The sequence below is a fragment of the Pseudomonas sp. CC11G genome, from assembly GCF_056174845.1.
Genome location: NZ_JBWBZC010000001.1, coordinates 204,170 through 315,469 on the forward strand (window position 1 = coordinate 204,170; position 111,300 = coordinate 315,469).

114 protein-coding genes, 2 tRNA genes and 7 pseudogenes (2 of these 123 only partly in view) are annotated in these 111,300 nt (G+C 59.9%); 44 read left to right on the top strand and 79 right to left on the bottom strand.

The window, feature by feature from the left end; genetic code table 11:
* From AC0V2S_RS00975 to AC0V2S_RS00995, 5 genes and pseudogenes are all read left to right on the top strand, one after another.
* Positions 1-513: the end of a histidine kinase N-terminal 7TM domain-containing diguanylate cyclase gene (locus AC0V2S_RS00975; protein WP_475508103.1), read on the top strand. The gene continues 1,155 nt to the left of window position 1, outside the view; 513 of the gene's 1,668 nt are visible here — the last part of the coding sequence; its start codon lies beyond the left edge, outside the window; it ends in the stop codon at positions 511-513.
* 101 nt (positions 514-614) lie between these two features.
* Positions 615-1,624 (top strand): annotated as a pseudogene (locus AC0V2S_RS00980) (class 1 fructose-bisphosphatase).
* Between the two features lie 3 nt (positions 1,625-1,627).
* Positions 1,628-2,230 carry a DUF924 family protein gene (locus AC0V2S_RS00985; protein ID WP_475508104.1) on the top strand — a complete coding sequence of 201 codons (603 nt, stop codon included), beginning with the start codon at positions 1,628-1,630 and terminating at the stop codon, positions 2,228-2,230.
* A 59-nt stretch (positions 2,231-2,289) separates the two neighbouring features.
* On the top strand, positions 2,290-2,544 hold the full coding sequence (bamE, locus tag AC0V2S_RS00990; protein ID WP_475508105.1) for an outer membrane protein assembly factor BamE domain-containing protein: 255 nt from the start codon (positions 2,290-2,292) through the stop codon (positions 2,542-2,544).
* A gap of 12 nt (positions 2,545-2,556) precedes the next feature.
* Positions 2,557-3,114 carry a lipocalin family protein gene (locus AC0V2S_RS00995; protein ID WP_475508106.1) on the top strand — a complete coding sequence of 186 codons (558 nt, stop codon included), beginning with the start codon at positions 2,557-2,559 and terminating at the stop codon, positions 3,112-3,114.
* 107 nt (positions 3,115-3,221) lie between these two features.
* On the opposite strand, the gene AC0V2S_RS01000 is transcribed toward AC0V2S_RS00995, so the two are convergent.
* Positions 3,222-3,617 (bottom strand): DUF2141 domain-containing protein, encoded by a 396-nt coding sequence (locus AC0V2S_RS01000; RefSeq protein ID WP_475508107.1) that lies wholly within the window; start codon positions 3,615-3,617, stop codon positions 3,222-3,224.
* Positions 3,618-3,706: 89 nt separating this feature from the next.
* Between AC0V2S_RS01000 and AC0V2S_RS01005 the strand changes: the two genes are divergently transcribed.
* The 4 genes from AC0V2S_RS01005 to darH are packed head-to-tail and all read left to right on the top strand — an operon-like array spanning position 3,707 to position 7,234.
* Positions 3,707-4,624: a dialkylrecorsinol condensing enzyme gene (locus tag AC0V2S_RS01005; RefSeq protein ID WP_475508108.1), complete on the top strand. Its 918-nt coding sequence runs from the start codon at positions 3,707-3,709 to the stop codon at positions 4,622-4,624.
* A 54-nt stretch (positions 4,625-4,678) separates the two neighbouring features.
* On the top strand, positions 4,679-5,836 hold the full coding sequence (locus AC0V2S_RS01010) for a beta-ketoacyl-ACP synthase III (protein WP_475508109.1): 1,158 nt from the start codon (positions 4,679-4,681) through the stop codon (positions 5,834-5,836).
* Positions 5,826-6,236 (top strand): DarG family dialkylresorcinol biosynthesis protein, encoded by a 411-nt coding sequence (locus tag AC0V2S_RS01015; protein ID WP_475508110.1) that lies wholly within the window; start codon positions 5,826-5,828, stop codon positions 6,234-6,236. The genes AC0V2S_RS01010 and AC0V2S_RS01015 overlap by 11 nt, the downstream gene beginning before the upstream one ends.
* The gene (darH, locus tag AC0V2S_RS01020; protein WP_475508111.1) at positions 6,233-7,234 is read left to right on the top strand and encodes a BtrH-related acyltransferase DarH; all 1,002 of its coding nucleotides are present in this window, start codon (positions 6,233-6,235) and stop codon (positions 7,232-7,234) included. Before AC0V2S_RS01015 ends, darH begins: the two co-directional genes overlap by 4 nt.
* A 157-nt stretch (positions 7,235-7,391) precedes the next feature.
* Here darH and AC0V2S_RS01025 read toward each other — a convergent pair whose 3' ends face one another.
* The 6 genes from AC0V2S_RS01025 to AC0V2S_RS01050 are packed head-to-tail and all read right to left on the bottom strand — an operon-like array spanning position 7,392 to position 11,765.
* Positions 7,392-7,949, bottom strand: a complete 558-nt coding sequence (locus tag AC0V2S_RS01025; RefSeq protein WP_475508112.1) for a hypothetical protein — start codon at positions 7,947-7,949, stop codon at positions 7,392-7,394.
* Positions 7,946-9,058, bottom strand: a complete 1,113-nt coding sequence (locus AC0V2S_RS01030; RefSeq protein ID WP_475508113.1) for a beta-ketoacyl synthase N-terminal-like domain-containing protein — start codon at positions 9,056-9,058, stop codon at positions 7,946-7,948. Before AC0V2S_RS01030 ends, AC0V2S_RS01025 begins: the two co-directional genes overlap by 4 nt.
* Positions 9,055-9,321, bottom strand: coding sequence for an acyl carrier protein (locus tag AC0V2S_RS01035; protein WP_475508114.1), 267 nt, complete (start codon positions 9,319-9,321; stop codon positions 9,055-9,057). The genes AC0V2S_RS01030 and AC0V2S_RS01035 overlap by 4 nt, the downstream gene beginning before the upstream one ends.
* Entirely contained in the window at positions 9,303-10,484 is a 1,182-nt protein-coding gene (locus AC0V2S_RS01040) for an ABC transporter permease (RefSeq protein WP_475508115.1), read from the bottom strand. The genes AC0V2S_RS01035 and AC0V2S_RS01040 overlap by 19 nt, the downstream gene beginning before the upstream one ends.
* The gene (locus AC0V2S_RS01045; protein ID WP_475508116.1) at positions 10,481-11,365 is read right to left on the bottom strand and encodes an ABC transporter ATP-binding protein; all 885 of its coding nucleotides are present in this window, start codon (positions 11,363-11,365) and stop codon (positions 10,481-10,483) included. The genes AC0V2S_RS01040 and AC0V2S_RS01045 overlap by 4 nt, the downstream gene beginning before the upstream one ends.
* Positions 11,358-11,765, bottom strand: a complete 408-nt coding sequence (locus tag AC0V2S_RS01050) for a beta-hydroxyacyl-ACP dehydratase (protein ID WP_475508117.1) — start codon at positions 11,763-11,765, stop codon at positions 11,358-11,360. The genes AC0V2S_RS01045 and AC0V2S_RS01050 overlap by 8 nt, the downstream gene beginning before the upstream one ends.
* A gap of 109 nt (positions 11,766-11,874) precedes the next feature.
* Between AC0V2S_RS01050 and AC0V2S_RS01055 the strand changes: the two genes are divergently transcribed.
* Both AC0V2S_RS01055 and AC0V2S_RS01060 read left to right on the top strand, forming a co-directional pair.
* On the top strand, positions 11,875-12,288 hold the full coding sequence (locus AC0V2S_RS01055; protein WP_475508118.1) for a hypothetical protein: 414 nt from the start codon (positions 11,875-11,877) through the stop codon (positions 12,286-12,288).
* Positions 12,282-12,428 (top strand): hypothetical protein, encoded by a 147-nt coding sequence (locus tag AC0V2S_RS01060; RefSeq protein ID WP_475508119.1) that lies wholly within the window; start codon positions 12,282-12,284, stop codon positions 12,426-12,428. Before AC0V2S_RS01055 ends, AC0V2S_RS01060 begins: the two co-directional genes overlap by 7 nt.
* Before the next feature lie 81 nt (positions 12,429-12,509).
* Here the strand turns inward: AC0V2S_RS01060 and rimK are convergent, their stop codons facing one another.
* Together rimK and rimB are read right to left on the bottom strand one after the other, a co-directional pair.
* Positions 12,510-13,415 carry a 30S ribosomal protein S6--L-glutamate ligase gene (gene rimK, locus AC0V2S_RS01065; RefSeq protein WP_108096487.1) on the bottom strand — a complete coding sequence of 302 codons (906 nt, stop codon included), beginning with the start codon at positions 13,413-13,415 and terminating at the stop codon, positions 12,510-12,512.
* On the bottom strand, positions 13,390-13,890 hold the full coding sequence (gene rimB, locus AC0V2S_RS01070; protein WP_475508120.1) for a retropepsin-like aspartic endopeptidase RimB: 501 nt from the start codon (positions 13,888-13,890) through the stop codon (positions 13,390-13,392). The genes rimK and rimB overlap by 26 nt, the downstream gene beginning before the upstream one ends.
* A gap of 106 nt (positions 13,891-13,996) precedes the next feature.
* On the opposite strand from rimB, the gene AC0V2S_RS01075 reads away from it, so the two are divergent.
* From AC0V2S_RS01075 to AC0V2S_RS01090, 4 genes are all read left to right on the top strand, one after another.
* Entirely contained in the window at positions 13,997-14,398 is a 402-nt protein-coding gene (locus tag AC0V2S_RS01075) for an RNA-binding S4 domain-containing protein (RefSeq protein ID WP_475508121.1), read from the top strand.
* 107 nt (positions 14,399-14,505) lie between these two features.
* Entirely contained in the window at positions 14,506-15,393 is an 888-nt protein-coding gene (gene hslO, locus AC0V2S_RS01080) for an Hsp33 family molecular chaperone HslO (protein ID WP_475508122.1), read from the top strand.
* Positions 15,394-15,548: 155 nt separating this feature from the next.
* A complete protein-coding gene (locus AC0V2S_RS01085; RefSeq protein WP_475508123.1) occupies positions 15,549-17,093 on the top strand; it encodes a phosphoenolpyruvate carboxykinase in 1,545 nt (514 codons plus the stop codon).
* Between the two features lie 246 nt (positions 17,094-17,339).
* Positions 17,340-17,762: an HPF/RaiA family ribosome-associated protein gene (locus AC0V2S_RS01090; RefSeq protein ID WP_475508124.1), complete on the top strand. Its 423-nt coding sequence runs from the start codon at positions 17,340-17,342 to the stop codon at positions 17,760-17,762.
* Between the two features lie 65 nt (positions 17,763-17,827).
* Here the strand turns inward: AC0V2S_RS01090 and AC0V2S_RS01095 are convergent, their stop codons facing one another.
* The 3 genes from AC0V2S_RS01095 to AC0V2S_RS01105 form a co-directional block, all read right to left on the bottom strand.
* Positions 17,828-18,037, bottom strand: a complete 210-nt coding sequence (locus tag AC0V2S_RS01095) for a YgdI/YgdR family lipoprotein (protein WP_475508125.1) — start codon at positions 18,035-18,037, stop codon at positions 17,828-17,830.
* 156 nt (positions 18,038-18,193) lie between these two features.
* Entirely contained in the window at positions 18,194-18,682 is a 489-nt protein-coding gene (locus tag AC0V2S_RS01100; RefSeq protein WP_475508126.1) for a hypothetical protein, read from the bottom strand.
* A 279-nt stretch (positions 18,683-18,961) separates the two neighbouring features.
* Entirely contained in the window at positions 18,962-19,876 is a 915-nt protein-coding gene (locus AC0V2S_RS01105) for a LysR family transcriptional regulator (RefSeq protein ID WP_475508127.1), read from the bottom strand.
* 117 nt (positions 19,877-19,993) lie between these two features.
* Between AC0V2S_RS01105 and AC0V2S_RS01110 the strand changes: the two genes are divergently transcribed.
* From AC0V2S_RS01110 to AC0V2S_RS01130, 5 genes are all read left to right on the top strand, one after another.
* Positions 19,994-21,235, top strand: coding sequence for a 3-hydroxyacyl-CoA dehydrogenase (locus tag AC0V2S_RS01110; protein WP_475508128.1), 1,242 nt, complete (start codon positions 19,994-19,996; stop codon positions 21,233-21,235).
* Positions 21,232-23,022 carry an acyl-CoA dehydrogenase C-terminal domain-containing protein gene (locus AC0V2S_RS01115; RefSeq protein ID WP_475508129.1) on the top strand — a complete coding sequence of 597 codons (1,791 nt, stop codon included), beginning with the start codon at positions 21,232-21,234 and terminating at the stop codon, positions 23,020-23,022. The genes AC0V2S_RS01110 and AC0V2S_RS01115 overlap by 4 nt, the downstream gene beginning before the upstream one ends.
* A gap of 135 nt (positions 23,023-23,157) precedes the next feature.
* Entirely contained in the window at positions 23,158-24,126 is a 969-nt protein-coding gene (locus tag AC0V2S_RS01120) for a CE1 family esterase (protein ID WP_475508130.1), read from the top strand.
* A gap of 10 nt (positions 24,127-24,136) precedes the next feature.
* Entirely contained in the window at positions 24,137-25,300 is a 1,164-nt protein-coding gene (locus AC0V2S_RS01125; RefSeq protein WP_475508131.1) for an iron-containing alcohol dehydrogenase, read from the top strand.
* 11 nt (positions 25,301-25,311) lie between these two features.
* The gene (locus tag AC0V2S_RS01130; protein WP_475508132.1) at positions 25,312-25,746 is read left to right on the top strand and encodes an acyl-CoA thioesterase; all 435 of its coding nucleotides are present in this window, start codon (positions 25,312-25,314) and stop codon (positions 25,744-25,746) included.
* 51 nt (positions 25,747-25,797) lie between these two features.
* Here AC0V2S_RS01130 and AC0V2S_RS01135 read toward each other — a convergent pair whose 3' ends face one another.
* On the bottom strand, positions 25,798-26,265 hold the full coding sequence (locus AC0V2S_RS01135; RefSeq protein ID WP_475508133.1) for a hypothetical protein: 468 nt from the start codon (positions 26,263-26,265) through the stop codon (positions 25,798-25,800).
* A gap of 308 nt (positions 26,266-26,573) precedes the next feature.
* On the opposite strand from AC0V2S_RS01135, the gene AC0V2S_RS01140 reads away from it, so the two are divergent.
* Together AC0V2S_RS01140 and AC0V2S_RS01145 are read left to right on the top strand one after the other, a co-directional pair.
* Positions 26,574-27,632 carry a DUF2157 domain-containing protein gene (locus tag AC0V2S_RS01140; RefSeq protein ID WP_475508134.1) on the top strand — a complete coding sequence of 353 codons (1,059 nt, stop codon included), beginning with the start codon at positions 26,574-26,576 and terminating at the stop codon, positions 27,630-27,632.
* The gene (locus AC0V2S_RS01145; protein WP_475508135.1) at positions 27,629-28,411 is read left to right on the top strand and encodes a DUF4824 family protein; all 783 of its coding nucleotides are present in this window, start codon (positions 27,629-27,631) and stop codon (positions 28,409-28,411) included. The genes AC0V2S_RS01140 and AC0V2S_RS01145 overlap by 4 nt, the downstream gene beginning before the upstream one ends.
* Before the next feature lie 12 nt (positions 28,412-28,423).
* Here AC0V2S_RS01145 and AC0V2S_RS01150 read toward each other — a convergent pair whose 3' ends face one another.
* The 4 genes from AC0V2S_RS01150 to yrfG all read right to left on the bottom strand — a co-directional run bounded on the left by AC0V2S_RS01150 (position 28,424) and on the right by yrfG (position 33,287).
* Entirely contained in the window at positions 28,424-30,754 is a 2,331-nt protein-coding gene (locus AC0V2S_RS01150; protein ID WP_475508136.1) for an FdhF/YdeP family oxidoreductase, read from the bottom strand.
* A complete protein-coding gene (gene fdhD / locus AC0V2S_RS01155) occupies positions 30,751-31,593 on the bottom strand; it encodes a formate dehydrogenase accessory sulfurtransferase FdhD (RefSeq protein WP_475508137.1) in 843 nt (280 codons plus the stop codon). Before fdhD ends, AC0V2S_RS01150 begins: the two co-directional genes overlap by 4 nt.
* 119 nt (positions 31,594-31,712) lie before the next feature.
* Entirely contained in the window at positions 31,713-32,600 is an 888-nt protein-coding gene (locus tag AC0V2S_RS01160; protein WP_475508138.1) for a LysR family transcriptional regulator, read from the bottom strand.
* Positions 32,601-32,621: 21 nt separating this feature from the next.
* Complete coding sequence (gene yrfG, locus AC0V2S_RS01165; protein WP_475508139.1) at positions 32,622-33,287, bottom strand: GMP/IMP nucleotidase; 666 nt, start codon at positions 33,285-33,287, stop codon at positions 32,622-32,624.
* A gap of 149 nt (positions 33,288-33,436) precedes the next feature.
* On the opposite strand from yrfG, the gene nudE reads away from it, so the two are divergent.
* On the top strand, positions 33,437-34,015 hold the full coding sequence (gene nudE / locus AC0V2S_RS01170) for an ADP compounds hydrolase NudE (RefSeq protein ID WP_475508140.1): 579 nt from the start codon (positions 33,437-33,439) through the stop codon (positions 34,013-34,015).
* On the top strand, positions 34,012-34,836 hold the full coding sequence (gene cysQ / locus AC0V2S_RS01175; RefSeq protein WP_475508141.1) for a 3'(2'),5'-bisphosphate nucleotidase CysQ: 825 nt from the start codon (positions 34,012-34,014) through the stop codon (positions 34,834-34,836). The genes nudE and cysQ overlap by 4 nt, the downstream gene beginning before the upstream one ends.
* Before the next feature lie 117 nt (positions 34,837-34,953).
* Here the strand turns inward: cysQ and AC0V2S_RS01180 are convergent, their stop codons facing one another.
* The 14 genes and pseudogenes from AC0V2S_RS01180 to AC0V2S_RS01245 all read right to left on the bottom strand — a co-directional run bounded on the left by AC0V2S_RS01180 (position 34,954) and on the right by AC0V2S_RS01245 (position 52,112).
* Positions 34,954-36,858 carry a beta-ketoacyl synthase gene (locus AC0V2S_RS01180; RefSeq protein ID WP_475508142.1) on the bottom strand — a complete coding sequence of 635 codons (1,905 nt, stop codon included), beginning with the start codon at positions 36,856-36,858 and terminating at the stop codon, positions 34,954-34,956.
* Between the two features lie 251 nt (positions 36,859-37,109).
* Complete coding sequence (gene arcC, locus AC0V2S_RS01185) at positions 37,110-38,039, bottom strand: carbamate kinase (protein WP_475508143.1); 930 nt, start codon at positions 38,037-38,039, stop codon at positions 37,110-37,112.
* 66 nt (positions 38,040-38,105) lie between these two features.
* Positions 38,106-39,116, bottom strand: coding sequence for an ornithine carbamoyltransferase (locus AC0V2S_RS01190; protein ID WP_475508144.1), 1,011 nt, complete (start codon positions 39,114-39,116; stop codon positions 38,106-38,108).
* Between the two features lie 72 nt (positions 39,117-39,188).
* The gene (arcA, locus tag AC0V2S_RS01195; RefSeq protein ID WP_475508145.1) at positions 39,189-40,439 is read right to left on the bottom strand and encodes an arginine deiminase; all 1,251 of its coding nucleotides are present in this window, start codon (positions 40,437-40,439) and stop codon (positions 39,189-39,191) included.
* Between the two features lie 26 nt (positions 40,440-40,465).
* Complete coding sequence (arcD, locus tag AC0V2S_RS01200) at positions 40,466-41,893, bottom strand: arginine-ornithine antiporter (RefSeq protein WP_475508146.1); 1,428 nt, start codon at positions 41,891-41,893, stop codon at positions 40,466-40,468.
* Positions 41,894-42,292: 399 nt separating this feature from the next.
* Positions 42,293-43,663, bottom strand: a complete 1,371-nt coding sequence (locus AC0V2S_RS01205; RefSeq protein ID WP_475508147.1) for a sigma-54-dependent transcriptional regulator — start codon at positions 43,661-43,663, stop codon at positions 42,293-42,295.
* A pseudogene (locus AC0V2S_RS01210) lies at positions 43,660-45,470 on the bottom strand (sensor histidine kinase). The gene AC0V2S_RS01205 and the pseudogene AC0V2S_RS01210 overlap by 4 nt, the downstream one beginning before the upstream one ends.
* The gene (gene rfbD / locus AC0V2S_RS01215) at positions 45,460-46,341 is read right to left on the bottom strand and encodes a dTDP-4-dehydrorhamnose reductase (RefSeq protein ID WP_475508148.1); all 882 of its coding nucleotides are present in this window, start codon (positions 46,339-46,341) and stop codon (positions 45,460-45,462) included. The pseudogene AC0V2S_RS01210 and the gene rfbD overlap by 11 nt, the downstream one beginning before the upstream one ends.
* A complete protein-coding gene (rfbC, locus tag AC0V2S_RS01220) occupies positions 46,338-46,883 on the bottom strand; it encodes a dTDP-4-dehydrorhamnose 3,5-epimerase (protein WP_475508149.1) in 546 nt (181 codons plus the stop codon). Before rfbC ends, rfbD begins: the two co-directional genes overlap by 4 nt.
* Positions 46,880-47,751: pseudogene (gene rfbA, locus AC0V2S_RS01225) on the bottom strand (glucose-1-phosphate thymidylyltransferase RfbA). Before rfbA ends, rfbC begins: the two are co-directional and overlap by 4 nt.
* Before the next feature lie 13 nt (positions 47,752-47,764).
* Positions 47,765-48,838 (bottom strand): dTDP-glucose 4,6-dehydratase, encoded by a 1,074-nt coding sequence (rfbB, locus tag AC0V2S_RS01230; protein ID WP_475508150.1) that lies wholly within the window; start codon positions 48,836-48,838, stop codon positions 47,765-47,767.
* Between the two features lie 130 nt (positions 48,839-48,968).
* Positions 48,969-50,276 (bottom strand): hypothetical protein, encoded by a 1,308-nt coding sequence (locus tag AC0V2S_RS01235; protein WP_475508151.1) that lies wholly within the window; start codon positions 50,274-50,276, stop codon positions 48,969-48,971.
* Between the two features lie 254 nt (positions 50,277-50,530).
* Entirely contained in the window at positions 50,531-51,862 is a 1,332-nt protein-coding gene (gene trhP, locus AC0V2S_RS01240) for a prephenate-dependent tRNA uridine(34) hydroxylase TrhP (protein ID WP_475508152.1), read from the bottom strand.
* Between the two features lie 70 nt (positions 51,863-51,932).
* The gene (locus AC0V2S_RS01245; RefSeq protein ID WP_475508153.1) at positions 51,933-52,112 is read right to left on the bottom strand and encodes a hypothetical protein; all 180 of its coding nucleotides are present in this window, start codon (positions 52,110-52,112) and stop codon (positions 51,933-51,935) included.
* Between the two features lie 104 nt (positions 52,113-52,216).
* Here AC0V2S_RS01245 and AC0V2S_RS01250 point away from each other — a divergent pair, with 104 nt between their 5' ends.
* Positions 52,217-52,453, top strand: a complete 237-nt coding sequence (locus tag AC0V2S_RS01250; RefSeq protein ID WP_475508154.1) for a hypothetical protein — start codon at positions 52,217-52,219, stop codon at positions 52,451-52,453.
* On the top strand, positions 52,450-52,599 hold the full coding sequence (locus AC0V2S_RS01255) for a hypothetical protein (protein ID WP_475508155.1): 150 nt from the start codon (positions 52,450-52,452) through the stop codon (positions 52,597-52,599). Before AC0V2S_RS01250 ends, AC0V2S_RS01255 begins: the two co-directional genes overlap by 4 nt.
* A gap of 32 nt (positions 52,600-52,631) precedes the next feature.
* Here AC0V2S_RS01255 and AC0V2S_RS01260 read toward each other — a convergent pair whose 3' ends face one another.
* From AC0V2S_RS01260 to AC0V2S_RS01270, 3 genes are all read right to left on the bottom strand, one after another.
* Positions 52,632-53,183, bottom strand: coding sequence for a Fic family protein (locus AC0V2S_RS01260; RefSeq protein ID WP_475508156.1), 552 nt, complete (start codon positions 53,181-53,183; stop codon positions 52,632-52,634).
* Between the two features lie 87 nt (positions 53,184-53,270).
* Complete coding sequence (locus AC0V2S_RS01265) at positions 53,271-54,500, bottom strand: HD-GYP domain-containing protein (RefSeq protein ID WP_475508157.1); 1,230 nt, start codon at positions 54,498-54,500, stop codon at positions 53,271-53,273.
* Between the two features lie 210 nt (positions 54,501-54,710).
* Positions 54,711-55,835 (bottom strand): Fic family protein, encoded by a 1,125-nt coding sequence (locus tag AC0V2S_RS01270; RefSeq protein WP_475508682.1) that lies wholly within the window; start codon positions 55,833-55,835, stop codon positions 54,711-54,713.
* 229 nt (positions 55,836-56,064) lie between these two features.
* On the opposite strand from AC0V2S_RS01270, the gene metE reads away from it, so the two are divergent.
* Entirely contained in the window at positions 56,065-58,359 is a 2,295-nt protein-coding gene (gene metE / locus AC0V2S_RS01275) for a 5-methyltetrahydropteroyltriglutamate--homocysteine S-methyltransferase (RefSeq protein WP_475508158.1), read from the top strand.
* A gap of 9 nt (positions 58,360-58,368) precedes the next feature.
* Here metE and AC0V2S_RS01280 read toward each other — a convergent pair whose 3' ends face one another.
* Together AC0V2S_RS01280 and AC0V2S_RS01285 are read right to left on the bottom strand one after the other, a co-directional pair.
* Entirely contained in the window at positions 58,369-58,917 is a 549-nt protein-coding gene (locus tag AC0V2S_RS01280) for a histidine phosphatase family protein (protein ID WP_475508159.1), read from the bottom strand.
* Between the two features lie 8 nt (positions 58,918-58,925).
* A pseudogene (locus AC0V2S_RS01285) lies at positions 58,926-61,129 on the bottom strand (OsmC domain/YcaO domain-containing protein).
* Positions 61,130-61,367: 238 nt separating this feature from the next.
* Here AC0V2S_RS01285 and AC0V2S_RS01290 point away from each other — a divergent pair.
* Complete coding sequence (locus AC0V2S_RS01290) at positions 61,368-62,126, top strand: EAL domain-containing protein (RefSeq protein WP_475508160.1); 759 nt, start codon at positions 61,368-61,370, stop codon at positions 62,124-62,126.
* A gap of 54 nt (positions 62,127-62,180) precedes the next feature.
* Here AC0V2S_RS01290 and AC0V2S_RS01295 read toward each other — a convergent pair whose 3' ends face one another.
* The 4 genes from AC0V2S_RS01295 to AC0V2S_RS01310 all read right to left on the bottom strand — a co-directional run bounded on the left by AC0V2S_RS01295 (position 62,181) and on the right by AC0V2S_RS01310 (position 66,047).
* On the bottom strand, positions 62,181-62,480 hold the full coding sequence (locus tag AC0V2S_RS01295; protein ID WP_475508161.1) for a hypothetical protein: 300 nt from the start codon (positions 62,478-62,480) through the stop codon (positions 62,181-62,183).
* Positions 62,481-62,533: 53 nt separating this feature from the next.
* A complete protein-coding gene (locus AC0V2S_RS01300; RefSeq protein ID WP_475508162.1) occupies positions 62,534-63,535 on the bottom strand; it encodes a TerC family protein in 1,002 nt (333 codons plus the stop codon).
* A 178-nt stretch (positions 63,536-63,713) separates the two neighbouring features.
* On the bottom strand, positions 63,714-64,736 hold the full coding sequence (locus AC0V2S_RS01305; protein ID WP_475508163.1) for a branched-chain amino acid aminotransferase: 1,023 nt from the start codon (positions 64,734-64,736) through the stop codon (positions 63,714-63,716).
* 243 nt (positions 64,737-64,979) lie between these two features.
* Complete coding sequence (locus tag AC0V2S_RS01310; protein WP_475508164.1) at positions 64,980-66,047, bottom strand: acyltransferase family protein; 1,068 nt, start codon at positions 66,045-66,047, stop codon at positions 64,980-64,982.
* Between the two features lie 483 nt (positions 66,048-66,530).
* Between AC0V2S_RS01310 and AC0V2S_RS01315 the strand changes: the two genes are divergently transcribed.
* Complete coding sequence (locus AC0V2S_RS01315; RefSeq protein ID WP_475508165.1) at positions 66,531-66,764, top strand: hypothetical protein; 234 nt, start codon at positions 66,531-66,533, stop codon at positions 66,762-66,764.
* Between the two features lie 6 nt (positions 66,765-66,770).
* Here the strand turns inward: AC0V2S_RS01315 and AC0V2S_RS01320 are convergent, their stop codons facing one another.
* From AC0V2S_RS01320 to AC0V2S_RS01365, 10 genes and pseudogenes are all read right to left on the bottom strand, one after another.
* Positions 66,771-67,784, bottom strand: coding sequence for an acyltransferase family protein (locus tag AC0V2S_RS01320; protein ID WP_475508166.1), 1,014 nt, complete (start codon positions 67,782-67,784; stop codon positions 66,771-66,773).
* Between the two features lie 147 nt (positions 67,785-67,931).
* Positions 67,932-68,804: pseudogene (locus AC0V2S_RS01325) on the bottom strand (site-specific integrase); the annotation flags it as partial.
* A 438-nt stretch (positions 68,805-69,242) separates the two neighbouring features.
* Positions 69,243-69,318, bottom strand: a tRNA-Thr gene (locus AC0V2S_RS01330).
* Positions 69,319-69,611: 293 nt separating this feature from the next.
* Complete coding sequence (locus AC0V2S_RS01335) at positions 69,612-70,829, bottom strand: methyltransferase (RefSeq protein ID WP_475508167.1); 1,218 nt, start codon at positions 70,827-70,829, stop codon at positions 69,612-69,614.
* A 56-nt stretch (positions 70,830-70,885) separates the two neighbouring features.
* Complete coding sequence (locus AC0V2S_RS01340) at positions 70,886-71,575, bottom strand: ABC transporter permease (protein WP_475508168.1); 690 nt, start codon at positions 71,573-71,575, stop codon at positions 70,886-70,888.
* Positions 71,575-72,267, bottom strand: a complete 693-nt coding sequence (locus tag AC0V2S_RS01345) for an ABC transporter permease (protein WP_475508169.1) — start codon at positions 72,265-72,267, stop codon at positions 71,575-71,577. The genes AC0V2S_RS01340 and AC0V2S_RS01345 overlap by 1 nt, the downstream gene beginning before the upstream one ends.
* Before the next feature lie 176 nt (positions 72,268-72,443).
* Positions 72,444-73,196 (bottom strand): ABC transporter substrate-binding protein, encoded by a 753-nt coding sequence (locus AC0V2S_RS01350; protein WP_475508170.1) that lies wholly within the window; start codon positions 73,194-73,196, stop codon positions 72,444-72,446.
* Positions 73,197-73,212: 16 nt separating this feature from the next.
* Positions 73,213-73,986, bottom strand: a complete 774-nt coding sequence (locus AC0V2S_RS01355; RefSeq protein ID WP_475508171.1) for an ABC transporter ATP-binding protein — start codon at positions 73,984-73,986, stop codon at positions 73,213-73,215.
* Between the two features lie 204 nt (positions 73,987-74,190).
* Positions 74,191-74,571, bottom strand: coding sequence for an NYN domain-containing protein (locus tag AC0V2S_RS01360; RefSeq protein WP_475508172.1), 381 nt, complete (start codon positions 74,569-74,571; stop codon positions 74,191-74,193).
* Positions 74,535-74,912 (bottom strand): PIN domain-containing protein, encoded by a 378-nt coding sequence (locus tag AC0V2S_RS01365; RefSeq protein WP_475508173.1) that lies wholly within the window; start codon positions 74,910-74,912, stop codon positions 74,535-74,537. The genes AC0V2S_RS01360 and AC0V2S_RS01365 overlap by 37 nt, the downstream gene beginning before the upstream one ends.
* Before the next feature lie 284 nt (positions 74,913-75,196).
* Here AC0V2S_RS01365 and AC0V2S_RS01370 point away from each other — a divergent pair.
* Positions 75,197-76,065 (top strand): annotated as a pseudogene (locus AC0V2S_RS01370) (helix-turn-helix transcriptional regulator).
* A 289-nt stretch (positions 76,066-76,354) separates the two neighbouring features.
* Here the strand turns inward: AC0V2S_RS01370 and AC0V2S_RS01375 are convergent.
* The 8 genes and pseudogenes from AC0V2S_RS01375 to AC0V2S_RS01410 all read right to left on the bottom strand — a co-directional run bounded on the left by AC0V2S_RS01375 (position 76,355) and on the right by AC0V2S_RS01410 (position 84,243).
* Positions 76,355-78,083, bottom strand: a pseudogene (locus tag AC0V2S_RS01375) (ABC transporter ATP-binding protein).
* Positions 78,080-79,027 (bottom strand): acetamidase/formamidase family protein, encoded by a 948-nt coding sequence (locus AC0V2S_RS01380; RefSeq protein WP_475508174.1) that lies wholly within the window; start codon positions 79,025-79,027, stop codon positions 78,080-78,082. The pseudogene AC0V2S_RS01375 and the gene AC0V2S_RS01380 overlap by 4 nt, the downstream one beginning before the upstream one ends.
* A gap of 58 nt (positions 79,028-79,085) precedes the next feature.
* Positions 79,086-79,580, bottom strand: coding sequence for an ABC transporter substrate-binding protein (locus AC0V2S_RS01385; RefSeq protein ID WP_475508175.1), 495 nt, complete (start codon positions 79,578-79,580; stop codon positions 79,086-79,088).
* Positions 79,580-80,707, bottom strand: a complete 1,128-nt coding sequence (locus tag AC0V2S_RS01390) for an ABC transporter substrate-binding protein (protein ID WP_475508176.1) — start codon at positions 80,705-80,707, stop codon at positions 79,580-79,582. Before AC0V2S_RS01390 ends, AC0V2S_RS01385 begins: the two co-directional genes overlap by 1 nt.
* Positions 80,708-80,747: 40 nt before the next feature.
* Positions 80,748-81,674, bottom strand: coding sequence for an ABC transporter permease (locus AC0V2S_RS01395; RefSeq protein ID WP_108096441.1), 927 nt, complete (start codon positions 81,672-81,674; stop codon positions 80,748-80,750).
* Positions 81,675-82,523, bottom strand: a complete 849-nt coding sequence (locus AC0V2S_RS01400) for an ABC transporter permease (protein ID WP_475508177.1) — start codon at positions 82,521-82,523, stop codon at positions 81,675-81,677.
* Positions 82,520-83,113, bottom strand: coding sequence for an ANTAR domain-containing response regulator (locus AC0V2S_RS01405; RefSeq protein WP_475508178.1), 594 nt, complete (start codon positions 83,111-83,113; stop codon positions 82,520-82,522). Before AC0V2S_RS01405 ends, AC0V2S_RS01400 begins: the two co-directional genes overlap by 4 nt.
* Entirely contained in the window at positions 83,110-84,243 is a 1,134-nt protein-coding gene (locus tag AC0V2S_RS01410) for a transporter substrate-binding protein (RefSeq protein ID WP_475508179.1), read from the bottom strand. Before AC0V2S_RS01410 ends, AC0V2S_RS01405 begins: the two co-directional genes overlap by 4 nt.
* Before the next feature lie 604 nt (positions 84,244-84,847).
* Between AC0V2S_RS01410 and AC0V2S_RS01415 the strand changes: the two genes are divergently transcribed.
* Together AC0V2S_RS01415 and AC0V2S_RS01420 are read left to right on the top strand one after the other, a co-directional pair.
* Entirely contained in the window at positions 84,848-85,870 is a 1,023-nt protein-coding gene (locus AC0V2S_RS01415) for a PDDEXK nuclease domain-containing protein (RefSeq protein ID WP_475508180.1), read from the top strand.
* A gap of 364 nt (positions 85,871-86,234) precedes the next feature.
* Positions 86,235-86,762: a hypothetical protein gene (locus tag AC0V2S_RS01420; RefSeq protein WP_475508181.1), complete on the top strand. Its 528-nt coding sequence runs from the start codon at positions 86,235-86,237 to the stop codon at positions 86,760-86,762.
* A gap of 10 nt (positions 86,763-86,772) precedes the next feature.
* Here AC0V2S_RS01420 and AC0V2S_RS01425 read toward each other — a convergent pair whose 3' ends face one another.
* Complete coding sequence (locus tag AC0V2S_RS01425) at positions 86,773-87,447, bottom strand: recombinase family protein (RefSeq protein ID WP_475508182.1); 675 nt, start codon at positions 87,445-87,447, stop codon at positions 86,773-86,775.
* A 267-nt stretch (positions 87,448-87,714) separates the two neighbouring features.
* On the opposite strand from AC0V2S_RS01425, the gene AC0V2S_RS01430 reads away from it, so the two are divergent.
* The 6 genes from AC0V2S_RS01430 to AC0V2S_RS01455 all read left to right on the top strand — a co-directional run bounded on the left by AC0V2S_RS01430 (position 87,715) and on the right by AC0V2S_RS01455 (position 91,020).
* Positions 87,715-87,918 (top strand): hypothetical protein, encoded by a 204-nt coding sequence (locus AC0V2S_RS01430; protein ID WP_475508183.1) that lies wholly within the window; start codon positions 87,715-87,717, stop codon positions 87,916-87,918.
* Between the two features lie 35 nt (positions 87,919-87,953).
* A complete protein-coding gene (locus AC0V2S_RS01435) occupies positions 87,954-88,283 on the top strand; it encodes a hypothetical protein (protein WP_475508184.1) in 330 nt (109 codons plus the stop codon).
* Positions 88,284-88,515: 232 nt separating this feature from the next.
* Positions 88,516-88,713 carry a hypothetical protein gene (locus AC0V2S_RS01440; RefSeq protein WP_475508185.1) on the top strand — a complete coding sequence of 66 codons (198 nt, stop codon included), beginning with the start codon at positions 88,516-88,518 and terminating at the stop codon, positions 88,711-88,713.
* Positions 88,714-88,772: 59 nt separating this feature from the next.
* Entirely contained in the window at positions 88,773-89,408 is a 636-nt protein-coding gene (locus AC0V2S_RS01445; protein ID WP_475508186.1) for a hypothetical protein, read from the top strand.
* Between the two features lie 61 nt (positions 89,409-89,469).
* Entirely contained in the window at positions 89,470-90,483 is a 1,014-nt protein-coding gene (locus AC0V2S_RS01450; protein WP_475508187.1) for a hypothetical protein, read from the top strand.
* Between the two features lie 222 nt (positions 90,484-90,705).
* Positions 90,706-91,020: a hypothetical protein gene (locus AC0V2S_RS01455; protein WP_475508188.1), complete on the top strand. Its 315-nt coding sequence runs from the start codon at positions 90,706-90,708 to the stop codon at positions 91,018-91,020.
* Positions 91,021-91,023: 3 nt separating this feature from the next.
* Here AC0V2S_RS01455 and AC0V2S_RS01460 read toward each other — a convergent pair whose 3' ends face one another.
* From AC0V2S_RS01460 to AC0V2S_RS01555, 20 genes are all read right to left on the bottom strand, one after another.
* Positions 91,024-93,900 (bottom strand): phage tail length tape measure family protein, encoded by a 2,877-nt coding sequence (locus AC0V2S_RS01460; protein ID WP_475508189.1) that lies wholly within the window; start codon positions 93,898-93,900, stop codon positions 91,024-91,026.
* Positions 93,901-93,905: 5 nt separating this feature from the next.
* A complete protein-coding gene (locus AC0V2S_RS01465; protein WP_475508190.1) occupies positions 93,906-94,169 on the bottom strand; it encodes a DUF1799 domain-containing protein in 264 nt (87 codons plus the stop codon).
* Positions 94,170-94,216: 47 nt separating this feature from the next.
* The gene (locus tag AC0V2S_RS01470; RefSeq protein WP_475508191.1) at positions 94,217-94,534 is read right to left on the bottom strand and encodes a phage tail assembly chaperone; all 318 of its coding nucleotides are present in this window, start codon (positions 94,532-94,534) and stop codon (positions 94,217-94,219) included.
* A gap of 467 nt (positions 94,535-95,001) precedes the next feature.
* Complete coding sequence (locus tag AC0V2S_RS01475) at positions 95,002-95,298, bottom strand: helix-turn-helix domain-containing protein (RefSeq protein ID WP_475508192.1); 297 nt, start codon at positions 95,296-95,298, stop codon at positions 95,002-95,004.
* An 878-nt stretch (positions 95,299-96,176) separates the two neighbouring features.
* Positions 96,177-96,392 carry a DUF4224 domain-containing protein gene (locus AC0V2S_RS01480; RefSeq protein WP_475508193.1) on the bottom strand — a complete coding sequence of 72 codons (216 nt, stop codon included), beginning with the start codon at positions 96,390-96,392 and terminating at the stop codon, positions 96,177-96,179.
* Positions 96,393-96,508: 116 nt separating this feature from the next.
* Positions 96,509-96,772, bottom strand: a complete 264-nt coding sequence (locus tag AC0V2S_RS01485; protein ID WP_475508194.1) for an HGGxSTG domain-containing protein — start codon at positions 96,770-96,772, stop codon at positions 96,509-96,511.
* A gap of 281 nt (positions 96,773-97,053) precedes the next feature.
* Positions 97,054-97,452: a hypothetical protein gene (locus tag AC0V2S_RS01490; protein ID WP_475508195.1), complete on the bottom strand. Its 399-nt coding sequence runs from the start codon at positions 97,450-97,452 to the stop codon at positions 97,054-97,056.
* Positions 97,453-97,524: 72 nt separating this feature from the next.
* The gene (locus AC0V2S_RS01495) at positions 97,525-97,851 is read right to left on the bottom strand and encodes a hypothetical protein (protein WP_475508196.1); all 327 of its coding nucleotides are present in this window, start codon (positions 97,849-97,851) and stop codon (positions 97,525-97,527) included.
* Positions 97,848-98,120 carry a DUF3077 domain-containing protein gene (locus tag AC0V2S_RS01500; RefSeq protein ID WP_475508197.1) on the bottom strand — a complete coding sequence of 91 codons (273 nt, stop codon included), beginning with the start codon at positions 98,118-98,120 and terminating at the stop codon, positions 97,848-97,850. The genes AC0V2S_RS01495 and AC0V2S_RS01500 overlap by 4 nt, the downstream gene beginning before the upstream one ends.
* A 571-nt stretch (positions 98,121-98,691) precedes the next feature.
* Positions 98,692-99,375 (bottom strand): KilA-N domain-containing protein, encoded by a 684-nt coding sequence (locus AC0V2S_RS01505; RefSeq protein WP_475508198.1) that lies wholly within the window; start codon positions 99,373-99,375, stop codon positions 98,692-98,694.
* Positions 99,372-99,674, bottom strand: coding sequence for a helix-turn-helix domain-containing protein (locus AC0V2S_RS01510; RefSeq protein ID WP_475508199.1), 303 nt, complete (start codon positions 99,672-99,674; stop codon positions 99,372-99,374). The genes AC0V2S_RS01505 and AC0V2S_RS01510 overlap by 4 nt, the downstream gene beginning before the upstream one ends.
* A complete protein-coding gene (locus AC0V2S_RS01515; protein WP_475508200.1) occupies positions 99,675-99,905 on the bottom strand; it encodes a helix-turn-helix transcriptional regulator in 231 nt (76 codons plus the stop codon).
* A 156-nt stretch (positions 99,906-100,061) separates the two neighbouring features.
* Positions 100,062-100,316, bottom strand: a complete 255-nt coding sequence (locus tag AC0V2S_RS01520; RefSeq protein WP_475508201.1) for a hypothetical protein — start codon at positions 100,314-100,316, stop codon at positions 100,062-100,064.
* 26 nt (positions 100,317-100,342) lie between these two features.
* The gene (locus AC0V2S_RS01525; RefSeq protein ID WP_475508202.1) at positions 100,343-100,927 is read right to left on the bottom strand and encodes a hypothetical protein; all 585 of its coding nucleotides are present in this window, start codon (positions 100,925-100,927) and stop codon (positions 100,343-100,345) included.
* A gap of 268 nt (positions 100,928-101,195) precedes the next feature.
* The gene (locus tag AC0V2S_RS01530) at positions 101,196-102,425 is read right to left on the bottom strand and encodes a tyrosine-type recombinase/integrase (protein ID WP_475508203.1); all 1,230 of its coding nucleotides are present in this window, start codon (positions 102,423-102,425) and stop codon (positions 101,196-101,198) included.
* Positions 102,426-102,599: 174 nt separating this feature from the next.
* Positions 102,600-102,675: transfer RNA gene (locus AC0V2S_RS01535), tRNA-Phe, on the bottom strand.
* 77 nt (positions 102,676-102,752) lie between these two features.
* Positions 102,753-103,040 (bottom strand): oxidative damage protection protein, encoded by a 288-nt coding sequence (locus tag AC0V2S_RS01540; protein ID WP_475508204.1) that lies wholly within the window; start codon positions 103,038-103,040, stop codon positions 102,753-102,755.
* Positions 103,037-104,104 (bottom strand): A/G-specific adenine glycosylase, encoded by a 1,068-nt coding sequence (mutY, locus tag AC0V2S_RS01545; RefSeq protein ID WP_475508205.1) that lies wholly within the window; start codon positions 104,102-104,104, stop codon positions 103,037-103,039. Before mutY ends, AC0V2S_RS01540 begins: the two co-directional genes overlap by 4 nt.
* Positions 104,101-106,329, bottom strand: coding sequence for an AsmA family protein (locus AC0V2S_RS01550; protein WP_475508206.1), 2,229 nt, complete (start codon positions 106,327-106,329; stop codon positions 104,101-104,103). The genes mutY and AC0V2S_RS01550 overlap by 4 nt, the downstream gene beginning before the upstream one ends.
* 154 nt (positions 106,330-106,483) lie before the next feature.
* The gene (locus AC0V2S_RS01555) at positions 106,484-106,882 is read right to left on the bottom strand and encodes an acetyl-CoA sensor PanZ family protein (RefSeq protein ID WP_475508207.1); all 399 of its coding nucleotides are present in this window, start codon (positions 106,880-106,882) and stop codon (positions 106,484-106,486) included.
* Between the two features lie 166 nt (positions 106,883-107,048).
* On the opposite strand from AC0V2S_RS01555, the gene AC0V2S_RS01560 reads away from it, so the two are divergent.
* The 6 genes from AC0V2S_RS01560 to hisF all read left to right on the top strand — a co-directional run.
* Positions 107,049-108,707, top strand: a complete 1,659-nt coding sequence (locus tag AC0V2S_RS01560) for an OFA family MFS transporter (RefSeq protein ID WP_475508208.1) — start codon at positions 107,049-107,051, stop codon at positions 108,705-108,707.
* A gap of 188 nt (positions 108,708-108,895) precedes the next feature.
* Entirely contained in the window at positions 108,896-109,489 is a 594-nt protein-coding gene (gene hisB / locus AC0V2S_RS01565; RefSeq protein ID WP_108096430.1) for an imidazoleglycerol-phosphate dehydratase HisB, read from the top strand.
* Positions 109,489-110,127, top strand: a complete 639-nt coding sequence (gene hisH / locus AC0V2S_RS01570; RefSeq protein ID WP_475508209.1) for an imidazole glycerol phosphate synthase subunit HisH — start codon at positions 109,489-109,491, stop codon at positions 110,125-110,127. Before hisB ends, hisH begins: the two co-directional genes overlap by 1 nt.
* On the top strand, positions 110,127-110,384 hold the full coding sequence (locus AC0V2S_RS01575) for a DUF2164 domain-containing protein (RefSeq protein ID WP_475508210.1): 258 nt from the start codon (positions 110,127-110,129) through the stop codon (positions 110,382-110,384). Before hisH ends, AC0V2S_RS01575 begins: the two co-directional genes overlap by 1 nt.
* 40 nt (positions 110,385-110,424) lie before the next feature.
* A complete protein-coding gene (hisA, locus tag AC0V2S_RS01580) occupies positions 110,425-111,162 on the top strand; it encodes a 1-(5-phosphoribosyl)-5-[(5-phosphoribosylamino)methylideneamino]imidazole-4-carboxamide isomerase (RefSeq protein WP_475508211.1) in 738 nt (245 codons plus the stop codon).
* Between the two features lie 110 nt (positions 111,163-111,272).
* Positions 111,273-111,300 carry the 5' portion of an imidazole glycerol phosphate synthase subunit HisF gene (hisF, locus tag AC0V2S_RS01585; RefSeq protein WP_475508212.1) on the top strand. It continues 743 nt past the right edge of the window, so only the first 28 of its 771 coding nucleotides appear in the window; its start codon is at positions 111,273-111,275; its stop codon lies off the right edge, out of view.

The following is a 111,300-nucleotide window of genomic DNA, read 5'->3' on the forward strand; positions in this document are numbered from 1 at the left end:
CTGCGCGACCCGCTGACCGGCCTCTACAACCGCCGCTACCTCGACGAATTTTTCGACCGCGAATTGGCCCGTTCCCAGCGCGAGAAAAAACCGCTGGCCCTGGCGCTGATCGACCTCGACCACTTCAAGGCGCTGAACGACGCCCATGGCCACCTGGTCGGCGACGACGTGCTGGTGCTGGTCGCGCAATTGCTCAGCGACGCCTTGCGCAGCACCGATGCGGTGTTTCGTATTGGCGGCGAAGAATTCCTGCTGATTCTGCCCGGCGTCGGCCCAGAAGAAGCGCGCCAGCGCCTGGAGCGCATCTGCCTGCAATTGGCGATCACCCCGATCGTTACTCGCAATGGCCCGCAAAAGGTCACCTTGTCGGCCGGTATGGCCTGTTGGCCGGCCCAGGGCGAGTTCCTCGAAGACCTGTTGCAGATCGCCGATGCGGCGCTCTACGAAGCGAAACGTAGCGGCCGTAACAAGGTTTGTGGCATGGATACTGCGTCGTCCAAGGACTTGTCCTAGGTGTGTACTGAACTCTCCTGACAGCCCCTGGGTCTGACAGGAGGAATTGCAGGCAGACTCGCGCTAAACTGCGCGGGATTTCAAACCCTCTGGAGCACTCCATGTCCCGCGTTACCCTCAGCCGCTACTTGATCGAGCAGACCCGAAGCAACAACACTCCCGCCGATCTGCGCTTCCTGATTGAAGTGGTCGCGCGTGCCTGCAAGGAGATCAGCCACGCGGTATCCAAAGGCGCCCTGGGTGGCGTACTGGGCAGCATGGGCACCGAAACGTGCAGGGCGAAGTGCAGAAGAAGCTCGACGTGATCTCCAACGAGATTCTGCTCGAAGCCAACGAATGGGGCGGCCACCTGGCCGGTATGGCGTCCGAAGAAATGGACAACGCCTACCAGATCCCCGGCAAATACCCGAAAGGCGCCTACCTGCTGGTATTCGACCCACTGGATGGTTCGTCGAACATCGACGTCAACGTCTCGGTCGGTACCATCTTCTCGGTACTGCGTTGCCCGGACGAATACCTGAGCCAGAACGACAGCCTCGACGAGCAGGCATTCCTGCAACCAGGCACCAAACAAGTGTGTGCCGGTTACGCCATCTACGGCCCGCAAACCATGCTGGTGCTGACCTTGGGCAACGGCGTGAAAGGCTTCACCCTGGACCGCGAGCTGGGCAGCTTCGTACTGACCCACGACGACATCCGCATTCCGGAAACCACCGCTGAATTCGCCATCAACATGTCCAACTCGCGTCACTGGGAAGCGCCAGTCAGCCGCTACGTGGATGAGCTGTTGGCCGGTAAGGAAGGCCCGCTGGGCAAGGACTACAACATGCGTTGGGTCGCGGCCATGGTTGCCGACGTACACCGCATTCTTACCCGTGGCGGTCTGTTCATGTACCCGCGTGATTCGCGTGAGCCGAGCAAGCCGGGCAAGCTGCGCCTGATGTACGAAGCCAACCCGATGTCCTTTATCGTCGAGCAGGCCGGTGGCGTGTCTACCAACGGCGTGCAGCGCATTCTCGATATCCAGCCGACCTCGTTGCACCAGCGTGTGGCGGTGTACCTGGGTTCGAAGGAAGAAGTCGACCGCGTTTCTGCCTACCACCAGGGTTAAGGCATGAGCGCCCCTTGGCAGCCGTTGCTGGACTGGTGGTTTGGTTCCGGCGAAACGGCGGCCGAGGTGGCGAGCGCGCAGAACGGCCTGTGGTTCGGCAAGCAAGATAGCCAGGACGACTACGCCCGCGAGCACTTCGCACCCCTGGTGCGCCAGGCGCTGGCGGGTGAACTGGAAGACTGGACCGAGACCGCCGAGGGTTGGCTGGCGCTGATTCTCTTGCTCGACCAACTGCCCCGCATGATTTACAGGGACACTCCCTTCGCCTATTCCGGCGACCTCCGTGCCCAGCAACTCGTAGCCCGTGGCCTCGCCGCCGGCTGGGAACAAGCGCTGGCGCCACTGGAGCAAACCTTCGTGTACCTGGTGCTGGAACACAGCGAAAACCTCGCCAGCCAGAACCTGGCCGTCGAGCTGTTTGCCGGCTTGCTCGAACAGGTGAGCGAAGAAGACCGCGACTACTTCACCAATACCCTCGACTACGCTGAACGTCACCAGCGTGTGATCGTCCGTTTTGGTCGTTTTCCCCACCGTAATCAGGCACTTGGCCGTGAGAGTACGGCTGAGGAAATTTCCTATCTCAAGGAACCCGGTTCCGGCTTTTAACGTCCAAGCAGGCAGTTGCCAGTCGCCTGTCTATCCTTTCCCTGCCTTGGAGTTCTTCCATGACCCTGCGTCGCATCCTGCTCTTGTCGTTCTGCGTGCTGATCACCGCGTGCAGCAAGATCAATCAGGACAACTACTCGAAAATCAGCGTCGGCATGAGCAAAGCCGAAGTCGAACAACTGCTCGGCACGCCCACCGATTGCTCAGGCGCCATTGGCCTGTCCAGCTGCACCTGGGGCGATAAAGAAACCTACATCAGCATTCAATACGCCGGCGAGAAAGTGGTGGTATTCGCCGGTCATGGCCTGAAATAAGGGAGCTCGCTTATGCGTTTTTACCTGACGTTATGTGCCGCACTAATGATGAGCGGCTGCGCCAATTCCGGCACCGGGCCGGTGCCACCGAAAACCGTGGATAAAGTCGACCTCGAACGCTATCAGGGCACCTGGTACGAGGCGGCGCGGTTGCCGATGTTCTTCCAGCGCGACTGCGCGCAATCCGAAGCCCATTACACCTTGCAGGCCGATGGCAAAGTGGGCGTGCTGAACCGCTGCCGTACCCTGGAAGGCAAGTGGCAGGAAGCCAAAGGCGAGGCGGTGCCGCAGGTGGAAGGCAAGACCGACAAACTGTGGGTCACCTTCGATAACTGGGTGAGCGATTTGCTGCCGGGTGTCGTCAAGGGCGAGTACTGGGTGCTGTACCTGGACGACGACTACCAAACCGCGTTGGTCGGCAGCCCTAACCACGAGTACCTGTGGTTGTTGTCGCGCACGCCTGAGCTGAAGCCTGGCATGAAGGAAAAATTGCTAGAGGTTGCCAAGGGTCAGAACTACGACACCGGCGAGTTGATCTGGCGTACGCCGGATGGGTCGATCAAGAAATAAGCGGCAAGGACCGTAGGATGGGTGGGGCCGCCTGGGCGAGCGTAGCGAAACCCATGCTGAATCGGCGAAACGATGGGTTTCGCCTCTGGCTCTACCCATCCTACGTGTCAGCGCTTCGCTTTGGGTGACTGCAGCTTGATTTGCACTTCGGTATCGCCCGTCCCATGCTCGAACCCGCACTTCAACGGCGTCGGCTTTCCCGTGAGCAGGGCGGGGTTGTTGGAAAACCCCACCGGCTCCAACGGCACGCCGCGCGGGCTTAAGTCCAGCTCACCGTTGCCATTGCTGTCCTGATACAACTGCAATGCATACCGCCCCGGCGGCAGGTTGCGCAGGCGTATGGTGTGCTCGCTGCCGTGCACTTCGCGCAGCGGCGTTTGCGGCCAGGTTTGCTGGTCGGCGAACACCAACGCCAGCCCCAATTCCCCCTCGGCCTGAACGCCGTCGATCTTGACCACAATGTCGCCCGCCACGGCCTGTGCCCCGACGAGTAACAGGAACAAGCCGGCAGTTCTGGCCAGCTGGGTTACAGAGTGATGATTTCTGTGTGGCATAATTCCGGCACTTTTGTGTTGCAAGGATTGCGCGCGCTATGCGTCAGGTGTTGGTGGTTCACTATTCACAAACAGGGCAGTTGAGCCGGCTGGTTCATGCCGTGTGCGGCCCGCTGCAGCAGCGCGATGATATTCAGGTGGACTTTTTGGCCATCGAACCTGCGCAACCTTACCCCTTTCCCTGGCCGTTTCTCAGCTTTTTCCGGATCTTTCCCGAGACCGTGCTGATGCGCCCGCAGCCGCTGAAACCCTTGGCGGTCGATCCGCAAAAACGCTACGACTTGATCATCCTGGCTTACCAGGTGTGGTTCCTTACGCCGTCCTTGCCCATCACCAGTTTTCTCGCCTCGCCTGAAGCTGCACAGCTGTTGCGCGATACGCCGGTGGTGACAGTGATCGGCTGCCGCAATATGTGGCTGATGGCTCAGGAAAAACTCAAAACCCGCCTGAACGAACTCGGCGCACGGCTGCTCGACAACGTCGCGCTGACCGATGCCTGCGGCACCGCCGCGAGTTTTCTGTCCACCCCGCTGTGGATGTTTACCGGCCGGCAAAAACCCTACAGCTGGGTGCCGCGTGCCGGCATCGAAGAGACGGAAATCACCGCCTCTAGCCGTTTTGGCGACGCCATTGCGCAGCGCTTGAGCGCCGATGATTTGCCGCTTACCGAGCCCATGCTGCAAGGCCTGGGCGCGGTGCGCGTGGATGAAAAACTGATCGGCAGCGAAACCGTCGGCAACCGCAGCTTCCAGTTGTGGAGCCGGCTGCTGGCGTTTATCGGCCCGCAGCAAAGCCTGCGTCGCGGTCTGGGGCTGGTGGTGTATGTGGCGTTTCTGCTGTGTCTGATCATTACCGTGGTGCCGCTTGGCGCCGTTCTGAAGAAGCTGCTGGCGCCGGTGTTCAAAGCCCGTACCCAGCGGCAGAAAGCTTACTTTGCCGGTCCGTCCGGTGAGTGATGAGCGCGCAGGCTGTGCGCTGCGCGTTCTGAAGTGACTCGAAAAGGAAGTACCGTGGTTCAACCCGTATTTATCAACCGCATCAGCGCCTTTCTGCCCCATGACCCAGTCGACAACGACAGCATGGAAGGCCGTCTGGGGCTGGTCGGTGCGCGCCCCTCGCGGGCCCGTAAGCTGGTGCTGCGCAGCAACGGCATTCAGAACCGCCACTACGTGATTGACCCCGCCACCGGCGAGCCGAGCATGACCAACGCCCAGGTCAGCGCCGAAGCCATTCGTGGTCTGGCCGGCAATGGTTTTGAGCTGGACCAGCTCGACTGCCTGGTGGCCAGCAGCTCCTCGCCCGACCAGGTGATGCCCAACCACGCAGTGATGGTGCACGGCGAACTCGGCAACCCGCCGTGCGAAGTGGTGTCCACCGTCGGCATCTGTTTGTGCGGCATGACGGCGCTGAAATACGCCTGGCTCAGCGTGGCCAGTGGCGAAAGCCAGAACGCCGTGGCGTGCGGTTCGGAAGTGGCTTCGGTGCTGATGCAGGCGAAGAACTTCAACGCCGAATACGAAAGCCGCGTCGACGAGCTGGAAACCCACCCGGAAATTGCCTTCGAAAAAGACTTTCTGCGCTGGATGCTTTCCGACGGCGCCGGTGCCGTCTTGCTGCAAAAACAACCGAATGCCAAAGGCCTGAGCCTGCGTATCGACTGGCTGGATATCTATTCGTTCGCCGACCAGATGCCGGCCTGCATGTACGCCGGCGCCGACATGGAAGGCGGCCAGCTCAAAGGCTGGAGCCGCTATACCGCCGACGAGCGCGGCCGTAATTCGGTGATGGCGATCAAGCAAAACGTCAAACTGCTCAACGACAACATCGTCAAATTCACCGTGGAGCAGGCGCTGCAACGGATCATGTCCAAGCGCACCTTGCACGCCGACGCGATCGATCTGTTTCTGCCGCACTATTCCTCGGAATTCTTCCGCGAGCGTCTGGCCGTTGGCCTGCGCAACGCCGACCTGCCGATTCCCCAGGAGCGTTGGTTTACCAACCTCACCAGCAAGGGCAATACCGGCGCCGCGTCGATCTTCATCATGCTCGAAGAACTGTTCAACGGAGGCCGCCTGCACAGCGGTCAACGCCTGCTCTGCTACGTGCCCGAGAGCGGGCGTTTTTCCAGTGCCTTTATGCATCTGACGGTGGTTGGCGATGAAGCTTGATGACGTGCCGCAAGACCACAGCTCCACCTACGGCGGGCACAGTAAGCTGGTGTATGCGGTGGATGCCGACGGCCACTACCAAGGCTCGCAAAGCGACGGCTGGGAACCCGAGGCCTACTCCACACAACTGGCGGTGCAAGAGCTTGAAGACCTGGCTGCCGAAGCCAATGCCGCCTGGCAGCGCGGTGAACTGTCGCCGCTGAAATTTCTGATGTACCGCTACCGCCTGGACGAGCCCGCGCTCGCGCAAATCACCGGGCTGTGGCAATGGCGTATTCGCCGGCACTTTCGCCCGGCCATTTATCAGCGTTTGTCGGCCGCCATTCTTGGCCGATACGCCGAAGCGTTCGGGTTGCCGCTGGCCGACCTGACCCAATACCAGAACAAGGACAAGGCATGAGCAGTTTCCAACACCGCCAGAGCGCCCACTGCGAAAGCGGCGTGATGGCCAGCCTGCTGACCCATGCCGGGTTGCCGATGAGCGAGCCGATGGCTTTTGGCTTGGCTTCCGGTCTGGCGTTTGCCTACCTGCCCATCGTCAAACTCAGCGGCATGCCCCTGATCGCCTACCGCATGCCGCCCAAGCACCTGATCAAAACCCTGAGCAAACGCCTGGGCGCCAAGCTGCACACGCAAACCTTCGGCAAACCCGAACAAGGCCGCCTGGCCCTCGACGCGGCGCTGGATAGCGGTCGTCTGGCCGGCCTGCAGAGTTCGGTGTTCTGGCTGCCGTATTTTCCGCCCGAAATGCGCTTTCACTTCAACGCCCACAACCTGTTGGCCTATGGCCGTGAAGGCAACGACTACCTGATCAGCGACCCAGTGTTCGAAGAGCCCGTGCGCTGCGCCAGCGAAGACCTGCAAAAAGCCCGCTTCGCCAAAGGCGCGTTGGCCGCCAAGGGCCTGATGTACTGGCTCGACGATGTGCCGCTTGCGCAGGACTGGAACAAGCTGATCCGCCAGAGCGTGCTGTCGACCACGCGCATTCTCGACGGCATGCCGCTGCCGTGGATCGGCATTCGCGGCATTCAGCACCTGGCCAGCAAAGTGGAACAGCTCGACCCGGCGCAGGTGAAATACAACCGCCTGTACCTCACCCATATCGTGCGCATGCAGGAAGAAATTGGCACCGGCGGTGCAGGCTTCCGGTTTATGTACGCCAGCTTTTTGCAGGAAGCGGGGGAGAAGCTGGGCGACGCCAACTTGAAAGAGGCGTCCGTGCAACTGACGGCGATTGGGGATAACTGGCGGCAGTTTGCGTCGGCTTGTGTGCGAGCCAGCCGGAGTAAAACCGAAGCGCCAAATTTTGCGCCGATTGCGGATGCGTTGCGGGGGATCGCGTTGCAGGAGCGGGGGTTGATGAAAGAGTTAGGCGCCTGGGCCAAGCGTAAAAGTTAAAAAGCAATTGATGCTGGCTGAACCTTGCGCGCTTCAATTCGAGATTCTGGATTCCGAATCGTCGGACCGCCGCCTACGCGGGAATGACGGTGGTCTTGCAGAAAAATCTCCGTCATTCCCGCGCAGGCGGGAATCCAGAATTCAGCAGGAGAGCGCGTTATTTCAGAGCGAGCTGTTGCACCTGAACGCACGCGCTCAGTTCGCCAAAGCTGTTGGCAGACAAACCACCATCCCCCTCCACCAACACCCCCTGCACACAAAACTCCCCACTCTCATCCACCACCAGCAACAACGCCTGGCTGATCACCCCCGCCTGCAGATCCACCCGCGCCAACCCAAGCAATTGCGACCACACCCGCGGCCCGGCACCGATAAACAGATTCGGCCCCTCCAGCCCCAACTGCTGCGCCACATGAAACCCTGCGGCATTGCTCACGCTGTTCACAAACTCGAAGGGCTTGGGCTGTTTGTGCTGCACGCACACGGCGTCCAGCAAGGCGATCATGGTCGGCCGCGCCGGGTGGCGGGAGGCGAGGTACAGGCCGCAGTCGCTGCGTACGTGTTCCTTCAAAGCAGCAGCACCAAGCAGGGCCTGAAAAATCAGCCGGTCGATACGCCGTGGCGGGTTGCTGAGCCATTGGCTGAGCGCCGCTTTCAGGTCTTTATCGCTGGTGCTGGCCGAGCCACGGATTTCACTGGCGGCAATAACCTTCATCGCGCACCTCCTACGCACTGCCATACCAGGCTGGCGTTGTTGCCGCCAAAGCCGAAGAAGTTGGCCAGCAGCACGGCGCCGTCGGGCAGTTCAACAGGCTCGCTGCTTAATGGCAGACTAGCCTCGGCGGCGTAATCCAGCCCGGGCAACTGCTGCTGTTGCAGGGCCTGCATCAGCAACAGGGTTTCGCTCAAACCGCAGGCGCCGAGGGTGTGGCCGAGCCAGGGTTTGAGTACGCACAGCGCCGGCATGTTCTCGCCGTACAGGCTGAGCATGCCGTTGCGTTCGGCAACATCGTTGGCTTGGGTGGCGGTGCCGTGCAGCTTCACCAGCGCCACGTCGGCGGCGCTGCGTTCAGCGCTTTTCAGGGCTTGCTGCATCACCCAGTCGATATGCCTGCCGTCTTCGCGGGTGGTGGTCAGGCTGCTGGTGTCGCAGGCGCTAAAACCGCCGAGCAAGCGGGCCAGCGGCGCGGCGCCGGGTTCGAGCGAGAGCAGGGCGGCGGCGTAGGTTTCGCCCAGCACCAGACCGTCGCGCTCGGGGTGAAAGGGGCGGTAGTGGCCGCTGGGGCTGAGCAGGTCCAGCGCGCCAAAACCCTGCATGGCCACGGCGCTGGGCGTTTCGTAGGCCAGCAACACCACGCGGGTAATCGGGCCATTGCCGAGCAAGCGCGCGCCATACAGCAGGCCGTTGGCCGCGCTGGTGCAGGCGGTGTTCAGGGTGAAGGCATCGGCAAAACCCCAGCGCTCGCGCAGTTGCTCAGCGATGCGGTCGAGCGATGTGGAGTCATCCGGCAAGAACTGCCCCTGCGCGGCGGCGCGGGCTTCCAGTTCGAGGATATCCAGGCTGGTGCTGGCGACGATCAACGCGCAGTCAGCCAGCGGCCCGTGCTCGGCGCCTAGGGTTTCGCGCAGCAGTTGATCCAGTCGGGCGTCGAGGGTTTGCGTGGGGCCGACTACGTCCAGGTAGGTTCGCGGTTGCTGCAATTCGTGCAGGAGAAACGTGCGCCCCTGGGCCTTGCGACTGTCGCCCAAGGCACGGCTCGCGCTCGCCAGGTCAGCGCCCAACGCGCAGTGCAGGGCCCCGCGTTGCAGGTACACCGGAGTCACTGCGACTGCCTGATAAACGCGGCGATGGTGGCGATGGTATTGAGGATGCGCCGGCCGTCTTTGGCCCCTTCAATGCGCACGCCGTAATGCTGTTGCAGCGCGAGGGAGACCTGCAGGGCGTCGAGGCTGTCCATCTGAATGCGGCTCTTGGGGCCGAACAGCGGTTCGTCGTCGGCGATGCTCTGCCAGTCGATATCGTCTTCCTTGTCGCATTCGCGGATCAGCAGCTGCTTGAGCTGTTGTTCTAATAATGTGTGGTCCATTGCGTGTGCTGCACTCGCTGCTTGAACAGAAACAACCCCAGGCTCCCCAGCACGGCTGCAAGCAGCAACAGGCGTAGGCAGTAGGGCGCGATATCGGCCAGTGAGCCGTGGCCCACCAGCAGGGTGAGAAAGGCGTCCAGCGCCCAGCTCATGGGAGACACTTCAGCCAGTTGGGCCATGGCCGCCGGCATTACGCTTTTGGGCACCATGATCCCGCCGATGGCCGCCAGCAGGATATTGATGCCGCCACCGAGTAATAGTGCCTGCTCTGCACTGCGCGCCACGGCGGCGAGCAGCAAGCCGAGGCAACTGGTGGTGAGCGCGATGCTGATCGCCAGTACGCCGTAGGCAAACGGATTGCCCGGCAAGCTCAGCGGCTCCAGGCCCAGCGCGGGCAAGCCGTAGACACCAAGCGCCAGCAGCAAGGCGAACTGCAGCAGATTGAGCGCCATATACGGCAGCACTTTGCTCAGCACCAGGGTGCGCAAACTCAGGCCCAGGCAACGCAGGCGCAGCAAGGTGCCGCTTTGCTGTTCTCGCTGAAATCCGCCAGCCATGGGCAGCACCACGAAAAACATGCCGAAGATCAGCCAGGCCGGCACGCTCATTTGCGTGGCGTTGGCCTGGCCACTAAGGTCGCCGTTGGCCAGTTGCTGCTGCTCGTCGATCTGGCTTTGCGTACGTTGCTGAATCAGTTCCAGACGCTCGGCGGCGCTCAGTTGCGGGTCCAGCGCGCCGCTGTCTTGCAGGTAGGCAAGCAGCCGCGTCTGGGCCAGGGCGATGCTGACCGCACTGTGCAGCCGCTGACGGGACAGGCGATCGAACTGCGCCGGAAAACTCAGCGTCGGGCCCTGGTGCGGCGTGGCCAGCAGGGTGTCGGAGAAGTCGGCGGGTAGACGCACGGTGGCCCGGTTGGCGCCGTTGTCTATCTGGCTATCGGGCAATTGCGCCTGCAACGCGGCGCGGAAAAAGTCGCTGGCTTCGCTGTGCTGCGGCACGTCGAGGCTCAGCTGCAGCGGCGGCAAACGGTCCTGCATATAGCTCGACATCGCGCCGGCCATCAGCAGCAGAAACAGCGCCGGCATGATAAACAGCACGGCCAGCGCATGGGGGTCGCGAACCAGCAGCAGGCCTTCTTTGCGCATCAGGGCGAGCAGTCTCATAACTGGCCTCCGTTGAGGCGCAGGTAGAGTTGTTCCAGCGAGGGCCGGCCGAAACGCATCAGCGTGGGCAGCGGATTTTGCGTGCCGACAAACGCACTGATGGCCGCCAGTTGCTCGCCATTCAAGGCGGCGATGCGCATGCCCTTGGGCAATATTTCGGCGCTCAATTGGAGGTTGGCCAAGAGGGCGTCGAAGCCGGCGGGAATCTGCTCGGGCCATTCCAGCAGCAGGCCGTGGTCGGCGCCGAGCAGTTGCGTGGTGTCGAGGTCCAGGCGCACCTGACCTTCATGCAGCAGCAGAATGCGCTGGGCCACGCGCTCGACTTCTTCCAGGTAATGGCTGGTGTAGATCACCGCTTTACCGCTGGCGGTCAGTTGTTCGACGGCGGCCAGCAGCAGTTGCCGGCTTTGCGCGTCGACGCCGACCGTGGCTTCGTCGAATAGATAGAGCTGCGCCGGTTGCAGCAAACCGATGGCGAAGTTCAGGCGCCGTTGTTCGCCGCCAGACAGGCTCTCGGCGCGCCGTTGCAGTTTGTCCGCCAGGCCCGTGCAGTCGATGCACAGCGCCAGGCGCTCACGGCGCTCGGCACCGCGCAGGCGATACAGGTCGGCAAACAGGTTGAGGTTTTCGCCCACCTTCAGCCCGGCATAAAAGGCCAGTTGCTGCGGGACCAGGGCGAGGCTGCGCGGGCCCTCCCACAGCAGTTCGCCGCTCTGCGGGGCGAGCACATTACTGAGCAGCGAGAGCAGGGTGGTTTTGCCGGCGCCGTTACTGCCCAGCAGGCCCAGGCATTGGCCGGCGCGCAGGTGCAAGTTGATGCCCTGCAAGGCCGCGCGGTCGCTGCCCGGGTAGCGGTAACCGAGGTTGCGCAGCTCAAGCACGGACGAGCACCAGCAGCAGTTTGCCGTCCAGCAATAATTGGTTTTGCGCGTGAATGGTAAAGGCGTACAGAGCGCCGGCCGGGCTTAGCGCTTCCTGCGTGGCGGCGACCAACAACGCGCCATTGCGCTCGGCCGGTTCATGGTGCAACTGCAGCTGGGAGAGCTTGCCGACCAGGGCCATTTCAATGGCACTGTCGTCGCCGTATAAGGCACCATGCGCGGCACAGAGCTGAGCGGCGGCTTCGAAAAGCAGGCAAGGCGAGGCGTTATTGCCGAACGCGGCGAGATGCTGCCAGCCACTCAGGCCCTGAATGCGCTGGGCGTCGTGCTCAAGCAGGCAGTCCAGCCAGAGGGCGTTGCCCTGATGGGGCAGCAGCGTATGCAATTCGGTGCGATCCATTGCGTGCCGGGTAGGAATTTTCGAAGGCCGGCAGTGTAACAGAGGGCCCGTAAGGGGCGCAGCGCGTGCGGCGGGCCTGTTTCGCGGGTCGCGATAAAAGGAGAAGGGTATGTGGCAACAGTGGCTGGCGTTCGCTCTGGGATCAGGCGTGCTGGTGGGAATTTCCTGGCGGGCCATGAGCCATCCGCAGTCCCATGGGTTTTACCGGTTCTGGGCCTGGGAGCTGATGCTCGCGCTGCTGGTGCTGAATGCGCCGGTGTGGTTTTTCGAGCGCTATTCGTGGCATCAGGAGGTGTCGTGGACGCTGCTGTTTCTGTCGCTGGTGGTGCTGGGGCTCGGCGTGTATCAGCTGCGCCGCGATGGTCGGCCGAATGCGCAGCAGCGTACCGATGAAGAGTTGTATGCGTTTGAACGTACGTCGCAGCTGGTGACCGAAGGCATCTATTCCCTGATTCGCCACCCGCTGTTCTGCTCGTTGCAGTTGCTGAACTGGGGCATCTTTTCAAACAGCCGGGCGTGCTGACCGTGGTGCTGGCGCTGGGGGCGAGTGTGTTTTTGTACCTGGCGGCCAAGCGGGATGAGGCTGAGTGCACGGCGTTTTTTGGCGAGGCGTATCGCGACTATATGCAGCGTACGAAGATGTTTGTGCCGTACGTTTTTTGACGCCCACCGTCATCCCCGCCTGCGCGGGGATGACGGACGTAGGGGCGGAGGAAGTGGTAAGCCAAACGTTGCGCAGATTAATCAGCCCTTGCCTTTGGTGCGCACCATATTCGGCCCACCGTTCTTTTCTAGGTGCTGAATGATGATGCTGCCCACATCCTTGCCGGTGGTCACTTCAATGCCTTCCAGGCCTGGCGAGGAGTTCACTTCCATCACCAGCGGGCCGTGGTTGGAGCGCAGGATATCCACGCCGGCCACCGACAACCCCATCACCTTGGCCGCGCGAATGGCGGTCATACGTTCTTCCGGGGTGATCTTGATCAGGCTCGCCGTGCCGCCACGGTGCAGGTTGGAGCGGAATTCTCCGGGTTTGGCCTGACGCTTCATTGAGGCAATTACCTTGTCGCCCACCACGAAGCAGCGAATGTCGGCGCCGCCGGCTTCCTTTATATATTCCTGCACCATGATGTTTTGCTTGAGGCCCATAAACGCCTCGATCACTGACTCGGCCGCCTTCTCTGTTTCGCACAGCACCACGCCGATGCCTTGGGTGCCTTCGAGCACCTTGATCACCAGCGGGGCGCCGTTGACCATCTGGATCAGGTCGGGAATGTCGTCCGGCGAGTGGGCAAAGCCGGTCACCGGCAGGCCGATGCCGCGACGCGAGAGCAGTTGCAGCGAGCGCAGTTTGTCCCGCGAGCGGGCAATGGCCACCGATTCGTTCAGCGGGAACACACCCATCATTTCGAACTGGCGCAGCACCGCGCAGCCGTAGAAGGTGACCGAGGCGCCGATGCGTGGAATCACCGCATCGAAGCCTTCCAGCGGTTTGCCGCGGTAGTGGATCTGCGGCTTGTGGCTGGCGATGTTCATATAGGCGCGCAGGGTGTCGATCACTACCATTTCATGCCCACGCGCTTCGCCGGCTTCGACCAGACGGCGGGTGGAATACAGACGCGGGTTACGCGACAGCACAGCAATCTTCATGCAGCACCTGTGGAAGTGGATGAGGTGGGAAACACGGTTTGTCCTGGACATAACGAAGCCCCGGGTTGACCACCAGGTGGCCATCGACCAGGGCTTTGGAACCGAGCAACAAGCGATAACGCATGGACTTGCGACAGGCCAGGGTGAATTCCACCTGCCAAACCCGGTCACCGAGGGCCAGGCTGGTACGGATCACGTAACGGCTTTGGGTGTGACCGTTGGAGCTCTTAATGGTTTTAACTGCTACGAGCGGCGCTTCGCAGTGCCGATGGCGCAGTTGCACCAGCGTGCCCAGGTGCGCGGTGAAGCGAACCCACGGTTGACCGTCGCGCTGGAACTCGACGATGTCGGTGGCATGCAGGCTGGACGTGCTGGCGCCCGTGTCGATCTTGGCGCGCAGGCCCGCCACACCGAGGTCCGGCAGGGCGATCCATTCTTTCAGGCCGACGACGGTAAGGTGATCGAACGTCTTCAAAAGGTACTGTCCGCAAAAGGTCACCGGATTCTAGCTGCGCAGTATGACAACCGCATCCGCCGATGTTTGGTTAGAGTTAAAGCGTCACGAAACGAAAAGGCCGTTCATGAAAGAGCACGAAGACGACAACAAAGTACGCCTGGATAAATGGCTGTGGGCAGCGCGCTTCTTCAAGACGCGTGCCCAGGCCAAAGAGGCCATAGAAGGTGGCAAGGTGCATTGCCGGGGCGAGCGCTGCAAGCCGGGCAAGGAGCCGAAAGTAGGCGATGAGTTGCAGATTCGCATCGGCTTCGACGAACGCACGGTGCTGGTGCAGGCATTGTCGGCCGTGCGCCGTGGTGCGCCAGAAGCACAGCTGTTGTACAGCGAGACCGCCGACAGCATCACCCGCCGTGAAGCGGCTGCCGCCCAGCGCAAAGCCGGCAGCCTTGGCGTGGAAACCGATGGCCGGCCGAGCAAGAAGCAGCGCCGTCAGCTATTCCAGTTCCGTGGCGACCGCGGCTTATAGCCCGGCGCTTATAGAAGGTACCCGCGTCGGCGATAGAGAAGACTCGCTTGGTCGCCGCTGCCTTTGCGCATAAAATCGCCGGCCCTGGCAAAGGTTGCGAATCCGCTATGTCTGATTTTTCCCAACGCTTTATGTTCGACGACAGCGATGTGCGCGGCGAGCTGGTGTCCCTCGGTGAGAGCTACGCCCATGTGCTGGCCAAACACCCCTACCCGGAACCCGTGGCGCAATTGCTCGGCGAACTGCTGGCAGCCGCCGCGCTGCTGGTAGGCACCATGAAGTTCGATGGCCTGCTGATTCTGCAGGCGCGCAGCTCCGGCGCCGTGCCGCTGCTGATGGTGGAATGCTCGAGTAACCGCGAAATCCGCGGCATCGCTCGCTACCACGAAGAACAAGTGACCGCCGACGCCGGCCTGCGTGAGCTGATGCCCGAAGGTGTGCTGACATTGATCGTCGACCCCACTAAAGGGCAGCGTTATCAAGGGATTGTTGGCCTCGACGGAATCAATTTGTCGGAATGCCTGTCTGACTACTTCGCTACATCTGAGCAACTGCCGACGCGCTTCTGGCTCAACGCCGATGGACGCCGTGCCCGTGGCCTGCTTTTGCAGCAACTGCCGGCCGAGCGCATCACCGACGCGGAAGAACGCGCGGCCAGTTGGCAGCACGTCACCGTGCTTGCCGACACCTTGAGTGCCGAAGAACAGTTGGGGCTGGACAACCAGACCTTGCTGCACCGCCTCTACCACGAGGAAACCCTGCGCCTGTTCGAGCCGCAACCGTTGCAATTCAAATGCAGCTGTTCGCGGGACCGCTCGGCCAACGCGCTGGTCAGCCTGGGTGAGCCGGATGCCGAAGCACTGCTGGTGGAAAGCGGTGGCAGCATCGTTATCGACTGCCAGTTCTGCAACGAGCGGTATGCGTTCGATGCGGCGGATGTGGCGCAGTTGTTCGCCGGTGGCGGGGTGAAATCCCCCTCCGATACTCGGCACTGATAATGCAGGGCGTTCAGCGCCCAGTGAAAATGATCAGAGGCTGCACCTGAATTGTGCTTTCTGGCATAATCCGGCCACTTTTTTATATGTAGTAGTTTTTTGATCGTTACTACAAAACGTTTGGAGGCTCGGCTCGAGGCCGACGGGGACCCCATATGACGCAAGCCAATAACGCCGTTTACACCGACATTAGCGCCGCACAACTGGTCGAAGAGTCCATTCGTCGCGGCGAAGGCGAACTTGCCGCCAACGGCTCGCTGGTTGTCCGCACTGGCCACCGCACCGGTCGTTCGCCGATCGACCGTTTTATCGTTGACGAGCCAGGCACTTCCGCTGCCATCGCCTGGGGCCCGATCAACCGCAAGTTCCCCGCTGACAAGTTCGACGCCCTGTGGGAGCGCGTTTCCGCGTTCGCCGAGGCCAGCGACCGCTTCGTTTCGCACGTGCATGTAGGCGCAGATCCTGCCCACTACCTGCCGGTGAAAATGACCACCACCTACGCCTGGCACAACCTGTTCGGCCGCTGCCTGTTCATTGAACCGGCCGCGTACAACCCGAGCACTAAAACCGAGTGGCAAGTGCTGAACGTTCCACAGTTCGAATGCGAGCCTGAGCGTGACGGCACCAACTCCGACGGTTGCGTGATCCTCAACTTCGCCGCCAAGAAAGTGCTGATCGCAGGCATGCGCTACGCCGGCGAAATGAAGAAAGCCATGTTCTCGGTACAGAACTTCCTGCTGCCGGCCGTCGACGTGCTGCCAATGCACTGCGCCGCCAACATTGGTGAAGAAGGCGACGTGACCCTGTTCTTCGGTCTGTCGGGCACCGGTAAAACCACTCTGTCGGCCGATGAAAGCCGTTACCTGATCGGTGACGACGAGCACGGCTGGGGCGTGGGCAGCGTGTTCAACATCGAAGGCGGCTGCTACGCCAAGTGCATCGACCTGTCGCAGAAGAACGAGCCGGTTATCTGGAAAGCCATTCAGTTCGGCGCCGTTCTGGAAAACGTTGTTCTCGACCCGGTTACCCGTCTGCCGAACTACGCCGACGACAGCCTGACCCAGAACAGCCGTGCCGCTTACCCGATCGAACTGGTCGAGAAGCGCTCCGAGAAAAACCTCGGTGGCGAGCCGAACGCTGTGATCTTCCTGACCTGCGACCTGACTGGCGTGCTGCCACCGGTGTCGATCCTCAACGAAGAGCAAGCGGCTTACCACTTCCTGTCCGGTTACACCGCACTGGTCGGTTCCACTGAAATGGGTTCGGGCGGCGGCATCAAGTCGACCTTCTCCACCTGCTTCGGCGCACCGTTCTTCCCGCGTCCGGCTGGCGAATACGCTGAGCTTTTGATCAAGCGCATCCGCGGCTTCGGCTCGAAGGTCTACCTGGTTAACACCGGCTGGACTGGCGGCGGCTACGGCGTCGGCAACCGCTTCAACATCCCCACCACCCGTGGCGTGATTGCAGCGATCCAGAGCGGCGCGTTGATCGGTACCGAAACCGAGCACCTACCAATCATCAACCTCAGCGTGCCGAAGTCGGTACCTGGCGTTGAGACCAAGCTGCTCAACCCACGCAACACCTGGACCGACGGCAACGCTTACGACGAAGCAGCCAAAGGTCTGGCGCAGCAGTTCGTCGAGAACTTCAAGAAGTTCGACGTTTCTGATGCCATCAAAAACGCCGGCCCGCAGCTGTAAGGGTTCGATGTTTTCAAGAAGCCGCCTTCGGGCGGTTTTTTTGTGGGCGATCTGAAAATTCTGGATCCCTGCCTGCGCAGGGATGACGGTGTTCTGACCAAAAACCTCGTCATCCCGCGAAGGCGGGGATCCAGACTCGTGCAGGTTCCTTCAGAAACATCCCGCTCGATTTAGATCAATGCTTTACCTGAACCTTGCCTGTATATCTGGTTTCCAACACCTACAACCGTCGTAAACGAGGTAGCTATGCAAGTTCAAGTCAACAGCAACGATATGCAAGGCAGTGCCCGTCTCCAGGAGTGGGTCGGTTCAGCAGTCAGTGATCGGTTGGAGCGGTTCGACGATTTTCTCACCCGGTTGGAAATTCACTTAAGCGATGAGAACGGCAGCAAAGCCGGTGCCGAAGACAAACGCTGCCAGATCGAAGCACGCCCCAAAGGCCATCAGCCGATTTCCGTTACCCATAAAGCCGAATCCGTAGACCTCGCCGTCGAAGGCGCTGCGGAAAAAATGCGCCATGCGCTGGAGCACCTGCTGGGTCGCCTGGACGCCAAAATCGTCTCCACCGGCCATATCCCGACCGAATTCGATGAAGCCACCGGTGAGGACACCGATGCGCTGCTGCAGGAAGACTTCCTCGCCAACCAGGACGCGCTCGGCAAAAGTTGATTGCCGTCTGCCAGTCATAAAAAAACCGCCCTTCGAGGGCGGTTTTTTGTGGGCGTTGATTGCGCTTAGCGCTCGATCAAGCCTTTTACCTGGGCCTGCGGAATCTGCTGTTCGTTGCCATCGGCATCTTCGTATTGCAGCAGGCCGGTCTCATCATCCAGCTCAGGTTTGCCCTGGGTGTTGATCATCTGGCCGTCGGTTGTGTTGATAATGTAATCGCTCGAGCAGCCGGCGAGGGTGAGCAGGCAGCAAGCGGCAAAGATCCATTGTTTCATGGGTGTTCTCCTGTATGGGTCTACAGAAGTTGACCGCCCGGACCGCAAAAAGGGTCCATGTTTTTTTGCGTCAACGCACTTTTGTGGGAGAGGATTCGGCCTCGATTCCTAGAAAAGGCAATCGAGGCTGAAGCTTCTCCCACAAGAGCGATTCCATTAAGCAACCAGACCAGGATTAAGCAAATCCACCCCATTCTGGGTTTCCTGGTAGGTGGTAATGGCCTGCGTGGCCACCAACGTAGTCACCTGGCTCTGACCATTCAACCCAAGTGCCTGCGGGTTGGTGTTGGTCGCCAACTGCTGACGAGCAATGTTCTCGGCGGAGAACGGATTGTTCAGGTCGTCCTGCTGCTGATTAAAGGCGTCCAGCTGCGCCTGGGCTAGCTGGTTCTGCAGGTCCTGAATCTGTTGCTGCTGGGCCTGCTGCAGGTCTACCTGACGCTGCTGCGTTTGCTGTGCCTGCAGGTCTCGCTGCTCTTGCAGCTGCTGCCTACGGGCCTCGGCGGCCTCGTTACTGGCTTGCAATCGATCTGCCAGGGAGGTCGTGTTGCTGGCCTGCGTCGCAGTGGTCAGCAGGTTGTTGTTGGGCACTACCGGGGTAGTGGTGTAGAACGCATTGTTCACGCTGTCGATGGCTAAGGGCATAAAAGGCTCCCTGGTTTTATGGCCTGGGAATGTCAGTGTAAGTGCCTAAACCGCCGCTCTTTAGGCGGATGTGGCATAGCTACCCGAAGCAGATGGTCTAGAACTTTTTGCCCCTGCCGTTGACCCGCCGCGCTTGGCACCGCCGCCCGTTGCGCTTGATCGCCCATGAGCCGGGGGCTGTGGATAAATCGGCAAAAAGCGCTTTTGCACCGACGTGCCAGCCCTCATTTGCCGCGCTTGCCGTGGCGTTCCGCGCGAAAAACCGACGAACGTACCTCTTCATGGTGCATCGGGCAGCCCGATCAGCATGATCTGCTCCACCAGCCATTGCAGCGCCGGGTCGCGAAGGCGTTGGCCGAGATGGACGATTTCCAGGTGGAACGGCCCCAGCGGCATCGGCAGATCCCACAGGGTAAGCGGCAGCAGCGCAGCGAAGTGTTGCGCCAACTGACTGGGCAATACGGCCGCCAATTCGCTGCTGGCAACGATATGCGCCGCTTGCAGGTAGTTCGGCGTGGTGTAGGTGATGGTGCGGCTCAGGCCTTGCTCGCTTAGCCATTGATCGACCATGCCGCGGGTTTGCCCGCCGTGCACCCACAAATGCCGCAGGGCCAGAAAGCGCTCCAAATCCAGCGGCGCCTCGTCGGTCAGCAGCGGGTGCCCCTCACGCACTGCCAATTGCAGGGTTTCGCTCATCCAGTGGCGGCGGGCGAAGCGCGGGGGAATGTCTTCGAAGCGGCCTAGAACCAGATCCAGCTCACCTTTATCCAACGCATCACTGGGCAAGCTCGGGCTCAGGTGGTGGATTTCTATGCGAATGCCCGGCGCCAGCTGACTAAGCTGTTCGATCAGGCGCGGCATGCAAATCAGCTCTACATAGTCGGTCACAGCGATATTGAAACGCTGCTTGCTGCGCGCCGGGTCGAAGATTTCGCCCGCGCTCAGGCTTTGTTCAATCTGCTGCAACGCCGCGCGAATCGGCCCGGCCAGCGCCAACGCGCGTGGGGTCGGTTGCATGGCGCGACCGACCCGCACCAGCAGCGGATCATCGAGCAAAACTCGCAAACGATTGAGGGCGTTACTCACCGCCGGCTGGCTCAACGACAGGCGTTCGGCTGCGCGCGACACATTGCATTCACGCAGCAAGGCATCAAGTACGCGCAGCAGATTGAGGTCGAACGTGGAGATATTCATTGGGTGAATGCCAAATATCACAAGACTAAATTTCAAAAATAGTAGCGCTTTACTTATGGTGTTGGGCGTTTTTGCGTTTGCTGCTGCGCGCAGCCCCTTAATAAAAAGGAGTCCCAGATGACCCAGAGCACCTTCGATATCAAACGCGCCGCCGTTATCGGCGCCGGCACCATGGGCCGTGGCATCGTCATGAGCCTGGCCAATGCCGGCATTCAGGTGCTGTGGCTGGACAACAATCCGCAGATGCTCGAACAAGCCATGGGCGTGGTGGCCGACACCAACGCCCATAACGTCAAGCTGGGCCGTATCACCCCCGAAGACTCCGCCGCGCGGCTGGCTTGTGTGACCCCGGTGGGCGATTACGCCGCGCTGGCCGAGGCCGACCTGGTGATCGAAGCGGTGTACGAAAACCTTGAGCTCAAGCAGCAGATTTTCCGCACCCTGGATACCACCGTTAAACAGGGCGCGATTCTCGCCAGTAACACCTCGGCGCTGGATATCGACGCCATCGCCAACGTCACCCAACGCCCGCAAGACGTGCTCGGCCTGCACTTCTTCAGCCCGGCGCACATCATGAAATTGCTGGAAATCGTACGTGGCGAAAAAACCAGTAAAGCGGTGCTCGACGCGGCGGTCGCTCTGGGCAAGCGCATCGGCAAAGTCAGCGTGGTGGCCGGCAACTGCGACGGTTTTATCGGCAACCGCATGCTCGCCACCTATGTACGGGAAGCGCGCATGCTGCTGCTCGAAGGCGCATACCCGCATCAAGTGGACGCCGCGCTGCAAGGCTTCGGTTTTGCCATGGGCCCGTTCCGTATGTACGACGTGGTCGGCATCGACCTGGAATGGCGTGCCCGTGAACTGGCTGGCAAGGGCCAGGATGATCCGGCCGTGCAAGTGGATACGCGCCTATGCGAACTGGGCCGCTTCGGTCAGAAAGCGCGCATGGGTTACTACCGTTACGCCGAAGGCAGCCGCCAGGCCGAGCACGACCCGGAAGTAGACGCGCTGGTGCTGCAGGTGTCCGAACAGCTGGGCTTCAAACGTCGCTCCATCGGCCAGGAAGAAATTCTCGAACGCTGCCTGCTGGCGCTGGTGAACGAGGGCGCAAAAATTCTCGAAGAAAACATTGCCGCCAACAGCCATGACGTCGACCTGGTGTACCTCAATGGCTACGGCTTCCCGAAAGAGAAAGAAGGGCCGATGAGCTGGGCCGACAGCCAGGGCGTGGACGATATTCTTGCCCGCTTGCAGACCCTGCAAACCCATTTCGGCAACCACTGGCAGCCGGCCAAATTGATCGAACAACTGGCCACCAGCGGCAAACGCTTTTCCGACGTTAAAGAGGGTTCGCTATGAGCTATCAAGCCCCGCTGCGCGATATGCGCTTTGTGCTGCACGAGATGTTCGACGTCGGCGCCCACTGCGAACTGCTCGACAACGGCCTGGACCGCGAACTGGTGGATGGCGTGCTGGAAGAAGCCGCGCGCTACACCGGCGAAGTGGTCGCGCCGCTTAACCGTGGCAGCGACGAAGAGGGCGTAACGCTGGTCGATGGCAAGGTCACCACGCCGACCGGTTTTCGCGATGCGTACCAGCAGTATGTGGATAACGGCTGGGCCAGCATGACCGGCCCGACCCAGTACGGCGGCCAGGGCTTCCCGCAGATGGTGGCGGCCAGCTTCCATGAAATGCTGATGGCGGCGAGCCTGTCGTTTCGCGTCTATTCCGGCCTCACCGAAGGCGCCGTGCTGGCGCTGTACAAGCACGGCAGCGAAGAGCTGAAGAATTCGTACCTGGGCAAGATGGTCAGCGGCAGCTGGACTGGCACCATGTGCCTCACCGAGCCGCAAGCCGGCACCGACCTCGCGCTGCTGCGCACCAAGGCCGAACCGCAAGCCGATGGCAGCTACGCCGTTACCGGCAGCAAGATTTTTATCAGCGGCGGTGAGCAGGACATGTCTGAGAACATCGTCCACCTGGTGCTCGCCCGTCTGCCCGATGCCCCGGCCGGCGTAAAAGGCATCAGCCTGTTGCTGGTGCCCAAATACATCGCCAAATCCAATGGTGCGCCGGGTGAGAAAAACTCCCTGAGCTGCGGCGCCATCGAACACAAGATGGGCATCAAAGGTGCCGCCACCTGCGTGATGAACTTCGACGGCGCCAAAGGCTGGCTGATCGGTTCGGCCAACCAGGGCCTGGCGTGCATGTTCACCATGATGAACGACGCGCGTTTCCAGGTCGGCCTGCAAGGCCTGGGCATTGCCGAACGTTCCTACCAGGGCGCCCTGAGCTATGCCCGTGAGCGTCTGCAATCGCGCGCGCTTACCGGCCCGGCCGCGCCTGAGAAAGCCGCCGACCCGATCATCGTGCACCCCGATGTGCGCCGTATGCTGCTCACCCAGAAAACCCTGGTGGAAGGCAGCCGCATGCTCTCGGCCTACACCGCGCGCCAGCTCGACCTGGAGCACGGTCACCCGGACCCGGCCGAGCGCAAGGTGGCGAGCAAGCGTGTGGCGTTGCTGATTCCAATCGTGAAATCGTTCTTCACCGACATGGGCCAGGAAGTGGCCAGCCTGGGCGTGCAGATTTACGGCGGCCACGGCTATATCCGCGAATGGGGTATGGAGCAGTTGATGCGCGATAGCCGCATCACGCAGATCTACGAAGGCACCAACGGCATTCAGGCGCTGGACTTTATCCGCCGCAAATTGCTCGGTGATGGCGGGGCTGAGCTGAACGCGCTGCAAGACGAATTCGCCGCGCTGTGCGACGCGCAAAGCGGCCGTAGCGAGCTGGCTGACCTGGTGCAACCGCTGCAAGCCCGCCTGCAGGAATGGCGCGAGCTGACCGCTGACGTACTAGCGGCCAGCAATCGCGACCCGCAAGAAATTGGCGCCTGCTCCGTGGATTTCCTGCAATACAGCTCGTATCTGTTGCTGGCCGGTCTGTGGCTGCAAGCGGCGGCGCGGGCGCAGGATGCATTGGAAGCGGGGACCGGCGAGGTGGACTTCTACACAGCCAAGCTGCACAGCGCGCGGTTCTATATGCGCCGTGTGTTGCCGCGTGTTAGCAGCCATCGCGAGATGCTGTTGGGTGGGGCGGATTGCTTGATGGCGTTGCCGGAAGCGCATTTCGCGTTTTAAGTGTACGGCTCGGGATTCTGGGTCCCCGCCTGCGCGGGACGACGGTGAAATAACCAACACCACCGTCATTCCCGCGCAGGCGGGAATCCAGAATCTTCAGTCGATCATCCATAACAATAAAAAAGAGGGTGCCGATTGAAAAAGCTCGTTCGTATATCCGTAGTCGTGCTGGGCCTTATCGCCTGCCTGTACGCCTATTTCGCCTACGCCCCCCGGCCTAACCCGCCGACCCTGAGCGCCAGCGTGCAACACGACCACATCCAGGTCGGCGCACTGGACCGCCAGTACAGCTACTACGTGCCCAAACAACTCCCAGCCAACCCGCCTTTGGTGTTCGTGCTGCACGGCTCGCTGCAAACCAGCGACGACATCCGCGCCTACACCGGCTATGAGTTCGAGCGCCTGGCCGATGCCAAGGGTTTTGTGGTGGTGTATCCACAAGGTTTTGAGAACAACTGGAACGACTGCCGCAAGGCGGCCGACTACGCCGCCCGCACTCAAAATATCGATGACAAAGGTTTTGTCGCCGCGCTGATTCAGCGCTTCGCCGAGCAGCAGCACATCGACCCTGCGCGGGCTTTTTTGACCGGCTATTCCAGCGGTGGTCACCTGGGTTTCCGCCTGGCGTTGGAGCAGCCTGAACTGCTCGCCGGCGTGGCGGCGGTGTCGGCCAGTCTGCCGACTAACGACAACCTGGCCTGCCAGAGCAGCGGCAAGCCGGCATCGGTGCTGGTGATCAATGGCACCGATGACCCCATCAACCCGTTCAACGGCGGCAAGGTCACTTTGTTCGGTTTGGGCAATCGCGGCACCGTGCGTTCGTCGGCCGATACCGTGGCCTATTTCGCTGGCTTGAACGGCTACCCCGCGCAAGCCACTGTGCAGCAGGAACCGAGCGCCAACGTGCGCTTCCAACAATGGCAGGCCGCGGGTAAACATGAAGTCGCCCTGTATGCCCTGGCCGGCGGCGGCCATCTGGTGCCGCAACCGAATTACCGCGCCCCGCGTTTGCTGGGCCATAACACCGACGGCTTTAATGCACCCGAAGCCATCTGGGCCTTTTTCGCCCGTCAGCCGAGCGCTGTTACACCGCCTTCACCCTGAGGAGATCGTCATGCATCCGTTCAGCTTTGCCACTACCGCGCAGATCATCTGCGAATCCGGCTCGGCCCGCCGCCTGGCCGCCCTGTGCCGCGAGCGCGGGGCCGACTCGGTGCTGATCGTCACCGACCCCGGCATCACCAAATTCGGCCTGCTTAACGACGTGCTGCCAGGGTTTGCCGACGAAGGCCTGAGCGTGGCGGTGTTCGACCAGGTGGTGGCCGACCCGCCCGAAGCCATCGTGCTGAAGGCCGTCACCCAGGCCCGCGAATTGCGCGCGCAATTGATCATCGGTTTTGGCGGCGGCAGCTCCATGGACGTGGCCAAGCTGGTCGCCTTGCTGGCCCACCCGGACTGCAAGCAGGAGCTCAAAGATATCTACGGCGTGGGCAATGCCCGTGGTCAGCGCTTGCCGCTGATTCAGGTGCCGACCACCGCCGGCACCGGTTCGGAAGTCACCCAGATCGCTATCATCACCACCGGCGAAACCACCAAGATGGGCGTGGTGTCGCCGCTGCTGTTGCCCGACCTGGCGCTGCTGGATGCCGACCTGACCCTCGGCCTGCCGCCGGCAGTCACCGCCGCTACCGGTATCGATGCGATGGTGCATGCCATCGAGTCGTACACCAGCGCGCTGAAGAAAAATCCGTTGTCGGACTTGCTCGCCCGTGAGGCCCTGCGCCTGCTCGCCGCCAACCTGCACGAGGCGGTGCACAACGGCCAGAACCGCAGCGCGCGGCAAGCGATGTTGCTCGGCGCCTTGCTGGCCGGTCAGGCATTCGCCAACGCGCCGGTGGCGGCGGTGCATGCCCTGGCGTATCCGCTGGGCGGCCACTTCCATATTCCCCACGGCCTGAGCAATGCGCTGGTGCTGCCCCATGTGCTGCGCTTCAATGCGTCGGCCGCCAATGCGCTGTACGCCGAGCTGGCGCCGCTGCTGTTGGGCGACAAGCTGAAGGCAGGTGACACGCAGAGCCTGACCGAACAATTTATTGCCGAGCTGTCGGCGCTGAATGAGCGCCATGGTTTACCGAGCCGCCTGCGCGATGCCGGCGTGCCGGAGGAGATGCTGGCGCAACTGGCCAGCGATGCGATGCTGCAACAGCGCCTGCTGGTGAATAACCCGCGCGCCGTGACCGAAGCCGATGCCCTGGCGATCTACCAAGCCGCTTACTGATGAGTACCTCGATGACCGACCGCCAACACCTGCGCAGCGACTACGCCCACTTCCAGCCGATCACCACACGCTGGCACGACAACGACGTGTATGGCCATGTGAACAACGTGACCTACTACAGCTTCTTCGACAGCGCGGTGAACACCTACCTGATCGAAGTGGGCGGCCTGGATATCCATGGCGGCGCGGTAGTGGGGTTTGTGGTGAGCTCGTCGTGCGACTACTTCGCTTCCATCGCCTTTCCCGACCGGATCGAGATTGGCCTGCGGGTCGGCAAGCTGGGCAATAGCTCGGTGCAGTACGAGTTGGCAGTGTTCAAGGCGGGCGAGGACGAAGCCTGCGCGGCGGGGCGGTTTGTGCACGTGTTTGTGGACCGCGAGAGCAATCGGCCGGTGAGTATTCCGGATGGGTTGCGCAAGGCCTTGAGCGATTTGGTAGTGGGTTAAAACGCTTATTCAACGCCATAAAAAAACCGCCCAACTGGGCGGTTTTTTTATTTAGTCGTGACGACGGTGCTTATGTTTGCCATGGCCGTAGTGATGGCCATTGTCGTGACGGTAGTTGCGTTTCTTGCTGTGGCTTTCGCGCTCGTCATCGGCGCGGCTGGCGCTGCCGTAGTTATTACCCAGCGCGCCACCCGCTGCACCACCGACGCCCGCACCGATCATGCCGCCGGTGCTGCCGCCCATTTTATTGCCGATGACATTGCCACCCGCAGCGCCGATGCCGCCACCAATGGCTGCCTCGGTTTTATTGCCCTTACGCGCGCCGACGGCCGCACCGCCTGCACCGCCCACGCCAGCGCCGATCGCCGCGCCGGTGGAGCCGCCCATCTGTTCACCCACTACCGAGCCCAACACCCCGCCCAGTGCGCCGCCAATACCGGCTTCGGTATTGCCTTCGGCTGCAAATGCCTGGCTGCCGAGCAAGCCAAGGGACAGGATAAAAATGCGCGAGTACTTCATGCAGGGAGAAACCTATGTAGGAAAGACGCGCCGATCCTGTATCCGCTTCGGTACACAAACAAGCCTCAATCGACAGCCGGTACGGGTTTGTTCACGTTTCGTAAATATATGTTTTAGCTAGGAAACTTTTACTTTTCTGGTGGGGTCTGAGGTCTCTTGTAGGAGAGGCGTAGGATTGGTTGGGGCCGTCTTGGCGAGGCATAGCCGAAACCCATCGATTCGCGTAACGATGGGTTTCGCTGCGCTCTACCCATCCTACGGTCCTACCTGCCAGAATCGCCTGCACTTCCCCCCGCCAAGGAGCAGGCATGAACGCCGAACAGGCACAGCAACGGCTCGGTCAGATCGAGGCGTTTCGCCAGGAACTCAAACAGCTGCAAGCCGAGCGGGTACTAACCCTCGCGCCCGAGCAGCGTCAGCAGGTCGATGAACATCACCGGCAACTGCTGCAGCACTTTTCCACCACCCTGGATATCGACGCCGACGAGCGCTCTCGCCAGCTCTCGCTGGGCATGCGCGCGGCCTCGCTATTCGGTGCGTTGGCACTGGCGGCCAGTCTGTTTTTTCTGTTCCACCAGTTCTGGGGCCTGTTCAGCGAAGTGCAGCAGGTGGCGATTCTGCTTGGCACCACCCTCGGCACCTTCGGCCTGACCATCTGGTTGCACGGCCATGACCGCAGCGGCTACTACACCAAGCTGGCGGCGCTGCTGGCGTTTATCGCCTTTGTGCTGAACCTGTCGCTGGCCGGGCAGATATTCAATATCACCCCTTCCGACAAAGCCCTGATCCCCTGGGCCATGCTCGCCTTTCTCCTCGCTTACCAATGCAACCTGCGCCTACTGCTGGCCGCCGGGCTGATCTGCGTGGGCGGCTATATCGCTGCGCGGGTTGGCGCGTTTGGTGGTGGGTATTGGTTGTCGGTAGGCGACCGCCCGGAAAACTTCTTCCCGTCGGCGCTGGTGCTGTTCTGCCTGCCGCTGGTGATCAAGCACGAGCGCTTCCCAGGCTTTGCCGCGCTGTACCGGGTGTTCGCGCTGCTGTTCATTTTTCTGCCGGTGCTGGTGCTGTCGTTCTGGGGCGAGAGCAGTTACTTGTCGCTCGAGGCCTCGGCTATCGAGTCGCTCTACCAGTACCTGGGTTTTGTGCTGGCCGGGCTCGGTATCTGGCTGGGCATTCGCCGTGGCTGGCGTGAAGTCAGCACCACCTGCATGGTGTTCGGCGTGCTGTTTCTCTACACCAAGCTGTTCGACTGGTGGTGGGAGAGTCTGCCCAAATACCTGTTCTTCCTCGCTATCGGGGCCATTGCCGTGTTGTTGCTGGTGCTGATGCAACGGTTGCGTCGCTACTCGGCAGGCGGTGCAGCATGAGCCCGCTAAAACGCACGTTCTGGCTGGGGGCCGGGTTGATTGTGCTGAGCAATGCGGTCGCGCTCGGCGGGGTGTTTTACAACCGCAGTGGCGAACCCGACAGCGTATTGCGGTTGAGCGAGCGGGAGTTGTCGATGGCCTACAACCAACTGCGGGATGACAGCGATCTGGCGGGGCAAGTGCTGGACCTGGAAGTCCGCGTGGCCAAGGGCTGGGTAACGCCGGACAAGCTGACGGCCCTGGGTTTCGACATGGGCGAGAACGGCACGGTCGAGCGCAGAGACCGTATCGAACGCGACGGTTTCGTGGTGTTGGAACTGAACGGTGCGGGCTATCAGGCCGCGCTGACCGCCGTCGAACTGGAATTGAAGCAGGAGCAAAAAAAGGCGTCGTCAGAGGCAGAGCAAACGCAAGCGCAGCCGCCGAGCGCTGAATATGAGCTGGAACGGCTGCGCGACGTGGATACCCGGCTGTACGTTGTGGACGCCGACCTTGATGCCGCGCGCTTGCGCGAGCGGTACCCGGACCGCAGCCGTTACAGCGTGGCGCGTGCCAGCTTGCGCATGGGCTGGGAATGGGAACGGCGCGTTCCGAGGGAGCTGGGTTATTTGCTGTATGTCGACCTCGCCGACCTCAGCGTGCCGGGCCAATGGCGCGACGTATTCAGTGGTTGGCAGCCCTATGACCGCTCGGCTGAAGAGCGCAGCAAGGTGAGCGTTGAACTCGCCTTTGGTAAGCGGTTTGAACCGTGGATCACCGACGCCAGAAGTATCGAGTGACCGTAGGATGGTTTAGATAATCCGCCCGTTATCCCGCGCCGGCTCGAAGCGAATGGCGACGAATTTCGAAGTCGGCGTATAGCTACCATCACCCACGCTTTCCAACGGCACCAACGGGTTTGTCTCCGGGTAATACGCCGCCGCTTGCCCGGCCGGAATATCGTAGGCCAGCAACGTAAACCCGCTGATGCGCCGCTCACGCCCGTCACCCCATAACGACAACACGTCCACCTTCTGCCCGGGCTTGTAGCCCAGGCGGATGATGTCGGCTTCGTTGGCGAACACCACATCGCGCTGGCCTTTCACCCCGCGATAACGGTCGTCGAGGCCGTAGATGGTGGTGTTGTATTGATCGTGCGAACGCATGGTTTGCATGATCAGGTCTGGCACTTCGCCACGGGCGCGAATGCCTTCGTGGATCAGGTGGTCCGGCAGGGCGTTGGCTTTGAACGTGGCCAGGCCCGAGGCGGTGTTCCAGCGGCGTTGCCCGGCGGCATTGCCGAGGTAGAAACCACCCGGGTCGCGGGCACGCTGATTAAAGCCCTGGAAGCCCGGCACCACATCGGCGATCAGCTCGCGAATGCGGTCGTAGTCTTCAATCAGCCATAGCCAGTTCACCGGCTTGTTGCCCAAGGTAGCGGCGGCGATGCCGGCGACGATGGCCGGCTCCGAGCGCATTTGTTTGCTCAGCGGCTGCAGCTGGCCGTTGGAGGCGTGCACCATGCTGAAGGAGTCTTCCACGGTCACCGCTTGCGGGCCGTTGGCCTGGCGGTCGATATCGGTACGGCCCAGGCACGGCAGAATCAGCGCCTGTTTGCCGAGGGTCAGGTGGCTGCGGTTGAGCTTGGTGCTGATCTGTACCGTAAGGTCGCAGTTCTGCAGGGCCTGGTGGGCGCGCGGGGTGTCGGGCGTGGCTTGGGCGAAGTTGCCGCCCAGGCCGATAAACACCTTGGCCTGGCCATCGAGCATGGCGTGAATGGCTTCCACGGTGTTGTGGCCGAATTCACGGGGCACCTTGAAGTCGAAACGGCGTTCCAGCGCATCGAGGAAAAACGCCGGCGGCCGGTCGTTGATGCCCATGGTGCGGTCGCCCTGCACGTTGCTGTGGCCACGCACCGGGCACAGGCCGGCGCCGGGTTTGCCGATGTTGCCGCGCAGCAGCATCAGGTTGGCGATTTCCTGAATGGTCGGCACCGAATGGCGGTGCTGGGTCACGCCCATGGCCCAGCACATGATCACGCGCTCGGCATTGCGGTAAAGGTGCGCCATCTGCTCGATGTCGGCCTTGGTGAGGCCGGACTGCTCGATGATGTGCTCCCAACTCGTGGCTTCCACAACCTCCAGGTACGCCTCCACCTGCGCGGTGTGCTGGGCGATAAAGGCGTGGTCAAAGACTGTGGATTTGCCTTTGGCCTGGGCTTCGCGGTCCCATTTAAGGAGAAACTTGGCCATGCCGCGCAACGCCGCCATATCGCCGCCCAGTGCCGGGCGGAAGAAGGTGGTGCTGGTCGGGCGGTCGCCGTTGCTGAGCATTTCAATCGGGTGCTGCGGGTGTTGGAAACGTTCCAGACCGCGTTCTTTCAGCGGATTCAGGCACACCACTTGCGCGCCGCGCTGCACCGCCTCACGCAGCGGTTCGAGCATGCGCGGGTGGTTGGTGCCGGGGTTCTGGCCGATGACGAAAATGGCGTCGGCGTGTTCGAAGTCTTCGAAGGTGACCGTGCCTTTACCAACCCCGACGCTTTGCCCCAGGGCCACACCGCTGGCCTCGTGGCACATGTTCGAGCAGTCGGGAAAGTTGTTGGTGCCGTAAGCGCGCACAAACAGTTGGTAGAGAAATGCGGCCTCGTTGCTGGCTCTACCTGAGGTATAGAACTCGGCCTCGTTGGGGCTGGCCAGGGCGTTGAGGTGCTGGGCGATGAGCTCGAAAGCGGCGTCCCAGGAAATCGGTTTGTAGTGGTCGCTCGCCGGGTCGTAGACCATCGGTTCGGTGAGGCGGCCCTGGAATTCCAGCCAATAGTCGCTCTGTTCGCGCAGGGTGGTGACGCTATGTTTGGCGAAGAAGGCGGCGTCGACACGGCGCTTGGTCGCTTCCCAGTTCACCGCCTTGGCGCCGTTCTCGCAGAACTTGACCATGCCGCTTTCCGCCGACTCGCCCCAGGCGCAGCCCGGGCAGTCGAAGCCGCCGTGCTGGTTGGTTTTCAGCAGGGTGCGGATGTTTTTCAGGGCGTTGTCGCTCTCCAGCCAGAAGTGCGCCACGCTTTTCAACGCGCCCCAGCCGCCGGCTGCGCCCTTGTAGGGCTTGTAGCGTTGGGCGGGGTGGGTGTCGACCTGATGGCTCATTGCGGGTACTCCGGGCTGTAAACCCGCGGCGCATTTTTATGCGGCAGGTGAATCAGATTGAGGTTATGGCGGCGAGCCCATTGCACGGCGAGACCGGTGGGTGCCGAGAGGCTGACCAAGGTGGTGATGCCGGCGCGCAGCACTTTCTGGATTAACTCCAGGCTGCAGCGGCTGGTCACCAGGGCCAGGCCGCCGGTGGTGGAAATCTGCTGGCGGGTGAGGGCGCCGATCAATTTGTCCAGGGCGTTATGCCGGCCGATATCTTCGCGGCCCAGCAGCAGTTGGCCCTGGTTATCCATAAACAGCGCTGCGTGTACGGCGCCGCAGTGTTGGCCGAGGGGCTGAAAATCGTTGATGCGGTCGCGCAGGCCGACCAGCCAGGCGGCGGGCGGCAAAGGCGCCTGGGTTAATGCGGTGAGTTGCGGCAGCGCTTGCTCCACGGCTTCCACGCCGCACAGGCCGCAGCCGCTGGTGCCGGTCATTTGCCGGCGTTGCTGCTTGAGATTCCAGAAGGCGCGGCTGCTGATTTGCACCTCGGCCTGACGGGCCGAACCGCTGCCGCTGAGCTTGAGGTCATAAATGTCGTCGATGGACTCGACAATGCCGCTGCCGAGGCTGAAGCCGATGACGAAATCTTCCAGGTCGTTGGGGGAAACCAACATGACCGCCTGGCTGATACCGTTGTAGGCAATGGCCAGCGCCACCTCTTCGGCCAGGTCGGCAGGCGCCGCTGCGCTGTGCTCTAGCTCACAAAAGCTGTAGGGCTGGCTGGCTTCGCTAAGGGGGGAAGCAGAGGCGCAGGCGGGAACCGCCGCAAGGGGTTGGCGTTTGGCGTTCATTGTCGTCACCGAGATGCACGAGGTTCGGTTGATCGTTATTTGAACAGCCTAGGCCGGTTGACCGATGGCGTCTAATCGTCAGTGCTGATGTGGTGATAGAGCGCGTCGATGATGGGTGGTCAGGATTCGAGCAGCATCGCGCCCGCTTCCTGAAAACACGCTTCGGCCAACGAAGAGCGTGGCGCGCTGCGGCGCATGATGAGGCCCAGCGGTGCGAGGGTCTGGGCGTCTTCGATGGGTTGCAGCTTGAGGTGTTTGGTCAGCATATCCAGGCCGCCATAGAGCGGCATGATCGCGCAGCACAAGCCGCCGTGAACGGCCTGTAAAAGCTGGTGTACCACGTCGGTTTCCAGCAGCGGCGAGGGCGTAAGGCCGCGGCTGCGGAAGTTGTGGTTGATGGATTGGCGAAAGTGCATGCCGCTGGAGAGCAGGCCCAGGGGCAGGTCGATCAGCGCTTCCCAAGTTAGTTCGGGGGCCTCGAAACGGAAGAAGCGTTGGTCATAGAGCAGGCCCATGCGGGTTTGCATCAGGTTGAGGCTGTCGAAGTGTTCGGCGTTCAGGCGGTCGAGGTACGACACGCCGAGGTCGAGCCGGTTGCTGGCCAACTGTTCGAGGATTTGCTCGGAGCTGAGCGCCGACAATTCAAAGCGCAGGCTCGGGTGTTGCTGGTGCAGGCGCTGCAGCAGGGGAACGGGGTCGTAGCTGGACAGCGGCACCACGCCCAGGCGCAAGGTGCCGATCAAACTGCCGCGGCAGGCGGCGGCTTCGGCGTTCAGGCCGTCATACGCGGCGATTACGCTGCGCGCCCAGGCCAGCACCCGTTCGCCGGATTCGGTAAAGCCTTCAAAGCGCTGGCCACGCAGTACCAGCGGCAGTTGCAGCTCTTCTTCAAGACTGCGTAGGCGCATCGACAAAGTCGGCTGGGTAACGTGGCAGCGCGCGGCCGCCTGGCCGAAGTGCCGGGTTTCATCGAGGGCGATGAGAAATTTCAGCTGCTTGATGTCCATCGCGACCTCCAGGTGGCGGGCTTAGAGCAGGCCGTCGATCAGCAGGCGGTAATCATCCACCGCCGGGAATTCTTCGGTGTCTTTCGGCCCTTTGCGGCTGTCGGGTTCGCGCACCGCGAGTAGCTGGGCCACGCCGTACTGCCGGGCACTGCGCAGAATCGGCAGGCTGTCGTCGATAAACAGGCTGCGCTCGGGCTCGAAAGCAAAGTCGTTTTGCAGAGCGGCCCAGAAGCGTTGGTCTTCTTTGGGATAACCATAGTCGTGGGAGCTGATCAGGCGGTCGAAGTAGGGCGCCAGTTCAATGCGCTCCATCTTCAACGACAGCGAGTCGCGGTGGGCGTTGGTGATCAGCACCACGCGCTTGCCCGCCTGGCGCAGGGCGACGAGGAATTTGTCGGCATCGGGCCGCAGGGAAATCAGATGGGCCACTTCCCGTTTCAGCTCGCGAATCGGCAGGTTCAGTTGCGCGGTCCAGAAGTCCGTGCAGTACCAATTCAACTGCCCGGCATGGTCGCGAAACAGCGGCAGCATTTGCGCATCGGCTTGCTCGCGGGTTACGCCATGCACCTCGGCAAAGCGCTGGGGCAGGTGCTCGAGCCAGAAGTGGTTGTCGAAATGCAGGTCCAGCAGGGTGCCGTCCATATCGAGCAAGACGGTATCAATGGTGGACCAGGGCAGTTGGGACATAACTAGGAGCTCTGCAGTAGGACGGGACGTTTTCACACACCCTGTAAGGGAAAAGGGTCGTGATTGAGTCGGCAGCCGCAATCTGGCGCGGCGATAATCCGAAAAGCCGCGTTATGATAACCCGCCAGGTCATGCCAAGGAGCCGTCCCATGCGTCAGAAACCCACCGTCCTTAACCGCGAAATAGTGGCAAGTAGCCGCCTGTTTCGCGTCGAGGAATTGCAGCTGCGCTTTACCAATGGCGTGGAGCGCACCTACGAACGGCTGGTGGGCAAGGGCGTTGGCTACGGCGCGGTAATGATTGTGGCGTTGGCGGATGACGACCATGTGCTGCTGGTGGAGGAATACTGCGCCGGCACCGACGACTATCAGCTGTCGTGCCCCAAGGGCCTGATCGAGCCGGGCGAAGACGTGCTGGATGCTGCCAACCGCGAACTCAAGGAAGAGGCGGGTTTTGGCGCACGCAAGCTGGAGCGTCTGACCGAACTGAGTTTGTCGCCCGGCTATATGAGCCAGGTGATTCAGGTGGTGCTGGCGCGTGACCTTTACCCGGAAACCTTGCCGGGCGACGAGCCCGAGCCGATGGGCGTCGAGCGGTTCAGCCTGCATGAGTTGTCGAGCCTGGCGCAGCATCCGCAATTCAGCGAAGGTCGCGCACTGGCCGCGCTGTACCTGGCGCGCGATGTGCTGACCCAACGCGGCGAATTCAACCCGGCGCCGCGTTCATGAGTTATTTGCCTTTGATGGAACGCGTGGTCGCCCTGGCCCGTGAGGCCGGCGCGGCGATTCTGCCGTACTGGCGCAGCGGCGTTGCCGTCACTGCCAAGGCCGATGATTCGCCTGTGACGGCCGCTGACCTGGCGGCTCACCATATTCTGCTGGCCGGGCTTACCGCGCTGGACCCAAGCATTCCCGTGTTATCCGAAGAAGCCGCCGATATCCCGTTCAGCGAGCGCGCCCAGTGGACGCGCTGGTGGGTGGTCGACCCGCTGGATGGCACCAAGGAATTTATCAGCGGCAGCGACGAGTTCACTGTCAACGTGGCGCTGGTGGAGAACGGCAAGGTGCTGTTCGGGGTGGTCGGTATGCCGACTACCGGGCGCTATTTCTACGGCGGCGCCGGCATTGGCGCGTGGCGCTGTGATGCCCATGGCGAGCCGCAGGCCGTAACGGTGCGCAATGCGCCGGAGCAGGCGTTTACCGTGGTGGCCAGCCGGCGCCATTCCAGCCCTGAGCAAGAGCAATTGCTCGCAGGGTTGACGGTGCTGTTCGGTGATTTGCAGTTGGCCAGCGTGGGCAGTTCGTTGAAGTTTTGCCTGTTGGCCGAAGGCGCTGCCGATTGCTACCCGCGCCTGGCGCCGACCTCGCAGTGGGACACCGCCGCCGCACAGGGCGTGCTGGAAGGCGCCGGTGGTGAGGTGCTGGATATTCAGGGTGAGGTGCTTACGTATGAAGCGCGTGAGTCGTTCCTGAATCCTTTCTTTTTGGCGTTGCCGGCGGGTGCTAGCTGGCGTGGCGAGTTGTTGCGGTTGGCGAAAGGGTTGAGCTGAGGTTGGCGTGCTGACTCCACATTCTGGATCCCCGCCTGCGCGGGGATGACGGTGTCTCTATTAAAACCTCCGTCGTTTCCGCGAAAGCGGGAACCCAGGCGCGGTGATCTATATCCCCTACAACATGTCCTTGAACCGCTCATCCTTCTTAAACACCAGCGGCTGACTAAAGCCCGGAATACGCATCTGCTCGGCCGTGATTTCAATGGCCTGGTCTTCGATCATGTCCTGGCCGAAGTTGTAGATGATGTCGAGCTGGCCATTTAGCGCGCGCTGGTTGTAAGCCTCGGCGCTGGCGCGGGTCGTTTCGCGGCGGCGGACGTAGTCGGCAAATGCCGCGTCGCCATGGCGTTTTTTCAGCATGCGCTCGGCCACATGGGGCGCGAGGATCACGCCGCTGGCGTTGTTGCCGCCAAAGCCTTTGGAGTTGATAAAGCACACGTCCAGATGTTCAGCGCCCACGTTGCGGTCTTGCGTGGCGATGGCCAGGTGTTGCTGGTGCACGTCTGGGGCCACGGCGTCGATGGTTTTGATGCCGGGAATCACGCCGTATTTGAAGGTGCCCAGGGCCGAAATCAGTTGGTCGCCGCTGGCGGTGGCCAGGGAGTGGCCGACAAAAGCTTTTACGGCGGTGACCGGCCAGCTGTCGATCTTGAAGGCGGCGGCCACACGGTCGAGCAATTCGGATTCGGTTACGCGGTTGGCCGGGGTGCTGGAGCCGTGGGCGTGGATAAAACTGCGCTTTTGCACGCCTTCCAGGCCAACGATCTGTACGGCGCTGGCCACGGCTTTGGCCACGGTCAGGTAGTTGCCCGGGCCGGGTGCGGAGATGGATTTCTTGAAACCGTCGGCGTTGATAAACACATCGGCCACGGCGCCGTGGATATCAGCACCGAGTTCCAGTGCCAGCTCGTCATCCATCAGCACGATGTACTGCGCGGACTCGGCCAGGGTGAACCCACAGTTCTCGCCAAACGGGCGGCTGGCGCGGCGGAAGTCCACATCGTCGCGGCCCTCGATCAGGCGCAGGCCCTCTTCGGTGGCCAGCGCACCCATGGCGCTATAACCCTCGATGCATTCGGACAGAATCGGGGCTTCGCTGTTGCCGACAATGGCCACGCGCACCTGGCCGGCGGCGATGACGTCGATGGCTTTTTGCAGGTTGTAGAGGAAGGTCGCACAGGCGCCGGTCACGCTGCCGGTGGTGCCGACGCTGCCCAGCACATAGGCGTTGATAAAGTCGGTGGGCATGCTGTTAAAGCCCAGCGGCAGCTGCTTGGCCGACACGCGATTGCCCTTGAGGCGCGACTGCATCAGGCCGCCAAAACCGTTCTCGTCGAGTTGGCTCATGATGCTGCCGGAGAACACCGCTACTTCATCGGGCTGCACGTGGCTGACGATGGTCTGCCACTCAAGGCCGGTGGAGCGCAGGGCGTCGGTGGCGGCCACGACGGACATCTGCAAACCGCGCGGATGAAAGCGCGAGTTGTACAGCTCGCTCGGTTCAAAACCGGAGGGCAGCTGGCCGGCGGACTTCACGCTCAGGGCGCGCAGGCTGTCGACTTTGAACTCGCAGCTGCCGTGGATGGTGACGTGTACCTGGTTGCCGTCGAGGGCTTCCACGGCCCAGTTGGCCGGCAGCGGCTCGGGCAGTTGTTTGCGCTGGGTGGTGAAGGTTAGCGGCTGAGTGGTGCTGGTTTCGACTTCGAGGTTCTTTTGCCAGTGCACGGCATCGGGGTCGAGGTGCTGCTTTTCGATGCGGCGTACCAGGGTGGATTGCAGAATCTGCGGGGCGAAGCGTTGTTCGATTTCAGTGGCGTTCAGGGTGTTGCCGGCGGTGTCCTGATAAGTGCCGTCTACCCGACTGATCAGTTTCATCATGATCGCCAGGCCCACCAGGGTTTCCTGGCGCGCTGCGGCGTCCATCGATTCGATGACGGTGCGGCGGAAACCATGGTGAAAAGAGCTGCGGCCGGCGGCGTTGTAGCCACCAAACCCAACGATGACGGGTAATCGAGACATCTAGCGCATGCTCCTGAAAAATACTTGGCCAATAGTCGATCACTAAAAATGATGAAGAGCGGCCCGCTAAGTGGGCTCGCGTGATCGAGAGACTATGCTGACGCGAGTTGTGACTTGTGAGTCACTGTCGACGGCAAGGTTGTTGGCCGTCAAGGCTGCTCGTCTGGCTGTAAGGAGTTGCTGGAGGAGGTGTAAGGGAAAGCGGGGAAACCGTCATTCCCGCGTGGGCGGCAATGACGGTTGTGGTGCGGTTAGCGGTAAACGATTTCTTTGCTAGCGGTAGAAACCCGGGTGCCGGCCTTACCTTGCACAATGGCTTCGATATCGGCCAATGAACCGATCACGGCAACCTTGCCGGTATTGCGGGCGAACTCGCAGGCGGCTTGCACTTTCGGCCCCATGGAACCAGCGGCAAAACCGAGGCGTTCCAATTCATCAGGATGGGCTTCGGCGATGGCTTTCTGGGTGGGCTTGCCCCAATCGATATAGGTGGCGGCCACGTCGGTGGCGATCACCAGCAGGTCGGACTCCAGTTGCTCGGCCAACAGCGCCGAACACAGGTCTTTGTCGATTACCGCTTCCACGCCTTCCAACTTGCCGGCGGCGTTGTAGCGGGTCGGAATACCACCACCTCCGGCGCAGATGACGATGGTGCCGTGGTCCAGCAGCCATTTGACTGGGCGGATTTCAAAGATCTGTTTGGGCCGTGGGCTGGCTACGACGCGACGGAATTTGTCGCCGTCTGGCGCGATGCTCCAGCCTTTTTCTGCGGCCAGACGTTCTGCGTCTTCTTTGGAATAGACCGGGCCGATGGGCTTGGTTGGGTTACTGAAGGCGGGGTCGTTGGCGTCCACTTCCACTTGGGTCAGCAAGGTGGCGAACGGCACTTCGAAGGGCAGCAGGTTGCCCAGTTCCTGTTCGATCATATAGCCGATCATGCCTTCGGTTTCAGCACCGAGCACGTCCAGCGGGTAAGGGTTTACCGAGGTATAAGCGGCGGCTTGCAGGGCCAGCAAGCCCACTTGTGGGCCATTGCCATGGGCGATGACCAGTTGGTTGCCGGGAGCGATTTTGGCGATCTGTTCGGTGGCGATGCGGACGTTTTCCCGTTGGTTATCCGCAGTCATGGGTTCGCCACGGCGCAGCAGGGCGTTACCACCCAGAGCGACGACAATGCGCATGAGCGTTCTCCTGAAAAAATATAGAGGTGGCGACGTGGCAACCGGTGGCTGCCACGCCGCGAGTGGTTAGATGTCGGCCATGGCCGCGACGAGGATCGCCTTGATGGTGTGCATGCGGTTTTCCGCTTGCTCGAAGGCGATGTTGGCGGGCGATTCGAATACGTCTTCAGTCACTTCCACGCCATTGGCCAGGTGTGGATAACGGCTGGCGATGTCTTTGCCGACCTTGGTTTCGCTGTTATGGAACGCCGGCAGGCAGTGCATGAATTTCACCCGTGGGTTGCCCGAGGCTTTCATCATCTCGGTGTTCACCTGGTAGGGCAGCAGTTGCTTGATGCGTTCGTCCCAGGCTTCGACGGGTTCACCCATGGAAACCCAGACGTCGGTGTGGATAAAGTCCACGCCTTTAACCGCTTCTTTCGGGTCTTCGGTAAGGGTGATGCGCGCGCCGCTTTCCTCGGCAAAGCCTTGGCATTCCTTGACGAATTCCGGGCTTGGCCAAAGGGCTTTCGGCGCGCCGATGCGCACGTCCATGCCCAGCTTGGCGCCGATCATCAGCAACGAATTACCCATGTTGTAACGGGCGTCGCCGAGGTAGGCGTAGCTGATGTCATGCAGCGGTTTGTCGCTGTGCTCGCGCATGGTCAGCACGTCGGCAATCATCTGGGTGGGGTGGAACTCAGCGGTTAGGCCGTTGAATACCGGCACACCGGCGAACTGGGCCAGCTCTTCGACGATTTCCTGGCCATAGCCGCGGTATTCGATGGCATCGAACATCCGGCCCAGAACGCGAGCGGTGTCCTTCATGCTTTCTTTGTGGCCGATCTGCGAAGAAGACGGGTCGATGTAGGTAACGCTGGCACCTTGGTCATACGCCGCTACTTCGAACGCGCAGCGGGTGCGGGTGGAGGTTTTTTCGAAAATCAGCGCGATGTTTTTGCGCTTCAGGTGTTGTTGCTCGGTGCCGGTGTATTTGGCGCGTTTGAGGTCGCGGGAAAGGTCGAGCAGAAAACGTAGTTCGCGCTGAGTGTGGTGCATCAGGCTGAGTACGTTGCGGTTGTGCATGTTGAACGCCATTTTTCAAACTCCTGCAAAAAGATTCGGTAGTGCGGCGTTGCCCAGGCGGCAACGCCAATTCAATACGAAGACTCAGTAGTCGATAGGGTCGCGAATGATTGGGCAGGTCATGCAGTGGCCGCCGCCACGGCCACGGCCCAGTTCGCCGGCGCTGATGGTGATCACCTCGACGCCAGCTTTGCGCAGCAGGGTGTTGGTGTAGGTGTTGCGGTCATAGCCGACGACCACGCCGGGCTCGAGCGCCACCACGTTGTTGCCGTCATCCCACTGTTCGCGTTCGGCCTCGAACGAGTTGCCGCCGGTGGGTACTACGCGCAGTTCTTTGAGCTTCAGCGCGTCTGCCACCACGTTGATGAAGTGTTTGTCTTCGCGGCGTACATCGAGGCCGTCCGGACGATTGCCGTCGGGGCGAATGCTGAAGGGCACGATGGCATCCACGGCTTCGGCAAAGACGGTGACCAGGTCGCGGTCGCAGAAGCTGAACACGGTGTCCAGGTGCATGGCGGCGCGCGATTTGGGCAAGCCGGCAACGATTACGCGTTCGGCTGCGTTGTTGGCGAACAGCGATTGCGCCAGCTGGCCGATGGCCTGGTGGGTGGTGCGTTCACCCATGCCCACCAGCACCACGCCATTGCCGATCGGCATAACGTCGCCGCCTTCGAGCGAAGCTGCGCCGTGGTCTTGGTCGGGGTCGCCGTACCAGACCTTGAAGTCGGCGTTGACGAAGTCCGGGTGGAATTTGTAGATGGCAGTTACCAGCAGGGTTTCCTGACGTCGAGCCGGCCAGTACATAGGGTTGAGGCTCACGCCGCCGTAGATCCAGCAGGTGTTGTCACGGGTAAATTGAGTGTTGGGCAGCGGCGGCAGAATAAAGCTCGAGCCGCCCAGGTAGCCGCGGAACATTTCAATGGCTTTGCCACCGAAACTGTCGGGCAGATCGCTGCCCGATACGCCGCCGATCAGGTATTGAGCCAGCGCGCGGGGTTCAAGGCTTTCGAGCCAGGAGCGCAGTTCATTCACCAGGCCCAGGCCAACGTGGTTGGCGGTTACCTTGCGGTCGAGAATCCAGTTGCGGGCTTCGGGAATAGCGACGGTTTCGGTCAGCAGGTTGTGCATTTCCACAACCTCGACGCCGCGCTCACGCATTTTGGTCACGAAGTCGAAGTGGTCGCGTTTGGCCTGGCTCACCCAGAGCACATCGTCAAACAGCAGTTCATCGCAGTTGCTTGGGGTCAAACGTTGGTGCGCCAGGCCTGGGGAGCAAACCATCACTTTGTGTAGTTTTCCCGCTTCGGAATGGACGCCGAGTTTCACCTTGGACATGGCAGTTCTCCTTTCAGAATCAAATGTTAGAGCGTCAGGAAGCCGTCATAGAGCCCGTAGGCCGCTATCAGGGCGCCGATAACCACCAGGGCGAAAATGCCTTTTTCGATCTGGGTAAAAATGGGTTGGCCGATTTCGCGTTTGGCCTTGGCGAACAGGATCACGCCGGGGGCGTACAGGAGCGCGGAGAGCAGCAGGTATTTGGTGCCGCCGGCATAGATCAGCCACACGGCGTAGATGGTCGCCACTACGGCGATGGCCATGTCTTTCTTGCGTTCCTTGATGGCGTTTTCGTAGGTCTCACTGCGTGCAACCAGCAACAGGGCATACGCCGCCGACCACAGGTAAGGCACCAGAATCATCGAGGTGGCGAGGTAGATCAGCGACAGGTAGGTGCTGGCTGAGAACAGGGTGATGATGAGGAAGATCTGCACCATCGCATTGGTTAGCCACAGGGCGTTGACCGGGGCGTGGTTGGCGTTTTCCTTGCGCAGGAAGGCCGGCATGGTGTGGTCGTTGGCGGCGGCAAAGAGAATCTCTGCGCACAGCAGCACCCAGGACAGCAAGGCACCGAGCAGGGAAATGATCAGACCGACGCTGATCAGCACCGCGCCCCAGTGACCCACGACGTGCTCCAGCACGGCAGCCATTGATGGGTTCTGCAGTTTGGCCAATTCAGGCTGAGTCATGATGCCCAGCGAAAGCACGTTCACCAGCACCAGAATCAGCAGCACGCTGATAAAGCCGATGATGGTGGCCTTGCCGACATCTGAACGTTTTTCAGCGCGGGCGGAGAAGATGCTTGCGCCTTCAATACCGATAAACACCCAGACGGTGACCAGCATCATGTTGCGCACCTGGTTCATCACGCTGCCCAGATCAGGGTTTTTCAGGCCCCAGATATCGGCGGTGAAGATGTCCAGTTTGAAGGCGAAGAAGGCAATCAGGATAAACAGCAGCAGCGGCACGATTTTGGCGACGGTGGTCACCAGGTTGATAAACGCCGCCTCTTTCACGCCGCGAAGTACCAGGAAGTGCACGGCCCAGAGCAGGACCGAAGCGCCAATGATGGCCGCGGGCGTATTGCCCTCGCCGAAAACCGGAAAGAAATAACCGAGGGTGCTGAACAGCAACACGAAGTAGCCGACGTTGCCGAGCCAGGCGCTGATCCAGTAACCCCAGGCTGAAGAGAAGCCCATGTAGTCGCCGAAGCCGGCTTTGGCGTAGGCGTAAACACCGCCGTCGAGATTGGGTTTGCGATTGGCCAGGGTCTGGAATACGAACGCCAAGGTGAGCATACCGACCGCGGTGATGGCCCAGCCAATCAACACCGCACCGACATCGGCACTGGCTGCCATGTTCTGCGGCAGGGAGAAAATCCCGCCACCAATCATGGAACCGACAACAAGCGCCACCAGGGCACCTAATCGAAGTTTTTGAGTGGAGTCAGACATAGCAGTTGTCCATGTAGAAAAGTTACAGGTATCTACGCACTCGGGGAGGCGTAGATGGCTGACCTAAATCAAGAGCTGACTAACTGTCCGTGTAAGGCGTTTCTTGCTTCTACGTAGTTCAAAGGCTGCGGGTGGACTGGACACGCTCGAGACGTCATACCCAGCGGTTGAACGCACCGCTCAGGCGTCGCCAAGTCAAAGCTAGACGGGATTCTCTATTGCGCAAGGACGGGGGTTTGCAGGCGTTGAGGCTGGCGAATAGCCATGGTTCTGGATAGTGCTAGGGCGCGAGGTTGCTAATTTCGAATGGGTATAACGGGAGAATTAAAGCGGGAGGGTTTGTAGGACGAGTAATTCATTAAGCAATTACTCGTCCTAAGTTTGAGTCAGGTTTATTAGTTATTCGGTGTCGTCCTGAGTCGCACTTAAACCGTGTTTACGAAGTTTGTCGTGTAGGGTTTTTCGCGGTAGACCCAGGGCTTCGGCGAGGCTGCGCAGCGAGTTGTGCGGCCGGGCAAGTTCAGCGGCAATAAGTGCGCGCTCGAAGGCTTCCACCTGTTCACTCAGCCCGCCGGAGGTCGCCACGGTGGGCATGTGCGCCACGCTTCCCTCCAGCGACAACTCCAGCCCGAGGGCGAAGCGTTCCGCCGCGTTTTGCAGTTCACGCACATTGCCCGGCCAGGTGTGGCACAGCAGGGTGGCGCGCTGCCCCGCTTGCAGTTCGCGCGCCGGCAAATGGTGGCGCGCGCTGGCGGCTTCGGCAAAGTGTTGAAACAACATCAGCGCATCTTCGTTGCGTTCACGCAGCGGCGGGATGCGCAGCGGGGCAACGTTCAGACGGTAATAAAGGTCGGCCCGAAAACGGCCTTGGTCGGCGCTGTGGCGCAGGTCTTCCTTACTCGCGGCGATCACCCGGATATCCAGCGGAATCAGTTGATTGCCACCCAACCGTTCCACCACCCGTTCCTGCAACAGCCGCAGCAGCTTGACCTGCACTTCCAGGCTCATGCTTTCTATTTCATCGAGAAACAGCGTGCCGCCATTGGCGAATTCGAACTTGCCGATCCGCCGCTTCTGCGCCCCGGTGAACGCGCCTGGCTCGTGGCCGAACAACTCGCTTTCCACCACCGATTCGGCCAGTGCGCCGGCGTTGATAGCGACAAACGGCCCGTTACGCCGAGCGGACAAGTCGTGCAGCGCCCGCGCCACCACCTCTTTACCGGTACCGGTTTCGCCGAGAATGAGCACGTCGGCATTGATCGCTGCCAGGGCGCCGATCTGCTCGCGCAGCCGCAACATGCTTGGCGACTGGCCGACCAGACGCCCCGACAATTCCTGACGGTCAGCCAGGGCCAGCCGCAGGCTTCGGTTGTCCAGCACCAGGCGGCGCACGGCCAGGGCTCGGCGTACGCTCACAAGCAGGTCTTCGCTGGCGAAAGGTTTTTCCAGAAAGTCATAGGCGCCGGCACGCATGGCCTGCACGGCAAGCGGCACATCGCCATGGCCGGTGATCAACAGCACCGGCAGATCGCTGTCGTGTTCATGCAACTGCGCCAGCAGCTCCAGGCCATCGACGCCTGGCATACGAATATCGCTGACCACCACGCCTGGCCAATCACGGCCGATATTGCCAGCCAGGCCCTTGGCGCTGGCCAGGCTGCACACGTTCAGACCGGCGAGGTCCAGGGTCTGGCTCAATGCTTGGCGCAGGTGGGGGTCGTCATCGATCAGCAGCACCTGGGCACGGCTATCGAATGCGTTATCGCTCATGCGCTGAGGTCCTCGGAGGGTTGTGGTTAACGCCGGGAGCGGCAGCAAGCAGATGCAGCGTTAGCACCGCGCCGCCACCCGGATGGTTGGCCAGGTGCAGTTCGCCGCCCAGGGCGCGCATCAGGGTTTCGCAAATCGCCAGGCCCAAACCCAGGCCCTGAGCGCTTGTTTTGGTCGTGAAAAATGGCTCACGGGCGCGCTTGAGGGCGTCGGCGGAGAAACCCGGACCGTTGTCGCGGATGCTCAAGTGCACGCCGTGTTCATCGCTGATGGTGCTGAGCCAGATACGTCGCGGCGGGGCTTTTTCCACCAACGCATCGAGGGCATTGGCCAGCACATTGCCGAGCACCTGGCGCAGGCGGGTTTCGCCGGCTTGCACCCACAGGGTGGCGTCGGGCAAGTCGCGGATCAGTTCCACCTCCATCGCCCGGCGCCGCTTGGCCAGCAGCGCCAGGGCGTCGTCCAGCGCCGGTTGCAGGGCCACGCTTTCCGGGGCATGGCGGTCGCGGCGGGCGAAGGCGCGCAGGTGGGCGATGATGGAGGACATGCGTCCGGTCAGCTCGCCAATCAGTTTGAGGTTGCCGCGGGCGTCGTCGGTGCGCTCATGGTCTAGCAACACGCTGGCGTTTTCGGCGTAGCTGCGAATCGCCGCCAGGGGCTGATTGAGTTCGTGGCTGATGCTCGCCGACATGGTGCCCAGCGCCGACAGCTTGCCGGCCTGCACCAGTTCGTCCTGGGCGCGCAGCAATTCCTGCTGGGCGTGCTCGCGCTCCAGCACTTCATTTTTCAGGCGGGTGTTGAGGGTTTCCAGGTCGCGAGTACGGTCGAGCACGCGGATTTCGAGCTCGCGGCGCGCCCGGGCGTCGATGGCGATGCGCTCCAGATAATGACGGCGCCGCTGCATCATCAAGCCCAGCAACAGAATCAGCACCAGCAAGGTGGCGCCACCCACCGCCACCGCCGTTTGCACCGGCCGGGCAACCTGTTCGGCCGGCGCCAGAATGTTCACCGTCCAACCGGTTTCCGCCAGGCTGCGACTTTGCACAATCCAGGCGTTTTTCCTGAGCTTGAGCATCTGCGGCTCAAGGGTGGGGTAGGGTTTGTTGGCGGCGATTTCACGACGTTCCTGTTCGCTCAATTCGCGGGTGGCGCGAAAACGCCATTCAGCGCGCGAGGTGAGGATGACCACGCCGTTGCTGTCGGTCACCAGCAATTGCTCGGGGGTTTTGCCCCACAGGGTTTCGGTGGTGTCGAGGTCGACCTTGACCACCAGCGCGCCAATCACCGTGTCGCCTTCCTTTACCGCCGAGGCAAAGTAGTAGCCGCGCTTTCCCGAGGTGGTACCCAGGCCGAAAAAGCGCCCCAGGTGCCCGGTGACGGCTTCGCGGTAGTAAGGCCGGAAGGCGAAGTTGCGCCCGACAAAGCTATCCGTCTGCCGCCAATTGGAGGCCGCCAACGTCGTGCCGGCGGCATCCATCAGGTAGATGGAGTCGGCGCCGGTTTGTCCGCGTACGTCTTCAAGAAGCTGGTTGGCGTGCACCTGCGCGTCGAGGTTCTGCGGATGCGCCAGCACCCCGCGCAAGGCCGGCAGGTCACCGAGAATCGGCGGCAGCACTTCATAGCGGCGCAGACTGCCCAACAGGTTAGCGACGTACAGGTCGAGGGTCTGGCGATTCTGCTCGGTCAACTCGCTGCTGTAATAGCGCTCGGCAAGCTGCTGAAGCGGCCACAGCAGGGGTGCCAGCAAGGCCGCCAGCAGCAACAGGCTGCGCCAGCGTGGGCGGCGTAGCGGGCTGTCAGTGGGCATCGCGCAGGCAGTCGGCAAGCGCCGCTTGCCACTCGGGCAGACGCACATTCCATGCTGCTTGCACACGCGAACAGTCCAGTCGCGAATTGAGTGGGCGTTGTGCTGGCGTCGGGTACTCGCTGCTGGCGATTGCCACCACACGGGCGCACGGTTTGCCTGCAGTTTTCAGGTGCTCACCGATGGCACTGGCAAAGCCGAACCAGGAGGTTTCGCCCAGTCCGGTCAGGTGGTACACGCCCCATGGACCTGGTGTACCGGTCTGCCATTGCTCGATCAGCGCCCGCGTAGTGCTTGCGATGGTGCCAGCCCAGGTCGGCGCACCGATCTGATCACCGACCACGCGCAGCTCGTCGCGCTCTTGCAGCAGGCGCTGCATGGTCAGCAAAAAGTTGCGGCCATACAGCGAGTACACCCAACTGGTGCGCAGAATCAGGTACTGACCGCCGACGGCAGCAATGGCCTGTTCACCGGCGAGCTTGCTCTTACCGTAAACCCCCAGCGGCCGCGTTTGATCATCTTCTTGATAGGGCACGCTTTTGCTGCCATCGAACACATAGTCGGTGGAGTAATGAATCAGCGGCACGCCCAGAGCCTTGGCCTCTTCGGCCAGCACGCCGGGGGCAATGGCGTTGATGGCGAAGGCTGGCTCGGGTTCGCTTTCTGCCTGATCTACAGCGGTGTAAGCCGCCGCATTGATGATCAGGTTGGGGCGCAAGCTGCGCACCTGCGCGCGTACGGCCTCGCTGTCGGCCAGGTCCAGTTCCGCACGGCCCAGGCACACGAGTTCGCCAAGGCCCTGCAGGCTGGCGAGCAAGGCCTGAGCCACTTGGCCATTGCGGCCGGTAATCAGAATTTTCAGTGGCGCTGTCATGGAAACAATTCCGCGTCCTTGAACAGTGTGCCGGCTTGGTCTTTGCCGGATAACTGCGGTGCCGCGTCGAGCTGCCAGTCGATGGCCAGCGTCGGGTCATCCCAGCGGATGCAGCGCTCGTAAGCCGGGGCATAGTAGTCGGTGGTTTTATAGAGAAATTCGGCTGTTTCGCTAAGCACGACAAAGCCATGGGCGTAGCCGGCTGGAATCCAGAGCTGGCGCTTGTTTTCTGCCGACAGGCGCACCGCCACCCACTGGCCAAACGTAGGTGAACTGCGGCGAATATCGACGGCAATATCCAGCACTTCACCCGCCGTAACGCGAACCAGTTTTCCCTGGGGTTGCTGAATCTGGTAGTGAAGACCACGCAATACGCCACGCTGCGAGCGCGAGTGGTTGTCCTGGACAAACTGGCAGTCGATGCCCGTCGCGGCCTGGAATGCCTGGGCATTGAAGCTTTCATAAAAGAAGCCACGCTCATCGCCGAACACCTTGGGCTCGATGATCAGGACGTCCGGCAACTCGCTAGGGATTACCTTCACACCTGCTCTCCTGCCAACCGATAGAGGTACTGGCCATAACCTGTTTTACCGAACGCCTTGGCTTGCACGAGCAATTGTTCGCGATCGATCCAGCCGTTCTGAAAGGCGATCTCTTCCAGGCACGCCACTTTCAAACCCTGGCGGTGTTCGATGGTTTGCACGTATTGCGAGGCTTCCAACAGGCTGTCGTGGGTGCCGGTGTCCAGCCAGGCAAAGCCACGGCCAAAACGTTCCACGCGCAAGGCGCCGCGCTGCAAGTAGGCGTTGTTGACGTCGGTGATTTCCAGCTCGCCGCGTTGCGAAGGTTTCACCGCCTTGGCGATCTTCACCACGTCGTTGTCGTAGAAATACAACCCGGTGACGGCGTAGCTGGATTTCGGCTTGGCGGGCTTTTCCTCGATCGACACGGCATTGCCCGCGGCGTCGTACTCGACTACACCAAAGCGCTCCGGGTCTTTCACCCAATAACCGAAGACGGTAGCGCCGCTGGTGTGGCTAGCCGCACGCTCCAACTGCTCGGTGAAGTGCTGACCGTGGAAGATGTTGTCTCCGAGGATCAGGCACACCGAGTCGTCGCCAATGAAATCTTCGCCAATCAGAAATGCCTGCGCTAAACCATCGGGCGAGGGTTGCACGGCATAGCTGAAGTTGACCCCGAACTGGCTGCCATCGCCGAGCATTTTTTCGAAGTGCGGCAAATCGTGCGGCGTGGAAATCAGCAGAATGTCTTTGATGCCGGCCAGCATCAGTACCGAGATGGGGTAATACACCATCGGCTTGTCGTAGATCGGCAGCAGCTGCTTGGACACCGCCAGCGTGATGGGGTGCAAGCGGGTGCCGGAGCCCCGGCCAGAATGATTCCTTTCATAACGTGTGACTCCTCATAGCGGCGTCTTTGCTGCGCCGAGACGTTCGCGTTGGTAGCTGCCGTCTTGAACATGGCGGCACCAGTCGAGATTGTTCAGGTACCACTGCACGGTCTTGCGCAGGCCGGTGGTAAAGGTTTCTTGCGGAACCCAGCCTAGCTCGCGTTCGATCTTGCTGGCGTCGATGGCGTAGCGCAGGTCGTGGCCGGGGCGGTCTTTGACGAAGGTAATCAGTTGGTCATAGCGCTCGACGCCAGCCGGTTTGTTCGGCGCCAGTTCTTCCAGTAACGCGCAGATACTGCGCACCACGTCGATATTCTGCTGCTCGTTATGGCCGCCAATATTGTAGGTCTCGCCCACCTTGCCGGCGGTCACCACCTTGAGCAGCGCGCGGGCGTGGTCTTCGACAAACAGCCAGTCACGGATTTGCGCGCCGTTGCCATACACCGGCAGCGGCTTGCCTTCCAATGCGTTGAGAATCACCAGCGGAATGAGTTTTTCCGGGAAGTGATACGGGCCGTAGTTGTTCGAGCAGTTGGTGATCAGTACCGGCAGGTTGTAGGTGCGCTGCCAGGCACGAACCAGGTGATCGGACGCTGCCTTGCTGGCCGAGTAAGGCGAGCTGGGGGCGTAGGGCGTCGTTTCGGTAAACAGGTCATCGACGCCGTGCAGGTCGCCGTACACCTCGTCGGTGGAAATATGATGGAAACGAAACGCTTGCTTGGCGGCGTCCGGCAGGCCCTGCCAATAGCTGCGCGTGGCCTCGAGCAGCGCATAGGTGCCGACGATATTGGTCTGGATAAACGCCGAGGGGCCATCGATGGAGCGGTCGACGTGGGACTCGGCGGCCAGGTGCATTATTGCCTCGGGCTGAAACTCGTCGAGCAACGCGCGTACCTGCGGCTGGTCGGCGATGTCCAGTTGGGCGAAGCGATAGCGCGGGTTGGCGGCGACGCTGGCGAGGGATTCGAGGTTGCCGGCGTAGGTCAGTTTGTCGAGGTTAAGCACCTGGTGCTCGGTGTGTTGCAGAAGATGGCGTATCAGGGCCGAGCCAATAAAGCCCGCACCGCCAGTAATCAGAATTCGCATGCCAGATGGCCTTGTCGGTTTACAGGCGCATAGCTTGTCGGCAGCTCCTGGAAGAAGCAAGCCTGATGGCCATGGACCCGTTGGCAAAACGCCGCCACACGAGGTACAGCGGCGTTTTGTTCGACGCCTTTTACTGAGCTTTTTTGGCCGCTGCGGCAGCAGCAGAAGCCTTGGCGGCGGCTTTGGCGGTTACATTCGAGGCCGGCACCTGAATGATGATCGGGTGGTCGGTGACACTGACGCGAACCGAATTGACGTTGCGCAGCGTCTGGATCGGGTCAGTGCCTATCAGCGGGTCATATACATTCACCGTGGTCTGCACCTCGCCAAGCCCCACCGTCACCAGCGTCGACGGGCCCGGGAACACATCCGGCTCAGCCCACACCACGATATTGGTTTCGGTGTTGCTCTTGATCAGCGCCAAGCTGTTGCCCGTGGCGGGCATGCTGCCGGTGGAGTACTGCAAGATCTTCAGCGGTTCGAACGTCCGCGCATCAGGAGCATTGTCGGCCAGAATCAGGTTCATGTTTCGTACTGCCGTGGCCGTTGGCGTTGGCAGATTGCCGGCCTTGGAGAAGAGGCCGTAGCCGTCGCCTTCATCCATCAGCTGATACGCGTAGGTACGGTAGATGTTGTTGTAGGCCGCGCTGACATAAATATTCAACAGATAAGCAGCACTCTGCGCGGAGCTGGTCTTCGGCGTTTGATAACCGGTTTCGGTGTACACCGCCTGGCCCAGCCCGCCTTTAGTGTTGCCCAGCGCCGTGGGCCGTTTCAGCCAGCGAGCAGGAGGTTTGCCGGCTAGCGGGTAGGGGTGCTGATTGTTGAAGTCAGCCAGGCCGGGGGTAACCGCAGGGTCCGGCCCTTTGGGAATGCCGCCGGCGTTATAACCGGTGAAGTAGAACACCTTGGCGTTCTGCAATACCGGATGGGCCTTGGTTTGTTTATACAGCTCAGCCTGATAGGCCAGTGCTGCGGGCAAGTCCTTGCTGTTGTCCACGCCCCAGACCAAACGGAAGTTGTTGATCTCGTTCGGCCCTTCGACCGCCAGGGTGGAACCCGGTACCGCCGCTTCGACTTTCGCCACATTGCTGAGGAACGTGGAGATGGTCGTCGGCGTACGGGTGCCACCTACCGCACTGATGTAGTTCCACTTGATGCCGGCTTTGGCCAGCGCCGTGTAGTAGCTGTAAGGCGGGTTGCCCCAGAACGGGTTCAGGCTGTCACGGGCATTGGTGATGCCCAGGTAATTCATGTTGGCGATGACCAGAGGCATTTTCGAATAGTTGGAAGAGCCCTGGCTTACGTGCACGTTGATGCCTTGCGAATCGATAAAATCTGCCGCTCGCATCAAGGCTGCCGCCTGCGTCACCTGCATTGAACATGCCCCTGCACCGAGCAGAAGCAGCAGGGTTGTAGTGCTGATGAACTTTTTCACGGTCTACCCCCTTTTCAACGAATTCCAGGAACAGTATTAAAAACGCTAGTCGGCACGAATGGCCCTGTCGAAACCCTAGTCGCAAAGCGCCACGCTATCTGCTGAACGGCGCGTTTTAGACGTCTTTTGCAATAAGTTCTATTGCAAAAAATTGCCTGAACTTCGTGACCGTTTCAGCACCGAGACACCCATGCGCTTGGACTTGCAATGAAGCGGCCAAAGAGCGGAGCCAGGCGTCAGATTCTGACGAGCTGTCAGTTGCTGGTGTCAGCGTCGAGGAAACGCATCAGCAGGCCGTAGCGGTTATCGGCAATCGGCGGCAGGGGAACATACAGCACATGGCCGTCACCGGGGGCGACGGTCACGGCAATGCCCGCCTGGTTTTCGAGGCCGGTGAGGACCCAGGTGTGATTGCCCTGCGGGGTCATCAGTTCCAGACGATCACCCACGGCAAAGCGATTTTTTACCCGCACCTCAGCCAGCTCGCCGCGCCATTGCCCGGTTAGTTCACCGACAAACTGCTGGCGCTCGGCGCGCGAGTTACCGTGCTGATAATTCTGATAGTCCTCATGCACATGGCGACGCAAGAAGCCCTCGGTGTAGCCGCGGTTGGCCAGCGACTCCAGGTCGCGCAGCAGCTGCGGTGCAAAGGGTTTGCCTGCCACGGCATCATCAATTGCGCGGCGATACACCTGGGCAGTACGCGCTACATAGAAGTGACTTTTGGTCCGCCCCTCGATCTTCAGCGAATGCACGCCCATCTGCACCAGGCGTTCAACATGCTGCACCGCGCGCAGGTCTTTGGAATTCATGATGTAGGTGCCGTGTTCGTCCTCGAAGGCCTCCATGAGTTCGCCGGGACGGCTGTCGTCCTCCAGCAAAAACAAACGTTCGGTGCTGGGGCCCTGGCCAAGGGTGGGCGCGCATTGGCGAACGATTTCGCCTAATTCATTCTCCTGGCCATCGTGAGCCTGGTACTGCCAGCGACACGCGTTGGTGCAAGTGCCCTGGTTTGGATCGCGGCGATTGATATAGCCAGATAACAGGCAGCGCCCCGAATACGCCATGCACAGCGCGCCATGCACAAACACCTCAAGCTCCATCTGCGGCACGTTGTGACGGATTTCGTCGATCTCCTCCAGCGACAACTCGCGCGACAGAATCACCCGGCTCAACCCCTGCTGTTGCCAGAACTTCACGCTGGCCCAGTTCACCGCATTGGCCTGTACCGACAGGTGAATCGGTATCGCCGGAAAATGCTCGCGTACCAGCATGATCAAGCCGGGGTCGGACATGATCAACGCATCCGGCGCCATGGCCACCACCGGCGCCAGGTCCTTGAGAAAGGTACGCAGCTTGGCGTTATGCGGCGCGATATTCACCACCACGTAAAAGCGTTTGCCCTGTGCATGGGCCTCGGCAATGCCCAGGGCCAGGTTGGCGTGATCGAACTCGTTGTTGCGCACCCGCAGGCTGTAACGCGGCTGGCCGGCGTACACCGCGTCGGCGCCATAGGCAAAGGCAAAGCGCATGGCTTTCAAGGTGCCGGCGGGGCATAGCAATTCAGGAGCAAGAGGACGGGACATGGAGAATCGCCTGGCTGATTTGGGGCGCGCGATTCTAGGGAGCGAGTGAGGGCGGGGTATTGATATGGGTCTATACCCTCGGCCCTAAGTACAAGTGCTTGAGGTCGTGTTTGACCACCGCATCGACCACCAGGGTGGTGGCTTTGCCGAGCAGCCCGGTGCCGTTCATATGTTCGGCGAGCATCTTCGGGAATGAGGCGATGGCGTCGGCTTGCAGGTGGGTTTCCGGTCGCCATAGGCCGGCTTCCACTGCGCTGGGCAGCGCGGCCTTAAGTAAAGCGCTACAGGGGTCGCCTTCTAGCAGGGAATGCCGGCATCTGCGCTGGCGCCTACGAATAGCCGAGAAGCGCAGCTATGCGATTTATCTCCGTCCTGATCCTGTTTGCGCTGGTGTGCGCGGTCAGCAGTGGCATTACCGTCCTGGCTATGCGCCCGGAAGAGTTGCCAAAAGTCGCGGCCGCCGAACCGCTGAACGCGCCGCCCGGTTTTGTCACCACGCGAACGTCCGGTGGCAAAGGCATTTTTTATCAGCGCCAAGACATCGCCCAGCTACCCGCCAGCCCGGCAAGGCCGCATTTCCCAAAGCCATGAGCCTGAGCGAACAAGCCAAATGCCGGCTGTCCATGGCTCAGGACCGCTCCAGCCATGACCCAGAGAGGGTCAAGGTGATGGATGCGTACTGTGAGCAGCTGTTGGAGCAGGAAAGCGGCCGCGTCGCTGGGCGGCAGGTCGAATAGACGCTGTCATAAGCCTGGGCATAGTGAGCGGGTCACTCGACTTCAGACTGTTGCACGGCCCGTCCTCGTGGCGTAAGGCGGTACTTCTGCATGCGGCTGCGAGGCTTGTCGGGGATGGTCATTTCAATCAGCCCACTTTCCAGTGCGGGACGTAGGTAGGCCTCGCGAAAGTGTTCTTCGTGCCTCAGGCCAAGAGCGGCCTGTAGATCTCGGCGTTTCATTTCGCCCTGAGTCACGACTAGCAGACGTTCGACATCCTCGGTGACATCCTCGGTGACTTCCCCGGTAGACATCGATGCATCGTTCGGATCAACGCTGACAGCAGCAACCTGAACATGCGGCAACGGTCTGGGAATGACCACTTTGAATTGATTGGCGCCGACGTCGTCGACCAGTTCGATGTCTGGCCAGTCATGCAGCGCTCGCGTTATGCCGGAGCCCAACCCTCGGTAAGGCAGGATGTGCACGGCATGCCCGGTCAGGGTTGGGTTACGGCGATTGGTCGCGCCGCGGCGAATCGCATCGGTGCTCAGGCTATCGGGCAGGTGGCCCGGGCTGATGATCTCCACTCTGTCCGAGAACACCAATCAACGAATTGAGGCGCTGGTGAAGTAGTCGTCATTTTGACTGTTCGCAGCCCGATTCGGGGGCACCGCTTGCGGATAACAGTCTTACCCCACCGGCACAATCAACCCCTTGCGCCGGTAATGCTCGATATCAATGCCAAAGGCGCCCGAGTGCTCCACCGAGCGCACGCGCAGCTCTTTGCCGGCGGCGTCTTTGGGGTTGCGGGCGAGGTCTACGACGCGCTCTGGGCAGAGCATTTTGCCGGCGTCGCGTACCACCAGTAGGCGTGGTTTGAGCTTGTTGCCTGGCGGGCAGCCGATGATGATCGCCACTTCGCCGCTGCTGAGTTCGACGATTTCGCCGGCCGGGTAAATGCCGATCATGCTGATAAAGCAGCCGACGATATCTTCGTCAAAATGGCTGCCGGCGGAGTCGAACAAAATGCGCAAAGCCTCCAGGCTGGACTTGCCCTTGCTGTAGATGCGGTCGCTATTGATGGCGTCGTAGGCATCCACCACAGCAATGATCTTCGCGCTGTAGGGAATACGGCTGGCTTCCAGGCCACGTGGATAGCCTTTGCCATCCATGCGCTCATGGTGGGCGTAGGCCACGTCTACGGTGGACGGAGTGATTTGCTGGTTGCTGAGCAGCAGTTGGCGGCCGTGCTCGGAGTGCTCCTTCATCACCTGAAATTCTTCCGGCGTCAGAGCGCCCGGTTTGTTGAGGATTTCATCCGGCACTTTCAGCTTGCCTACATCATGGAGCATGCCGCACACGCCGATTTCTTCCAGCTGCAGCGGCAGCATCCCCAGCTCGCGGCCCAAGGCGATGGCGAAGATCGTTACCCGCAGCGAATGTTCGGCGGTATAGAGGTCGTTGTTCTTTATGCGCGCCAGCCACAGCAAGGCGGCGGGGTTGCGCAGAATGCTGTCGACGCACTCTTTGACCACCGCCTTTACCGCCGGCACATCCAGCTCCATACCCAGTTGCACCGCGCTGAGAATACGCACCGACTCGGCATGCGCCGTTTGCCACACCGGCAAGGCAGTCGCCAATTCCTGAAAGAAATCCACCTTGCGGATTTTGGCCTCTACTGCCGGGGCGGCGTTGTTTGTCAGCGGCTGTTCGGCTGTGCTGTGGGAGCGCTTGGCATCCACCCAGACAAACTCGCAGCTGGCCTGAACGGCGCGTAGTTCATGTTGGGTCTGCAGCAGAAAACCCTGAAACAGAAAGGCCGTCTCGGTCCAGGGACGATCCAGCTCCATGACGTACATGCCAATTTTCAGGTCGCCGACATTCACTTTTATGCGCGGATTATTCGAAGACGATGACAACGGGATACTTCCTCGGCACAAGGGCGCAGCGGCTCAACACAGCGGCCCGAAAGGGCGCGGACACCACTATGGCGTTTTACCGGACGGATTGTGTAGTGGGTATTTGCGACGTCGCGGTGGGGTAACTCGAGCCGCGACTCTTAATTTGAGGGTAGCAATACCGCAGGTGCATTGCCGGGTAATGACGAAGGCGGCCGACGGTGAGCGCTATCAGCTGTTGTCGAGCTGGTAGCGGGTACTGCGTCCGCCGCCCGGCAGGCGCTCCAGCACGCCTTTTTCCAGCAGATCAGCCAGGTGCCTCGTTGCCGTGGCCTTGCTCACTTTCGCGACAGCTTGGTATTGGGCCGCGTTGATGCCGCCCTCGAAGCCTTTCTCAGCGCCCTCCATCAGCCGGTTGATCACTTTCAACTGCTCTGCAGAAAGAAGGGTGGCGCGGTGCGTCTGCCAGAAGCGAGCGTTGTTGAGCACGCGGTCCACTGTACTCAGCGCCTGCTCGATGGCCGACAGCAGCGTTTGCAAAAACCAGATCAGCCAGCCGGTGATATCCATGCCTCCTTTCTGGGTGTGCTCAAGAATCTGGTAATAGCCTCGGCGGTTTTCGAGGATGCTGGCCGACATGGCATAGAAACGGATGGCTTGGTGTTCACCTTGTGCCAGGGCCAGATCGGTAAGGGCTCGGGTAAGACGGCCATTGCCGTCGTCAAAGGGATGCAAGGTGACGAACCAGAAGTGGGCGACACCGGCGCGTAATAGCGGGTCCAGTTGGAGCGATACGCTATTGAACCAGTCGATAAATGCCGCCAGCTGTTGTTCCAGGCCGGCGCGAGGAGGGGCTTCGAAATGCACTACGGGGCGGTCCAGCCTGCCGGAAACGACTTGCATGGGCTCTTCACCGCGTAACGCGCCCACACGAATTTGAATGGCCGACAGTGGGTTCGGTTGTTCGGGGAACAGCAAACGATGCCAATGCAGCAACCGCGTCAAACTTAACGGTTGTGCGTATTGCTGCGTCGCATCCACCATCAACTCGGCCAGGCCTTCGCTGCGAGCGGTACGGGGGTTGGTTTGCGGTTCGTCAACGCCAAGCCGGCGGGCCAGAGAAGAGCGAACGGAACTGGCATTCAATTCTTCGCCTTCAATTGCCGAGGACGTGATGATGTTTTGCAGCAGGGCATCCAGCATTCGTTGCGCTGTGAGCTCGTCGTTTATCGCGCCCATTTTTCCCAGCAATTGCCCCTGACGCTGGGTGCATTGACGCAGCAGTTGCGCAAGCTGTTCCGCTTGCCAGGTGAAGGTCGGCCACCCTTTCTGTTCCCAGATCCACTGCTGATACACCATCGCCACTTCACTCATGAGCCGATTAAAAGGTCTATTCGGCTCATTTGGTGAGCCGAATAGACAGCTTATTCGGCTCACGGGAAAATACAAGCCGCGAGTGCTACCGCGCTTATTGTCATTCGAGCATGAATTAATCTTGTGATAATCAAGAATATATTGAATTTGTCTCACTCTGTTCGGAGTGTTGAGATGTGCGCCTTGAATTTTCACTGGAGCACTCCCCCAAATGGCATTGGCCCACACCCTCGGTTTTCCCCGTATCGGTCGCGACCGCGAGCTGAAGAAAGCGCAAGAAGCCTTCTGGAAAGGTGAGCTGGATGAAGCCGGCTTGCGCGCGGTTGGCGCCGCGCTGCGTGCTCAGCATTGGCAGGTGCAAAAAGACGCGGGCATCGATCTGCTGCCGGTCGGCGATTTCGCCTGGTACGACCAGGTGCTCACCCATTCGCTCACCTTCGGCGTGGTGCCGGAGCGCTTCCGCGCGCACGACGGCAAGCTGAGCCTGCACACGCTGTTCGCCATGGCCCGTGGGGTGAGTGATAGCTGCTGTGGCGGCGCCCATGCCCAAGAAATGACCAAGTGGTTCGATACCAACTACCACTATCTGGTGCCGGAGTTTTCGGTCGAGCAGCAATTCAAACTGAGCTGGGAGCAGTTGTTCGAGGAGGTCGCCGAAGCCAAAGCGCTGGGCCACAACGTAAAGCCGGTGGTGATTGGCCCGCTTACGTACCTGTGGCTGGGCAAAACCAAAGGTGCCGATTTCGACAAGCTCGACCTGTTGGAACGCCTGTTGCCGCTGTACGGCCAGATCTTCCAGCGCCTCGCCGCCCAAGGCGTGGAGTGGGTGCAGATTGATGAGCCGATTCTGGTGCTGGATCTGCCGCAAGACTGGAAAAACGCTTTTGAGCGCGCCTACAACCTGCTGCAAAGCGAGCCGCTGAAGAAGTTGGTCGCCACTTACTTTGGCGGCCTTGAAGACAACCTTGGTGTGGCTGCGAACCTGCCGGTCGACGGGCTGCATATCGATCTGGTGCGCGCGCCGGAGCAGTTCCCGACCATTCTCGACCGCTTGCCGGCCTACAAGATTCTGTCGCTGGGCGTGGTCAACGGCCGCAACGTCTGGCGCTGTGATTTGCACAAGGCGTTGGAAGTTTTGCGCTTGGCCCATGAGCGGCTGGGTGAGCGCTTGTGGGTGGCGCCGTCTTGCTCGTTGCTACACAGCCCGGTGGATGTAAGCCGTGAAGATAAGCTGGATGCGGAGCTGAAAAGCTGGCTGGCGTTTGCCGTGCAGAAGTGCGAGGAGGTGGCGATTCTGGCCCGTGGTGTGACCGCGCCCGAAGCGCCGGATGTGCTCGATGCGTTGGCGGCCAGCAACGCCGTACAGAACAGCCGCGCCTTCTCGCCGCGTATCCATAAGCCGGCGGTGCAAGCGCGGTTGGCAGCTGTTGGCCCGCAAGACAGCCAGCGCCCGTCGCCTTTCCCGCTGCGTGCGGAGAAGCAGCGCGCCGGTCTCAACCTGCCACGTTTTCCCACGACCACCATTGGTTCGTTTCCGCAGACCACGTCCATTCGCCTGGCACGGCAGTCGTACAAGCAGGGCAAGTTGAGCCTGGCCGAATACACGGAGGCGATGCACAGCGAGATTCGTCACGCGGTGGATGTGCAGGAAAAGCTCGGCCTGGATGTGTTGGTGCATGGCGAAGCCGAGCGCAATGACATGGTCGAGTACTTTGCCGAGCAGTTGGACGGCTATGTGTTTACCCGTTTCGGCTGGGTGCAGAGTTACGGCTCGCGTTGTGTAAAACCGGCGGTGATCTACGGCGACCTGAGCCGTCCGAATGCCATGACGGTTGAATGGATTCGTTACGCCCAGGGCCTGACCAAGAAACATATGAAAGGCATGCTGACCGGCCCGGTGACCATGCTGATGTGGTCGTTCCCACGGGAAGACGTAAGCCGTGAAGTGCAGGCACGCCAACTGGCGCTGGCCATTCGTGACGAAGTGGTGGACCTGGAAAGCGCTGGCATCAAGATCGTGCAGATCGATGAAGCGGCGTTCCGCGAAGGCTTGCCGCTGCGTCAGTCGCAATGGCAGCACTACCTGGACTGGGCGACTGAGTCGTTCCGTCTGTGCGCCTCCGGCGTGCGGGATGAAACCCAGATCCATACCCATATGTGCTACAGCGAATTCAACGACGTGATCAAGGCCATCGCCGAGATGGATGCCGATGTGATCACCATCGAAACCTCGCGTTCGGATATGGAGTTGCTGGATGCCTTCGAGGCTTTCGCTTACCCGAACGAGATCGGTCCGGGGGTTTACGACATCCATTCGCCGCGCGTGCCGAGCAGTGACGAGATGGCTAATTTGCTGCGCAAAGCGGCGCAGCGGGTGCCGGCCAGTCGGTTATGGGTGAACCCGGATTGCGGGTTGAAAACGCGGGCCTGGGCGGAGACCGAAGCGGCCTTGGTAAACATGGTGGCGGCGGCGCGTAAGTTGCGCGAAGAAATTCCGGGGGCGTGATCGTAGCCTCTACAGGCGCAACCGCCACTTGCCGTAATAGCTCAGCTCCACCATCGCCAGCGGCTCGACATCGATCTGCTGGGCGCTGGCCGGCGAGCACTGCAGCACATGGGCCATGGCCGCGCGGATCACAAACGGATGGGTAATTGCCAGCCAATGTCCTGGCTGGCGAAAGCCGTCTAACCACGTCGCCACCCGAGCACATACCGCGTCCAGCGACTCCCCGCCGTGGGGCGCCGCGGCGCTGTTGTTCAGCCATTCTTCCAGCGCCCGGGCTTCGCGCTCTTGCAGGGTTTTAAGGCTGAGCCCGCGCCATTTCCCCAAGTCGCAGTCGCTCAATGTCGGCTCCAGCGTGAGGTTGCTGGCCAGCAATTCGGCGGTTTGGCGGGTGCGTAATTCCGGGCCACATAACACTCCATCGCTGCTGCCCGCGCGCAACAACAATGCACTGATCAGTTCCGGCGCCACGGCCTCGATGGCTTCGTCGTCCGCCAGCCGCCCGAGCTTTTGCGCGGGCGTTCGAGCGTGGGCGATCAGCGTCAGGCGCGTGGCTTTCATCGTGGGCGTTACTCGGTCTTGCCGCTGAAGCTGGCCCGCGCCGCGTGCAGTTTTTTATAGCTATCGACCAGGCGCAGGTGGCGATCCAGACCTTCCAGCTTGGTGCTGGTTGGCGTCAAGCCGTAGAAACGCACACTGCCTTCCACCGAGCCGATGGCGGCGTCCATGCGCTCGTTGCCGAACATCTTGCGGAAGTTGACTGTGTAGTCCTCCAGCTCCAGATCGTCGTCCAGCTGGATCTCCAGCACCACGTTCAGGGCCTGATAAAACAGGCCGCGCTCGACGGTGTTGTCGTTGTATTGCAGGAAGGCTTCGACCAGATCCTTGGCCTGATCGAACTTCTGCAGGGCAAGGTAGATGAGCAACTTCAGCTCCAGAATCGTCAGCTGACCCCAGGCGGTGTTGTCGTCGAACTCGATGCCGATCAGCGTCTTGATTTCGGTGTAGTCATCCAGCTCGCTGTGTTCCAGGCCTTTGACCAGATTGCGCAGGCCTACCTTGCTCAAACTGTGCAGGTTGAGGATGTCGGCACGAAATTGCAGGGCCTTGTTGGTGTTATCCCAGATCAGGTCTTCCACCGGATAGATTTCCGAATAGCCCGGCACCAGGATGCGGCAGCCGGTGGCGCCGAGGTGTTCGTACACGGCCATATAGGCTTCTTTGCCAAGGTCTTCGAGGATGCCGAACAGGGTCGCAGCCTCGTCGCTATTGGAGTCTTCGCCGTCGCTGGTGAAGTCCCACTCGACGAATTCGAAGTCGGCCTGGGCGCTGAAAAAGCGCCACGACACCACGCCGCTGGAGTCAATAAAGTGCTCCACGAAGTTGTTCGGCTCGGTGACCGCCAGGCCCGAGAAGGTCGGCTGCGGCAGGTCGTTCAAGCCTTCGAAGCTGCGGCCTTGGAGCAGTTCGGTCAGGCTGCGTTCCAGCGCCACTTCAAAGCTTGGGTGGGCGCCGAACGAAGCGAATACGCCGCCAGTGCGCGGGTTCATCAACGTCACGCACATCACCGGGAATTCGCCGCCCAGCGAGGCGTCTTTCACCAGCACGGGGAAGCCTTGGGCTTCGAGGCCCTGAATGCCGGCGAGTATGCCCGGTACTTGGCCAGCACCTCTTGCGGCACATCCGGCAGGGCCATTTCGCCTTCGAGGATTTCGCGTTTTACCGCGCGCTCAAAGATTTCCGACAGGCACTGCACCTGCGCTTCAGCCAGCGTATTGCCGGCGCTCATGCCGTTGCTGAGGTACAGGTTTTCGATGAGGTTGGAGGGGAAGTACACCACTTCGCCGTCGGACTGGCGCACAAACGGCAGTGAGACGATGCCGCGTTGGGTGTTGCCGGAGTTGGTGTCGTACAGGTGCGAGCCGCGCAGCTCGCCGTCGCGGTTGTAGATGGCGAGGCTGTATTCGTCGAGGATTTCTGCCGGCAGTTCGTCGTTGGCGCCGGGCTTGAACCAGCGCTCGTCCGGGTAATGCACGAACGCCGCGTTGGCGATGTCTTCGCCCCAGAACTGATCGTTATAGAAGAAGTTGCAGTTCAGCCGCTCGATAAATTCACCGAGGGCCGAGGCCAGCGCGCCTTCTTTGGTCGCGCCTTTGCCGTTGGTAAAACACATGGGCGACTGCGCATCGCGGATATGCAGCGACCACACGTTGGGCACGATATTGCGCCACGACGCGACTTCGATCTTCATGCCCAGACCCGCCAGAATGCCGGACATCGTGGCGATGGTTTCTTCCAGCGGCAGGTCTTTGCCGGCTATGTAGGTGCTGGTTTCGCTGCTCGAATCGGGCATCAGCAGGGCCTGGGCATCGGCGTCCAGGTTGTCGACTTCTTCGATGACGAACTCAGGCCCGGCCTGCACCACCTTCTTGACGGTGCAGCGGTCGATGGAGCGCAGGATGCCCTGGCGGTCTTTGGCGGAGATATCGGCGGGCAGCTCGACCTGGATCTTGAAGATCTGCTGGTAGCGGTTTTCCGGGTCGACGATGTTGTTCTGCGAGAGACGAATGTTCTCGGTGGGGATATCGCGCGTTTGGCAGTACAGCTTTACGAAGTAAGCCGCACACAGCGCCGACGAAGCCAGAAAGTAGTCGAATGGCCCGGGGGCCGAGCCGTCGCCCTTGTAGCGAATGGGCTGGTCGGCCACCACTGTGAAGTCATCGAACTTGGCTTCAAGTCGAAGGTTGTCGAGAAAATTAACCTTGATTTCCATGGGGGATTACCACAAACGCGCGAGCTGAATTGGCGGCCATTATCCGGGATTTCAACCGGAATGGGGCGTGGCGCGAAAATGGATCGGGTCCACCGGTTTCATCGCCCGGGACTGAGGCACCCCACGTAGCCTGCTATGGAACTCAACTTCCTGCGTCTGATACCGTCTAAGCACAACCTGCAAATGAAAGCCGGATCGCATTGCCGCGCGTTCTTCCACTTCCACGGATTACCCTGCCATGAGCGAACTGCCCCCCAAGCCCACTTGCGCCGCCTGCCAGGACGGTGCTGCCCTTGAATTCGATTTCAGCATGGCCTTTCAGCCCATCGTCGATATGCGCGACCGTAGTCTGTTTGCCTATGAGGCGCTGGTGCGGGGTACGGATGGCAGCGGTGCGGCGTCGATTCTGGGGCGGGTTAACGATCAGAATCGTTATGCATTCGACCAGGCGTGTCGCGTAAAGGCCGTAGAGCTGGCAAGCCAACTGGCAATGCCCTGCCTGCTAAGCATCAACTTTCTCCCCAACGCCGTGTACAAGGCGTCCACCTGCATCCGCGCCACGCTGGAGGCCGCACGCCGTTTCAACTTCCCGACCGAACGGATCATTTTCGAACTGACCGAGGGCGAGGAGCTGCAGGACAAGCAACACCTCAAAGACATCATCAACGAGTACCACAAGCATCAATTCCGCACCGCCATCGACGACTTTGGCGCAGGTTATGCGGGGCTGAACCTGCTGGCCGAATTTCAGCCGGACATCATCAAGCTGGACATGGCGCTGGTGCGCGATATCGACACCCATACCGTGCGCCAGGCGATTGTGCAGGGCATTCTCGGCGTGTGCCGGGCACTTGATATCGAGGTGATTGCCGAGGGTATCGAGTCGGTGGGTGAGCTGCGCTACCTGCACGGCTTGGGCATCAATCTGTTTCAAGGCTACCTGTTTGCCCGCCCTGCGTTTGAGGCGCTGCCGGCGGTGGACTGGCCGACGCTATGAACGGCTCAGCCCAGGACGAGTAACCAGGAACGCAGCATGGGCAGCTGTCGCGGTTTATGTTTCCACACCTTCCGCCGGTAAAACTGTTGGCGCCTGCGTATCGGGTTTTGCCGGGGCATCGTCTTTCTGCTCTGCCGGCTTGCCCAGCAGTTCATTGGCCGACTTCTGCACCTTGTCGATCTGCTCGTTCAGTGCTGTGACGGTTTCGCCAATGGCTTCCTTGGCCACTTCCTGCGCCGCCGCTGCAGCCTTGTCAGAGAGTTTTTCCGCGGAGTCCTGGGCGAGGTCGCAGCCGCTCAGGCTCAAGCCAACCAGGGCAATCAGCGTGAGCACGGCGAACGGGGATGTATTCATAGAGTTTCTCCTTCGGTGTCGGCCGCCCCGTTATGCCAGGGCGGTCCGGCGTTTCAATTTGGGTCGGATTGGGTGTCGGCCGGTGCGTCGTTGCGGGTCTTCCACATCGACAACAACACGCCGCCAAGCAATAGCCCGACGGTGACGCTCAAGGAAATTACCGGCGGGGTTTTACCGATGATGCCCACCAGGAAAATCTTGCAGCCGATAAACACCAGCACCAGAGCCAGGGCGTATTTGAGGTAGGCGAAGCGGTGAATCATCGCCGCGAGGGCGAAGTACAAGGCACGCAAGCCGAGGATGGCGAAGATGTTCGAGGTGTAGACGATGAAGGGGTCCTGGGTGATGGCGAAAATCGCCGGCACGCTGTCGACGGCGAACACCAGGTCAGCGCATTCGATCAGCACCAGGGCCAGAAACAACGGCGTGGCCCAGACCACCGTGCGGCCTTCGGCGTTCGGCTGGCGCACAAAGAAGTGGCCCTCGTGCAAACGGTCGGTGACGCGCATGCGGCGACGGAGGAATTTCACCAGCGGGTTCTGCGCAAGGTCGGGGTGATCGTCGACCTTGCTGAACAGCATCTTCACACCTGTGATCAGCAGGAAGGCGCCGAAGAGATAGAGAATCCAGCTGAACTCGGCGATTAGCGCGGCGCCCAGGCCGATCATCAGCGCGCGCAGCACAATCACCCCGAGAATGCCCCAGAACAGCACCTCGTGTTGGTACTTACGGGGAATGGCCAGGAAGCTGAAGATCATCGCCATCAGGAATACGTTGTCCATCGACAACGATTTCTCGATCAGAAAGCCGGTGTAGTAATCCATGCCGGCGTCGCCGCCTTTTACCTGCCACACCCACAGGCCGAACAGCAGGCCAGCGGTGATATAGCCGGCGGACAGCAGCAGGCTTTCCTTCACGCCGATTTCGCGATGCTCACGGTGAAGCACCCCGAGGTCGAAGACCAGCAGGCTGATAACGATGGAGATAAAGACGAGCCACAACCAGGTGGCGGTGCCGAGGAATTCGGCCATGAAGAACGGTTCTAGGGTGCTCATGAGGCCCCTCCTAAGTCGAGTTGTACAAACTGCAACTCCGACATGGCAGCTTTAGAAAGCTGTCAGAGGGCCCGGCGTCGCCGCGACAATTTAGCAGGCGATGCCAGGCACTCAAGCGTTGACTCATTGCAAAGTGTCTCAGCGCGCCCAGCATGTGAATGCCCGGCGCGCTGCGCAATTACACTTTTACGATCCAGCCAGCAGGCGCTTCCACGTCGCCGCACTGGATGCCAGTGAGCTCGCGGTACAGGCGCTGAATAACCGGGCCAACTTCGGTGCGGCTGTGGAACACGTGCAAGTTGTCGCCAAACTGGATGCCGCCAATCGGCGTGATCACGGCAGCGGTGCCGCAAGCGCCGGCTTCTTTGAAACGCTCCAGCTCATCGATACGCACATCGCCTTCGCTGACCTTGAGGTTCAGGCGATCACGTGCCAGCTCCATCAGCGACAGACGGGTGATACCCGGCAGTACCGACGAAGAACGCGGCGTGACGAATTCGTCGTCGCGGGTGATGGCGAAGAAGTTGGCCGAGCCCACTTCCTCGATTTTGCTGTGGCTCGACGGGTCCAGGTAAATGCAATCGGCGAAGCCTTGTTCTTTGGCTTCTGCGCCCGGCATCAGGCTGGCGGCGTAGTTGCCACCAACTTTTGCGGCGCCGGTGCCGTTGGGGGCCGCGCGGTCATAGCCGGAAATCACGAAGTCGTGCGGGGTCATGCCGCCCTTGAAGTAGGCGCCGACCGGAATGCAGAACACGCTGAAGATAAATTCCGGCGCGGTACGCACGCCGATGTTCTCGCCAACGCCGATCACGAACGGACGCAGGTACAGCGCGCCGCCGGAGCCGTACGGCGGAATGAAACGCTCGTTCGCCTTGACCACCTGGCGGCACGCTTCGATGAACTGTTCGCTGGATACCTGTGGCATCAACAGGCGACCGCAACTGCGCTGCATACGCAGAGCGTTCTGGTCGGGGCGGAACAAGTTGATCGAACCGTCTTTGCAGCGGTAGGCCTTCAAGCCTTCAAAACACTGCTGGCCGTAATGCAGGGCGGTGGAGCCTTCGTTGATATGCAGCGTGGAGTCTTCGGTCAGGGTGCCGCCATCCCACTGGCCATCGCGCCAATGGGACAGATAACGGAGGTCGGTTTTTACGTAGCTGAAGCCCAGTGTGCTCCAGTCGATGCTAGTGGTTTCGCCCATGATGATCTCGTTGGGTAATTACGGAGAGTCGGCAACTGGCTGCCGGTGGTTGTGCAGGCTGGCGTCATAGTTTGCCGACGCGAGCCATCACCGTCTGTGTCTGCGTGGCGATATCGCGCCGAACAACCTGGCCATGAACCGCCATTGGAATCTGTCTAGACAGAAAAAGAAAGTCTGCAAGACAGACCGTTCGGGAAAATGCTCCGCACCCATGCCGAGGCGCCGAAGCAGAATCCGGCCGCGTTAAGCCACTTTCCGGCGAGCGGACCAGGGCTTTCGGTATTGCAGCGCTAACAGCGGGCGCTCCAGCCAGCGGTGTACCAGATAGCCGGCGACGCAGGTCGCAATAGTGGCGAACACCACAAAAACCAGATGGTTGATCCAGCTTGGCGAGGTGAAGAGCCGACCCCAGACTCGGCCCAGCGCAGAAATCGCGAAGATGTGGGAGAGATAGAGCGAGTACGAGGAGTCGCCCAGCCGCAGCAGCCACGTCGGCAAATGCAACCGCCCCTGGGCTTCCAGCATGACGGTGCCAGCGATAAGCAGCAGGCCCGTGCCACCAAAACAGCCAATTTGCGTCCACGGACCCAGTGTCGCCGGCCCCTCGGCCGGCAGTAGTGCGGCGGAGCTCACGGCGAGGACCACACCACTTATCACAAGCGGCCAGGCCAGCGTTGCGGGAATGCGATGCCAGTAGAGACCCAGGAAGGCGCCGGCAATGAACTCGTAAGTCATCGGGCTGGTTGCCACGTAAAGTGCGTAAGGGGTGTCCGCCTGCAGCATTGAGCTCCCCACGGCGATAGCGGTTCCCCACGCAATTAAGTAGAGGGGAATAAAGCGCTCCGGCACCAGGGCGATGGCTATCGCGAATACGAGATAAAAATAGGCCTCGTAAACCAAGGTCCAACCTACGCTGAGGATCGGCATTTGCCTGTCCGGGATCAGCAGATACGAAGCCAGCACACTCTGGTTCGCGTACGAGCTGTTAACCATGGAGGGCACGATGGCCATCAACACCACAACCACGGTCGTGAAAATCCAGTACAGCGGTAAAACGCGCCATGCCCGTTTACCGAGAAACGTGCCGGCGGCCGCTGCGCCGGTATAGCGGCCGGCGGTGATGGTGGTCATTAAAAAACCGGACAGCACGAAGAACAGGTCAACCCCTGCCGAGCCATAACGAGCAATTTCGTCGAGAAAGGCGGTGCCTTGCAGATACTTGAATTCCACGATTCGCAGGTGGAACAGTACGACCGCCAATGCGGCGATTCCGCGCAGGCCTTGCAGTGAATCGAACCGAAGCTTATCCATCGAACTACCGCTCCTTGAGGGGCTGTCATTCTAACCACAGTCGCGATGTTGATCAGGCTGATAGCAAGGCGAGCAACCCACTCCGGTAAAAACGCCAGCCAACAAAAAAGGCCTTCGATTTCTCGAAGGCCTTTCTTTTATATGGTGCCGGCACCAGGAATCGAACCCGGGACCTACTGATTACAAGTAAAGTGCTTCAAAATTACAAATCAATGACCTACGTGATTCCTTGTTACGTGCTGGCACTTAAGAGTGCCCGTTAAACGGGGGCTCTAGCACGATTGTTACGTGGGGTTTGCCCGATATATGGGGCGCGACAACACCCAGGCGGTCTGTCATTTGGAATGTCGGGGCAGCGCAGTTTTGGGGCTGCGGGATGGAATCCAGTGCTGACGGGGTTGTTGCCCAGACCAGATATTCTTCCCAAGTGAAACCTAGGTGTACATGCAGTTCCAGACTCACACCGGCCAAGTTGACCGACCAATGCCGTACGGCCCAGAGGGTAACAGTCTGCTCTGGAGCTGCTGTTCCTGGCAACTCGGCTTGAACGTGCTGCAGGTGCTGTGGGACCTGCTGGACCTGGCGGAGCAGATGAACCTGCAAATTGCGGGTCACGTTCATGGCACCAGTCCGGCGCCGACAAACGCCGGCGACTTCAGCGCCGACGTCGCAAAAGCCACCCTGCTTAGTGGCACGTTGAACCCCATCACTGCCTGACGACAATTAGGCCTCTGCCCCTGACACGGTCGGTCGGTGGGGGCTTTTTGCAAAGGCCAAGGCCGGTTTCTCGATGCAGAACCAAGACAACGTTGCCAGCAGCGTCGTCACGCAAGCGGCAGCAGCCATCGATGGATAAAACCCCAAGCCGGTGCAGTTGATCATTAACTGCTGGACCGGGAAGGCGTACAGATAGAGGCCGTACGAAATGTCGAATCTGCCGCAGACGATCCGGTCGGTAAACATGGTGCCAAGGGTGAGTATGGCCAAGCTGAAGCCGACACTTGATGCCAACAACGGCAGGAAGCCGACAACCGCGGCTCCCATCAGCAGGAATCCCGTCCCGGCAAGAATCGCCCTCAATTTGAAGCTGCCTAGCACGCCCCGGTGAAACGCCAGTGTTGCCCCTACGAAGAAGCCAATGCAAACGGATGTTTGAATAGCGACCTTGCCCGCCAGGGCGTGGTTAAGCGATGTGCTGGCAATGTTCAATGCACAGAAGCCCAGCAAAATGAGCAATGGCACCACTGGACGACGCACTAGGCTTAGCGCTAGTGCAACGAGGATATATAAGCCGAACTCGAACTTGAGGGTCCATAGGCTGCCGTTAAGGGTCTCCTTGAATACGAACCCGTGGGTCACTGCGTCGATGTCCGCTCGGCCGAATGCCGATATCTGTAAAAACTTCACCAGCGCTTCCTTGCTGCCAGCCGTGGCCAGGAACGCGTCGCTGTATACGCCCCACACCCCGTACACCATCACAAATGCGCAGACGACGAGTGCCGGGAAGATCCGAGCGGCGCGCTTGACTGCGTAGCTCTGGAGCGAGGATCGCAGAAAGCTTTGGGTAACGAGGTAGCCCGAAATGGCGAAGAACGCCAGAACAGCGAAGCCGCCTAGCGAGTTGATGCCCTGCAGGGCTGGCTCGGCTTGCCCGGATAATGCGAAATGGTGGCTCACGAGCACCATCAGCGCAGCGATATGCCTGATCAGATCGAAAGAATTGTGGCGGTTCAGCACTTCCCAGCTCCTTTGGCGTGATTTCCTTAAGGACGCATTATGCATGCGCCGCCGGACGAAACTGGCTTCGGCAAAAAAACGACTGAGAAAAACACTTATGGCCTATCTGCGATATTGCGCATACCACCACTATCCGTGTGCACTTTGCTAGTCGGCAGACGGCGAAACGATAGGGACGCTGTGGTCGTAAACGTCCATCATTGATCCATCGCGGTGTCCGCTGGCCTCTTGCTTGTCTGCGCGGTTTCCAGGGGTGTCGGTGATACCTCGGCGTTTTAAATCATGCAGCGCGAAGCGATCCGCGCTGGCTAAAACGCCGGCCTCGATGGCTTTTGTGATGAACCTTTGCCAGGCGGTGTCCAGACTGGTTTTTTGCAACGCCCCACCATGCGAAGCCACGATGATGAACCGCCGCTCCGCCAGGATAGGCATAGGCGCTTTGGTTCGCGCCCATACCTTGGCCCGATAGGCTTTGGCTCCATCCCACGCGGCCCGCAGGCGGGGAGTCCAGCGGACCACGTTGTCGCGGCTACCCTTGCGCCGATTGGTCAGCACCCCTTCTTCCAATTCGTTGGCGTCGCTCAACGTCACCGTCTCGATACCCCGCAGGCGGCACAGATAGCCAAGCTCCATAACGTAGGAAAGGTATTCAGGGCACGCACCTGGTTGGCCGCGCGTCAGTTGGCCCAATTCGCGTGCTCGGGCAATTAAAAGGGCCATCACCGCCGGTTTGGGCAAGCGGCGTTGCTTACGCTCGACAGGCGCCTCTATGCCCAGGGCTGGGTTTACATCGAGAAATCCGCGGTTCCGTCCCCACTGCATGACTCGCCGTAGGTAACGCAACGCGTGTGCTGCTTTGGAGGGGGTGCCTTCGTCGGCGATGCGGTCGACTACCCGCTGTATGAGTGCCGAGGTGAACTTGCGTACTGCGAGGTCGCCCAAGGGTTTGTCCAGCTTGGTGGGAATGCCGAGCAGCACGTCGCGGGAGTATTCGTAGTCGCTCTGGGTGTTGAGGCTTAAGGGGGGCTTTTTGAGAAAAGAGTAATTTCGGTGATCTGTGGTTAGACCGCCTCTGGAGGCCGCGCCGTTTGGGGCTTCGCGAATTACAAAAATGGGTAACAAGTAGGTAATAGAAAAAGTAATTTCCCGTAAGCATCTGATTTATAAGGCATTTAATGGGTCCGAATATCACCCTATAAAAGAGTAATCAGATTACTTGTATGTTACTTAGAAATTACTTTTTGGCTGTGCGGAAAGCCAGGGAATTCAACGGCTTGCGTCGTATTACGGAGGGAGGTTACTAAAATTACTCTTTTTGCAGCCCCCCCCACTACCTGAAAACTTCAGATCGTATACGGGGCGCGTGCGCAGATGCGCGAAGGGAAATGCTTGTTACGCGGCTTGTTACGTATGACCGCAGGGCTTGCTAATGAATCAGGCTGCAAGCCTTGGGAAATATGGTGCCGGCACCAGGAATCGAACCCGGGACCTACTGATTACAAGTCAGTTGCTCTACCAGCTGAGCTATACCGGCATTTCAGGGCCGCCATTATATCCATTAGAAGCGGCGAGTAAAGGCCTGATCTGCGGTCGTTTTTTGCGTCTGTTCACGTCGTCCGGAATAGGCTTATGCACAATCGTGAGGCGCTATAGCAGAGGGCGACTGTTTTTTGTGCGGTACTTGACACAACTCGGTAACTCGCTGGTTTTATTGAGTATTTCTGTGTGATTAAAAAATAAACAGATATCTGCAAGCCTTGCTGCGTATAGGTTTGCCAAGGTTGCCCAGAAACTATCAACAGAGTTATCCACAGATTGTGTGGGCAACTATTGGCGCTCAGCGAGAAGCATCAGGTTGCGCGGGCTGACATGGCTTACACAGAACTCACCCAGGCGCACGGAGTAGCCGTGTTGCTGCAAAAATAATGCGCGATCGAGCAGCAGCCACAGCTCTAGCGGCCGGCGAAACAGGCCGCGCAGCAGTTCCAGGTTGCGGACTTCGGCCAGGCGTTGCTCGCCGCGTTGTTCCAGATCGGCCCAATCGTAATGGTCGGGAGCAGGCAGCCCTTTGAGTTGCGCCAGATCGCGGCAGTAGTCGGCGAAATCTTTATGCAGCCAGGCGACGGGCAGCGATGGCGTCGGCAGATACTCATCAAGTCCGCGCAATTCCCGTTGCAATAGATCGAAGGCCAGTCGACGAGCCATGGAGGTGTCGCGCTGCCGGCGAATACGCGCGCCAGCGGTGACGGTTTCGCTTAACGGCACACCCAGATCATCTTCCGATAACTGCAACGCGGAAGCCTGAGCGGCTGTGGATAACGGCTGGTAGTGCGGGCCGGCGATACGGTTGTAGCAGCAGGGCGCTACGGCCAGTTGTCCACAACCGGCGGCGCTGGCCAGTTGCAGTAGCCGTACATGCAAATCGCCGCAAGCATGCAGCGCTACCGGGGTGTGTTCGGCGTGGAGTTGCGTGGCGGCATCCGGCGCGAGAACGTCCTGTTCGATGTGTCGGCTATGCAGGCCTCGCCGTGCGCTTAGTTGGGCACCAGCGGCGACCAGCGCGGGGTCGTATTCCAGGCAGGTGAGGGGCGCGCCGTCCTGAGCGAGCAGTTGTCCCAGGTGGCCTTTTCCCGAGCACCAGTCCAGCCAGTGTTGTGTGGGTTTGCCAAAACTCAGGCAATTGGCGAATGCCTGAATCTGCTCCCACTTGCGACCCGGAATATCCACAGCAAAGTTAGCGGGCAGCGCTTCACGCGCGTGGGTTGCCAATGCCCCGACGGCCGCCAGCTTGGCAGACAAAGCCGCCAGCTCCGTAAAGGGCGCCGGCGCCTGCAATAACTCAGGATGGTTATGCGCCGCCTCTGCATCGGCCAGTGATCGGCTGCGCAACCAAGCGGCCAGCTCCGGATGCTGTTCTTCCCACGGCAAACGCAGATGGGTAAATGGCCGCGGCCGCCACAGGTTCTGGTGACGCAGCAGAAAGCCGTCCAGCGCCTGAAAGCGTGGCAGCAAGTCTGAGTCGGTGAGAAAGGTGGCGTCGGTCATGGCAAAGGCTTCTAGCAGTGGTAACTGCCCCTGCGGCGCATGGGCAGTCGCCTATTCTAGCGGCCTTGGGTGGCGTCTACGCGCAACCAGCGTTCCAGCAGCTTGAAGCCTTTGACCAGCACAAAGGCAATTGCCAGGTAGAACAAGCCAGCGGCAAAGAAGATCTCCACCGGCAGGTAAGTGCGGGCAATGATGGTGCGCGCCATGCCGGTGAGCTCCAGCAGGGTGATGGTGCTGGCCAGGGCGCTGGCCTTGAGCATCAGGATCACTTCGTTGCTATACGCCGGCAAACCGATGCGTGCCGCGCGCGGCAAAATAATATGCAGCATGGCCTGCGCCCGCGACATACCCAGCGCCCGCGCCGCTTCCACTTCGCCATTGGGCACGGCCTGAATGGCTCCGCGCAGAATCTCGGCGATATAGGCGGCGGTGTGCAGTGTCATGGTGAGCACCGCACACCAATACGGATCGCGCAGGTACGGCCACAGCGGCCCCTGGCGCACGGCGTCAAACTGGGCCGCGCCGTAGTACACGAGAAACAGCTGAACAAGCAGCGGCGTGCCACGGAAGAAGAAGATGTAGCCGTAGGGCAGGGCGCGTACGTACCAGTGGCGCGAGGCGCGGGCGATGCCCATCGGCAGCGCCAGAATCAGCCCGGCGATAACGGCGAAAGCCACCAGCTCAAGGGTCAGAATCGCGCCATCAAACAGGCGCGGCAGGTATTTGATAATGACGTCCCAGTTCATCACGTGCTCCTTACGAAGCCGCGGCTGGCGCGTCTTTCAACAAAATACATGGCGGTCATGGCGATCACGGTCAGGCCCAGGTAGATAAAGGCCGCCACCAGGAAAAAGGTAAAGGGTTCCTTGCTGGAGGTGACTGCAATCTGCGAGCGGCGCATCAGCTCTTCCAGACCAATCACCGACACCAGCGCGGTGTCTTTCATCAAAATCATAAAGAGGTTGCCCAGACCCGGCAGGGCGATGCGCCACATCTGCGGCAGGATAATCCGCCAGAACGTGCGTCCTTTGGACAAGCCCAGCGCTTGACCGGCTTCGCGGTGGCCACGGGGAATGGCGAGGATCGCGCCACGAAATACTTCGGTGGCGTACGAGCCAAAGCACAGGCCCAAGGCGATGGTGCCGGCGGCAAAGGCGCTCAGCTCCAGACCTTCCACGCCGATGGCTTCACCGATGCTGCGCATCATGTTTACGGTGCCGAAATAGATCAGCAACACCCACAGCAGCTCGGGAATTCCGCGCACCAGGGTTGAATACGTGCCGCCAAGCCATTGCAGCGGCTTGTGCGGAGAAGTCTTGGCCAATGCGCCGAGGAGGCCGAGCACCAGACCCAAACACAGCGCGCTAAGCGCCAGCTTGATGGTCATTAGCGTGCCGGCCAGCAGAGCGGGGCCGAATCCATGAAGATCAAAGATCATATGTTCGCCTGCGATCATCTGGTCGTCGGCCATGCGGCGTTGAAACCGCGGCTCACATGCTCACGTACTACAGTACGCTGCGCTGTTCGCCGCGATTTCGCCTTGCCTGGCTCTAGCCCAGAAGATCTTGAGTTGCGTATCTCGAACAAGCCGCCCAGAAGGGCGGCTTGAGCAGATCAATAGATGCTGAAGGGGAAATATTTGTCGTTGATCTTTTTGTACGTGCCGTCAGCCACGATTTCTTTCAACGCCGCATTCAACTTCTCACGCAGCGGATCGTTCTTGCGCACGGCAATGGCGATCTTGTCGTTGTCGAATACCGGCTCGCCTTTGAATTCGAAGCCTTTGCCGGTTTCGCTCTTCAGCCATTCCCAGTTCACGAATTTGTCAGCCAGCACGCCATCCAAACGGCCGGATGCCAGGTCGAGGTAGGCGTTTTCCTGGGTGTCGTAGAGCTTGATATCGACAATATCGGCCATGTTGTCTTCCAGCCACGTACCGGCGATGGTCGCGCGCTGAGCACCGATGACTTTGCCTTTCAGCGCAGCCTTGTCGGTGCTGAAGGGTTTGTCTTTGGCGGCAATGAACTGCAGCTTGTTGGTGTAGTAGGGGTCGGTGAAATCGACAGCGCCTTTGCGTTCTTCGGTGATCGACATCGATGCGGCGAGGAAGTCGAACTTCTTGGCGTTCAGGGCCGGGATGATGCCGTCCCAGTCGGAAGTCACCACGTCGCACTCGGCCTTCATCTTGGCGCACAGGGCCTGGGCGATTTCGACGTCGAAGCCGCCGACCTGGCCGCTGGCGTCGATAAGGTTGAACGGTGGGTAGGCGCCTTCGGTGCCGATCTTCAGTTTGTCAGCGGCGACGGCACCAGTGCCGAACGCCAGGGTAGCGGCCGCGGCCAGCAGGATCTTTTTGTAGTTCTGCATGGGGTATTGCTCCGTGTTAGCGATTGCTGGACATGAATTGCTTGCAGCGCGCCGAGTTCGGGTTGGTAAACACCTGCTCGGGCGATCCTTGTTCTTCTACCAGGCCCTGGTGCAAAAACACCACTTCACTGGACACCTGACGGGCGAAATTCATTTCGTGGGTGACCAGCAGCATGGTGCGGCCTTCCTCGGCGAGCGCACGAATCACGTTCAGCACTTCCTGGACCATCTCGGGGTCGAGTGCCGAGGTGGGCTCGTCGAACAGAATGACTTTAGGTTGCATTGCCAACGTACGCGCGATGGCCGCGCGCTGCTGCTGACCGCCGGACAATTGCGCGGGGTAAACATGGCGCTTGTCGCCGATGCCCACTTTGGCCAGCAGCGCTTCCGCGCGCTCGGTGGCCTCGGCCTTGCTCAGCCCCAACACGCGACGCGGCGCCTCGATGATGTTGTCGAGCACCGACATATGCGGCCACAAATTGAAGTTCTGGAACACGAAGCCGATTTCGCTGCGCAGGCGATTGATCTGCTTGTTGTCGGCCGCCACCAGCTCGCCATTCTTGGCGGCCTTGAGCTTGATCTCTTCGCCGGCCACGAGAATCTGGCCCTGGTGCGGGTTTTCCAACAGATTGATGCAACGCAGAAAGGTCGATTTGCCAGAACCGGAAGAACCGAGGATCGAAATCACATCGCCATCGCGGGCCGTAAGCGAGATGCCTTTGAGCACCTCAAGGTCGCCGTAGCGTTTATGTAAATTGCGAATCTCAAGCGCGGGCGTAGCCTCGGCCATGGGGTGTCCTCTTGTTCTTCGGGTGCGCTGAATGCGGCGACTTTCCTGGCGAGGCTGCAACCTAGCATAGCGCCGGAACAGCAGCCAAGACTGGCAAAGAGGCTATTTAGCCGCACGCCGGAGTGGTGTCGCATCAGTGCAAGTGGCTGGCGCGAGGATGCAAAAGGCGAACTGATTCTGGTTGATGTGTAGGAAAGTAGGTGCTCAGGCGGCAGGTTTGATCCGGGCCGCCGGTCTGGGACACGTCGAGCGAAGACCGTCGATATGCTCCATGAGACTCTCTGGAATGCTTTGCCACATTGGGTCGAGGATGAAATCGATCCCTTCGCGCCGCGCCATTTTAGCAGCAGGCACAAAGTCAGCGTCCCCCGCGAACAACACGATTTGATCCACCTGTTTCTTAAAGGACAGCGACGCCACGTCCACGCCAATTCGCATATCAACGCCTTTCTGTTTGGTGTCGATGCGCACGTCATCAGCGGTCAAGTTGGCCGCTTCGATCTGCCCTTTAAGCAGCATGGCGATCTTGTCCGGTTTGATCGTCCACTTCACATCCTTGGATAAATGGCCCAGACGCAGAGCCACCTTGCGCTTTTGCGTAGGCGATTGTGAAGCTCGGTGCGGAACAGGGCTTCTTTGGACTTGGAAAGGTCGATCAGCTGTTTTGTGATCGGATTGTGTTGTTTGTTCGTTAGGGGCGGGCAGTCGTAGAAAAAGATTCTGTACAGCTCGCGTCGTATCGGTTGGAGGTGCACAGCATTTGGATTCAAAACGAGAGCTGCATTGCGCAGTTTAGGAATGAGGTGAGCTGTTGCCCAACGGTGAACAAGATCGGCTGCGCGCTCAGCGTTATAGGCGTTGTCAGGTTCAATTTGCCGGAAGCGCTTAATGAAATAGGCGCCATCGACCAGAATCGCTGTAGTCATCCTTAACTCCAGAAAGCGAAACGCCCAAGGGTTCGGCGCGTCCTGGATAGAGTGGACGGCTTACTGCCATGGGCGGGATGTGCGGAGGTTAGGCTTGGCCGGATAACGGGTCAAGTCGTACGCAGACGAGAGGTATGTACGACCTTTCCAGGCGCTCAGGTGTAGCCGAATTGGCTACGATCGTAGCCAATTCGGCTACACCTTTATTTGCGATATGTACATCTTCAAGACATATCCATGATAGTTACTCACATGAGTAAACAATTGCAGCAGGTGGCCCAGCCATGAAACGCAAACAATCCATCGAACACGTCCGCTGGGACCTGGCCCTGCGTTACCGCCTGATCGAAACCGTCGCCTGGTGGGAAGGCCGCCTCACCACTGGCCACCTGATGCAAAGCTTCGGCATCAGCCGCCAGCAGGCGTCGAAAGATATCAACAGCTACCTCACCGAATACGCGCCGAAGAATCTCGACTACGACAAGCACCTCAAGGGTTACGTCCCGAGCAAAACCTTCGCGCCGCTGTTTATCGACGACAGTGCCAGCGCCTATCTGCACCTGCTCAACCAGAACCACGAACGCTCGCCGCATATCGAGGGGCTGGCGCTGGCCTACGCCCACACCGAAATCCTCAAGGTGCCGGACCGCTCCGTGCGCCCCGAAGTGCTTCGCCCGCTATTGCGCGCTTGCCGCGAAGGGCTGCGGTTGGAGTGTGAATATGTGTCGCTGGCTAACCCTGTGGCCGAGACGCGGCTGATCGCCCCGCACACGCTGATCTACACCGGCATGCGTTGGCATGTGCGTGCGTACTGCGAGAAAAACCGCGACTACCGCGACTTTGTGTTGAGCCGTTTGCGCGGTGAACCGGATGTGCTGGATGAGTCCGACCACGGCATCGACGGTGACGCCGGTTGGGCGGCGTTGGTGGATGTGCTTATCGTGCCCGACTCACGCCTGAGCCCGAGCAGAAGGCAATCATCGAAATCGACTTTGGCATGCAGGACGGCCAGTTGTGCGTGGCCAGTCGCGGCGCGCTGGTGCAGTACGTGTTGCAGCGCTACCAGATCGACGCCACCAAAGTGCAGAGCAAAGCCAGCGCGCAGCAGATTGTCGTGGCCAATATCGAGGCGCTGCAGCCCTGGCTGTATTGAGTCACTCGGCGGGGCCGTAGGCCAAGTGCGCCATCAGCCAGAAGAACGCGCCGATGGCCAGCGGAATATGAGCATTGGTGAGTGCTGCGTTGATAAGCCACATGGGAAAGCCTCCGACCGAATGGGTGTGGAACAACCCTAAGGGCGGCGGGGTGGGGCGTCGATCTGTCTACTTTTCGTGCGTATGGTTTTCGTACAGATGGGATGGGTCGTAGGTTGGGTTGAGCACCGCGAAGCCCAACAAAGGGGCGGCGATTACCACGTTGGGCTGCGCTGCGCTTAACCCAACCTACGTGGCGACCGCATGCTCCTCACTCACCTGCACAAACTGCTGCACCGGTGCCACAAACCCCAGCTCCTTGATCGGGCTCGGCGTGCGGAATTCCTGCAGCAAACTCTTGAAGTCACGCTTGCGCTCCACATCCGGCAGCGGCACGGCGCTGAGCAGGCGTTTGGTGTACGGGTGCTGCGGGTTGTGCAGCACCTGATCACGCCGGCCGATCTCGACGATCTGCCCCCCATACATCACCGCCACGCGGTGGCAGATGCGCTCCACCACGGCCATGTCGTGGGAAATAAACAGGTAGCTCAAACCGTGCTCTTCGCGCAGTTGTTCCAGCAGCTCCAATACCTGTGCCTGCACTGACACATCCAACGCTGAAACCGACTCATCGGCAATGATCACCTTGGGGTTCAATGCCAGTGCGCGGGCGATGCAGATGCGCTGCCGTTGGCCGCCGGAAAACTGGTGGGGATAACGCGCCATGGCCTCCGTCGGCAGGCCGACTTGCTGGAGCAATTGCGCCACCCGTTCGCGACGTGGAGCAGTGGGCAAACGGTCGTGAATCAGCAGCGGTTCGCCGACCAATTCGAAGATGGTTTTGCGCGGGTTAAGGGCGGCGTACGGGTCTTGAAACACCATCTGCACATCGCGCCGCACGCGCTGCAATGCATCGCCCTGCAGACCATTTAACTCCTGGCCAAGCAGCTTCACGCTGCCCTCATAGGCAAGCATATTCATCAGCGCTTTGCCGGTGGTGGACTTGCCGCAGCCGCTCTCGCCCACCAACCCCAGCGTTTCGCCGGCGCGCAAATCGAAGTTGAGGTTTTCCACCGCGTGCACATTCTTGCCGGCCTCGAACCAGCCGTTGCGCAGCGGGAACCGCACGCTCAGGTTGCGCACTTCAAGCAGCGCCGGTTGCAGGCTCAGGTCTTCGGGAATACCGGCGCTGCCCAGCACCGGCACGGCTGCCAGAAGCTTCTGTGTATAGGCGGCTTGCGGCGCGGCGAACAGCTGCCGGACCGGCGCCTGCTCCTCCACGCGACCCTGGTTCATCACCACGACTTGATCGGCCATTTCCGCCACCACGCCCATGTCATGGGTGATCAGCAGCAGGCTGGTGCCGTATTGCTGTTGCAGCTCGCGCATCAGCTCGAGGATTTGCGCCTGAATGGTCACGTCCAGCGCGGTGGTCGGTTCGTCGGCGATCAGAATCTTGGGCCGACAGAGCATAGCCATGGCGATCATCACTCGCTGACGCATGCCGCCGGAGAGTTCATGGGATATTGCGTCAGGCGTTTTTCCACCTGCGGCATGCGCACCGCTTCGAGCATTTCCCGACAGCGCTGGGCGATGGCCTGGCGTGACAGCGGCTCGTGGCGACGCAGCGTTTCAGCGAGCTGCTGGCCGACAGTCATCAGCGGGTTCAGCGAGGTCATCGGCTCCTGGAAAATCATGCCGATATCTTTGCCGCGCAGCTGCTGCCGTTCACGCTCGGCCAGGCTGAGCAGGTCGCGGTTCTCGAACAGAATCGCGCCGCTCGGCGTGCGCGCAGGTTTCGGCAGCAAACCCATGATCGCCAGCGAGGTCAGCGATTTACCGCTGCCAACTCACCGGCGATGCACAGCGTTTGCTTGGGATACAGCGCAAAGCTCAGGTCATCGACCACCCGCTTGGCGCCGAACTCGATGGACAGCCGCTCCACCGAGAGAATCGCTGGACTGTCGTTCTGGCTCACGCAAACACCACTTTCGGGAAGTAGAACGACACCACCCAATTGGGCAGGTCGACGATTTCGCTGATGCGCAAATCGCCGCATACCGAGCACAGCATGTAAGCCTGTTCGGCCGGCATTTTATGTTCGCGGCACAGCCAGTCGATGGTGTTGCTCACGGCTTGGCGTGCGGCTTCCATGAGGTCCGGGCCGATGCCGGTAAAGGCTTCGTAGCCGGCGCTGTCCAAGTGGCGCGTCACCGGGCCCGGCGTGCTGAAACGCGGCGTGGCCAGAGGCGTGTCTTTGATCAGGTCGACCTGTACGACCACATCCATGGCGCTTTCGATGGCGGTACCGCCGACTTCGCCATCGCCTTGCGCAGCGTGGGTGTCGCCAATCGACAGCAGAGCACCGGCCACTTCAACCGGCAGGTACAGCGTGGTGCCGGCGGCCAAGTCGCGGATATCCAGATTGCCGCCCACGCGCCGTGGCGGTACTACCGAGTGCAGGCCTGCTTCGGCCGGGGCCAGGCCGATGGTGCCGGCGAACGGCTTGAGCGGCACCTTGGCGAACTGGCCGAAAGCGGCCGGTGCCAAGCTGGCTTTGTCGTAGTGCCACAGCGCCAGGGCTGGGTCTTTGAACTGGTCGGCGAGCAAGCCGAAACCAGGAATATTTGCCGTCCAGCCAAAGCCGCTGGGCTTGAAGCTGTCGATGGTGATTTTGAGGATGTCGCCGGGCTCTGCACCCTCGACAAAAATCGGCCCGGTTACCGGGTTGATCTGGTCGAACGACATGGTGGCCACATCGCCAACCACCGACTGCGGGGTGAAGTAGCCGTTGGAGGAATCCAGGCACTGAAACTCCAGCATCTGCCCCGGCGCCACGCGCATGACGGGCTCAATGCTACGGTCCCAACCAAAATGGTTGTGCACGCTGTGAATGGTTTTAACCAGGCAGTTCTGACACATAAAAACGCTCCCTTCGAACGGCGGCTTTTCAATCTGCCGCCGTTACGCAGTCAGTTAATTACTTCAGCGAGATATGGTCGTAGTTCACCGGAACGTGGACCGGATCTACGTAGAGGTCATTGCTGCCGGCCATCCGCTCAGACCGCACGGTAAAGCGCTGCTCGTTGAAGATCGGCACCCACGGCGCATCGGCCATCACGTCGGTGAAAATCTTGCTCCACAGGGCAATGCGTTCAGCCGATTGTTCCGGCTTGGCCATGGCGTCGGCTTTGGCCGCGTCGGCGTCCAGTTTCTTGTTGCAGTACAGCGACCAGTTCCAACCGCCATCCACCGCGCCGCTGCAACCTAGAATCGGGCCGTAGAAGTTGGATGGATCGGGGAAGTCGGCAATCCAGCCCATGCCGCCGGACCACACCATCGGTGCTTGGTCTTTGGCACTGCCGGCGGCAATCACGTTGGCCTGGGCCAGCGATTTGATCTGCGCGCGAATGCCGACCTTGGCCAGGTCTTGCTGAATGGACTGAGCAATCCGCGGCTGCGGTTCGGTGTTCATCACGAACAGTTCGGTATCAAACCCTTGGCAAACCCGGCTTCGGCCAGCAGCTTCTTCGCACCTTCCACGTCGTAGGCGTAGCCCTTGTACGCCTTGTCGTAGCCAGGCATCGCCGGCGGCAACGGTTGGTTGGCCGGGGTGGCGCGGCCGTTGATGATGCGCACGATGCGGTCTTTGCTGATGGCCATGTTCACGGCCTGGCGCACCTTCAAGTTATCGAACGGCGGCAGGGTAGTTTTCAGGGTCAGGTAGCCGGTGTGCAATTGCTCGCCCACCACCATGCGGTCTTTGAATTTCGGGTCGTTCTTGAACTGCAGGAATTTGGCCGGTGGTACGCCGTCGCCGGCGATATCCACTTCGCCTTTTTCCAGACGCAGCAGGGCAACCATCGGGTCTTGGCCCACTTCAAAGGTAATGGTGTCCAGGTGCGGCAAACCGGTGTGGAAATAGGCCGGGTTTTTCTTGAACACGATCTGCTGGCCGAGCTTCCATTCGCCGAGGCTGTAAGCGCCGGTACCGACCGGGTGCTTGCCGAAATCGGCGCCCCATTTCTCCACTTCTTCCTTCGGCACCACCGAGGCGAAGTTGATGGCCATGATGTGCAGGAAGGTGGCGTTCGGCGCGCTCAGGGTGATTTTTACGTGGTAATCGTCGGTCGCTTCCACGCCGCTGAGGGTTTCGCTTTTGCCGCCAGTCACGTCTTCATAGCCGGCAATGGAACTGAAGAAACCGGCGCCCGGGCTCTGGGTTTTCGGGTTGACGGTGCGCTCCAGCGAGTACTTCACGTCGCTTGCTTTCATCTCGCGGCCGTTGTGAAACTTCACGCCCTTTTTCAGGGTGAAGCTGTACACCAGGCCATCGGCGGAAATGCTGTAGTCCTCGGCCAGATCCTTCACCAATTCGGTGGTGCCGGGTTTGTAATCCATCAGCCCGTCGAACAGGCTTTTGATCATCGACCAGTTCTGCCAGTCGTAGCCGATGGCCGGGTCCAGGGTGGCGACGTCGTTCTGGTAGGTGACGACGATGCTGCCGCCATTTTTGGCGTTGGCGTCCACCAGCTCATCGGCCATGAGTGGGCCTGTAAACAGCGTGGCGGCGATAACCAGGGATAGTGCTGTGCGCTTCATGCTCCTGCCTCTTTGCTGGGGATTTGTAGTTGGGTGTTGGTTAGTGTTTTTTGATGTCGATACGCGGGTCGATCAGCGGAATGACCAGGTCGGCAATCAGGTTGCCGAGCACAATGGCCACGGCGCAGATGGTGGTCACACCGACGATCACGGGAATGTCGACTTGCTGAATGGCCTGCCACGCCAACTGGCCAATGCCCGGCCAACCGAACACCGACTCGACCACCACCAGCCCGCCCATAAACACGCCGATGTCGATGCCGATCATGGGGATGATTGGCACGATGGCATTCGGCAGCACATGGCGCAGCACCACGCGGGCGCGGCTCAGGCCCTTGGCGCGGGCAGTGCGAATAAAGTCCTGATGCAGCACCTCGATCATCGAGGAACGCACCATGCGCGAGTACCAGCCGCTGCCGAGCAAGCCCAGGGTGAGCGCCGGCAGCATCAAGTGTTTGAGCCCGCCATAGCCGCCCATGGGGAACCACTCCAGCTGCACAGCGAAAAAGTACAAAAACAGCATGGCGGCGATAAATTGCGGGGCCGACACACCGATAAACGACAGCGCCGTCAGCAGGCGATCGGCAATGCCGCCACGCCGCAGCGCCGCGATCACGCCCAGGCTGATACCGATCAGCAACTCAAAGCCGATACCGGCGGCCATCAATTCCAGGGAGGGCTGCAAGCGCGAACCGAGCAGCTCAGTCACCTGGCTGCGCTGGATATAGGAACGGCCCAAATCGCCCTGCAGCAGGTTGCCCAGGTAGTGGGCGTATTGCTGATAGAAGGGCAGGTCCAACCCGAGCTGCGCACGAATGCCGGCCACCACTTCCGGCGTGGCACTGCGCCCGGCAATCTGCCGCGCCGGGTCGGCCGGCAGCATGAATAGCAGCAGGTAGGTGATGAGACTGACGCCCAGCAGAATCAGCAGCGAGTAGCCGATACGCCGGCCAATAAAGGTCAGCATTCAGCTTCTCCCTTGCAGAGTAGGGTCGAGCTCGTCGCGCAGCGCGTCGCCCACCAGGTTGAACGCCAGCGACAGCAGAATGATTGCCGCGCCCGGAATAAACACCAGCCACGGCGCCGAGGTGAAATAGGTCTGGCTTTCGAAAATAATATTGCCCCAGCTCGGCGTGGGCGGTTGCACGCCAACGCCCAAGTACGACAGGGTGGCCTCCAGCAGCACGGTGGTGGAGATGCCCAAGGTGGCCCAGACCAGAATGGTCGGCAGCAAATGCGGCAGCAGATGCGAGAACAGAATGCGCAGCGAACTGGCACCCAGAGTGCGCTCCACCGCGACAAAATCACGGGCGCTCAGGGCGATGGTTTCCGAATAGATAACCCGCGCCACCTGCACCCAGTTGACCATGGCAATCACCAGGGCAACGATCCACACGCTCGGCTGGAAAATCGCCGACAGCGCAATCGCCAGCAGTAACGCCGGGAAGGCCATCATCAGGTCAGTAAAACGCATCAACGCACTGCCCAGCCAGCCGCGCAAAAAGCCCGCCGTCAGCCCCACCAGGGTGCCAATCAACACGGCCATGCCATTGGCCACCAGGCCGATAAACAGCGAGGTGCGCGCACCGTAAATCAGCCGTGAGAGCAAGTCGCGGCCGAGCAAGTCGGTGCCCAGCCAATAGGTGTCGCCGGGCGCCAGCGGAGCGCCCTCCATCGACAGCCCTTCTATAAATTGCTCAGACGGATCGAACGGGCTCAGCCACGGCGCGAGCGCCGCCAGCACCACCACCAGCACGATATACAGCAACGACACGGCCACCGTGGGCCGGCGCAACAGGGCCAGCGCTGTGCTCATACCTGGCCGCCGCGTTGTTGCCCGTGGTCCGCCGCCAGCTCCGCGCACAGCTCATCGATGCTGCGGTTCAGGCGCATCGACAGTTCACGCAGCCGCTCATACGCAGCGCTTTCATCCAGCCCGTGTTCAACCATCAAGCGCGCCAAGGCCATGGCCAACTGCGGACGATTGGCCAGACGCTGCTGCAAGTTGTCGATGGTTTGCGCATCGCGGTCCAGCCGCTCACGCAGCCCGATCGCCATCATGAGCGTGGTGTACACCGAGCCCTGGGTGATGGGGCGGTTGAGCAGGGCAGTGGCACCCAGCTCGATCGCGCGCTGAATTTGCGACAGGGTTTCGTGGGGCGTTAGCGCCACCACCGGCACATTGGCCTGGGCCAGTTTGAGCAGCGTCTTGGGGCTGGCGAAATGCTCCAGCTCGACGATGGCCGCAAAGCAGCCCTGCAGGTTTTGCGGCGCATCTTCCAGCAACGGCTGCGCCTTGATGCCCAGACGGTGCAGGCTCTTTTCCAGGCTGTTCAGCGTACGCTCTTCACAGTCCACCAACAGCAAGGTGCCGTTTTCAAAATCAGGGCGATTGAACGGGCTCATTTGACGATCCTCAAGCGCGGCACAGGCGCACTTAACTGGCGAAATTCGGTGAGATCGGTGGCGGTCATATACGGGTCGGCGGGCACCGCCTGCGGTTCGCTGTGCACAATCACAAAGCGACCGTTTTGCAGCTCGGCGATATGGCACGCCAGGCTGCTGTGGTTATTGCGCGGCGACACGCGCAGCTCGCCCAGTACGCTCGGTTGTGGATGCTGGTGGAGGTACGCACAGATGGCCGCCGAATCATCATCGCCACAGTGCTGCAACGCACGGGCAAACAGATGCACCGCGCTATACGAACCGGCATACAGATGGGAATAAACATTCGGCCCATGACGCTCGGTTTGCCGTAGGCAGAATGCCTGGTCTGCCGCCTCAAAAAACGGCCCGCAGGCCAGCATGCGCAGATTCTGGAAAGCACCGAGCTCAGTCAGCTCCGCCTCGCTCAGGTTGCTACTTAAAACCGGCAATTGCAGACCAGCCACCTGGCACGCCGCATCCAGCTGATGCAAAAACGCATACGAGGAATCGCCCACCAGATTGTTCAGCACAAACGCCGGCGGCTCGCTGACCACCGCCTGTACCAACTCGACCACCTGGGTGGCGCCCAGGTGCATATATTTTTCCTTCAACACCTCGCCGCCGGCCAGGGTAATCACCTCGCGGGCGATACGATTACTCTCCCAGCCCCACACATAATTCGACCCCACCAACAGCGCGCGCTTGCCAAAGGTCGCCAAGGCAAAACGCAGCAGCGGGATCAGCGTCTGGTTCGGGCAGCCGCCGAAATACAGCACGTTTTCGCTGCTCTCGTAGCCCTCGTAGGGGCAGGCATACCAGAGCGTGCTCGCGTGCTGCTCAAGGTCCGGAATGATCTCCTTGCGGCTCGCCGAAGTGGTGGTGCCGAAGATATGCCGCACGCCCTTGTCGATGAGCTGCGCAGCTCCCTCGCCATACCCCTGCAACACGCCCTGCGGATTCACATGGGTAGCACGCAGCACGAAATCGAATGCGCCACTCGCATTCACTTCCGCCAACGCGTGCTGAGCCCCGAGCAAGCCATTACGGCCCATATGGCGATAAGTGCCGTCGGTGGAAAACAGAAAGCCGATATCTACAGTGCGGCGCATTTATTCATTCCAAAAAAAAACCTGATCGACCAGCGAACTGGTGGATCAGGCTTCATTACCTGGCGCTAGGCGCGTGTTTGATGTGCACAAGGCTTAATGGGCGTGGCCCGGCTTGTGGGAGTTGGGGAATGGTATGGAAGAAGTGTGCCAGGTGGTGGGGGAGCGCGCTGTTGAGCGGTGCGGCGCGGGTGGGGTAGGGCGGGGTGCACTGGGATGAGGCGTGGGTGAGGTGTAGGGGCTCGTTTTTTGGGCGAGGGCTGTAACGGCAGTACTCAGGTTGTTTGATGAAAGAGGCTGTAGCTGCAATGTTTTTACTTGATCGGTTACTTAGTCGGTTTGGTGATCACTCGCTTTTTACATCCTGCCTCAGTCCCCAAAGTCGACTCGGTCATACATCGCCATCGCGAGAAGTCCCTTCTGGGTAAGCGGGCGATTTGTCATACAGCGGCACAGCAAGCATTTCTCGAGTGTCCATAGGTCGCGGCTTTCCGCCTTTCGTCTTTCGAAGCGAAAAACTCGTAGTGGCTCTGCCGAGCTGAGTGGCGAGACTACCCAATCTTAGCGGTTAGGCTTTCGTCCACATTCAGGGTCGAGGGCTACAGGCATGAGTAAACCAACCGCTCCACAACATTCAGGCGAAGACCGTTTCGATGAAGTGCTAGCGCTTATCCACAGCGCTCGCCAGCGGGCTGCACAGGCGGTCAATACCCAACTGATCGAGCTGTACTGGCAGGTAGGCGCGTATATCAGTCGAAAGCTGGAGCGGGCTGAGTGGGGCGATTCAGTGGTTACGCAGTTGGCTGAGCATTTGGCGCTGACTCAGCCCAGTCTGCGAGGATTTACCCGCAGCAACCTGTTTCGCATGCGGCAATTCTATGAGGTCTATCGCGGCGAGGAGAAAGTCGCGCCACTGGCGCGACAATTATCGTGGACCCAAAACCTCATCATTCTTGGCCAGAGCAAACGTCCGGAAGAGCGCGAGTTCTACCTACGTATGGCGGTTCAAGAGCAGTGGTCAAAGCGCGAGCTGGAACGACAGTTCAAAGCTGCTTTATTCGAGCGCAGCGTTACTCAGCCGGTAAAAGTCTCGGCAGCGCTGAGACAAATACAGCCCGCCGCGCTGGATGTGTTTCGCGACGCGTATATGGTCGAATTTTTAGGCCTACCGGGCGAGCATGCCGAGGCTGATGTACATGCGGGCTTGCTTGCACGCCTCAAGGATTTTCTCAGCGAGCTGGGCCGAGATTTCTGCTTCGTTGGCTCCAAATACCCGCTGCAGGTTGGCAGCCGCGACTTCTTCCTGGACTTGCTGTTCTTTCACCGGGGCCTCAATTGCCTCGTAGCCATTGAACTCAAAGTCGGCCGCTTCGAACCGGAATACCTTGGCAAGCTCGACTTCTATCTGGAAGCCCTCGACCGCGATGTACGCAAACCCCACGAAAACCCGGCCATCGGTGTTTTGCTCTGTGCGAGCAAAGAGGACGAGGTGGTTGAGTACGCGTTGAACAGATCGTTATCGCCAGCCCTGATCGCCGAGTACCAGACGCGTTTGCCGGATAAGCAATTGCTGCAGGCGAAGTTGCATGAGTTTTATGCGTTGAACTCGGCGCAGGAAGAAACGATATAGGAGGGGCTTGGGAAGAAATCGTAGGCAATAAAAAACCCGCACTTGGCGGGTTTCTTAGGGGCTTTCGGGTGGTTTTGGCACTACCTGAAAACGAATAATGGTGCCAGGGACGGAATCGAACCTTTTCCTGTGCGCCTTGCTTCGCGGGTTTTTTTAGGTCGGCGGCTTTTCGCATGCCCCCAAATATGCCCCCAAAAAAAAGACTGCCCTTACTGTCGTTAAATTCTATCGTGGTTCGGGCGAAGCGCTTTCCGGCTTCTTGGCCGTATAGCAACTCGGTTTGCGCAGCGCTTCAAAGTAGAAGATGTTCTGGAATGCGGGGAGAATATGCGCCTCAGAGTAAGACAATAAATTAGGATCGCAAATGAATGGAAATCGAAGTGACGCGTCGCTCGCCAAAGAGCGACGCCTTGAGCTGTGGAGCCCTATTTTGACGGTGGTTGTGACCGGAGCGCTTACACTTTGTGGCGTAATGAGCAGTAGCTGGATGGGGTGGCTGTCGTCTTCACAGACTGTAGGAGCTACCAGGCACCAAGTCTGCATTGCTCGCGTAGATGCTCAGGAAGCAAACATTCGCGCGAAAGCAGATCTCTTTCTTAGCGCCCAGGGAAGCTTAATGGCAATGACGGCCCACCCCGATTTTGATACCGCGGTTTATCAAGCTAGGCTAGATGATCTAATGAAAACTGGGTACTCCTTCAGTGCTTACGCTTCTGGCGATCTCGCTGAAATGACCCAGACGCTAGTAACGCAGCTTAAAGAGGCGCTTAACTATAAGAACGATAAGAAGGCTGAGCAATCTGACGAGCTTTTCTATGAAACGCGTGAAAAGTGGCGCAGCCAGTATCAGCAGTATATGCGTGATATCAGCACTGAGCGTCAGGGGTGCTAATTAGACTGCACTACCTCGGTATCTGCGATTCGACCCTCAACTCAACGAATTTTCCATCATTTCGCGCCATTGAACCTATCGAGTCTCTAATGCGGAGAACTGTGGTGGTGCTGCAACTCGCGTGTCGAGCTGTTGCGCGGATACCGAGACCAGCTGTCAGTAATTCCGCCACGCGTTTGTGGAGGTCGGCATCCATGGGCCGTCCCTGATACTTCCCGGCAGCTTTAGCTTTTTGTATACCTTGAGCTTGGCGCTCGCGACGTTGTTCGTAGTCCTTGCGCGCTATCGCCGCCATCATCTCTACCAGCATCGAATTGATGGCGTCGAGCATCCGCCCTGTGAACTCGTCGCCTCTGGTGTTCTGCATACCCCGGTGGCTGGTGGGCAGATCGAGAGCAACGATTCGCAGCCCCTCTGAGTCGATAGCGGCTTTGAGCTTCTGCCAGTCCTCCACCGGAAGTCGGGAAAGGCGGTCGATGGATTCGACCAGCAACACGTCACCCTTGCGCGCATCCTTAAGCAATCGCAGCAGCTCAGGCCGGTCCGCGGAGGCGCCGCTCGCGTTCTCGACATAAGTGCTAGCGATGGCCTGATCGTGGCTGACCACAAATTGCTCCAGTGAATGAAGGGCGCGGCTAGCGTCCTGCTCTTCGGTCGATGCTCGGAGATATGCGCGGATGAACATGGTGTGCCTTCCGTATCAGTTGAGGTGTTCTACTAATACTGTTGCACTTTGGGTGTTACTTATCAAGCGAAAAGACCAAAAAAGCCCAAATTCGCCTGTATTAGCTCAGGCATACTCGAAAACGCTAGTAAGTTGATCACGCGATGCGAGATCGACGGTGATCTGCTAGGGCCGACGCCGTCTATCGTCAGCATTAGGACCGATCTATCGCAATGGCTTTTGTGATGACTGAAATCGTTCAAACACTAAATCGTAAGGACGTGACCCATGCCTGATGAGTATGAAGTACGGAAGGTGCCTAAGGTGGTGCTCCAAAGCATCCGATTTGGAGAGACTGCCAGCCCGGTACCGGCGAATCAGTTTTGGTTCGTAGTGGAGCACATCAAATCAGGTCAGCGGTTTGGCGAACACGATGACGAGGCAGACGCGATTGCTGAGTGCAAGGGACGTAATGATCACAAGATTGACTGATCAGTGGCTTAACCATTAATGCAAGGAGCAGGTTGGTGAATATCAAAAAGGCTCAGATCGATTTGTACACAGACGTAAATCAGCCAGAGCAGTTGAAGGACGTCGCGTTTGTATTCAACCCGGGGGAACGCTCGATATACATCGGGGCTGATAACTCTTCATCCGCGGTGCAGCGCGGGGGATGGCTGGGTATTCAATCTGAGCCCTTCAAGGGATGGCAGTCGACGTACTTCATTTCAGTAACTGGAGCCGGCGATAGTGATCTGACATTTGAGGTTCAGCGTAACTTCTACGATCCAGTCCAAGAAGAAGATTGGCTATGGTTTCCGGGCTCTCCGCAAACAGTAGAACGCTATCGAGATTGAGCTGGAAGGGGCTGGCTATAGCTCTCCCTCAAACACACTCCAGCTCCTACCCTCTCCGCTTGCGAAGTGCGGATCACTCATCTTATAGACGGCGCATTACCTGCGGAGTTTCCCGCTGCGCGTCTTAGTACCTGAATAGGCCGTGTTTGCGCCTCATTCATGGGGTGTTTTCGCACTTATTGCTGCGTGAACTACATTTGCGACTCCACAAGAACAGCAAAGGAACGCAAGCATGTCTTCAATAGTCACCGCAACTCTCTCATCGTCAGCTGCTAGCACCAACCCGAACGGCAAGCGCGCTAACGCAGTAGCAATCGCCTTAGAGATCATCGCCGCCAAGGCTTCAAGCACTCAAACTGATCTGGAAGCGGAGTTCGAGAACCTGTCCAAATACGCGGATGCAATTCAAAAGGCGCTTGAAGTGAAGTGATTCATCAGCCAGGGCAGTTGGCTATCTGCCCTGGCTCCACGATTTGAAAGGGGATTTTTATGCGCGCGCCTATCTTCCTTATCATCGCGTTTGCTCTGTCCGCCTGTGGTCACAGTGCCATCCAATACACCCCAAACCTGAGTGCAATCAATTCTGACAAACACGCCGCATCTGTCGTCGAACAAGGCTTTTATGAAGACTTTGGAAGCACGAAGCCTCAGTCGGCGATTGTCACCAGCGAATACATTGGCCTGTCCAACGGGACCATATCCCGCGGCGTTGGGTTCGGTCAGGCGTCCGCTTACAATGGCGTTGTCGTCGGGCTCAACTCAACCTTCGTGCGCACCGAAGAGCTGACGCAGCGCATCTACTTCCGATCCCTGGGCGAGCCCATCGTTCTGGAAAAGAACGGCCGGGATAATCGCTATGCGGTAACGATTCGCACCGCGGAAGGAACGACAGCTAGAAACGTTCATTTTCGTTCAGAGGCTCGTGCAACAGAATTTGCCAATGCTCTCGCCTATCTCCGCCGAGCTAGCGAGAACGGTGGCCTGGGCAAGCCCCAGATCGCGCAACCAGGCACGCCTATGCCGACCGAGCAGAATTACAAGGCGCAACAGCTTGAGCAGCTGAAGCAGCAGGGCTTGCCATACGAGGAATACCAGAAGCGCTATAAGGCGATCATGGGGCAGTGATTCAGAAGCACGACTGCTACTTACCTCACTCATTTGAACCATACCAAGGGATTTGAGACAGATGCAGTTTCTTGCGATTAGGGATTGCGAGTCGTTTATTGAAGCGCTCGAGCAGATCGAATCTGGCCTAGAAAGTGTGCAGATCACGTTTGACGGATGGCCGAACTTCGAGGTCAAAATCGATGGGGAACGTTATAAGAGTACGATGACATCGAAGCTCATGCAGGGCTTCATCTCATACCAAGAAGAAGTTCTCAGGTCTTACGCGGAAATCAAGTACGGAACGTCGTCGCTGCTGAGGCTTACCAATGAAGAGAAGGCCTCGCTCGAGATCATCTTTCACATAGACCAGGGAAGCACGGAGGGCGAGGGGAGTCTTGATGGCGTGGCTAATCGCCTGCTGGATAAAATCCCCTTTCACAAGATGACACCACGACAAATCTCCCTTTGCTTAGCGCTGACTATTGGCTCGGTCGCCGGCTACTTTGTGTTTTCAGAATGGCAAGAAACCGTCCGCGAACAGCGGCGCTTTGACTCTCAAGCAGCAACCGAATCCCATTACGAGCGTCTTTTCGGGAAGTTCATCGAAGCCCTTAACTCACCAGAAACGCCCCATGAAGCGCGGCGCGTCCATGAGCGCACCCAGGAAGGCTATAAAGCTATCTTTGCTGGCGCCCCCGATGCAACTTCTGCAAGCGTGCATGGAAAGTCATTCACGCAGGAGCAGATGCACGAAATTACCTCCCGGGAAGCCCCTTCTAGGCAACGACTTGAGCGTCATGACTTGGTAATCATCGAATCGATCAAACGTACCACTGAGTATCTGACGCTAACCCTGCGCCTGCCGAATGAGGACACCACCTTCACAGGTAAAATTGATCTCATGCTGTTCAACCCTGAGTCTCTGCCAAAAGTGTTCGACGCTTTTCGTGATAGCACGCCAATTCCTTTCTTCCATTACGCAACCGAGGAAGCAGGCGGCATAGTAAAGACGCAGATCTTGGCGGTTGAGGCTGCGAAGAGGTATGAGGCAACGGCTGTGATACGAGGAACGCTTCCGCCGCTCACCGAATGATCAACAGCCCCGCCACCGAGCGGGGCTTTGTTTCTGCCCTGTCTCGAGCCACCTGAGCTCGCTCGGGGGGGCTATAGCTCTCGCGCGCTAGGCCCTCGTACCAGGCTCGCACCTCGCACCAAACACACGCGAAAACGATCCGAGTCGGACCACTTGGTCAGTCTGGTGGGTTTTGTTGGCTATGCGATGATGGCGGCTCAAGGAGCAATCAAGAGGTGAGGTATGGGCGAGGTAATGAGATTCCCTAACGAGCTGGAGCGGTCCTGGAACCTAATGGCCCCAGAGTATCGCGGCCTCCTTCAGGAGCTGAACGTCAGAGCCAGCGCTATCGACCCTATTCTGGCGGAGATGGAAGGCTTCTATAAGCGCATCAATGGTTCCGTGCAGACATTCGGTATCTCAATCCCCGCGGACCTAGGGGCTGAGGTCACGGAGGCGATTCGAGACTTCGCTCAGAAAGCGACCGACGCAGGCAAGACGATCGCGGACACGGCCCACGGCGTCATCCTGCAGCTTCTAATCGAAAAGCACAGCTAGCTGTCAGGTGTAACGTCCCGAGTTACGCACGGCGGCAGCAATCTTCTTGGCGGCCTGACCAGTCGCGACTTTTGCTTCTTTCCGGTCGCTGATACCGGGGAAAGACATGTTGTTGTTTATGACGGTCGTGCCGCCTGAGTTGCGGCCACCGCTAGGGCCCTGGGTGGCGCCACCAATAGCGATATCTCGACCGGCCTGGCCATCCGCAATAGCGCGAAGATTGCCGATGCCGATCCGCTTGGTTTGCTCCGCAGTCATGACGTACTCGCCAGCATGAACGATGCCCGCAACGTCGTTAGGGTTGCCGTCACCGGTGTAGCCGCCGGTTTTGAACTGTACGCCCGCGATATTGGCTACGTTCGCCGCCGCTACAACCCCTGCTGATACGGCCAGCGCCAGACCTACCGGATACGGCTGAATTTCCAGCGCGTTTGCGACTGCCTTAAAGCCCGAAATGGTCGCACTTGCGATCGCTGCGGCCTTGCCAATGGCGTTGAGTCTTTTGTTCCCCGACTGGCTCAATACGGCGGCCTGATCGAAAAACTGAGTAGTGCTGTCCAGGATGGTTTGGTTTTTGACCTTATCGATCTGCGCAAGCCCGTCTCTAGCCTGTTGATTGATATTGGCCACGCGCTCGGCATAAGTCTCTTCGTTGATCGCTTTGGCATCGAGGAAAGCGGCCTGGCGCTCTAACTCATCGTCCCGCCAGCTGTTAAGCTCCTGAGCATCTTTGTCGAGGCGCTCCATCTCGCTGTTTGCGCCACCGACGGCCGCGTCCACACCTTTGGTCTTGGGTGCCTGGCTTACACCCTCAACGGTACCGTCCTTAAGCGCTGCCTTCTGCTGGATTGCGTCGATCTTGCGGAGGGTTTCCAAGCGCTGGAGCGCCTCAATGTTTCCGGTGCGCTCGTACTCAGCAATCTTCTGCGCGTACTCCAGATCCTGGGAGGCGTCGTTCGCAGCGGCGAGCTGGCCGCTCTTGCGCAGGATTTCGATACGCAGCTTCTCGATGTCGACGATGTTGTTGCGGGCGTCCAGCTCAGCCTGCAGGTCTGTGAGGTGCTGTTTTTGATCGGGGCTCAGCTTGGCCAAGCCGCCGCGCTCGATGTCGTATTGCAGACTAGCAGCAGCGCTGTTCTTTCCGAACAAAGCGACCTGCTTTTCGAGCTGCGCGGAGTTGGACGTGTACAGGTCGTTCAGGCGTTTTGCCTCTCGCTCTGCGGCTTCTGCATCCTTATCGCGCGGCGCCTTCTTCGCCTTCGGGGCCGTCTCTTTGTATTGCTCGGCGGCGTCCGCCTTCAGTTTAGCGATGTCCGAATCGTTGACCGTCAGCCCAGCCCTGCGGGCTGCGACCACTTGGTCGTCGATCTTCTTGATTGCGGCGACGAGCTGCTCCGATTTACTGCGGGCCTTGTCCAGACCATCTTGCAACCCCTCGAACGCGATGATCCCAGCCTGCTGGTTACTGGCCTCGAACATCGCCTTGCGCGCCTTGGCGACACTATCCACTTCGGCCTGAAGGATGCTTTCCAGCTGACTTTGGAGGTTCACCGTATCGTTAGCGGCAAGGCCGCCACCTAAGTTGCCGAACCGACTGGTCACTGTGCGGCCGGATTGCTCTGCGGAAGCACGGGCCAGCTTTTCCTGCACGCCATCGAGCTTTTCCTCGAGAGTGTCCTCGCGGCCAACGTTAAGCATTGCGTCCCAGGCTTTGGAAGCCACGCCGGCGACAGCATTCCAAGCCGCCTCTATGGAGCCAAGGTTCTCCTTGATCTCCGCCGTGCGCTGATCCATTGCAGTGCCGTATGTCTCAATTGCTAACTGGGCAGCACCAGCAGCGTCGCCTTGACTCTCCAGTGCCCGGATCTGGGCGTACACCGAGGCGGTGAGGTAGTGATACTGCTCATTGAGCTTGGCAGAGGCCGCAGCGGGCTCATCCGCGAGGCGCTTGAACTCGTTCACGGTGTCACCCACCGCCTTGCCTGTTGTCTTCTCCATAGCGATGGCTGAGGCGGTAATGCCTTGAATCTGCTCGGCGGTAAATTTGCCGGCCCCAGCCACTTGCGCGAGCACTTCAGCGGCCTGCCCCTGAGTGCCATTCACTTTGCTTTGGGCAACAGCCATAGCCCCTAGTGACGACGTTGTGAGCCCGGCAGAGTTGCCAGTCAGGATGATCGCCCTGTTATAGGCGTCCGCCTCTTCGCTGCCCTGCTTGTAGGCGATTGCCAGCGCCGTCACTGCGGCCGCGGCCAGGGTGAATGGATTAATCAGGCCAAGGGCATATTTGCCCATTTCACGCAGCGCCGCGCCGGCGCCACCGAACGAGTCTTTGATCTGCGAACCCTGCTGCAAGAACACAGACAGAGGGTTCTGTCCTCCCTGCAGCGAGATTGCGATGTCGGAGAATTGCGCCGGCAGTTGGCGCAGAGCTTGCGCTGTTTGCTTGGACGACGCCCCGACCTTACGCGCATCGGCTTCGAAGCCCGTCAGGCTGGCGCGCGAAGCGTCGATCCGCGCCTTGTACTCCCGGAAGGTGTCGATATCGACGACGCCACTGGCCTTGAACTGACCCAGCTTACGTTCCTGCTCATCTAGGCGCTCGAACGCAGCAACTACCGGGTTGATCTGGCCTAGCAACTTGCCCAGCTCTGCCTGCTGCGCCTTCAGCGAGTCATTACCCCGCTTAACCGAAGCCGAGGCTGAGTTGATCGCTGAAGAGGCGGAGCCAATATTCTTGCCTACACCAGACCACGCATTACCAACCCCCTTGGCCGACGCCTCCGTCTTCGCACCGGCGGAGCTCAGACCATCAAGGGCTGCCTCCGCCTTGGCGACGTCTCGCGTATCGATACTAATCCCGAGGGAGGCAATGTCGGTCATCTGGGCTACTCCTTGCTGTGCATTACATCAAGCGCCGCACCTTCCATGACTCGTATTGCCGAGAAGATGTCTGGCCATTCGATGGCGGGTATTTCATGGAGCTGAAGGACTACCCGGAGTGCGGTGTAGTCCAAGCCGGTCGGCCCGGCCTGCCCTACTTGCCACTGTGTGCTCATCGACTCAAATACCCAGAAGGCCTGCCAGTTGTCCGGCCAGATCTTCACAGAGTCGTGCTGCAGGTCTGCGAGGGTTAATCCCAGGGCGGCCAACTGGGAGGCTGGGGGCGCTCGTTCATAAAGCGCCCGGGCCGCCTCTCTCAGTTTCCCAAGCGGGCCTGATAGATCTCGCTCATGTACTTGGTGGTGATTGCGAGCGCGGCGCCCTGGTAGTTGCGGTCGAGCTTGGCGACGTTCTCTTCATTGAAGGTGTCGTTCAGGTCCCAGCCGGCAGCCACGTCCAGCACTGCGCGAACGTTGCTCACGTCTTCTTTGTGAGCCTCGATCAGAGACTTCATCTGCTCACGGTCGCGGTGCTTGAACTCGACCAGCACCGGGACGGTACCTTGGCCGTGCACAGGGATATCTACAGAGACTTTGAAGGTGGGAGCTGGGTCTAGTTGGAATTTGCTGCTCATAGGTAATCCTCGAGACTCGGAATTGGTAGGTTGGATGGCGGCGGTCTAGAGACGACTCAGCGTCCCGTATTGTTATGTTGTACGCCTACTGTGCTGGCCACGCTGAAAACCGGTTTGCTTTCGGCCAGCGCTACTAGAAGTGCCGCGGCCTGCAAGTCGCCCGCATCAGCCGCGTCTCGCAGTTGCGACCAGGCGGCCGAAACCTCTGCCTTGGTCGGCTTGGCCTGTCGGCCTCGTTGTTTGGTGCTGGGTTGCATAGCGGTGCTCTCCACTGGAATTGATCCGCGAGGACCAAATTAGGCCGTATATGGTCTTATATCCAGTGTTTTTTGGGTGCACATTAACTGTGACGCTGGTTGGGTCTGTAGGGGAACGAAATAGATGATGTTGTAGGTGGGGAGGAGCGGCGTCATTGTTGCAGTAAGTGCGAGCGAGCCAAACTGATACATGGCATTGGAAGTGTTCGGTTATTTCTTTTTCCGAGCGAGATTCATCAGTTCTTGCCACTCCCGCTCAATTGCAGATTGCGATGGCCGCGCCATAGGAGCCTGACCTTTCGGACCGCGTGATTGCGTGGTGTCTGACTGCCCAGCCATGCTTGCATCAGCTTCGGCATCAATCAGCTCCTGTAGCTTCTCCGCATGAACGCGGAGCGGGCCGAAGCTGCGAACGCAAGGAATCTTGCCATCCTTCGCCAGGCGATACGCCTGAGTTCGACTGACCCCCAGGATTTTCGCTGCTTCCTCGACGCTGATAAGGCCCATTGGTCCGTCCTGCTGTGTGAGACGTTTTGGTCTCAGTGAGACGGTCGTCGTCAAGGCTGGTCAAGAATCTGTCTGATGCCTGTCTAGTATTTCGTCAAGGTGTAGTCAAGGTAGAAAGGGCGTTAGAGGCCCGGAACCGCTGGGTATTTGCGTTTGATGCGCTCCGCTAAAAGCGACCGTAAATTCTTGACGAGTAATTGCGAATTTAGACGGCTCTACTATTGCTCCACCCTGCTTTGCAGTCTTGTTTGCTGGTTTCCCGCATCCTTGTTGGCAGGGAATCCTGCAAACAAGACTGCAGGAATCCGGCCTTGATTTAGGCGCTTGAACCTTAACTTTTGTTAACAGGAAAAACGGGCGCTTTTGCCGGATACCGCCCTGGATACCCAAGTACGCGCCGTATTCGACTGGTTACTTTTAGTGGTTACCGGCATGGGTTAACTCACCGTTAAGTAACGGTGAAAATCTTGGAAACCTGCGTGGAAACCGTCCGACTGGTAACAAGTACTTTCTGGTTACCTTTCGTGGTCACCGCTCTGGTCACCGCCGGCGAAACCCAGCAGGTTAGAGTCAGGTTAGTGCTGGGGTATCCGCTGTGGCAGCAACGCCACACTGTGGCAATAGGTCCTCATTCATGGGGTGTTGCCCAAAGTGTCATTCATGGGGTTGTTTTCGCAACTACGCCGAGAGCGCGGGAAAAAGGTCGATACGATTGACCTAGCGGCATCAGTGAGGTTCGCAGTTCGCGCCTTGGGGGTTGCGAACTTATCGTGCGAACCTCATTGCGAACCTGAGCCGGCACGCACCTTTGTTGCGTACCAAGCTGCGTACTTCGCTCGCTCATGGTGCGTGAGGGGCGTGCGTGAAACGCTGCGTACTCATTTCACCTTCGATAGATCCAGCTCCCAAACTGGCTCCTCAGCTTTCTCCTTTGGCTTTTCAATACCCAGCACCGCTGCAACCGTCACGCACGGCCAGCCGCTAACTTTGATCGTGTGCCTGATTCGGTTTTGCTTCAGATTTTTGATTTGACCGGCTTTGAGGTGCGAGCCCGTCAGCTCAATGACTTGCTCATGCGAAAGGAACTCGATCATTGCACTCTCCTTGGGCTTCATATCCTGGGAAGCGGCATTAACGTCAACTCTATTGACCTAGTTAGCCTGTAAATTCGCACGCCAATTCGCGGTGAAAGTTAACTTTTACCAGGCTCTCATGGGGTTTGATATTTGCGCGGCCCCGTCGACATTCCGCCGTGGAGTTTGCAGCGGCCAGAGGCGTAAAGATCTCGCCTTTTGCAAGGAGTGCCGGCGCGGGTCTTTGCGCCGCAGGTGAGCATCCCTAGGTCATCGGAATATGGCGGTCTAGTAGGCGGCGCCCCAATACGGCCTTGGGCCGCCCAGGCAACACTCCACGCCTCGGAGGCCTTGCAGTATTGCTTCCACCGTTTGCGCAGCTCGGCTTGCAGGTCCGTCATGTGGCCACTCTCCGACTGGCTCGGTACCGGTTCCGATTTGCTCGGAAGTGGCTACGCGTTTAGTTGGTGCGGATGTTGCTGCGCTGCTCTCTCAAGGCTGTTACGAAGTTTCAAAACGGCCGCCCGGGCTTTAAGGGACTATTCAAGAGTCAAAGCATCGATCACAAACAGAGCAATACCTGCGCTTCGCTTGGTATATCTAAGAAGAAGTCCACTTTCTGGACTAAGTGAACCCCCTCCATGCGTCCACTTTCTGGACTGATGGACATGAATTTCACTGGTCAGCAGACGGCCATGCGTCCATTTTCTGGACGCAGTGCGTCCATTTTATGGACAGGGTTTTTTGCTCTTTCAAGGCTGAACTTCCGAGTCGGCGTAACGGTGGGAGTTACCTCGATCTTTCCGTCGCAAGGGTCAATCGGGCGCCAGGTGACTGCATACAGCGCACAGCAGCCGCCAGGCTTGATAAACCGGCCCTCCCTTGTGCGAGTGATGAGGTTGTACGTCTGAAGCTCGTCCAGGGCCTTTGCGAGAGTAGTACGACTGTTCATGCCCCATTGTTTGGCTTGAGTGAATGAGGCGCTCAGATCGCCGTTATTGGTGCCGCGGTACTGCCGGAGCAAGCCCAGCAGCACTTTGAGCGCACCCCCTGAGAGGCCTCGGAAGTCTTCGCTATCCATTACGACATGAGGCAGCGCGGCGAACGTCCCAGACTCCCGGCGGCCCTTAGACTTGGCGAGAGACCGCGCCATTTAGGTCGTTACCGAGATCATGCCGGCCGAATCCTTCGCCGGGCAGGCGTAGCGATCAATGATCAGCTTGCTCTTGAGCAACTCGAGACGCCCGCACGCCTTGGCGTTGTCCATGCTCAGCATCTGCAGGGAGTTTTCTGTAGAAAATCCGGCTTGCTCTACGTGAAGGTCGACGGCCGGAAATGCGGCGCAAATGTAGGACAGGGCCTTATTGGCTTCATGCTCAGTGGGAAAAGGGCCGCATACGCCATAGGGATAGCGAGGGGCGTTGGCATGTTGGACGTAGTGGTACAGGGCGAAGCCGTGGGACTGGGAAAAGGCGCTCATTGTTGCGCCCCCTCAATGCCTTGCCATGCCGCGTCCATCGAGGCTTTAGCTTGGTCGACGATGATGGCAAGGGCGAATGCTGTCGATTGATCAAGACCGTTCTGATCAGCCGCTTTCAACAAGAGTTCCTGGGCAACGCTGAGCATGCAAGAGGCCGCCTCCAAGGCGATTACGGCAGGGACGCCCTCATTGATGCTGAACAGGGGGGTATTCACGTTGTCGCCGGCAAAGGCGCAAAAGTCATGGCGAGCTGTGATGGCGGCGCTCATTGAGATACCTCCAGAGCTCTGACGAGTTGGGACTTTTGACCGGCGGCAATCTCTTCACAAGCATCGGCCCAGGCGTCGCTGTCCGGCTTCTCAAGCCAGCTGCCGGCATCAGACTGGGATTCGATAGCACGCTGGACTGCTCGGTGATGGTTGTAGCCACTAAGGCGAACAGGGAGGGAGGATTTGCCGCGGAGTGCGGCGAGGGCCATTGCACGATGGGCAGCGGCGTGGGCGTTGGACGACGAAGAGGTATTCATTGGTGAAGCTCCTTTTGCTGAGGAGCTGCCACGTTCGTTACCAAGCGAATGGGTGGCAGCTGTGTGCAGGTTGGTAAACCGGGGCAAAAGGAGCCCGGCAGACCCGAAGGTCTCCCACACACAGCCGCCATAACTCAGGATTGCAGGCGAAAAAAAAGCGCCTGCAATCGTGATGGGGGCGCTGTTGCGCCTTTTGCTTATCGGGTTACCAAGCCCGGTCGCTGAATTTGCAGCGACAGGCGAACGATACCGACGGCTTCGACTGCTGGCAATAGAACTTATCGACTGCTCCCGTTGGAGCATAAGAGCTATGTTCATGCTGCTTCCCCGCGGAGTTGCTTTGCGCGGAGGCTCTGGATGTAACGCAGCAGGGAGGCTTTGCGCGTGGAGAAGTCTTTGCCCTGACCGATCAGTAGCACGTCTCGGATCTCAATCAGCGTCACCAGCAGCAGCTCATGGGCGTCGAGCTCGTCGCGATTTCGGCCGGCAAACTGCCCGGTTATGACCTGGTTGATCAGCTTTGCTTCATTGATGAAATGGTGGCGCTGCGGTGTCTTACCGTTCTCTTCATAAGCCACCGCCAAGGCATCACAAAGGCCCCGGTAGCCGATCGCAGACTGCTGGCGTGCACGCTGCCACTTTGCCTCTTCGCCGTGCAGCAGTGCTTCAATCTGTAGGTCGCACCAGACGGAGAATTTGGCGTCACACCAACGGGCGAAAGCGATCGCCAATTTAGGGTGGAGCCATGTGCCACCGTTGTTTCCCCGGAGAGTTTTCAAATACCCGGATTTACGGGGATTCAGAATTTGGGACAGGCCTGCGTCCGGGTGCTGCACCTCATCCAAAGCGCGGATGTATTCCAGCGTTTCAGCGTTATCGAGCCAGTGGTCGAGGCGTTTGCCAAAGCGCTCAGCGATCACTGTGGCGTGAAGCCAGCCTTCAGGGTTGAAAGAGACTGCCTGGCCTTGGAAGTCGAAAGGAATGATCCGGGCGCTCATGCGGCCACCTTCTGGCCGGGCTCGGCGAGCAACGTGTAGATGGCTACGCCGCGGTGGGTGCGACCCCACTCGTCCGTCACCAATTTTCGCGTAGTGCTGATCTTGTACCCGGAGGCGCGCAAGTCACAGATGCGGGCACCAGGCCGGCAGATGTTCAGCTCACGCATGATTGTGAAAGTGTCAGACGACCCTTGCCGCAGGTGTGAAACAAGCCGTGCGAGCTGGGCGTCGCTGCTGGTATTCTCTACGTGAATATTTTCGTGGCTGGCCTGTTGGTCGGCCTTTTTTTTGTCCGTCATTTAAGCGGCCTCCCCTCGACTCGCAGAGATCCGGGCATCGCACCAGGCGATCACCTCGGCCTCAATCCAGACAACTGATTTCGGGCCGAGCATTACTTGGCGCGGAAAGGCGCCAGCAGCTATGCGGCGGTACAGCTCAGAAGTGGAGAGGGTGGTCAGCGTTTTGACCTCGCGGAGCTTGATAAAGCGGCGCGCTTGTTCAATGGGTACTGATTGGGCTTGTGCGGCCATGTTGTTGCCTCCTTGGGTGGCGTTGGGAACATGTGCACAGCTTCAGGGGCTTGGAGTTGGGGAAACAGGTGACAGGTTTCAGTAAAGGGGTGACAGGTTAGGAGCTGTTCTGTGGATAACTTGTCGCAAGCCATAAGTAACAAGGGCTTAAACCTGTCACCCCTTTTCCGTGGGCTTTTTTGCTACTGCGCCGCCCTTCTTACGGGAAGGCCAGGTGAGTGCCCATTGCAGATGCTTGGCGACGATGGCCGGCGGCTCGCCGAAATGTTCCTTCCACCAGCGCCGCGACAGTTCCCCGAGGCCAATGCCTGATTCGGCCGTCGGATCTGTCTGCCCGTTATTGGTTAGAGCGCACCAGGTCACAACCATGCGCTGACCCTCTACAGGCGCCAGAGGGTTGCCGGTATCCATAAAGGCAATTATTCCCGCGTACTCTCTTAGTTGCTCCTCGGCGAGAGTGCGTTGCCGGCGTTCTTCCTGAGCCGCTCGACGGTGTTGCTCGGCGTCTTCGGCTGCTTCCTGACGGCCCCCTCTACGGTGGCCAATCGTGCTTTCAGACGGTCGTTCTCGCGTTGTAGGTGCCGGCTCCGCTGCTCGGCGGTGTCCAGCAGTTCGCTTGCGCGTTGCTCGCCTTCTTGGCGCAGTTGCGCTTGATGCGCCGCCAGTACCTCAGTAGAGCTGCCGAGAGGTGGAATGGGCTGTTGATTTTGCCGTTGAGTGTTTTCATTCGCCGTCGGGGCCGGCAGTAGCTCGACAACAAACCCTGCGGCTGTAGCTGCACGCTTGGTTGCATCGTTCACGATTAGGGCGATGAAGGGGTACGCAAGCAGAACGGCGCCGGCTGGTGTCGGCCCGGTAGTGGTTTGAATACTTGAGCTAGGATGCTCGCTGCTCAACGAGTCGAAGTAGTCGGCCAGCGCCCAGTAAGTCAGTCCACCGGCACCGGTTGAGAGGTCGAACATCGTCAACGAATAGTGATGGCTCTCCAGCTGCTGCTCGCCTTGAGCAACCGAGCGCAGCACCCCGGCGACCTCTGTCGCCAACAAGCGGGGATTGAGAGCCTGGGTGCGTGACCAGTCGCCAGCTATATCGCTGAGCCTTAGTCGGCCTATGGGAGTGGGTGGAGTACTGGCCAATCGATGCCCTGTATGGAAGTCCAGTGGTTGCCGTATCTTACCAGCAACAACCAGCACATCCCAAACACACCAAATATCGGCAAGAATCTTTGAATTATCAGTCGTTTATGAGCGATTATTGGCGTTTTTTTGTGGAACATTCCGTGGAACGTCTCTATGTTCCCGTTCTCCGAGCAAACCCCATTACGTTTGCGCCAGCGATCAAGGCGTCTATTGAGTCAGCCCAGGCCTGCATCATTTCCCGGCGCTGATCCAGGTAGTTGGCGTGGTTGTATGTGTCTCGAATTTCGTCTGCGTCCCCGTGGGCAAGCTGGCGCTCAATCCAGTCGCGGTTATAGCCGCGGCCGTTGAGCTCGGTGCTCAGCAGATGCCGGAACCCGTGGCCGGTCTGCCGACCTTCGTACCCGATCAGGCGCAGCGCCTTGTTGATTGTGTTTTCGCTCATAGGGCGCTCGCTGTTCTGCTGCCCAGGGAACAACAACGGATAGCTGCCGGTGATTTCGCGAAGATTCTGCAGGATTTCCACCGCCTGGCGCGGAAGGGGCACCACATGCGGCCGACGGGCCTTCATTCGCTCTTTGGGTATCGTCCAGGTGGCCTTGTCCAGGTCGAACTCCGCCCAGGGCGCGGCGCGCAGCTCACCCGGGCGAACGGCCGTAAATACCAGAAGGCGGATAGCCCAGCGGGTCAGGTTGCTTATCCGGCCGGCCTCGAGCTTTTCCAACAGCTCCGGCAACTCTGCGAGTGGAACGTGTGGGTGGTGGCGAGCAGCTTTCGCTGGTGCGGCCACCACGTCTAGATCAGTGGCCGGGTTGTTTTCCACAGCGCCCTTAGCCAGCCCGTAGCGGAATATCTGGTGCAGCCACTGCCGGATTTTCCCGGCGGCGTTCAAGGTGCCTCGAGCTTCTACGCTGCGAACCAAGGTCACCAGGTCAGGCCGAGTAATGCTGGCCACCGGCCGAGAGCCGATCCCGGGCACTAGGTCATTTTCCAGATAGAGCTTGGCTTTGTACGCGGTGCTCTCCGCCCATCGCGGGGAGTTGTAGGCGTACCACTCGCGGGCCAGTGTTTCGAAAGTGAGTTGCTCGGCCTTTTGCGCCTGCTTGACGACTTTCTTTTGCTCGCCGGGGTCTAGCCCATCAGAAAGCTTCTGGCGGGCCTCGTCGCGGCGCTGGCGTGCTTTCTGAAGCGGCACGGTTGGGTATGCGCCGAAAGAAAGCCGCTTCTCCTTCCCCGAGTGCCGATATTTGAGGCGCCACAGCTTCGAGCCGTTTGGCATCACCTCAAGGTAAAGCCCGTGGCCGTCAGCGAGCTTGTAGGGCTTTTCCTTGGGCTTTGCCGCCTTTAGGGCGGAGTCGGTCAGGGGCGAGACTTTGAGGGCCATGTAGCACCGTTTTGGGGGCATGGAAGGTGACCGAACCGGTCATGCCCCCAAAGATGCCCCCAAAACTTCGGGCTTACAAGGGAAGGGTAGGGAATCGTAGGCAATAAAAAACCCGCACTAGGCGGGTTTCTTAGGGGCTTTCGGGTGGTTTTGGCACTACCTGAAAACGAATAATGGTGCCCAGGGACGGAATCGAACCGCCGACACGGGGATTTTCAATCCCCTGCTCTACCGACTGAGCTACCTGGGCCAACGGGGCGCTATTAGACGGATTTGGAGCACCTCTGTCAACACGCTTTTTTAAAAATATTTAATTAATCCGGGCGCTTACGATTTTTTCTCGGAATCACTAGGCGCCACGTAGCCTTCGGCCTGGGCGTATTCCTCGCCGGAGAGGAATTTGTCCATCTCGGCTTGCAGGAATTTGCGGTCTTCGGCGTTCATCATGTTCAGGCGCCGCTCGTTGATGAGCAGGGTCTGGTGTTTTTGCCATTCGTCCCAGGCTTGCTGGGAGACGTTGTTGTAGATGTCTTCGCCTTTCACGCCTGGGTAGGGCGGGCGCAGCAGACCCGGCAGGTCTTGTTTGTGTTTGCGGCAATGTACGGTGCGGGTCATGTCGGTTCTCCAGCTTTCAATTCGTCAGCGGCGCGTTTCAGCAGTTTTTTCACGGGCGCCGCCAGCCCCAGGCGGGGCGGGGTGGCGAGGTTATACCAGAGCCAGTCGGCCTCGGCCACGCCGTGGGTGGTGCTCTCGACCTGGATCAGCCAGGGTTCGATGGCCAGTTGGAAGTGGCTGAAGGTGTGGGTGATGCCGGCCAGTTCGCGGCGGCTGCCCAGGGTTAGGCCACGTTGCTGGGCGAAGGTGTCCAGGGCGGCGCTTTCGCTTAGCTCGGGCAGGCTCCACAGGCCGCCCCACAAGCCGGTGGACGGGCGGCGGTAGAGCAGGATGTCGCCGTCGCGGTTGGCGAGGATGGGCATTAGCGTGTGTTTCTGCGGCAGGGCTTTGCGCGGCTTGGCTATGGGGTAGCGAATCTCCAGGCCGAGCATATGCGCCTGGCAGCCGCTTTGTAGCGGGCAGAGCAGGCAGCTGGGCTTGCTGCGGGTGCACAGGGTGGCGCCCAGGTCCATCATCGCTTGGGTGTAGTTGTTCACGCGCTGGTGCGGGGTAAAGCGCTCGGCGACGTCCCAGAGCTGTTTGGCCACCTTCGGCTCGCCGGGGTAGCCCTCTTGCGCGACGAAGCGGGCCAATACGCGTTTGACGTTGCCGTCGAGGATCGGCGCACGTACGCCCATCGACAGGCTGGCGATAGCGCCGGCAGTTGAGCGGCCGATGCCGGGCAGCTCAGTCAGCTGCTCGACGTTGCGGGGGAATTCGCCGCCGTGTTCAGCCATCACTATCTGCGCGGTTTTTTGCAGGTTGCGGGCGCGGGTGTAGTAGCCAAGGCCCGTCCACAGGTGCAGCACTTCGTCTTCGGGGGCTTCGGCCAGGGCTTTTACGGTGGGCAGTGCGGCCATAAAGCGGTCGAAGTAGCCCAGTACGGTGCTCACCTGGGTTTGCTGCAGCATGATCTCCGATACCCACACTCGGTACGGGCTGATGTTGTGCTGCCAGGGCAGGTCTTTACGCCCGTGGCGGTCGTACCAGTCGAGTACCGCGCTGGAAAATTGCTCGGGGTTCATCGTTTGAACAGGCCCTTGAGTGCATCTTTGAGTTCCGGGCTGACTTTGTCGCCGAGCTTCTCTTCGAGTTTTTCATTGAGTTTGTCGCCGGCGAGCTTGGCGGCCACTTTGCCCATGCCGTCTTTATCGAGGCGGCAGGCTTTGGCGCCCAGTTCCAGTGGGCCGCGGCAACGCAGCGGCCATTCGATATCGGTGTAGCGTTTGTTCACCTGGCAGGCCGGGTCGGGCATGTCGCTCTTGTCGCCGTCGATGATGATGCCGACGCGGTAGTCCATGCCCAGCACGCGCAGGTCGATATCGCCGTTGCCGTTTACGCGCAGGCCGGGGATGCGCACTTTCATGTCCGGGTTGTTGGCCACGCCGTTGCGGAAGCTCAGGGTGCCGTCCAGTTGTTCGAACGGGGTGTCTTTGCCGCGTGGCTCGCTGCTCAGCGATTTACGGTTGAGGGTGGCGATGCCTTTGCACAGTTGCTGTTCGAGGTTGGCGTCGACCAGTGCACCGTCGCTCAGGGCAAAGCTCGCGGTGCCGTTCAGGCCTTCGATCCAGGCTTTCTGGCTGTTGCCGCTGGTGGTGATGTCGGCGTTGAGGTCGAGCAGGCCGCGCACGGGCGGTTTTTCCTGCTGGGTAGCGAGCAGTTTTTCCACCGGCACGCGGCTGATGTGTTTCTGCGCTTTCAGCAGCGGCACGGCCGGGCGTACGTCGAGGCTCGCGGTGGCGTTGAAGTTGCCGTTGTAGAGGTCGCCGCGCACGTTTTCCAGGGTCAGCAGGCCGTCTTTGCCATTGGCTTTGATGCTGGCGTTTTCGATGGGCAGCTTGTCGACGGTGAGCAGGCCCAGGCCGACATTTACGTCTGCGGTCACTTTGCGCAGTTGGTCGATCGGCAGCACCGGCTCTTCGCTCCAGGCCTGCTGGCTTGGCGGGTTGGGCAGGTCGCTGTTGCCGTCTTTGCCGGCGCTGGCCAGGGCGCCGCTCACTTCGTTCTGGCGGCTGCTGCGCTGGGCCTGGTCTTCCTTGGCTTTGGGCGGCAGATAGTTGTCGAGGTTGAGCTTGTCGCCTTTGAGCTGAACGCTCAGGGCCTGCTTGCCCAGGTCGGTAACGGCCAGGCTGCCGGTAAAGGCGCTTTCGTCGACTTTCAGTTTCAGTTCGTTGAGGGCCAGGCTATTGGCGTTACCTTGCAGGCGGGTAACCAGCTCGACTTTGCTCAAAGCGTTGGCGTCGGCCATTGGCGGCACCGGGCGGCCGATGCCTTCGAGGAATTCGCGCAGGTTGAATTCGGCAATGGACAGGCCGCCAGTCAGCTGCGGGTCTTTGTCCAGGTCACGCACGTTCAGCTCGCCAAGGGCGCGCAGTTGGTTAGCGGAGAATTTCAGGCCGTTCCATTCGGCCACCTGGGCGGCCTGGTCGACCAGCAATTGGCCCTGGGCGGCGAAGGTCAGGGTTTTCCCGTTCAGCGGCTCGCCGGACGCTTCGCCCGAGAGTTTCAGGTCTTCGAACTGGTAGCGCTTGAGGGCGCGATCGAAACGCAGCACGCCGGCCACTTCGGTTTTGGCGCGCAGCACCGGTTGGTTGGTGCCGAGGTACGCGACCAGTTTCACCGGGATATTGGCGCCTTCACGGATGGCGCCTGTGGATAACTCGATACCTTCAGCGGTGAATTGCTTGCCGCTCTTGGCGTCGTTGTAGTCGATGCGGGTGTTGGCCAGGGTCAGGCTGTCGATGTCCAGTTTCAGCGGCTGCGCAGGCTTGCTGTCGGGCGTGCCTTCGTTGGCTGGGGCTGGCGTGTTGGCGGCCTGGTCGTTGCTGGCCGGGGCGGCCGGTTTGGCTGGGCGGCCGATGTCTTGCCAGTTGCCGTGGCCTTGTTCGTCGCGGGACAGGGTGAGGTTAAGGCCGTCGACCTTGATGTCGCTCATTTGCACTTCGCGGCGCAGCAGCGGCAGCACGCGCACCGAGAGGCCGATCATGCGCAGGTCGGCAAACGGTTGGTCAGGGGTGGTGGCGCTGGCCAGGGTGGCGTCGTGCAGTTCCAGGCCGAGCCAGGGGAACAGGCTCCAGCCGATGTCGCCATTCAAGGTCAATTCGAGGTTGGCCTTGTCGCGGGCAAGTTGGCGAATTTCGTCTTTGTAGTCGTTGGGATCGAACAGGTGGGTGAGGGCAAAGCCCAGCGCCACGAGGATCAGCAAGACTCCGAGGAAGAACAGACCCAGGATTTTGCCAAACGATTTCATGGACGATTCCTTTTTTATGAAATGAAAAGCGGAGAGAGGCTGGAAAAAAGCGATGCCGGAGTATAACGCCGACCAGCGGTAAGGGTGGCTGGAGGATTGGATGGGCACACCGGACGGTGGTTCCGCTGGTGTGCCTTAGGGGCTGGCGACGGGGTTACAGCGGGGTTAGCGGCAATCCGGTTTTAGCGGCCAATGCCTGGCTTTCCAGATGACCCGTCGGCGCCGCCAGGTGCAGCGGCTTGCCGGCTTCACTGGCCAGGCGCTGGGCTTCGGCCAACAGGCGGCGGGCCACACCGCGTTTGCGAGTGACGGTACGTACGCACAGGTGCGAGAGGCGCCAGTGGTTTTCGCCCTTTTCGACAATGGCGGCGGCGAGCAGCCGGTCGTTGAAACGCCCGGCCAGCAATTGGCGCTGGGCGATGGCTGTTTGAACCAATGCTTCGCGTTCGGCGAAGGGGGCGATCAGCCAGTCGGGCGCGTCTTTGAAGACCTTCTGCAGGTCGCTCAAATCCTGACTTGAGGGTTCAATTATTTCTTCTACAAGTACCGGCATGCCTGGGCTCGGGCCTCTTTAGCTGGGGAGTTTGGGGGTATTTGTGAGTTGCTCGGCAAATGGTACGCGCAAATCTGGTCGTTCTACGTCTGTAGGCGATATCCTGCGTCTGTTAAACAGCTATCGCCTTGTTTGCCAACCATAAAAAACTAAAGAGAACTCATCTATGAGTGACGCCCTTGCAGTGGGCAGCGGCGCAGCCAAATCTGCGTTTCTGTCCAAGGAGCGCATCATCGCCGCTCCTGGTTTCAACCGTTGGCTAGTGCCGCCTGCCGCACTCGCCATCCACCTGTGTATCGGTATGGCCTACGGTTTTTCCGTGTTCTGGCTGCCGTTGTCCAAAGCCATTGGTATTACCGCGCCGGTAGCGTGTGGTGCCGACCTTGGTTTTATCCAGCAAATGTTTGCCAGCGATTGCGACTGGCAGATCTCCATGCTGGGCTGGCTATACACCCTGTTCTTCGTCTTCCTCGGTTGCTCGGCTGCCATCTTCGGTGGCTGGCTGGAGCATTCCGGCCCGCGTAAGGCGGGTGTGGTTTCCGCGGTGTTCTGGTGCGGCGGTCTGCTGATTTCGGCTCTTGGTGTGTATTTGCACCAGATCTGGCTGATGTGGCTGGGCTCCGGGGTTATCGGCGGTATCGGCCTGGGGTTGGGCTATATCTCGCCGGTTTCGACCCTGGTGAAGTGGTTCCCGGACAAGCGCGGTATGGCTACCGGTATGGCGATCATGGGGTTTGGTGGTGGTGCCATGGTGGGCGCGCCGCTGGCCGCTCAACTGATGAGCCATTTCGCTGGCCCGGACGGCGTGGGCGTTTGGCAGACCTTCGTGGTCATGGCCGTTATCTACTTCATCTTCATGATGGGTGGCGCGCTGGCGTACCGCGTACCGCCAACCGGCTGGAAGCCTGAGGGCTGGACGCCGCCGGTGAAAAAGGTGAACAACGAAATGATCACCAAGGGCCATGTACACGTCAGCAAAGCGTGGAAAACCCCGCAGTTCTGGCTGGTCTGGGCCGTGCTCTGCCTGAACGTGTCGGCCGGAATCGGCATCATCGGCATGGCCTCGCCTCTGCTGCAGGAAGTGTTTGGCGGCCGTTTGATCGGCACCCACCAGAGCTTCGGCGAGCTGAGCCCTGAGCAGTTGGCGCAGATCGCGATCATCGCCGCCGGCTTCACTGGCCTGTTGAGCCTGTTCAACATCGGCGGGCGTTTCTTCTGGTCGTCGTTCTCCGACCTGATCGGCCGCAAAACTACCTACTTCGTGTTCTTCGCCCTGGGCTTCATGCTGTATGCCCTGGTGCCGTGGACCGGTCACCTGGGTAGCGTGGCGTTCTTCGTATTCAGCATCTGCCTGATTCTGTCCATGTACGGCGGCGGTTTCGCCACTGTGCCGGCGTATCTGGCCGACCTGTTCGGTACGCAAATGGTCGGCGCCATTCACGGTCGCCTGCTTACTGCCTGGGCATTTGCCGGCATCCTCGGCCCGGTACTGGTGAACTACATTCGCGAGTACCAACTGAGCGTGGGCGTGGCCAAGGCCGATGCGTACGACATCACTCTCTACATCCTCGCCGGTCTGCTGGTGGTGGGCTTTATCTGCAACGCCCTGGTGCGTCCGGTTAATGCCAAGCACTTTATGACCGAAGCGGAGCTGGCGGCTGAACGTGCCATTGGGCACGACACCGTGCTGAGCGCTGCCGATCTGGAGTGGGCGGCTGATCCGAAGAGCAAGCCGTTGGTGATTGCTGCCTGGTTGGCGGTTGGTATTCCGCTGGCGTGGGGTATCTGGGTAACGCTGCTTAAGACTGTCGTCTTGTTCAGCTAACCGGCTTCCGGGTCTTAGCCCGGAACCCTCGACCGCGTGTTAACAAAGCCGACCTTGTGTCGGCTTTGTTGTGTCTATAGAAGCCATAAAAATTCCTGCATAAACGGTTCAGCCTTATGGCTTCAAGGTTTCCGACTTGTCGGCCTATAATGCCCACCCTTTCGTGAAACGATTTTGTGGAGCTGGTGATGGCCGAACGTACGGCGACCGTCGAACGCAACACTCTGGAAACCCAGATCAAGGCGTCTATCAATCTGGATGGCACCGGCAAAGCGCGCTTTGCCATTGGCGTGCCTTTTCTTGAGCACATGCTCGACCAGATCGCCCGCCACGGGCTGATCGACCTGGATATCGAAGCCGAAGGCGATCTGCATATCGACGACCACCACATGGTGGAAGACGTCGGTATCACCCTCGGCCAGGCTTTTGCCAAAGCCATCGGCGACAAGAAAGGCATCGTGCGGTACGGCCATTCCTATGTGCCGTTGGACGAAGCGCTGTCGCGCGTGGTTATCGACTTCTCCGGTCGCCCGGGCCTGCAAATGCATGTGCCGTATACCCGCGCCACCGTGGGCGGCTTCGATGTCGATCTGTTCCAGGAGTTTTTCCAGGGTTTTGTGAACCACGCTCTGGTGAGCCTGCACATCGACAACCTGCGTGGCTACAACACTCACCACCAGATCGAAACCGTGTTCAAGGCTTTCGGCCGCGCGCTGCGCATGGCCGTGACTCTGGATGAGCGCATGGCTGGGCAAATGCCGTCGACCAAGGGCTGCCTGTAATGCAAACGGTTGCAGTCATTGACTACGGCATGGGCAACCTGCACTCGGTGGCCAAGGCCCTTGAACATGTGGGTGCCGGCCGGGTGCAGATCACCAGCGATGCCAACGTAATTCGTGAAGCCGACCGCGTGGTGTTCCCAGGCGTCGGCGCGATTCGCGATTGCATGGCTGAAATTCGTCGTCTGGGCTTCGACACCCTGGTGCGCGAAGTCAGCCAGGACCGTCCCTTCCTCGGCATTTGCGTCGGCATGCAAGCCTTGCTCGACCGCAGTGAAGAAAACGGCGGCGTCGATTGCATCGGCCAATTTCCCGGTCAGGTGAAGTTCTTCGGCAAAGGCCAGGTGGAAGACGGCGAAGCGCTGAAAGTGCCGCACATGGGTTGGAACGAAGTGGCGCAGACCCTCGACCACCCGCTGTGGCACAACATTCCTGACCTGGCGCGTTTCTACTTCGTGCACAGCTTCTATATCGAAGCTGCCAATGCCCGGCAGATTGCCGGTCGCGGGCACTACGGTGTCGACTTCGCCGCCGCCCTGGCCGATGGCTCGCGCTTTGCCGTGCAGTTCCACCCGGAAAAAAGCCACACCCACGGCCTGCAGCTGCTGCAGAACTTTGCCGCCTGGGATGGTCGCTGGTAATGAGCCGCAAACTGAAAGCACCCAGCCTGAGCCTGGAACCCGCGCAGGAAGCTGTTGCGGTGGCTGCGCTCAAGCGGTTTCTGGAAGACCGTTTCGAGCTGGAACTGGGCTCGTTCGAAGCCCAGGAAGTGCTTGAAGTGTTTACCCGCGAAGTGGCCCCACTGTTTTACAACAAGGCGATTGCCGATGTGCAGGCGCACCTGGCTGACAGGTTCATGAGCATCGAAAGCGACTTGTGGGCACTCGAAAAGAGCTGACCCTTTTCCCCGAATTCCAAGACTTGAGCAGGTTCAACCGATGCTGATTATCCCCGCTATCGACCTTAAAGACGGTGCCTGCGTGCGCTTGCGCCAGGGCCGCATGGAAGATTCCACGGTGTTCTCCGATGACCCGGTGAGCATGGCCGCGAAATGGGTTGAGGGCGGCTGCCGTCGTCTGCATCTGGTCGACCTCAATGGCGCCTTCGAAGGCCAGCCGGTGAACGGTGAAGTGGTTACCGCCATCGCCAAGCGCTACCCGCACCTGCCGATCCAGATCGGCGGCGGCATTCGTTCGCTGGAAACCATCGAGCACTACGTCAAAGCTGGCGTGAGCTACGTGATCATCGGCACCAAAGCCGTGAAGCAGCCGGAGTTTGTGGCTGAAGCGTGCAAGGCGTTCCCGGGCAAAGTGATTGTCGGCCTGGATGCCAAAGACGGATTCGTGGCTACCGACGGCTGGGCAGAAGTGAGCACCGTGCAGGTGATCGATCTGGCCAAGCGTTTTGAGGCCGACGGCGTGTCCGCCATCGTTTATACCGACATCGCCAAAGACGGCATGATGCAGGGCTGCAACGTGCCCTTCACGGCGGCGCTGGCGGCGGCCACCAAGATTCCGGTGATCGCCTCGGGCGGCATTCACAACCTGGGCGATATCAAGGCACTGCTCGACGCCAAGGCGCCCGGCATCATCGGCGCCATCACCGGCCGGGCGATTTACGAAGGTACTCTGGACGTCGCCGAAGCTCAGGCTTATTGCGACGCCTACAACGGCTGATCCATATCCGTTTTGATGGGTTTCGCTGCGCTCTACCCATCCTACGAAGCCGTAGTCCGTAGGATGGGTAGAGCGCAGCGAAACCCATCGCTAACCGCGAGAGCACTGTTATGGCATTGGCCAAACGCATCATCCCTT

Coding starts and splice junctions, on each gene's coding strand:
- hisB (WP_108096430.1), top strand. CDS start 108,896: ATGGCCGAACGTACGGCGACCGTCGAACGCAACACTCTGGAAACCCAG.
- AC0V2S_RS01130 (WP_475508132.1), top strand. CDS start 25,312: ATGACCGACCGCCAACACCTGCGCAGCGACTACGCCCACTTCCAGCCG.
- AC0V2S_RS01105 (WP_475508127.1), bottom strand. CDS start 19,876: ATGAATATCTCCACGTTCGACCTCAATCTGCTGCGCGTACTTGATGCC.
- AC0V2S_RS01495 (WP_475508196.1), bottom strand. CDS start 97,851: ATGAGCGCCTTTTCCCAGTCCCACGGCTTCGCCCTGTACCACTACGTC.
- AC0V2S_RS01300 (WP_475508162.1), bottom strand. CDS start 63,535: ATGAGCACCCTAGAACCGTTCTTCATGGCCGAATTCCTCGGCACCGCC.
- AC0V2S_RS01110 (WP_475508128.1), top strand. CDS start 19,994: ATGACCCAGAGCACCTTCGATATCAAACGCGCCGCCGTTATCGGCGCC.
- AC0V2S_RS01040 (WP_475508115.1), bottom strand. CDS start 10,484: ATGAGACTGCTCGCCCTGATGCGCAAAGAAGGCCTGCTGCTGGTTCGC.
- AC0V2S_RS01145 (WP_475508135.1), top strand. CDS start 27,629: ATGAGCCCGCTAAAACGCACGTTCTGGCTGGGGGCCGGGTTGATTGTG.
- AC0V2S_RS01455 (WP_475508188.1), top strand. CDS start 90,706: ATGGGCGAGGTAATGAGATTCCCTAACGAGCTGGAGCGGTCCTGGAAC.
- cysQ (WP_475508141.1), top strand. CDS start 34,012: ATGAGTTATTTGCCTTTGATGGAACGCGTGGTCGCCCTGGCCCGTGAG.
- rfbB (WP_475508150.1), bottom strand. CDS start 48,838: ATGCGAATTCTGATTACTGGCGGTGCGGGCTTTATTGGCTCGGCCCTG.
- AC0V2S_RS01305 (WP_475508163.1), bottom strand. CDS start 64,736: ATGGGCGAAACCACTAGCATCGACTGGAGCACACTGGGCTTCAGCTAC.
- AC0V2S_RS01075 (WP_475508121.1), top strand. CDS start 13,997: ATGAAAGAGCACGAAGACGACAACAAAGTACGCCTGGATAAATGGCTG.
- AC0V2S_RS01345 (WP_475508169.1), bottom strand. CDS start 72,267: ATGATCTTTGATCTTCATGGATTCGGCCCCGCTCTGCTGGCCGGCACG.
- AC0V2S_RS01315 (WP_475508165.1), top strand. CDS start 66,531: ATGCCGTACGGCCCAGAGGGTAACAGTCTGCTCTGGAGCTGCTGTTCC.
- AC0V2S_RS01085 (WP_475508123.1), top strand. CDS start 15,549: ATGACGCAAGCCAATAACGCCGTTTACACCGACATTAGCGCCGCACAA.
- AC0V2S_RS01390 (WP_475508176.1), bottom strand. CDS start 80,707: ATGAAGCGCACAGCACTATCCCTGGTTATCGCCGCCACGCTGTTTACA.
- AC0V2S_RS01500 (WP_475508197.1), bottom strand. CDS start 98,120: ATGAGCGCCGCCATCACAGCTCGCCATGACTTTTGCGCCTTTGCCGGC.
- AC0V2S_RS01055 (WP_475508118.1), top strand. CDS start 11,875: ATGTGGCAACAGTGGCTGGCGTTCGCTCTGGGATCAGGCGTGCTGGTG.
- trhP (WP_475508152.1), bottom strand. CDS start 51,862: ATGTCCCGTCCTCTTGCTCCTGAATTGCTATGCCCCGCCGGCACCTTG.
- AC0V2S_RS01095 (WP_475508125.1), bottom strand. CDS start 18,037: ATGAAACAATGGATCTTTGCCGCTTGCTGCCTGCTCACCCTCGCCGGC.
- AC0V2S_RS01135 (WP_475508133.1), bottom strand. CDS start 26,265: ATGAAGTACTCGCGCATTTTTATCCTGTCCCTTGGCTTGCTCGGCAGC.
- arcD (WP_475508146.1), bottom strand. CDS start 41,893: ATGTCTGACTCCACTCAAAAACTTCGATTAGGTGCCCTGGTGGCGCTT.
- metE (WP_475508158.1), top strand. CDS start 56,065: ATGGCATTGGCCCACACCCTCGGTTTTCCCCGTATCGGTCGCGACCGC.
- AC0V2S_RS01485 (WP_475508194.1), bottom strand. CDS start 96,772: ATGACGGACCTGCAAGCCGAGCTGCGCAAACGGTGGAAGCAATACTGC.
- AC0V2S_RS01115 (WP_475508129.1), top strand. CDS start 21,232: ATGAGCTATCAAGCCCCGCTGCGCGATATGCGCTTTGTGCTGCACGAG.
- AC0V2S_RS01440 (WP_475508185.1), top strand. CDS start 88,516: ATGTCTTCAATAGTCACCGCAACTCTCTCATCGTCAGCTGCTAGCACC.
- yrfG (WP_475508139.1), bottom strand. CDS start 33,287: ATGTCCCAACTGCCCTGGTCCACCATTGATACCGTCTTGCTCGATATG.
- AC0V2S_RS01400 (WP_475508177.1), bottom strand. CDS start 82,523: ATGAGCACAGCGCTGGCCCTGTTGCGCCGGCCCACGGTGGCCGTGTCG.
- AC0V2S_RS01555 (WP_475508207.1), bottom strand. CDS start 106,882: ATGCCGGTACTTGTAGAAGAAATAATTGAACCCTCAAGTCAGGATTTG.
- AC0V2S_RS01515 (WP_475508200.1), bottom strand. CDS start 99,905: ATGGCCGCACAAGCCCAATCAGTACCCATTGAACAAGCGCGCCGCTTT.
- hisA (WP_475508211.1), top strand. CDS start 110,425: ATGCTGATTATCCCCGCTATCGACCTTAAAGACGGTGCCTGCGTGCGC.
- AC0V2S_RS01050 (WP_475508117.1), bottom strand. CDS start 11,765: ATGGATCGCACCGAATTGCATACGCTGCTGCCCCATCAGGGCAACGCC.
- AC0V2S_RS01560 (WP_475508208.1), top strand. CDS start 107,049: ATGAGTGACGCCCTTGCAGTGGGCAGCGGCGCAGCCAAATCTGCGTTT.
- AC0V2S_RS01520 (WP_475508201.1), bottom strand. CDS start 100,316: ATGGATACCGGCAACCCTCTGGCGCCTGTAGAGGGTCAGCGCATGGTT.
- arcC (WP_475508143.1), bottom strand. CDS start 38,039: ATGCGCATTGTCGTCGCTCTGGGTGGTAACGCCCTGCTGCGCCGTGGC.
- AC0V2S_RS01415 (WP_475508180.1), top strand. CDS start 84,848: ATGAGTAAACCAACCGCTCCACAACATTCAGGCGAAGACCGTTTCGAT.
- AC0V2S_RS01190 (WP_475508144.1), bottom strand. CDS start 39,116: ATGGCGTTCAACATGCACAACCGCAACGTACTCAGCCTGATGCACCAC.
- AC0V2S_RS01150 (WP_475508136.1), bottom strand. CDS start 30,754: ATGAGCCATCAGGTCGACACCCACCCCGCCCAACGCTACAAGCCCTAC.
- AC0V2S_RS01505 (WP_475508198.1), bottom strand. CDS start 99,375: ATGAGCGCCCGGATCATTCCTTTCGACTTCCAAGGCCAGGCAGTCTCT.
- AC0V2S_RS01530 (WP_475508203.1), bottom strand. CDS start 102,425: ATGGCCCTCAAAGTCTCGCCCCTGACCGACTCCGCCCTAAAGGCGGCA.
- AC0V2S_RS01385 (WP_475508175.1), bottom strand. CDS start 79,580: ATGAACACCGAACCGCAGCCGCGGATTGCTCAGTCCATTCAGCAAGAC.
- AC0V2S_RS01405 (WP_475508178.1), bottom strand. CDS start 83,113: ATGAGCCCGTTCAATCGCCCTGATTTTGAAAACGGCACCTTGCTGTTG.
- AC0V2S_RS01475 (WP_475508192.1), bottom strand. CDS start 95,298: ATGGGCCTTATCAGCGTCGAGGAAGCAGCGAAAATCCTGGGGGTCAGT.
- AC0V2S_RS01015 (WP_475508110.1), top strand. CDS start 5,826: ATGAAGCTTGATGACGTGCCGCAAGACCACAGCTCCACCTACGGCGGG.
- AC0V2S_RS01090 (WP_475508124.1), top strand. CDS start 17,340: ATGCAAGTTCAAGTCAACAGCAACGATATGCAAGGCAGTGCCCGTCTC.
- AC0V2S_RS01280 (WP_475508159.1), bottom strand. CDS start 58,917: ATGAAAGCCACGCGCCTGACGCTGATCGCCCACGCTCGAACGCCCGCG.
- AC0V2S_RS01365 (WP_475508173.1), bottom strand. CDS start 74,912: ATGACTACAGCGATTCTGGTCGATGGCGCCTATTTCATTAAGCGCTTC.
- AC0V2S_RS01335 (WP_475508167.1), bottom strand. CDS start 70,829: ATGACCGACGCCACCTTTCTCACCGACTCAGACTTGCTGCCACGCTTT.
- AC0V2S_RS01355 (WP_475508171.1), bottom strand. CDS start 73,986: ATGGCCGAGGCTACGCCCGCGCTTGAGATTCGCAATTTACATAAACGC.
- AC0V2S_RS01310 (WP_475508164.1), bottom strand. CDS start 66,047: ATGGATAAGCTTCGGTTCGATTCACTGCAAGGCCTGCGCGGAATCGCC.
- AC0V2S_RS01450 (WP_475508187.1), top strand. CDS start 89,470: ATGCAGTTTCTTGCGATTAGGGATTGCGAGTCGTTTATTGAAGCGCTC.
- AC0V2S_RS00985 (WP_475508104.1), top strand. CDS start 1,628: ATGAGCGCCCCTTGGCAGCCGTTGCTGGACTGGTGGTTTGGTTCCGGC.
- AC0V2S_RS01380 (WP_475508174.1), bottom strand. CDS start 79,027: ATGTGTCAGAACTGCCTGGTTAAAACCATTCACAGCGTGCACAACCAT.
- AC0V2S_RS01005 (WP_475508108.1), top strand. CDS start 3,707: ATGCGTCAGGTGTTGGTGGTTCACTATTCACAAACAGGGCAGTTGAGC.
- hisH (WP_475508209.1), top strand. CDS start 109,489: ATGCAAACGGTTGCAGTCATTGACTACGGCATGGGCAACCTGCACTCG.
- AC0V2S_RS01180 (WP_475508142.1), bottom strand. CDS start 36,858: ATGTCTCGATTACCCGTCATCGTTGGGTTTGGTGGCTACAACGCCGCC.
- AC0V2S_RS01025 (WP_475508112.1), bottom strand. CDS start 7,949: ATGAAGGTTATTGCCGCCAGTGAAATCCGTGGCTCGGCCAGCACCAGC.
- AC0V2S_RS01160 (WP_475508138.1), bottom strand. CDS start 32,600: ATGGACATCAAGCAGCTGAAATTTCTCATCGCCCTCGATGAAACCCGG.
- AC0V2S_RS01490 (WP_475508195.1), bottom strand. CDS start 97,452: ATGGATAGCGAAGACTTCCGAGGCCTCTCAGGGGGTGCGCTCAAAGTG.
- AC0V2S_RS01470 (WP_475508191.1), bottom strand. CDS start 94,534: ATGAGCAGCAAATTCCAACTAGACCCAGCTCCCACCTTCAAAGTCTCT.
- bamE (WP_475508105.1), top strand. CDS start 2,290: ATGACCCTGCGTCGCATCCTGCTCTTGTCGTTCTGCGTGCTGATCACC.
- AC0V2S_RS01290 (WP_475508160.1), top strand. CDS start 61,368: ATGAGCGAACTGCCCCCCAAGCCCACTTGCGCCGCCTGCCAGGACGGT.
- AC0V2S_RS01395 (WP_108096441.1), bottom strand. CDS start 81,674: ATGCTGACCTTTATTGGCCGGCGTATCGGCTACTCGCTGCTGATTCTG.
- AC0V2S_RS01420 (WP_475508181.1), top strand. CDS start 86,235: ATGAATGGAAATCGAAGTGACGCGTCGCTCGCCAAAGAGCGACGCCTT.
- AC0V2S_RS01295 (WP_475508161.1), bottom strand. CDS start 62,480: ATGAATACATCCCCGTTCGCCGTGCTCACGCTGATTGCCCTGGTTGGC.
- darH (WP_475508111.1), top strand. CDS start 6,233: ATGAGCAGTTTCCAACACCGCCAGAGCGCCCACTGCGAAAGCGGCGTG.
- nudE (WP_475508140.1), top strand. CDS start 33,437: ATGCGTCAGAAACCCACCGTCCTTAACCGCGAAATAGTGGCAAGTAGC.
- AC0V2S_RS01550 (WP_475508206.1), bottom strand. CDS start 106,329: ATGAAATCGTTTGGCAAAATCCTGGGTCTGTTCTTCCTCGGAGTCTTG.
- fdhD (WP_475508137.1), bottom strand. CDS start 31,593: ATGAACGCCAAACGCCAACCCCTTGCGGCGGTTCCCGCCTGCGCCTCT.
- AC0V2S_RS01540 (WP_475508204.1), bottom strand. CDS start 103,040: ATGACCCGCACCGTACATTGCCGCAAACACAAACAAGACCTGCCGGGT.
- AC0V2S_RS01125 (WP_475508131.1), top strand. CDS start 24,137: ATGCATCCGTTCAGCTTTGCCACTACCGCGCAGATCATCTGCGAATCC.
- AC0V2S_RS01205 (WP_475508147.1), bottom strand. CDS start 43,663: ATGAGCGATAACGCATTCGATAGCCGTGCCCAGGTGCTGCTGATCGAT.
- AC0V2S_RS01430 (WP_475508183.1), top strand. CDS start 87,715: ATGCCTGATGAGTATGAAGTACGGAAGGTGCCTAAGGTGGTGCTCCAA.
- rfbD (WP_475508148.1), bottom strand. CDS start 46,341: ATGACAGCGCCACTGAAAATTCTGATTACCGGCCGCAATGGCCAAGTG.
- rimK (WP_108096487.1), bottom strand. CDS start 13,415: ATGAAGATTGCTGTGCTGTCGCGTAACCCGCGTCTGTATTCCACCCGC.
- AC0V2S_RS01140 (WP_475508134.1), top strand. CDS start 26,574: ATGAACGCCGAACAGGCACAGCAACGGCTCGGTCAGATCGAGGCGTTT.
- arcA (WP_475508145.1), bottom strand. CDS start 40,439: ATGTCCAAGGTGAAACTCGGCGTCCATTCCGAAGCGGGAAAACTACAC.
- AC0V2S_RS01575 (WP_475508210.1), top strand. CDS start 110,127: ATGAGCCGCAAACTGAAAGCACCCAGCCTGAGCCTGGAACCCGCGCAG.
- AC0V2S_RS01510 (WP_475508199.1), bottom strand. CDS start 99,674: ATGACGGACAAAAAAAAGGCCGACCAACAGGCCAGCCACGAAAATATT.
- AC0V2S_RS01410 (WP_475508179.1), bottom strand. CDS start 84,243: ATGCGCCGCACTGTAGATATCGGCTTTCTGTTTTCCACCGACGGCACT.
- AC0V2S_RS01255 (WP_475508155.1), top strand. CDS start 52,450: ATGAGCCTGAGCGAACAAGCCAAATGCCGGCTGTCCATGGCTCAGGAC.
- AC0V2S_RS01480 (WP_475508193.1), bottom strand. CDS start 96,392: ATGATCGAGTTCCTTTCGCATGAGCAAGTCATTGAGCTGACGGGCTCG.
- AC0V2S_RS01445 (WP_475508186.1), top strand. CDS start 88,773: ATGCGCGCGCCTATCTTCCTTATCATCGCGTTTGCTCTGTCCGCCTGT.
- AC0V2S_RS01460 (WP_475508189.1), bottom strand. CDS start 93,900: ATGACCGACATTGCCTCCCTCGGGATTAGTATCGATACGCGAGACGTC.
- AC0V2S_RS01250 (WP_475508154.1), top strand. CDS start 52,217: ATGCGATTTATCTCCGTCCTGATCCTGTTTGCGCTGGTGTGCGCGGTC.
- AC0V2S_RS01425 (WP_475508182.1), bottom strand. CDS start 87,447: ATGTTCATCCGCGCATATCTCCGAGCATCGACCGAAGAGCAGGACGCT.
- AC0V2S_RS01350 (WP_475508170.1), bottom strand. CDS start 73,196: ATGCAGAACTACAAAAAGATCCTGCTGGCCGCGGCCGCTACCCTGGCG.
- AC0V2S_RS01035 (WP_475508114.1), bottom strand. CDS start 9,321: ATGGACCACACATTATTAGAACAACAGCTCAAGCAGCTGCTGATCCGC.
- AC0V2S_RS01340 (WP_475508168.1), bottom strand. CDS start 71,575: ATGAACTGGGACGTCATTATCAAATACCTGCCGCGCCTGTTTGATGGC.
- AC0V2S_RS01100 (WP_475508126.1), bottom strand. CDS start 18,682: ATGCCCTTAGCCATCGACAGCGTGAACAATGCGTTCTACACCACTACC.
- hslO (WP_475508122.1), top strand. CDS start 14,506: ATGTCTGATTTTTCCCAACGCTTTATGTTCGACGACAGCGATGTGCGC.
- AC0V2S_RS00995 (WP_475508106.1), top strand. CDS start 2,557: ATGCGTTTTTACCTGACGTTATGTGCCGCACTAATGATGAGCGGCTGC.
- mutY (WP_475508205.1), bottom strand. CDS start 104,104: ATGAACCCCGAGCAATTTTCCAGCGCGGTACTCGACTGGTACGACCGC.